This is a genomic window from Serratia sp. T13T92, assembly GCF_047530105.1.
Taxonomy (GTDB): Bacteria; Pseudomonadota; Gammaproteobacteria; order Enterobacterales; family Enterobacteriaceae; genus Chania; species Chania fonticola.
Map to the genome: position 1 here is coordinate 1 of NZ_JBLJAK010000010.1, position 113,757 is coordinate 113,757.

Here is a 113,757-nt window from a genome sequence, read left to right on the forward strand (position 1 = left end):
GGTAATGGTTTCAAACTGGTACTGATGGGGAGAAGGTTCTTTGAGCATGGCAGTCAGTCCGTTTTTTGCACTGACCTTATTAGATCAAAGTCCTGGCCTCACGGCCAGGACTTTGTCATCAATCTGAGGCGCCTAAAGGCGCCTTTTTCTAAATGGTGGTGGGTCGTGCAGGATTCGAACCTGCGACCAATTGATTAAAAGTCAACTGCTCTACCAACTGAGCTAACGACCCACGAATGTGGTGTACTGCTTTTTGAAGCTGAAATGGTGGGTGATGACGGGCTCGAACCGCCGACCCCCTCCGTGTAAAGGAGATGCTCTACCAACTGAGCTAATCACCCACTTCAGGACTTCCAGATACTACCAAATGAGAGAATGATGGTGGGTGATGACGGGCTCGAACCGCCGACCCCCTCCGTGTAAAGGAGATGCTCTACCAACTGAGCTAATCACCCTCATTGTTCTCATTTCTTACTGCGTTAACAAGATGGTGGGTGATGACGGGCTCGAACCGCCGACCCCCTCCGTGTAAAGGAGATGCTCTACCAACTGAGCTAATCACCCCGTCTTGTTGGAGTCGCATTATAGGGATAGTTGAAAGTGAGTCAACGGTTTTTAAAATGATTTCAATCGTTCGCCGCAAATTTAGACAGGATGCGATATTTATCGCCGACCAGGACGATTCTTTGCACAGTATCATGCGTAGCGGGCCGCAAAGCGTAGTGGCCGATAGCGCGTCGGCGTTGAGGAATTAGCATGGAGTGGTAGAATGTCGTCCACTATTTTACATTCCGAGCAATCGTCGGCACTCCGCTGACACGCGTTGCGTAATAAGGCAGTGAACCCAATGAAAATCAAAACCCGTTTCGCCCCAAGCCCGACCGGCTATCTGCACGTCGGCGGCGCCCGTACTGCGCTCTATTCCTGGTTGTTCAGCCGCCATTTCGGCGGTGAGTTTGTATTGCGTATCGAAGATACCGATCTCGAACGTTCAACCCAGGAAGCTATCGACGCAATTATGGATGGCATGAACTGGTTAAACCTGGATTGGGATGAAGGTCCGTACTTCCAGACCAAGCGTTTCGATCGCTACAACGCGGTCATTGATGAAATGCTGCAACAGGGAACGGCCTATAAGTGCTATTGCTCGAAAGAACGCCTGGAAGCGCTGCGTGAAAAGCAAATGGAAAACGGCGAGAAACCACGCTATGACGGTCATTGCCGCGATAGCCAGTGCAGCCATACTGCCGATGAGCCACACGTTGTGCGTTTCCGTAACCCACAGGAAGGCTCGGTCATCTTCGACGATAAAATCCGTGGCCCGATCGAATTCAGCAACCAGGAACTGGACGATCTGATCATTCGCCGTACCGACGGTGCGCCAACTTATAACTTCTGCGTAGTGATCGATGACTGGGATATGGAAATCACCCACGTGATCCGTGGTGAAGACCATATCAACAACACGCCGCGCCAAATCAACATCCTGAAAGCGCTGGGGGCACCGGTGCCGGAATATGCTCACGTGTCGATGATCCTGGGTGATGACGGTAAAAAGCTGTCTAAACGCCACGGTGCCGTTGGCGTGATGCAATACCGCGATGATGGCTACCTGCCGCAGGCGTTGTTGAACTATCTGGTGCGTCTGGGCTGGTCCCATGGCGATCAGGAAATCTTCTCTATTGATGAGATGAAAGAGTTCTTCACTCTGGATGCGATCAACAAATCCGCCAGCGCCTTCAACACCGAAAAGCTGCAGTGGTTGAATCATCACTACATTAACCATATGCCAGCGGAAGAAGTGGCGGTGTATCTGGCATGGCATGTTGAGCAGCAGGGGATTGAAACCCGCAACGGTCCAGAACTGAAAGATCTGGTTAAACTGCTGGGCGAGCGTTGTAAAACCCTCAAGGAGATGGCGGAGTCTTGCCACTACTTCTACCAGGACTTCAGCGAGTTTGACGCCGATGCGGCGAAGAAACACCTGCGTCCGGTCGCACGCCAGCCGCTGGAGGCCGTACGCGCCAAATTGGCCGCTATTACCAACTGGACGCCAGAGAACGTGCACGATGCCATTCAGGGCACCGCAGACGAACTGGGCGTGGGTATGGGCAAAGTAGGGATGCCATTGCGCGTCGCGGTCACTGGCGCTGGCCAGTCACCGGGCATGGACGTTACCGTACATGCTATCGGCCAGGCTCGCTCCCTCAAGCGTATCGATCAGGCGTTGGCTTATATTGCCGAGCGTGAAGCGCAAGCCTGACCGTTAGTTGCCAGCTAAGCCGACAAAGCCCTGCGAAGCGATTCGTGGGGCTTTTTTCTTGCTGGTTTATTTTGTGCCCAAAGCGGCGGTTTTTTAGCATTAAACGCGCTGATTTGGCGGCTTTTTCAGCGCTTGATCGAGGAATTCAATTTAGCCGTTGACAGGGTTTCTGGGGTTTCATATCATGCGCCCCGTTCACAGGATTTCGTGATTGTGGATTGGGGCTATAGCTCAGCTGGGAGAGCGCTTGCATGGCATGCAAGAGGTCGACGGTTCGATCCCGTCTAGCTCCACCAACCTTTTATCTCAGGAAGGTTGGGGAATACCGTAACGCACGGTTAACGCGTACCACTTTTGTGGGGCTATAGCTCAGCTGGGAGAGCGCTTGCATGGCATGCAAGAGGTCGACGGTTCGATCCCGTCTAGCTCCACCACCATTTGAAAAGCCGACCCTTGGGTCGGCTTTTTGCATTCTAAGGCTTTACCTCTGGACTGAATTGTTGTTATCAGTTTTTATATAGACTATATTTGGTCTTTTACTGGCAATAATTTACTGCTGGAGACATTATGAAAACAGAAACTATCAGCTATCTGAAACAAAATGCCGCCAAGCTCGATCTGTCGGAACCTTTGATTGTGACGCAAAACGGTCTTCCTGCTTATGTTATCGAGTCCTACGGAGATCGTATGCGCAGGGATGAAAGTATTGCTTTGCTCAAGCTTATGACGCTGTCTGAGAAAGATATTGAGCTAGGGCGAACCTTCTCCCGTGAACAAATCTTGGATTCACTCTGATGACTGCGAAAGCGGTAACTTTCATTTATTCAGGGACCGCGAAAATGACGATGCAAACCATCGCGTATTTTTTGCGCTCTCACCAGATTGACCCGAAACCGGTTATAAAAAGAGCATTGGTTGAGTTTGAAGAGAAAACCGGTGTTTTTCCTGAAGGAAGTCCTGTCTGTGATGAATTGCTAGCTCTTGGGTGCGCTAAATACCGGGAATGTAATACAGCTGACGGATACCGAGTACTCTATAGCACCACGTTTGGCAAAGAGGATACGCGGATTTACGTCCACGCGATGTTGTCCCAAAAGCAAGACATTGCAAGCTTACTTTTCAACCGCATACTTGAATGGCAGTAAGATTTTCTGAGCGTCATGCCAGCAATAACTATGTCCTCCTCAAAAAATAGAATCGCATGCTTTATCGGCATCAAATAAAAAACGCCCGATAAACTTCATCGGGCGTCTTAAGACTAGAACTTGTCGATTCTAAAGCTGTTAGCCCAGAACCAGGCCTGTGATGGCCGCTGACAGCAGGCTAACCAAGGTAGAGCCGTAAACCAGCTTCAGACCGAAGCGTGAAACCACGTTGCCCTGATGCTCGTTCAACCCTTTAATCGCACCGGCTACGATACCGATAGAAGAGAAGTTGGCGAAGGACACCAGGAACACGGACAGGATACCCATGCTGCGTGGAGACAGCTCAGCACCGATTTTCTGCAGTTCCATCATGGCGACGAATTCGTTGGAAACCAGCTTGGTTGCCATGATGCTACCAACCTGCAGCGCTTCATGCTTAGGCACACCAAGGACCCAGGCAAATGGATAGAAGAAGTAGCCCAGGATTTCCTGGAAGCTCAGGCCGAAGATGGCGCTGAACAGGCCGTTAAGCGCGGCAATCAGAGCGATAAAGCCAATCAGCATCGCGGCAACGATAATCGCCACCTTGAAGCCTGCCAGAATGTATTCACCCAGCATTTCAAAGAAGCTTTGGCCTTCGTGCAGATTGCCAAGGTGCAGCTCTTCTTCTTTACTGGTGTCATAAGGGTTGACCAGTGACAGGACGATAAAGGTGCTGAACATGTTCAGTACCAGCGCCGCCACGACATACTTGGCATCCAGCATGGTCATGTATGCGCCAACGATGGACATGGAAACTGTCGACATCGCGGTAGCGGCCATGGTGTACATGCGTTTTTCTGACATCTTGCCTAGCACATCTTTGTAGGCAATGAAGTTCTCAGACTGGCCCAGGATCAACGAACTGACGGCGTTGAAGGATTCCAGTTTGCCCATACCGTTCACTTTAGACAGCACGGTCCCGATGATGCGGATGATAAACGGCAGCACTTTGATGTATTGCAGAATACCGATCAGGGCAGAGATGAACACGATTGGGCACAGCACCTTCAGGAAGAAGAAGGCCAGGCCTTTGTCACCCATCCCGCCGAACACAAAATCAGTCCCTTGCCCCGCAAACCCGAGCAACTTGTCGAACATTGCTGCAAAGCCTTTTACAAAGCCTAAACCTGCTTCCGAGTTCAGGAAGAAATAGGCCAGTAACACTTCAATAACCAACAACTGAATAACATAGCGGATGCGGATGTTTTTACGATCGCGGCACACTAACAGGGCCAGGATTGCAACCACCACTAACGCTAACGCAAAGTGCGCAATATGGGACATGTTTGCTCCAAATTTGAGGCAGGCTGAATTTCGGTTGTCATTTTATGTAACGCCAAGTTTAAAAACGAGACATTCATAGCAAATATGGAAAATCATAGTGGAGATAGTCCTAATCTATGACGGCAAAGCACCAAAGATCAAGATGTTAATAAATATGCGTGTTCGTGGCATTTTTGTGCTACTTTTATTATCAAGCGTGATCCGCTCTGAACCTTGTGATCTAGAGTAGATGGAAACGCGAGGATTTCATGCGATCTGTTCGATAAAACCTTCGTTTTTGGCTATCGCAGAGATAACCATTATCGCTGCAAACACACTTGATAATCATTATCACTTAGGTAAAGATGAAGGTGAGCTAAATTAGTAAGGGTTTTCGCTATGCTGAACAGTCGCGCGGTTAACAATTCCTCCAGCCGCCCGTCCAGAAAGATCAAACTTTCTCTGATGGGGCCTGCCTTTATCGCCGCCATCGGCTATATCGACCCCGGTAATTTTGCCACTAATATTCAAGCCGGCGCTTCTTTTGGTTACACGCTGCTGTGGGTAGTGGTATGGGCCAACGTCATGGCGATGCTGATCCAACTGCTGTCTGCCAAACTCGGTATTGCTACCGGTAAAAACCTTGCTGAACATATCCGCGATCGCTTCCCGCGCCCGGCCGTATGGGCCTATTGGGTGCAGGCGGAGATTATCGCGATGGCCACTGACTTGGCCGAGTTTATCGGTGCCGCGATCGGTTTCAAACTGCTGCTGGGGGTAACTCTGTTGCAGGGGGCAGTCCTCACCGGCATTGCCACCTTTCTGATCCTGATGCTGCAAAAACGCGGGCAAAAGCCACTGGAACTGGTGATTGGCGGCCTGCTGCTGTTTGTGGCAATGGCCTATATCGTCGAGCTGGTATTTTCTCAGCCGCAGCTGAGCGGGTTGCTTAGAGGGATGGCGATCCCGGATTTGCCGAATGGTGACGCGGTGTTTCTTGCTGCGGGGGTGTTAGGGGCAACCATCATGCCGCATGTGATTTATTTGCACTCCTCGCTGACGCAGACTGCCGGTAAAGACTCTAAAGCCGAACGTTATTCGGCCACCAAGCTGGACGTGGCGATCGCCATGACCATTGCCGGTTTTGTTAACCTGGCGATGATGGCCACCGCCGCTGCCGCATTCCATTTCAACGGCCATAGCGGTATTACCGATCTCGACCAAGCCTACCTGACGTTGCAGCCGCTGCTCGGCAATGCGGCGGCCACCATTTTTGGCCTGAGCCTGGTTGCAGCAGGTCTCTCTTCTACCGTGGTAGGCACCTTGGCGGGGCAGGTGGTGATGCAGGGCTTTGTCCGCTTCTATATCCCAATCTGGGTACGGCGGGTGGTCACCATGATGCCATCGTTTATTGTCATCATGATGGGGATGGATGCGACGCGTATTCTGGTTTTGAGCCAGGTACTGCTGAGCTTTGGTATTGCCCTGGCCTTGGTGCCGCTGCTGGCGTTTACCGGCAACCGTGAACTGATGGGGGATATGGTCAACGGCCGCCTGATCCAGAATCTCGGTAAACTGATTGTGTTGGTGGTGGTTGGGCTCAACGGTTATCTGCTGATCAGCAACCTGCTTTAAGATAGTTCCTCTCACCCTAACCCTAACTCATGTAGAGGGGATGAAGAGTGCTACAGACTGACTTCTGCACCTGATTACGATGCCGATCAGCTCCCTCTCCCTGTGGGAGAGGGTTGGGGTGAGGGGTCAATCATCATGATCGTGATGGTGGTTTTTGTGATGATGCTTGCTCTTATGGCGCTGCTTTTTATACTGCTTGTAATAGTATTTATCGGCCTTGCGGTAGCGGCCATCATGGTAGTAATAATTTTTGTGCCAGTAATCGCGGTCACGCCAGCGATAGCCATCCCAATAGTAGCCACGGCGGCTGCGCTCCCCTAAATCACGCCCCTGATGGCCATGCCACCAATCGCGATCGCGCCAGTCGTAACCGTCCCAGTAATTGCCCCGTTTGTCCTGGTCACCAATCTGCAGTGAGACCCCCGGGAGCAAATCAATATTGACGCTGCTGGCATGGGCGATGGGTGCGATGGGCATGAAAAGCGCCGCCAGAATGGCAGCGGTAAACAGAGGTTTAAACATTTAGGCTCCCTTGGCCGAACACCGATAATGAAGCACGTTCATCGGTATAGGTTTTGGCCATGCAAACGGTTGTTATCCCTCGTTCTTAAACGCTATGCGTAGAATCCATGAGGTATTTATCCGAGGGATGCTATCTCCGTGGAGCGACCGCGCCTTTGGGGAAATTCTGAAAGCCATGGGGAATGCCGGGGATTGGGAGTTATCTGAGGGGAAAGGGGAAAAAACCGCCGATAACCCACCGGCGGCTTGTAAGCGATTACATCAGGATCTGCTCAATCTTGGCGATCTCTTCTGCGCTGAACTTACGGTTGGCCAACATACCGACCGCATCTTCAATCTGGCTGACTTTGCTAGCACCGATCAATACGGAAGTGACGCGATCGTTACGCAATACCCAGGCCAGCGCCATTTGCGACAGCTTTTGACCACGCTGTTCTGCCAGCACATTCAGCAGGCGAACCTTTTGCAGTTTCGTTTCGGTAATCTGCTCGGGAGTGAGCGAGCGGCTGCCGCTGGCTGCGCGGGAATCAGGCGGGATGCCTTGCAGATAGCGATCGGTCAGCATGCCTCCAGCCAGCGGTGAGAAGGCGATAGACCCCACGCCATGCTCTTCCAGCGTATCCAGCAACTCGGGTTCGACCCAGCGTTCAAACATCGAGTACTTCGGCTGGTGGATCACGCAAGGGGTGCCAAGCTGCTGCAGTATGGCAAATGCTTGCCGCGCCCGTTCGGCCGGGTAATTCGATAACCCGACATACAGCGCTTTCCCTTGGCGGACTATCAAATCCAGCGCCGCCATGGTTTCTTCCAACGGCGTATCTGGATCAGGGCGGTGATGGTAGAAGATATCCACATAGTCGAGCCGCATGCGTTGCAGGCTCTGATTCAGGCTGGCGACCAGGTATTTCTTCGATCCCCAGTCACCGTAGGGGCCAGGCCACATGGTGTAGCCCGCCTTGGAAGAGATAATCAGCTCATCGCGATAAGGCTGGAGATCCTGATGCAGAATACGGCCGAAATTCTCCTCAGCAGAACCCGGCGGTGGCCCGTAGTTATTGGCCAGATCGAAGTGGGTAATGCCAAGATCGAAGGCACTATGCACCAGGCTGCGCGCATTGTCATACAGTGTGCTATCACCAAAGTTGTGCCACATACCGAGTGAAACGGCTGGCAGTTGCAGCCCGCTGCGGCCACAGCGGCGATATTCCATATTCTGGTAGCGGGCAGGCTCAGCTTGATAAACCATAAAATCCTCATCGACGGCGGGAAATGATATTCAGTGTATGCGCTTCCACTTGGGCTGTCAGAGTGCCAGATCACGCTAATTATCTGTCATTTATTCAAATTGCTTATGGATGATCCCTACTGCATGCCGTTGGTGCGCAGATGTAAAGCGGGGTTTCCAGTGCCTTTTGCTGACAAAGCTCGAAAATTCGGCAGCATCTTTAATACTTAATACTAACCATTCTCCCATTACCTAGGTGATGATCATGAACAAGAGCTATACGGTGGCAGATTACCTTCTCGATCGGTTAGCCCAGATTGGCATTCGCCACTTTTTCGGTGTACCGGGAGATTACAACCTGCAGTTTCTCGATCATGTTATCGATCATCAGCAGATAACCTGGGTAGGCTGCGCCAACGAGCTGAACGCCGCCTATGCCGCTGATGGTTATGCCCGCTGCAAACCGGCCGCGGCACTGTTGACCACCTTTGGTGTGGGTGAATTAAGTGCGATTAACGGCATTGCCGGCAGTTATGCCGAATACCTGCCGGTGATCCACATTGTTGGCACACCGGCTTTGCGAGCCCAGCGAGCCGGGGATTTACTGCACCATTCTTTAGGGGATGGGGACTTCGGTCATTTTGCCCGTATGGCGAAAGAGGTCACCATCGCTCAGGCCAGCCTGACGGCCAGCAATGCTGAAGCAGAAATCGATCGCTTATTGACGACCGCGTTGTACGAGCGCCGCCCGGTGTACCTGCTGTTGCCAAGTGACGTTGCCGAAGCCCCGTTGGCCTCGCGCCCAGCACCTTTGGTATTGCGTCAGCCCAATCTTTCCGAGGTATCGCTACAGGAATTTATCGCCGCCGCGCGGGAAAAACTGCAGGCTGCACAGCGGGTTTCCCTGCTGGCGGATTTCCTGGCCGAACGCTTCGGGGCCGAATCCGTGCTGGAACAATGGATGAATGAGGTCAATATTCCTCACTCGACGCTGCTGTTAGGCAAAAGCGTGTTGGATGAAACCCATGCCTGCTTTACTGGAACCTATGCCGCAGCCGCCAGCGATCCGCAGGTTAAGCAGCAGATTGAGGGTGCCGATGTGGTGATTAACGTCGGGGTGCGTTTCACCGATGCTATCACCGCCGGTTTTAGTCACAATCTGCCCGTGGATAAATGCATCGATATCCAACCGTTCGAGGCGCGGGTTGGCCAGCAGGTTTTCAGCCAGATCCCTATGCGCGAAGCAGTGAAGGCTCTACATCAACTGACGTTATCGTTAGCCAGCAAGTGGTCGTTGCCTTCCATTAAACGGCCAGCGCTACCGGATCCGAGTTCCTGCGGTCTTGATCAACATGGTTTCTGGCAGCAGATCCAAGACTTCTTGCAGCCGGGGGATATCCTGATTGCGGAGCAGGGCACTGCCTGTTTTGGCGCGGCGTCGTTGACGCTGCCGCGGGGTTGCCGGTTTATCGTACAGTCCTTATGGGGATCGATCGGCTATACCTTACCGGCGGCATTTGGCGCGCAGACTGCCGAACCTCAGCGCCGGGTGGTGTTGCTGATTGGCGATGGGGCTGCTCAACTTACCGTGCAGGAGTTGGGCAGCATGCTGCGCGATGGGCAAAAGCCGGTGATCCTGCTGCTGAATAACGACGGTTACACCATAGAACGAGCCATCCACGGGCCAGAACAGCGCTATAACGATATCGCGCAATGGAACTGGACGCGGTTACCGCAGGCTTTCTCGCTCGATCATCAGGTGAAATGCCTGCGTGTCACCGAGCCTGAACAGTTGCGTGCGGCGCTTGGTGAGGTCGGTGGCCGTGATCAACTGGCGTTTATCGAGGTGGTACTGCCAAAAATGGATATTCCCGAACTGCTCGATAGCGTGTCACGGGCCATTCAATCGCGTAATGCGGCGGCTTGATCGGCGGCATTTTCCAGCAGGCGATCCAATAACCACAGCCCCGCCGGCCCCGGCGGGGTGAGCTTGGACCATACGGCGTCGACCGAGATGGTTTGCGGCCAGCCGCGCATTTTCAGCTCTGTCAGACGTTGCCGCCCGTACTGTTTGACCAGCCAGTGCGGCAGTATCGCCCAGCCCGCCCCCTGTTCCGCCATCTCTAGCAACATCAGATAACTGGGCGCCGACCAGGCCCTGCCGCGTGGTTTTGGCGCGCTGTTGCTGGTATAAGTGTTGAGGTAAAGTTGGCGGCTGCTGGCAAGGTGGGCCTGTGTCAGGGCAGGAGTAAGGGTCAGCGGATGATCATGAGCGACAAACAGCCCCATTTCAGTCTGCTCTGGCAGCCTGGCGACGGCGATCTCGGGAGGGTAGGTGGGTTGTACCGCCAGCATCCCCAGGTGGGCGCGGCCAGTCTGTAGCAGATCCAGCACATCCTCCCCTTCGGCGATCATACATTCCAGCTCGATATCCTGATAACGCCGCTCGAAATGTTTCAGCAGGTTGTCGTGATGGTTGGGCTGATAGGTATCGGAAAAAACGATGGTCAGCCGTGGTTCGATATTGTCCCCCAAGCGGATGCTCAAGGCATCGAGTCGTTCGCTGGCAGCGAGAATTTCCTGCACATGGCCCAGCACCTTGCGGCCAGCCTCGGTCAATACAGGTTGGCGTGCCTGCCGATCGAACAGCGTCAGCCCGAGATCGGCCTCCAGATTGGCAATGGCGGTGCTGATGGTGGATTGGCTTTTGCGCAGCCTGCGTGCGGCAGCAGAAAACGAGCCTAACGCGGCAGCCTCAACAAAGGCCAGTAGGGCTTCTGGGGAATAGCGCATGATGTATCTACTTTATCGATGTTATCTATCTTTAATCTACGCAAAAAACCGATGATAATCACCTGACTTTTTCAATAATGATCACAAAGCAGGTGAAGTATGCAGTTGCAAAACAAGTCGTTGGTTGAACGTATCGTTCACGCCGTGGGGTTCGAAGCTATCGCCGTGATGATCTGTGCCCCTTTGGGTTCATGGTTGCTTAACCGCTCGATGGCGCAGGTTGGGGCGCTGGCGATCATGTTATCTACCGTCGCCATGCTGTGGAACATCGTCTATAACTCGATCTTTGATCGGCTGTGGCCGGTGAGCCGAGTAGTCAGAACGCTGAAAGTGCGTATTGGCCACGCCTTTGGCTTTGAAGCCGGGTTTGTGCTGATTGGCCTGCCGATAGCCGCCTTTATGCTCAATATTTCGTTGTGGCAGGCCTTTGTGTTGGAGATCGGTTTCTTCCTGTTCTTCTTGCCTTATACCATGGCGTATAACTGGGTCTACGATACCCTGCGCCAGCGTTGGTTTGAGCCGCGCCAGGCGAAGGTTAGCAACTCGCACAGCAAATAATTGCTTCGTCAGTCAGGTCGTTCTCGGGTAATGTCTGGTTGATAGTGAGTCACAGCCAAGGAGAACCGAATGAAAGTGTTGGGATTATTGGGTGGGATGAGTTGGGAATCCACCATCCCCTATTACCGAATGATCAACGAGCAGGTGAAACAGCGGCTTGGTGGCCTGCATTCAGCCAAAATCGTGCTCTACAGCGTGGATTTTCATGAAGTGGAACGCTTGCAGCACCAAGGTGATTGGGAAGGCGCTGGTCGTTTGCTGGCAGGGGCCGCTGCTTCACTGCGTGCTGCCGGTGCCGAAGCCATCGTGATTTGTACCAACACTATGCATAAGGTGGCGGATGCAGTGGAACAGGCCAGCGGCCTGCCACTGATCCATATCGCCGATGCCACGGCATTGCAGGTACGCCAGCAAAATATCCGCCGTATCGGCTTACTCGGCACGCGCTTTACCATGGAACAGGATTTTTACCGTGGGCGTTTGCAGGACAAATTTGCTATCGAAGTGGTTACGCCGGATGCCGCCGATCGTGATATCGTACACCGCATCATTTATGAAGAGCTGTGCCTGGGCAAGATCGTTGATACCTCACGCGATGAATATCGCCGGATTATTGCCAAGCTGGAACAGCAGGGCGCCGAGGGGATCATCTTTGGCTGCACCGAGATCGGCCTGTTGGTTAGCGCACAAGATGCCGCGGTGCCGGTATTCGACACCACGGCCATTCATGCGTACGCCGCTGCCGAGTATGCTCTGGCTTAGTCTTCATGCGGAGGCTGGTTTTTTACTACCAGCATCAAAGGTTTGCCCGCCAGCACCAGCCAGGCGGGCAACATCACAATACAGAGTATCGGTAACAGGTGCAGCTCTGGCACCACCGCCACGGCCATAAACAGGCTCAGCCAGCCGTCGCGAGTCACCACCAGCACCAACCCCATAATGGCACAGGAAACGGTGATCGCTGCCGGAACCGCCGGAACATGTTGATGCAACATCAACCCTAGTGCGACACCGATAAATACCGCCGGGAAAATACGCCCGCCGCGGAAGCCACTGGCGGCAGCTACCACCAGGGCGGCCAGCTTGGTCAGGGTGATCACCAACAATTGGCTGGTGGTGAAACTACCGTCGACCACCAACAGTTTCATCTCATCCAACCCTTTGAATAGGGTGACATCTCCGCCAATGACCCCAAGGATCCCCAGCAACAGACCACCTAGCCCGAGCATCAATACCGGATTTTTCAGCGAATGGAACATATGGTGCATGCGCGGGAAGCACCAAATCGCCACCATCCCCAGGGCAATAGCGATCAGTGCGACCACCGAGCCGCTGAAAATATCGCGTAGCCGGGTCACATCGTAAGCATCAAGCTGTAAGGTAAAGTTCGGGGTAAAGAATATCTGGGTAGTGACGGCCCCGGCGGCAGCGGCCATCAGCGGGGCAAACAGCCGATCCCACAGGGGGACTTCGTTATTTCCCCCTAGCGTTTGCGAGAAAATCAGGGCGGCGGCAACAGGGGTACCAAACATTGCGCCAATCGTGCCAGCGGCGGCGAGGATGATCCAATCCATCCTGGGCACTTTGGGTAATAGCCTGGCCCCGAGTGCGACCACCAGGGCAATATTGATGGCGGTGATCGGGTTTTCCGGTCCCAAACTGACTCCACCTGCCAGGCCGATCATCAAAGCTAAAGCCAGCCCCGGTACGGCGGCCACTGGCAAAGGCATGCCGATCAGCGATTCGGTAGCCGGATCTGGCCCGGCATGGCCCGGCACGAAACGTATGATCAGCCCAACGGCGATACCAGCCAGCGTAAGAATACCGATGGTCCACCACGGGGAATGGCTATCTATATCGAGCATTTCCGGAAGGCGAGTCCACAGCAAGTTCTGCAGCACGCTGGCACTTTCCATCAGCAAGATGAGGATCAGGCTGGAGGTGGAACCGATAACGATCGCGGGCAGAGCGAAGGCCAACATAGCATTGGCGCGCGGATGCAGCATGCAGGATCCCTTGTTGTTACGTCCCTGATTGGCAGGGAAAACAGAGAGTAAAGCCAGCAGAATCGCCAGGCTCCAGAGAAATGGTTTGCATAGTATATAGCTCCAACGGAGCGATTTCGCTAATGGTAGCCGCACGCGATCGCATTCCTCTCACGTTTTTTGCGCCAATCTGTAACCGCCGGTATAAATCGGTGAAAACTGTGCTGGCTGAAACGATTTTTGTGATCGAGATCGCTATTGCGCAGCGGGCCGCAGAATGCCGATTGTTGTTTGGGCGGCGTGATTTTACAGTGTACCCAATTTTGCATTATTCATTTTAGGGAGAAACACCGATGACCTATGCCCTCGTAGGTGATGTTGGCGGTACCAATGCCCGCCTGGCGTTGTGCACTGTCGAGACGGGCGAGATCGCCCAGGCGAAAACCTATTCTGGTCTGGAGTTCGATAGCCTGGAAGCGGTGATCCGCCAATACCTGACCGAGCTGCAACTGGAGGTTCAGGATGCCTGTATCGCCATCGCCTGCCCGGTAACGGAGGATTGGGTCGCCATGACCAATCACACCTGGGCCTTCTCCATCAAAGCGATGAAAGAGAGCCTGGGCTTAAAGCATCTGGAAGTGATTAACGATTTTACCGCGGTTTCGATGGCTATTCCGATGCTGTCCGAAGATGACGTGTTGCAGTTTGGCGGTGGCAAAGCGCAAAAGGATAAACCGATTGCCGTTTACGGTGCGGGTACGGGCCTGGGGGTAGCGCATCTGGTGCATGTTAACCGCCGGTGGGTGAGTCTGCCGGGTGAGGGTGGCCACGTAGATTTTGCGCCGAACAGTGAAGAAGAGGACATCATCCTGGAGGTGCTGCGTGGCGAAGTGGGGCACGTCTCTGCGGAGCGCGTGTTGTCTGGCCCTGGGCTGGTGAATCTGTACCGTGCCATCGTCAAGGCAGACAAGCGCCTGCCGGAGAAGCTGGAACCCAAAGACATCACCGAGCGTGCGCTGGCGGACAGTTGCATCGATTGCCGTCGTGCGTTGTCCCTGTTCTGCGTGATCATGGGGCGGTTTGGCGGCAACCTGGCGTTGAACTTGGGGACGTTTGGTGGAGTGTATATCGCCGGGGGCATCGTGCCGCGCTTTATGGAGTTCTTCAAGGCTTCCGGGTTCCGCGCCGCCTTTGAAGACAAGGGACGCTTCAAAGACTACGTACGTGAAATTCCGGTGTTTATGATCACCCATTCCCAACCGGGGCTGCTGGGGGCCGGTGCTCATCTGCGGCAGACGATAGGGATACCCCTCACCCCAACCCTCTCCCAAAGGGAGAGGGAGCTGTCAGCCCCTGCTCGTTTAGAAGTAAAGAGATAATCTCAACAACTGCGATCGTCTCTTCTGCCAGTACTGATGAAGAATCGCGATACTTTCAGCCCAACTCGATCAGCTCGTTTAGAAGTAAAGAGATAATCTCAACAACTGCGATTGTCTCTTCTGCCAGTACTGATGAAGAATCAAGATACTTTCAGCTCAACTCGATCGGCACCCTCTCCCTTTGGGAGAGGGTGAGGGGCCATTAGCCGTTGGCTTTGGCCAACACCGGCTCTGCGTGAGACTCTTCTTCCTGCTCTACCGCTTTCGGCGCTTTGATAAACAGGGTGATCAGCAGTGAAATCACCGACAGCACACCCATCACCATGAACGTTGCGTGGAAGCCGCCGAAGTGGTTGGCAACAAACGACCCTGCCAGCGCGCCCAGACCAAAGCCCTGATAAATGATGCCGTAGTTCTTGCTGTGGTTTTTCAGGCCGAAGAAGTCACCGACAATCGCCGGGAAGACGGTAATGTTGCCACCAAAGCAGAAAGCGACCGCGCCGACGCAGATAAAGAACAGCGTATGGCTCAGCGTCACGAAGCTCAGTGCGGCAATCGCCAGAATAGTGACCAGCATGGTGAAGCTGATGACGCGCATACGGCCTACTTTATCGGACAGGGTGCCCAGAATGATGCGGCCTGCGGTATTGAAGATTGCCACGGCAGAAACGGTGTTGGCGGCGGTGGCCAAATCCATCCCAGCCAGCTGTACGCCCATGTCTTTAACGATACCGATCAGATACAGGCCACTCATACAGGCTGCGAAGAAAATCACGAACAGCATGTAGGCCTCTTTGCTGGCCAGCATCTGGCGCACGGTGTAATCGTTGCCCAGCGTGCCGTGGTTAGCCTGTTGGTTAACCTGCACCGGTTCTTTGAGCAGCATGGAGCCCAGCACAATCAGCGCCATCACGATCACGCCCCAGTAGAAGAACGCAGCAGAGACACCGGCACCGCTAATCAGGGCGGCGTTAACGTATTTGAACAGCAGGCTGCCGCTACCGAACGCCCCGACGGAGATGCCGGAAATCAGCCCCTTGTTGTCCGGGAACCATTTGATCAGGTTGGACAGCGTAGAGATGTAAGCGATACCCACCGCAAAACCGACCACCACGCCTGCTAACAGATAGATCATATCCAGCGATTGCACGTGGGCGCTGGCAATCAACCCCAGGCCGACCAGCACGCCGGAGACCAGCGTCAGATTGCGAATACCGAAACGCTCTTGTAGCTTACCGGCGAACAGCGTGGCGAAGGCCAGGAAGAAGCTGGTGATCGAGAAGGTGGTAGCGACATCGCCAAGGCCCCAATGGAACTTGTCTACCAGCGGCTGGTTGAACAGGCTCCAGGTATAGATAGTGCCGAGGCCCATCTGGCAGATGATGGTGCCGAGAACGATTAAGCTGCGATTTGCCGGTTTGCTGTTCATGGCCGGTCTCCTTCCTGTATTGGCATTGCCCATTGGCAAAATTAGCAAGGCAACCAGAGCCCTGCGGTATGGGCTTATTATAAAGGGGGCGATCGTTGCCAATGGCGGATCGGGAATGAACTGCCGCTGCCGAGGAATGAAATGCCGTTATCGCTGCATGAGTTGCCGAATAAGGGGTAAAAAGCCGTTGGAATGCGGCCTGCCGGGCGTGATCTACATCAAAGATATGTCAGAAAGATGGCTAAAGCGCTGCGGCAAACTGTGTGGTAATTGTGAAGGATATGCCTGAAAGGCGTAATTGGGCTTTCCTCCTATAGAGAACGTACCGGTGCGGAACTACTGTGATCGGTAAATGGACCCGTTCCATGCTCTGGGAGAGACCTGATGAAAAAAGTGCTGTTGTTATTGGCTGCGTTGTTGCCGCTTTCACTGCCTGCGGTGAGCCATGCGGATATTTCTGTCGGCATCAACGTGCCTGGAATGTCGCTGCATATTGGCGATCGGGATGACCGTGGCCATTACTGGGATGGTGGTCGCTGGCGTGAACCGCGCTGGTGGCACGAGCATTATGGCCCACGCGGATATTACGGCCCCCCACGTCGTGAATGGCGTGATGGCCCACGTTATCACCGCATGCCACCACCACCACCGCCACGCTATTACCAACGGGATCACGGCCCGCGAGGCCCACGCTGGTAACTATAACCGCATCAGTTGGCGAAACGCCTTGACCTTGCTGCGGCTGACCGGGACTTCAAAATCCAGATCGCTCAGCCGCAGAATATAGGTGTTGTTGAACCACGGAACGATTTCCCGGATCTTGGACAGATTCACGCAATACGACCGGTGGCAGCGGAAGAAAAACTCTTCTGGCAGCCGTTGGTAAAACTCGGTGATATTCATCGGCATCACAAACTCTTCGCGCCGGGTATATACCCGTGTAACTTTCTCATCGGCGGCGGCGTAGTATATGTCGTTGATGTCCGTGACGATGATGCGCTCGTCTTTGATCAGGTTAATGCTGTGGCTGGTGCGATTCGCCGGTGCGCTAGGTTCCGGCGTCTGCGCCGGTCGGTTATGCAATGCCTCCAGCTTTTGCAGCATGGTGATGATACGCGCTTCATGATACGGCTTGAGGATGTAGTCGAACGCCTCGATCTCAAACGCCTCCACCGCATGCTCTTTATAGGCGGTGATAAACACGATCGACGGACGATGCGCAAACTTGCTGATGTTCTGTGCCAGCAATACGCCGTCTAACGACGGAATATTGATATCGAGGAAAATGGCATCGACCTGATGAGTTTGCAGGTATTTCAGCACGTCCAGGCCATCTTCAAAGGTGGCTTCGATAGTGATATTACTGTGTTTATTAATCAGATAAGTCAGCTCTTGCTGGGCGAGAAACTCATCTTCCACAATGATGGCTTTCATAGTTGTTCCCCGGCAGGTTGTGGGCTGTTTTCGCTATGCAGTTTATTGCCGTTTTTGGTGACGTAGAAGGCGATTTCCGTTCCTGGCTCCAGCCGACGTATGCGTAATCCTTCGCCGTACAGCAGGGAAACCCGGTGGTGTACGTTAAGCAGACCGATATTGTGCCCTGGCATTTCATTGCGCGCCACGCGCTCGATCACCAGTGGATCGATGCCATTGCCAGTATCTTTCACCGAAATCTTGACGCGATCGCCCCGATCTTTCACCGCGATCACCACCACGCCTTTCCCTTTACAGGGTTGAATACCGTGCACGATGGCATTTTCCACTAGCGGCTGGATCAGCAGGCTGGGGATGCGCACGGCAATATCGTCGTCGATGTCATAAATCACCGTCAGCTTATTGCCGAAGCGCGCCTGCTCGATGGCGATATAGTCCTGGATCTGATGCAGTTCCTTACGGATATCGATCAGTTCGTCGTTCAGTTCCAGGTTATAGCGCAGGTAACGCGACAGGTTGATGATTAACTGGCGGGCGGTATCTTGATTTAGCCGGATTGACGACGAGATAGCATTCAGCGCATTAAACAGGAAATGCGGGTTGATTTTGCTTTGTAGCGCGCGCATTTCGGCCTTGTCCGCCATTTGGCGTAGATGCTCGATGCGCGAGACTTCCATCTGGGTGGAGATAATCTGCGACAGGCCAACTGCCATCACCTTCAGCGTATTGGTGATCTGATGGGCATGGCAGTAGTAAATCTTCAGCGCCCCGGTCACCTCACCCTTTTCCCACAGCGGGATCACCAGTTGGGAATGGATCTGCGGTGCTGTCTGATTCTCGAGGTTGTTTTTGATGATGATTTTGCCCTGCTGGATGCTTTCCAGCGTGACTCGGCTCAGCCCTGCGCGCCCGAGTGGGTAATGCTCTGCTCCCACGCCAACGTAGGCCAGCACATGTTGGGTATCGGTGATGGCGACCGCATCGGCATTGATATCGTGGCGGATAATTTCGCAAATGGTGGTCAGCGATTCGCTATTGATATTACGGAAATAGGGCAGCGTTTTACGGGCGATATCCAGCGCCAGCTTGGCCTGCCGCGCCGCAATCACCTCTTTTTCGTCTTCGACGCTTTGCACCAGCAGCACGATCAGGCCGATACACACCGTGCCGAGGATCATCGGCAGGGCAATTTTAGACACGATATCCAGCCCGAGTTCGGTGGGTTTGGCCCAGGCAACGATCAGCAGCATGGTGAGTGATTCGCACAGCATGCCTCCCAAGATCCCGGCACGCCAGCGCTGGCCTTTCTTCACCTTCAGGTTGATATAACCGGCGCCGATCCCGGCAATAATGCTGGTGATCAGGCAGGGAACCGAGGTGATACCGTCGATATCGATCAGATAGCGGTGCAATCCGGCGATAATGCCGGTAATGATGCCAACCCAGGGGCCAAACAGGATCCCCCCGGCCATGATGGCGATCACCCGTACGTTAACCAGAGAGCCTTCGACGTTGATGCCAGAATAGGTACTGAACAGGGCGAACAGAGAGAAGATGGCCGTGACTGCGGCCAGTTCCAGCGGAGTATGATCTTCCTTTTGCAACAGCTGGCGAAACAGCCGAGTGCGGGTGAGGAAAAACAGGCAGATCAACATCAGGGCGGCACGATCGAATACCGCTAACAACATTTCAAAAACAGGGTGCACAACGGGCGGCTCACTGCGACAAACGGGAGAACACAGTATATCACAGCGCGGCAATGACCGCGGTGGCCGGAGCACACCGCGGTCATCAGGGCTATTTGATACCCAACTGCTCTTTGCCGAGCGGCGTCAGCAGCTCAACGGTGGCGCGGCCAATGAAATCCACTTCGAAATCATCCGCAGCAAAATCCACCGGGCTTTTGCCGGACAGGAAGCTTGGCAACTGCCGTTGCAGGTAGGCATCGTTCTTCTCACAACCCGGCGCGGCGGCGATGTACATCACGTTGCTGTCGAACTCGCCGTTATGCTCGTTTTCCACCGAATGGATCACGTCACAGTGCCAGAATACCGTATCTCCCGGCTCCAGATCGGGAATAGGGGATAACCCACTTAATAAAAGGGGATGCCATTGTTCCGAGATAGATAGCGCCCGGCCCGGGGCGGCTCCGCACAGATCGTCATCCGCCACATCGTCTTGCAGGGCACGCAGCAGGATATAGGCCATGGCATTGGCGATCGGTACCACGTTCAGCGTACCGGCATGGGTGCGTTGCGGTGTCAGCGCTGTCCAGCCCTGGAAGGTGCGGAACATGGAACAAACCGCCGGTGAGGCGATCTCGCGCACTTCGGTACGGCCATCGGCGGCAAAGGGATCATATTGCTGCCAGTTGCCGGAGAACACGTGACGATAGACATAGCGGAAATTCTCATCCAGCCAGCGTTCGATGGTGCCGCTATCCACATGCGGGGAAAGGCCCAACGAAGAGGAGTTTGGCGGGCGGCGACGGGTACGGTCGGCATAGGTAGCAACACGCGTTGGGTCAAAGTGCTGTTTGCCGTTGCTTTCGGTTGCCCACAGGCTGTTGAGGAACACCTGCACCGCATGCATGCGCTGATCTTGACGAGCCTCGACCTGAGGCTTCGACCAGTAAATGCCGTAGATCTGTGGTTTACTGGCAGCCAGTTTGCCAAAGTAGTTATCTTCGGCGGCATTTTTTAACCGCTCGACGAAGTTATTGCGTTCGAGATAGTCGCCAATCTCCTGGTTCCAGGCCTCGGCTTTGCTGCGTGGGAATACGCCGCGAATGGCGCACACGCCGCGCTGTTTAATCAGGGCAATTTGTTGTTCGGTAACGCGTTGTTGCAGAATATCCTCGGCGTCCACCTGCGGCACCGGGTCCTGGCCGTTGGCCAGTTCCTGACGGATTTGCTCCACCTGCTGGCGAATATTGTCTTCCAGTTCCAGGAAGACTTCGCGATAGTTGGGTAGAGCCTGGCGTAACTGCTGCTTGACGCTTTTTATTGCGGCAGGGATATCATCGATGAGTAATGAAGCCATGGTGTTCTCCTTGGCCCGCCGGTGGGCGAGGATGGTGGTGGTAGGGTAGCGTTATAAAGTTGCTGTTTTGTTGTAACCTGGTTAATGATTATCTGGATTTAATAGGGGGAAATAAAGGGATATCTTTCATTCGTAACTTCCTCTTTTTCGTTTTTCGGAGATTTACCTGATGAAATTGGAAACACCTCGCTTGCTGCTGACATCGCTAACGGCGGATGACTGGCCGTTATTCCTACGTCTATTCCAGGATCCCCAGGTGATCCGTTACATTGCCGATCCGCTGCCGGAACACGAGATCCGCGAACGTTTCGAAGCACGCTTGCCCGCATGGGATAAGCATTGCGATCGCTGGCTATGTCTGGTGATGAGAGAAAAAAGCAGCGGTCAAGCGGTGGGAATGACCGGGTTCCGCCCTGAGTGGTCCCCTTGCCAGCAGGCCGAAGTGGGCTTTGGCAGCCTGCCGGAAGGGCAAGGGAAAGGTTATGGCAAAGAGTCGCTGCCAGTGATCTTGGACTTTGCCTTCAATGCTTGCGGTTTTCACAAAGTGTATGCCACGGTGACAGAGGGGAATTTAGCCTCACGGGGTCTGTTGGAGAGCTGCGGTTTTCAACTGGAAGGGACGCTGCGTGACAATTTCCGCCTGGCGGGCCGGTGGTGTAATGACTGGCGGTTGGGGCTGTTGGCGACGGAATTTGCGGCTGCCAACCGGTAAAAAAATTGTTATGCGGGGGACTCGACAGCCTGACAAGGCTGAGTTATGTTCGATGTTCGGCCATTCTGTGGCCAGCGTCGCTCGGATGGTCCGGGCGCTAACGTCTCTTCGAGGTAACTATGTCTGATAACAACTCGCGCCGTTTCACGCGCATCGAACGCCTGCCCCCTTATGTGTTTAATATCACCTCTGAACTGAAGATGGCCGCGCGCCGTCGCGGGGAAGATATTATCGATTTCAGCATGGGTAACCCGGACGGCCCAACGCCACCGCATATCGTAGAGAAACTCTGCACCGTAGCCCAGCGTGACGATACGCATGGCTACTCAACCTCACGTGGTATTCCGCGCCTGCGTCGTGCTATTTCGCACTGGTATCAGGAACGCTATCAGGTCGATATCGATCCCGAGAGCGAAGCCATTGTGACTATCGGCTCGAAAGAGGGCCTGGCACACCTGATGTTGGCAACGCTTGATCATGGGGATACGGTGCTGGTGCCGAATCCAAGTTACCCGATCCATATTTATGGCGCGGTGATCGCCGGTGCGCAGGTGCGTTCCGTGCCGCTGGTGGACGGCGTGGATTTCTTTGGTGAGCTGGAGCGCGCCATTCGTGAAACCATTCCGCGGCCAAAAATGATGATCCTGGGCTTCCCGTCCAACCCGACGGCGCAGTGTGTAGAACTGGATTTCTTTGAACGGGTAGTGGCGCTGGCGAAGCAGTATGACGTGCTGGTGATCCACGATCTGGCCTACGCCGATATCGTCTATGACGGCTGGAAAGCGCCTTCGATCATGCAGGTGCCAGGAGCCAAAGACATTGCGGTAGAATTCTTCACCCTATCGAAAAGCTATAATATGGCTGGCTGGCGGATTGGCTTTATGGTGGGTAACCCTGAGCTGGTTAGTGCATTGGCACGTATTAAAAGCTACCACGACTACGGCACCTTTACGCCGCTGCAGGTGGCTGCTATCGCCGCATTGGAAGGCGATCAGCAGTGCGTGTTGGATATTGCCGAGCAGTATCGCCAGCGCCGTAACGTGCTGGTGAAAGGGTTGCACGAAGCCGGCTGGATGGTGGAAAACCCGAAAGCCTCGATGTATGTGTGGGCAAAAATTCCTGAGCCTTACGCGCATCTGGGGTCGCTGGAGTTCGCCAAGCGTCTGTTGGCGGAGGCTAAAGTGTGCGTATCCCCAGGGATCGGCTTTGGCGATTACGGCGATACCCATGTGCGTTTTGCCTTGATTGAAAACCAGGATCGTATCCGCCAGGCGGTGCGCGGTATCAAGGCGATGTTCCGTGCCGATGGGTTAATCAAGCCAGCGACCAAATAGCATCGCGTTGTTGCCTGAGACCCGGCAGCCGCTGTTACCCCTCACCCCGACCCTCTCCCACAGGGAGAGGGAGCTGACAGTCCCTGCTCGTTTGGAAGTAAAGCGATAATCTCAGCAAGCTCGATTGTCTCTCATCCAAGGTGAGTCACTACAATTTCAAACACACTCGATCGGTCCCCTCTCCCTGTGGGAGAGGGTTAGGGTGAGGGGCGTGTTAAGTGCCCATAATCATGATTTTTCTTCTACTTAAGGTTCTCTTCAGTTGTTATCCGCTATGCTCTGCCAATACCGAATATAGTGGGAGTCTCTATGAGCGTTCGTTTTGCAAAATCACAAATCCTCCTGCACTGGCTGACGCTGGTGATGGTGATCCTGACTTACAGTGCCATATTGCTGAAGGACTCTGTGCCGGATGACAGCGCGGCATTGGTGAAGGATCTGCACTTTAACTTTGGCCTGTCGGTGTTTGTGCTGATGTTTATCCGCCTTGGGCTACGCCACCGGCATCCAACGCCGCCGATCACTCCGGCCTTGCCGGAATTACAGGCGCTAGGGGCGAAAATGCTCCATTGGGTGCTGTATCTGCTATTTTTATCGTTGCCGATCTTGGGCTTCTTGACGTTGGCCTATGGTGGCAAACAGTGGATGCTGCTGGGCTGGCAGGTGCCGCAGTGGGTCACGCCCGATGCGGGCATACGCCGCACGCTGAAAATGGTGCACGAAACCTTGGCAAATACGGGATATTTCATCATCGGCATCCATGCCTTGGCCGCGATTTATCATCACTATGTGCGGGGTGACGACACCCTGCGCCGGATGATGCCCGGCAAATAGTTCGCGGTGCAGAAACAACAAAGGGGCGCAGAAGCGCCCCTTTGTCTAAGTACCTGGTGAGATTGCTGTTAGGCAACCATCAGCATGAAGGTGCCTACCCATGCAACCAGCATGAATGAAACGCCCATCAAAAAGTATTTCACGTAACAACTCCTTGTGGAGTCCTCGCAAACCAACGATCCCGATTGTTGTCTGAGTATTTTGTGGCAAATCAGCGGCGGGCGGCGGGTTCTTCAATCAGAAGGAACAACGTCCTGAGCTACGATTTACCGGTCGTTGCGATTCAAGTTCCTTGAGGTTATCCAGGAATCACAACAGGATCGGCGCTAATGTACTCCCAAAATCCTACCCATTTCAATACTGTGTTTTTGATCACACTTTTTGCCGGTTTTTTACCCTGCCAGGGCGTTGAACCGGGTGCAGCATGCACACCCCTTCGAGGTGTAATGGTTGATAAATGCCCGAAGTAACAGTTTGTTACAAGGCATCAGGCCACGGCACTGACGCTGGCGATCAGGATCGCCCAGAAGACCAGACAAGAAAGCAGGATAGCGGCCCAGACATGACGACGGTTGAGTTCCATTTTTAGCCTTCACTTTGCAATCGGTGGTTGTTTAATAACCCTATCGGCGCAAAACGGTAAAAATTTACTCTCTGGGCAAACTATTTATTCTGAGGGCTGGTGGATCGCCACTACCGTGGTATGCACTTCGTAGCCCAGCAGAAACAGGGCTTGCTCAAGGGCCTCAACCTTCGAGGCATAGGCCACATCCAGCAACCGTTCGATCTGTGCGCCGTTAAACCCCATCTGGCGGGCCAGCAGCGCTTTTGAGGTGTTGCTGCTTAACATGCGGTTATGCAGTTCCAGCTTTAATTTCACCAGCACCGGCAAATGCAGTGCGATGTCACCGCTCTGCAATGCGGAGGCCGCAGGCACCGGGCGCCCTTCTTCCATTTCAATGGCGATAGCCGTCAGCAGGCTTTCCTGCGCCTCCAGTTCGACGTCCTCACGTTTGTAGCAGGCGGCTTGCTGCTCGGGGAAATCGCGTAGGGTAATTTGCCAGGCATCGCTTTCGCTATCGAAGGCGTAATGGGCGGGGTAGTGGCAAGGCATCATATTTCCTGCTTGGGGGGAAGTGAGCCGCATTGTGACCGGTTGGCGACAACAATGCCAGAGATTGGCGTCCTTAAAGCACGTAGATAATCGCTGCGTAGGCCGCCAAGCTGAACACATTGTTGCGCCGTATCTTTTTTGGACGGCGACTGATGTTTTATTAGGAACTTATGCCAGTATTATCCTATAAGCCCAACGATACTGCGGATTAACATGAAATACAGATTTAACGATCGTGTGCTGTTTGATGGTGATAGCGGAACGTTGGGTCCAAGCGACTTTTCCGACGAGCCCACTTCTATTTCCAATCCTGCCAAACGTCTTTTGCTATTACTGATCGCCAATTATGGCAAACCCGTGGAACGGGAGGTGATTTTCAAAAAGGTGTGGGACGACTACGGCATGATCTCCAGCAATAACAACCTTAATCAATGCGTGAGCAAGTTGCGCCGGGTGCTTAAGGTGATGGGGATCGATGATGAGGTGATTGCCACAGTGCCGAAGATAGGGTTCATGTTACGCCGCGAGATCCAGGTTGAAATCAGCCAGGAAGACGATGGGCATTTTACCCCACTAATCCCTGCACAGACGGTGGGTGATGAGAGCCATGTGCCAGTAGAGAGCGGGCTGCAAGACGAAGCCGAGACAGATGATGATGTTGCTTCCGTTTCCGGGGCAGACGGTGAGTTCGATCTGCCGACAAGCGAAGAGATTGCCACTCCTGCCAATAAAAAACGTCTTGGTTGGGGTCTGATCGCTACGGTTGCTGGTTTGGTCTTTGTACTGGGGATCGCATCTACGATGTACGCCACCAATTCACTGGCCAGACAGGAGGTGTTTCTTGGCAAGGCAGGGAGTTGCAAGGTATTTATGTCGACATCCACGCAGTCAGGTGTCCCCAACTCTAGTCTGAATCAGGACATGCTGTCCTATGTTGAGCAACGAAAAGCCGAATGCCGGGCAGATGAATACCTGTTAGTGGTACGCAGCAACCAGGTTCGTTCTTTTATTTCTGGCGTGAGCCGCCTGTTTTTTGTGCGCTGTACCATCGTACGTGAGCACAAAATAGAGTTTTGCTCAGGGCTAGAGAACGACAGTCTACCGCTGTTGCAGTAAGGCTAAGTAAAAGAATGGGCCTGATCATCGTAACAGTAGTCTGGCTTTTTGGTGGGGTGAGCGACAATGCGCCGAGTTGTTTAAATTTTGTATTAATTGAACATAAAACAAACAAGTTTTTTGTGCTTAACAAAGAGACCATGCAGAGTTTTGTTCATTAAAATGGCTGTAAAAAACATTAAATTTGGATTTAAAATCTAAATAATTACGAGTTAATGGTTAATGATTCTTTTATACCGATTGCGGGTTAAGATTTTTCTCGTCAACGGGTGGTTAGGATTGTTCTTAAGTAACTGGCTGATGACGCTCACCACGGAACCTGCGAAGTTGTCGCAGAACGGTGGAAACAAACAAGTACGGCAAGATGGTAAATAACGGACCGATGACAGTAAAGATTCTCGGGCGCACCAATCGGCAATGTGCTTGGTTAACTACAGTTATCTTGTAACGGATTAGGATCATTATGAAATTTTACAACACCAAAACTACCCTGCTGGCCGCTGTTATCGGTATGACTTTTGCGAGCTCTGCGATGGCTGCTGACGGCACCATTACCATCAACGGTACCATTACCGACACTACCTGCGATATTTCGGTCAACAACCAGTCTAAAGACGCCACGGTAACGTTGCCGACCATTTCCATCTCTGCGCTACCAGCCGTTGGGGCAACCGCAGGGGCAACACCTTTCAGCATCGCACTGACCAACTGTGCGGGGGCTACACTTAATACTGCCAGCACCTTCTTTGAAGCGGGTGCTTATGTTGAACAGAGCACCGGTCGCCTGAACAACTCGGCATCGGGCACGGCGACCAACGTCCAGGTTCAACTGCTGAACGCCAATTTGGGCAGCATCATGGCGGGTAACGCACATAGCCAAGGCGATTTGGCCGTTGATATCAGCTCCGGCGGCGGCGTAATGAATTATTACGCGCAATACTATGCGAACGGGACGGTCACGCCAGGTACGGTTAATACCCAGGTGGATTACACCATCATCTACCTGTAAGACATCCAGCCGTGGGATGGGGGCAGCCTCATCCCCTTCAGAGGACAGCGCCATGTTAAGAACTCTATTTACCGTTTCCGCCTTTAGTTTGGCGCTGACATGGACAGTTGCCGCTGATGCTGGAGTGATCATCAACGCCACACGCATTATTTATAACGAAAACAGCGGTGAAGCGATTACCCAACTGCGTAACCAAGGGACTAGCCCGGTGTTGATCCAGTCCTGGATCGATAACGGGGATGTTAAATCCAAACCCGACACCGTCAAGGTGCCTTTTACCCTGACACCACCGGTCGCCCGTATCGATCCGGGTAAAGGGCAGGCGTTGCGTATTGCACGTACCGGCGGCGGATTGCCGGGTAACCGTGAATCACTGTTCTGGCTCAATGTGTTAGAGATCCCACCCAAGGCTTCCCAAAAAATAGCCGCGGGTGACAACCTGATGCAGTTCTCTTTCCGCACCCGCATCAAACTGTTCTATCGGCCGGATAACCTGCCAATGACCCCGGCTCAGGCTTACGAAAAGCTGGATCTGAGCTTACGCAAAGGGGCTGCGGGTTATGAAATCGTCGCCAAGAACCCATCGCCTTATTACCTTACTTTCCGCCAGATTGAAATTCGTAGCGCCAAAGGCGCGCCGGTACTGGGAGATCTGGGAAAAACGCAGGAAAGGATGGTGGCACCCTTTGGCGAGTTGGTGATGAAAATTCAAGGAATGAAATCGGCACCGTCAGCAGGCTTAAAAGCGTTTTACAGCCTGATTGATGATTTCGGTGGGGATAACAAAAATGAGCGGACGTTGGCGGGCAGTGGTAAGTCTTGATTGGCGGCCCTCTTTTCTCAACCAGATTTACATTGCGGGAGCCATTTTACTGGCTCCCTTGGCATTGGCTTATGCGGATGAAACCGAGGCTATTGAGTTCAACGAGTCTTTTCTGCGTTCGTCCGTCGATGTCAGCCAGTTCTCCAGCGGTAACCCGGTTGCTCCCGGCATTCACCGCATCGATCTCTATCTTAACGACCAATGGAAAGGGCGGCAGGACGTCAACTTTTCCCTGGCTTCACCGCAAAGCAGCATCGCTCAGCCTTGCTACGATCTGAAACTGTTAAGCCTGTTCGACATTGCCTTGGATAAACTGGACAAGGCGGTGTTGTCGCGCTTGCAGCAAGGGGAACAGTGTATTGCGCTGGGTGAACTGGTGCCTGGCGTGGAGGGCAATTTTGATAGCGGTGGCCAACGGTTGGATGTGCGTGCGCCGCAGTCTTTGCTGCAGCATGAAGCCCGTGGTTATGTCAGCCCTGAGTTGTGGGATAACGGCATCACGGCGGCGACCCTGCAATATGACTACAACGCCTACCGTTCCGATCATTCCGACTCATCTTCTCAAACCACCCAATTTCTGGGGTTGCGTGGCGGATTAAATTGGGACGTGTGGCGTCTGCGTTACCGGGCGTCGGCCAATTGGAATGATGACGAGGGTTTTCGCTATCAAAGCAATGAAACCTATCTGGAGCGGCCTTTGGTTGGCTGGCGTAGCCGGATGGTGCTGGGGCAATCGACCACCGACGGCCAAGTCTTTGACAGCATTGGGTTCATTGGCGCTCAGATCAGCTCGGACGATCGTATGTACAGCGATTCCCAACGTGGCTTTGCTCCGGTGGTGCGCGGTATCGCCAATACCAACGCGCTGGTGCGTGTCAGCCAGCGTGGCAGCCAGATTTATGAAACCACCGTACCGCCGGGGCCGTTTGTTATTGACGATCTCTATCCTACCGGCAGCGGTGGCGATCTGCTGGTCACGGTGACCGAAGCCGACGGCACCGAACGCAGCTTTACCGTCACCTATGCTTCAATAGCCGAGCTGCTACGGCCAGGTGTAACTCACTATTCACTGATGGCGGGGAAATATCGCAATAACTCGGTGAGCGAGGAACCTGCCATTGCGGTGGGCACCTTGAGGCATGGTTTCACTAATCTGCTGACGGGTTATACCGGCGTGATCGGTGCCGATGGTTATGCGGCCGCCTCGGGCGGTCTGGCATTCAATACCGATTTTGGCGCGCTGTCGGCGGATATTACCCAGGCACAAACGCAGTTTGATAACCGTCCTAACGAGCAGGGGCAGAGCGTACGGCTCACCTATGCGAAAATTTTGCCTGTGGTGGATACCAACATCACGCTGGCCAGCTACCGCTATTCCAGTTCTGGGTATTACAACGTAGATGACGCCATGTTGCTGCGCGATCGCGACAGTAATGATAGCGGCTTTGCTGACTATAACAGCTGGAAACGACGTAATCGTTTCCAGATTAACGCCAGCCAGTCGTTGCCGGAGGGGTTTGGGACTGTCGCGTTGAATGCCAACGTGCAGGATTATTGGGATCATGACCAGACCGACCGCGAATATCAACTTAGCTACAACAATCACTATAACAAGCTGAATTATGGGGTTAACTTCGCACGGACACGCAACCTGGCAACCGGAAACTGGGATAACAAAGCCATGCTGACCCTGTCGATCCCACTGGGCTCCAGCTCGCGTGCGCCTAACCTGACCAGCAGCTATACCCAGCAAAAGGATCGTCAGGGATTGCAGAACTCGCTGTCCGGTAGCCTAGGAGAGGACCGGCAGTATAACTACAGCGCCTTTACCAACTACGACTATGATAAAAATGGTAGCAACAGCGTTAGCGGTGGCGTCAACGGCTCATGGGCCGCGCCTTATGCCTTCGTTGGGGGCAGCGTTTCCGCAGGCCAGGGTTATCAACAATATGGCGCCAATATGTCCGGTGGCCTGGTTGCCTATAGTGGCGGAGTGGTGTTTACACCGATGCTGGGGGAAACGTCGGCAATCGTTGAGGCAGAAAACGCCAAGGGGGCCAGAATTACCAACTACAGCGGTCTGCGCCTGGATAACAGCGGTAAGGCGGTGGTCCCTTACCTCAGCCCTTACCGTCAGAATACCGTAGAGTTGGATCCGAAAGGGCTTTCCAGGGATGTGGAGCTGAAATACACCAGCCAGAAGATCGCGCCTACCGCCGGTGCCGTTGGGTTGTTACGTTATGAGACCGAAAGCGGCTACTCGATCCTGGTGACGACCCGAGACGTTGCTGGTAATCCGTTGCCCTTTGGCGCAAACGTGTCCGACGAACAACAGCGTAGCGTGGGGTATATCGGTCAGGTTGGTGAAGGCTTACTGCGGGTCAACAACCCTAAAGGCCAGTTAGAGGTGAAATGGGGGGAAGGGGCCGGAGAAAGTTGCCGGTTTAACTATCAGTTGCCCGCCGTATCGCCTGGGGATGAATCGGACTATCGCCGCCTGGAGGTAATATGCCAATGAAGCAACTACTGACTTTGGCCCGTTTGTTCGCGCAGTGGCTTGGCGCAGGGTTCCGGCTACGGGGTAAGCGCTTGCTTCTTGGCTTATTGCTGATCTTTGGCTACGGCGGAGCGGCCAGTGCCGAAGGGCTTGCGGTCAGTTGCGCGCGTAACAGTGGTTATTATCAGTTTTTCGACACGGCCACCATTGAGATTGGCAAAGACAGCGCCGTGGGTGACGTGCTGGGGCCTTGGATCAACTCTTACAACTCCACTGCCTGGAACTGCACCCCCAATAGCGCCTACCAGCAGCCGGTGCAGTTTAGCGTACAGGGTTACCCGCCTTACACTACGCGCAATACCATCGTGGTCGATGGGCAAACTTACATGCTGTATAACACCACGGTAAAAGCCGGTCTGGGGTATATCGTCCGTTGGCGTTATACCCTGAATGGTAAAACCACCAACTGGCAGCCGTTGACCATTGGCACGGGTGGGCAGCAGACCCATCCTGAGACCATTACCGTCAACTACAGCGGTAACCGCTTCTATTTGGGCGTTGATGCTCAGGTGCGGTTTGTGAAAACGACCACTGGCCTGACCGCTGGCGCAATTCCCTTGTTTGATCCAATTTATCTGCGGCATTTGGAGACGTATAACGGCATTGCTCTGCCGGGCGATCTCACCTACATGATTGCCCAGTTCAAAAGCGGCGGCACTATCGCCAGTGGCGGCACCTGCACCACTCCGAATGTGAATGTCGATCTGCCGGAGGCCAGCGTCGGTCAGTTCAACGGCGTGGGTTCGGTGGCAGGGCGTAAAGCCTTTGAGCTGGCGTTCAACCAATGCCCGGCTGGCTTGGCCAGCATTGGTTACAGTTTTGCCGCCACGACTCAGGTGCTGGATGCTGCCAATGGTGTAGTGGCACCGAATGCTACCTCAAGCGCTGGCGGTGTCGGGATACAGTTACTGCGTGGCAACAACCTGCCGGTGACGTTTGGCACTATTTATCTGCTGGATAACTATAATAGTTCGGCCAAGGCCAACTATCGGGTTCCCATGCAGGCTGGCTTGTTCCAGGTGGGTAATGCGGTAACCGCAGGTACGGCCAACACCGCAATCACTTTTACGCTCAATTATAAGTAGGGTGAAAATGGCAGCTATGTATGGTTTCACGCCACAATATCGCAGGCTTGGCCGTTGGCTATTAATTACGGTGATGGCCTTATTTATCCCACTGAGCCACGCCGAGATATACCTGGGAGCCACGCGCCTGATTGTCAATGGCAAGGATAAGGAAGCGACGCTGCGAGTGACCAACGAGGGCCGCTCTGCGGTGTTGCTGCAAGTCTGGGTGGACAATGGTGATAGTGAGGCGGCACCGGAGAAAATCGCCACGCCGTTTACCGTAGCGCCGCCGATCTTGCGCCTGGACGGGAAGCGGGCACAGCGTCTGAGAGTGTTGTTTACCGGGGCAGAACACACGCTGCCGAGCGATCGTGAGTCGGTGTTTTGGCTTAACGTGTTGGAGATCCCGCCGAAAGTGGCCGGCAATACGGCCAGCCAGATGCAGATGGCGTTCAGAACCCGGATAAAACTGTTCTATCGGCCACGGTCGTTGCAGACGATGAACACGGCTAACGTTCAGGATCAGTTACGCTTTAGCCTGGCAAAACAGGGCGGTAACCCGGTGTTGGTAGTCAGCAACCCCACGCCTTTTCACCAGACATTACTAGAAATGACGGTGGGGCGTGATAAGCAGCAGGCCGTCGTTACCCTGGTGCCGGAAAATGGCATGGTAAGCCCAAAAGGGCAGGCTGATTTTGCCTTAACTGCGGCTAAAGGCCCGGTGAATGCTGGCATGAAGGTGTTTTACTCGGTGCTTGACGACTTTGGCTCTGTGGTTACGGCAGAGCAAGCCTTGCTAGCTGCGCAATCGTCCTTGCCGCGCTAGATATTTCTGCGATCTCTGCCCGCTTTTTAATCACACCGCACGTATGGCGTATATTTTTCAGGCTTTGCTAGTATTCTTAGAGATGCAGCACATTTAACGAGCGATTGTCATCCTGCTTGTGGCACGTCAACTTTACTGTAAACGTTGAGGAGGAGATCATGGAAACTTTGGAAAAGTGCTATGTCTATGCCAAGAACACCAGCAACATGGATTTTCTCGCTTCTACGGTGGCATTCTTGGAGTTTCAGGGGCGTGAAGTCGATGCTAACGGCGTGGCGGGTAATATGTCGCGTGAACAGAGCGACAACTTTTTTGAACGGCTAAATCATTACCGTTCCATCTATAAAAAGCAGGCCCAGCCCGTTTGAATCCACCCCAAGGCCCCGTTTTCGGGGCTTTTTCATTTAACTTTTTAATTTAAATACGATTTTGTGTGATTTACTTCGAAAGACGAAAAGATAGGTCGGAATGCCCCTGCGGTTGAACTCAAGGGGCGTTGTTGCTTGTGGGCTGGCGCTATAAGCATCTGGAAAGTTTGTTTACCACATCAAATCATCAGGCACGACAAAATCGGCATACGGATCTTCTTCATCTTTAGCCTCTTTACTCAGTTCGGCATTTAATACAATACTGCTCGCATCACGCTGCGCAATTTTATCTGCCACGATCGCGGGTATAATCGCGTATTCGCCATCAGGATTCTTATCGGTAATCAGACGAGCAATGGCAAGGCGGCCACTAATCAATTGAGATTGAGTCGTCTTATCCACATATATTTTTTTAATTAAATTATTATCTGTGAAGTTATAGCCAATATCGCCATGTGAAATAACGATCCGGTTCATTTCAATAAGCTGCTTAACCTGGGCTTTATATTCTTTAGCTAAGGCGGCCTGCTTTTGCTGCTCATTCAGCTGTTTATCACGCTCAATCTGTGCCTTTTTGTTTTCTTCCACGGCCTCTCTTGCCTCACGAGCCTGAACCCGCGATTTTTTAGCCGTTCTTTCCACTTTCGCCAGTTTTTTACTGTTGACCAATCCAGCTTTAAGCAGCTGCTCTTGTAATGTTAGCTTTGCCATGTTCGTTTCCGAAACCGATTAAATAATGCCTTGGATTATACCCTTAACCTACGAGGTTGTGCTAGGTAGCGGGAGCAGGTCACACATCATATTGATAATGCTATATATCCTGACCTCAGCGGCAGCATGGTTGCTGATTTGTGTAGGGGTCGAACATGTTCAGCCTGAGTTAACCCATTGGTTATCTAAAGGGCGGAGCATTGCAGCACCCCGACACTGAGCAAGATTAGGGGATCAACTGCTCGGGGGAGCAATCATACAGCGCCGCTAGTTTTTCACGGGTACGCTTCTGAGGGCGGTCTGATGCCTCCCATTGCGAAACGGTGGATTGGGTGGTGCCGAGTTTTTCGGCCACATCATACTGAGACAGGTCCCGATAGATCCGCCAGGCCGCCAAAAGTGAAACTTCCTGATCAATCATGATCTTGACGATCGCGTTAGGCACGGTCACATCATCGGATTTTGAGGCAGTGTAGGGCACATCTTCCCATTCATTTTTTGCGTTAATCAGTTTTTCATATTCGCTATAGGGCACCACGGCATACTGTGGTTCGCCTTTATCATTGCGGATAATTTGCACTGCCATTTTCGGTTACTCCTGGTTTTACTCTAGATAGCTACATGTCATATGAGGAAAGGGCGGGTTTTCCCGCCTTAGTACGTTTTCGATGACCTACGCTTAACTGCGGCAATCTCACAGATGACCGGTTCACCGTCAGTGATTTCGAAGATTACTCTATAGTCTCCAACTCTTAGCCGGAACTGGTTATCAGCTGCGTGGAGCTTCCTGATATCGAGCTTGACGGCCGGGAAGTCTTCAAGTTGGTTAACCTTCTCACTGATGGCTTTGCGGTACCTGGTGTCGATTGACAGCAACTGTTTAAGTGCTTTCTTCGTCCATTGAACCGTAACCATCATTTCCTCATTTTGTTAAGGAGCGCTATCCTTACTGGTCGATTAGATAATAAGATTTAATTGCGGTAAACTCAACAAAAATACGATTTAAATACGATATTTGCGATGTGCTTCGCAAGAAGGAAAAGTTGGTCGGGATAATGAGATGGTATTGCATGCTGGATAACGGATTGCCGAATCTATGAACTGGCAACATGGGCCGTATTTAGGGGGCCGTGACTGGATTTTGTTCGCGTGGGGGGAGATTCGGTTCGTATCAACATGGTGTCCCCTGCAGGAATCGAACCTGCAACTAGCCCTTAGGAGGGGCTCGTTATATCCATTTAACTAAGGGGACACAGCGGGCGCAGTATACCCATTTTTACGCTTGGGTTTAAGAGGTTATTGGCCTGATCGTCTGAAATGTAACCGGTTTTCTCTGTTTTTAGCCCATTTCTTGCCGTTAGTCGCCCATCAATATGCGTTTGCGGCAGAAGTCAGGCGCTTTGGGGAAGGGCGAGCGGCAGGAGTGAGGCATATAACAGTGCCCCACAGCTGCCGCCGTGGTATCAAGGAGTTGTCTGGTTCTAAGGGGTTAGATTAAAAAGTTTTGCTGCATCTTGCTAAAGTCGGCGTCGGTAAAGCCTAATTCCTGCTTGATGTAACCCGCAACGCTACCAGATTGTTGTTTCATGGTGTTGAACACCTCAACAATAAAGGATTCGCGCGTATCAATCAGCGTATGCAGGTAATCAAGCACATTCTGGTCGTCGGTTATTTTACGGTAGGCAGCCATTTTTACCTCGTTGCGCTCCATGCGGTTGGCCTGGGTTAGCATGTAATCGGCAATAATGTCATCCTCTGAAACCCCCAGCATGGATAAAACCAATAAAGCGCCATAGCCCGTGCGGTCTTTGCCCCCACGGCAGTGCTGAATATGTGGGCTGTTGTCTTTATCTAACAACACCTCAATCATGGCCTTAAACGCTGTTTTAGATTTGTCACTGGTCACGAAGTGTCTGTATTGTTCTAAAACCTGTGCGCCTTGCCCATTGATCAGTTCTGCAGGGATATCGCGCATAACGCTTTCGATCAGCATGCGATCTTCGTCACTGGGCTCGGCAGAAAACTGGGCCGCCAGCTCTGCGGTTTGCGCTGCCGCATCCAGGTGATAGGTTCTTTTCTCTCCAACAGTATCGTTGGGGCTTTTGGCGATCTCATTGGCACTGCGGTAATCAATAATGGTCTGAATCTGCAACGATTCGATGTATGCCATGGCCTGCGGGCTGAGGTGGTGTAAATGGTTCGAACGGTACAGCATTCCCCATTTTACTTGTTTGCCACCGGTACCCACGTAGCCGCCAAAATCCCGGAAGTTATTTAATCCGCCAACGGGAAGGGTCCTTTCTGCGGCAAGATAAGTTTGGCCTCCCTGCTCGATAATAAAATAAACGCGCTGTTCGGCCTTTAACGGATCGTCCAATAAATAGGGGCTAGTGGCATTGTCCGTAATTAAATAGCGTTCCTGACTGTTGGCATCATTATCTTTTGTCCAGTATAGCGACACCGGGCCTGCATCTGAATTAAAGCTTATCTCGAGCTGGGTCTTGTTTTTTCTGCTGACGGATAACTGAATCTTCGAATTCATCACTATTCCCTTTAACTTAAAATGCCAAACATGGAGCAAATGACGCCGAACACCATCATTGCAATGATGAGTGACACCGTATATTTTCCTTTAAACTTTTTGACCAGGAAGAATATGCCCAAGGAGAACAGTAACGTCAGCAGGTTAGGCGCAACCTTGTCAAACATCTCCTGGACTTTTATCGACTGCTCGCCAACCGCGATCACCAAGGGGGTCGATATCTTGACGGTGGTGGCTATCAGCGAGCCTAGCACCATCACGCCCACCACGTTGGCCACGTTTGAGATACGTTGAATGATGTTGGAGTTTTTCGACTGCTCGATTAAATCCACGCCTTTGTTGTAGCCATAATGGATAAAGAAATATTTCGAGCCGATGTTGACCAGGTTAAAGAGAATAAACATCAGTATCGGGCCGATAAGATTACCCTGTAGGGCAAATGCGGCACCGATACTGCCGCAGATCGGCAGCCAGGTGAATTTCAACAGACTATCGCCTAAACCAGCCAGCGGGCCCATTAAACCGGCCTTAACAGAAACTACCGCTTCTTTCTCTTCTTCTGTGGTTTTTTCTTCCAGCGCGGCGGTAACGCCCAAAATCAGTGCGCCGGTGTTAATCTGTGAGTTGTAGAATTCCAGATGCCGTTTCATGGCCCGTACGCGCGTTTCTTTATCGGCATCGGCGTACAACTTGTCGAGCACCGGGATCATGCAATGCGCAAAGCCAATAGTTTGCAGCTTCTCATAGTTATATGAGAATGACATAGTCTGAATATTCCAGAAAATACGGTTTAAATCGGCCTTGGTCAGCTTTTTTTCCTGAGTGGTGGGGCTCACACCATGATATGAAATTGTCTCGTTCATAAGTCATACTCTTCTTCAGTGTCCGTTGCGGTCGCTTTGCTTTTTTCTGGTGCCGGAGTATTCATGCCGTTGGTATAAGCCATGTCATAAAGCACGGCAAAGGCCAGGGCGATAAAGGTAATCGGGATAATCGGCAGCTTTAAATAGGTGGTCAGAATAAAGCCCAGCAGGAAGAAGAACCACATCCGGCCCTTTAACAGCATCAGCAATAAGATACACACGCCGATGGCTGGGATCATTTTAGACGCCACGCCCATGCCGGTTAAAATGCTGGCCGGTATGGCTTCTAACACTTTGCTGACCAGGTCCCCACCAAAGTAGATTGCCAGGAAGCAGGGAACGGCACGGATCAAGAACCACAGCGGCGTCGAGAAATAGTGGACCTTGACCAGGCCTTGATAGTCCCCCGATTGAATGGATTTCTCCGCCCAGACGTTTAAGAAGCTGGCAAAAGAGCGCCAGACGATCAGCAGTTGCTGGCAAAGAATAGAGACCGGAACTGCCAGCGCGATACCCGCGGCAATACCGCCTTTGGAGGCGATACCCAAAGCGACGCCGATGATCGATCCCGCAATGATATCGGGAGCAGAGTAGGCGCCTACGTTACCGATGCCCATCCACATCAGTTCAAGCGTGGCGCTGATCGCCAACCCCTGAACCATGTCCCCCATGATGATGCCCGCTACCGTGCCGGTTAACAACGGCCGCCGCAGCATTTGTGGCCCTACGTCATCCATTGAGCAGATACCTGCCCAAATGGCCACCAAGATTGCTTCCATTAACATCGTTGTATCCCCCAGCGATTACGTAAAAAGTTACCTAATCAATCGATCAATGTTTTCAGTTCCACAATGGGATCTTTCGGCACCATTTGTATTTCTACCGCAATATTTTTGGCAATCAGCGATTTAAACGCCTGCTCTTCTTCTGGTGTTACCGCAACGGCTCGCGAAAGGCTCTTTCTGCCTTCCTGCATTCTCATGCCACCCACGTTCAGCTTGTCGATTTTCAGCCCACCTTCTACCAGCGCGTGGACATCGACACTGTTGGTAAACAGCAGCATGGTGCGTCTTTTAATTTCTGCCTTTTTCAGTACATCGATAAACTTCTGTACGCCAAACACCTGAACCTTTAATTCAGGTGGTGCTGACATGGTGATCACCGATTGCTGAACGCTATCACCGGCAACCTTGTCATTAATAATCAGGATCTGTTCAATGTCATGGTTTTTAACCCATGTGGTGATCACCTGGCCGTGAATAAGGCGATCATCAATTCTGGCTAAATTAATTGGCATGGTATCTTTCCTTAAAGTTCGTTTGACTGTTCCCGCTCGGCTTGTAAGACCTTCCCAACGTTGAAGCAACTATTTGGAAAAACCTCCTCGATAACGGTTCCAATCTCATTTAATGGCAACTCGCGATTGCTGAAAACTTCAAGCAGGGTCGGAATATTAAAACCGCAGAATAACAACACGTCATCATGGGTTAACAACAGCTCGCAAGACAAATTACACGGCGAGCCACCCATCATATCCACCAGGATCACCACTCCATTGCCCTGGTTAATCGATTTATAGGTGTCAAATAGCGTGACGCGCGCATCACTGATATTGGTGTCTTCCTGAATGGAGACCACCGCAACGTTTTCTTGCTTACCGATCAGCATCTCGGCACAGGTCAGCGCACCTTGGGCAAAGGGGCCGTGGCTCACTAATATGACAGGGATCTCAGCTTGCATCGTCTCTCCTGGATAATCCTTTGTGTAACATTGTTACTTTGTGTGTTTTATTTTTTAGTAATACTATTACCTTTAAATTGAAATGGACACCTTGAGAAGTGGATTTTCTGCGTTCTGAGAAGCCGATCACCCTTTGGTGGTTAATGCTGCCTGGAAGGCTGTTTTTGGCTTGAGGAGGAGATGGGGATGTGGGGACCAAAGATAAGGAATAGGTAGGGGGAGAAGGTGCGGATTGTATGAGCGGGCGCGGCATGCAGCGCCCCTACATTTTTAACCCGGCGAGGGGATGTAGCCTGGTTAAGGCTTGTTGTTTTGGTTGTAAAAACGTTCTGCGCGGGTTTGGGTTTGCTTTAATAAACGCTCGTCGTACTGCTGGATAAACAGGTTAGTCACCAACATATTAATCACCGAAAGCTGTGAAATCTTGGAGCGGATAGGGATCAGGCGGGAAACGCTTTCCGTGGAAATGGTGTGCAATAGCACATCGGCCAAGCCAGAGATGCGGCTTTGGCCCATTTTGGTGATGGCGATAGAAGGGACACCCAACTGCTGCGCCAGGGTCAGCAACTTGACGCCATCCTGATTTTCACCGGAGTGGGAGATAATGATCAGCAGATCGTGTTTATCCAGGGTATTGACGATGCTAAATTGAATGCTGTAGTCCAGGTGGCAGCTCACGTCTTTCTTTATCTTGATTAACTGGTATTCGAGCTCTTTACCTACCAGTCCGCTACTGCCTGCACCATAGATCACCACTTTATTGCTATTTCTGATGAGCTCATTGGCTTTGGCCAACTGCTCGCTATTCATCATGGCGTGGGTTTCATCAATAGAGGATTTTTCTATCAGGTGAATTTTGCCGTTTACCGTTTCTATTGAGTCATCCAGATTAATGTCTTCCTGCAACACATTATCTTGTTTGCTGGAACCCGACGCGGTGATCAAATCGATTTTAAGATCGCTAAATCCTTGATACCCCAGCTTATGGCAGAGACGTAGAATGGTGGTGGTGCTGACGTTGTTAGCTTTTGCCAGCGTCTGGATACTCATATTTTTTAGCGACTGTTTATTCGCAATAATATACTCGGCTACGCCACGTTCTTTCGCCGATAATCCGTTGCTGACTTCTCTAAGTTTTAAGTCGAACATCTAACACCTTTCGCCGGGTAAGAATGTTATTCGTTGTTTATAATACAATTTCGCACCAACCTTATCAAACGGCGAATCGCTGGCGGCGGCAAGTCTTACTGGCGATCCGTATCTTCCTTCGGTTTTTTCTCCTGCTGAGCCTTTAGCCGTTCGGCCTTGGCCTTGTCACTCATATCGTTACGGATCTGCGCATGGCTGATCAGGGCGAAGATAAAGCTGCCGCCGATGATATTGCCCGCCAGCGTCGGGATGGCGAACGGGTAGAAGAACTCCTGCCAGGGAAGTGCGCCGCTAAACACCAGGTACAGGATCTCGACGGAACCGACCACGATATGGGTAAGATCGCAAATCGCCACCAGGTAGGTCATCAGCACGATCACCCAGATCTTGGCGGCCCTGGCCGAAGGGAACATCCACACCATCGTGGCGATGATCCAACCCGCAAGGATACCGTTGGCAAACATCTCTCCCGGGGTGTTATGCATGATTTCCTGTGACAAGCTGGTGAAGGCCGCACGGGTATTCTCATCAAAAATAGGCATATGGATAAACGCCAGCGAGGCCAGGCCGGTGCCGATCAGATTCCCCAACAGCACTATCCCCCATAGGCGGAACAGAATGACGAAGTTCTTCGGCGTCGGTTTATGCATGATGGGCAACACCGCAGTGACGGTGTTTTCGGTAAACAACTGCTGGCGAGCCATGATGACGATGATAAAGCCGAAGGTATAGCCGATGTTCTCGATAAAAAACCGGCTTGGGTCGTCCGGTAGCCGTGCGTGAAAAATCCCTTTCGCCGCCAGGGAAGCCCCCATCGACAAGCCAGCCGCCAAGGCCGACAGTAATAGCGCTAGCCAGTCACGCTCCAGTTCTTTCTCCCCTTCCATGCGGATTTGTTCATGCACGGCAGCGGCGCGTGAGGGCAGTTTTTCCTCATCGACCTCAATGGTGGATTTGCCCCGATCGTGCTCTTCGCTCTCGACCTTGACGCTGTTTTCATCGCTGTTGGCTGGACGATCTGGTTTTACGCTCAATGGTCATTCTCCTATTGGCTGATAACTAAGCGTAGTTGCTGATGGAGCGAAGGAAAGTGCGCCGGAAAAATGATTAAAAAGTAACGAAATTTTAACGTTGCTGATTTTTTCTACGCAATTTTGATCTGATGCGCAATATTACCCCTAATGGAGTACATCCAAGCCAGGCTGCGGGCTTCGAGCGCACTGTGGCTTATGCTATGATTCGCTATCCCAAAGAAAAATATGAGTCCTCCATGCTGGAAGCCAGAAATCTTAGTTGTGTACGAGATGAACGTACTCTGTTTGACAGGTTGAGTTTTTTGGTGAGCCCGGGGGACATTATTCAGGTGGAAGGCCCTAATGGGGCTGGCAAAACCAGCTTGCTGCGCATTTTGGCCGGGTTGGCACAACCAGACGCGGGGGAAGTGCTGTGGCAGGGCGAAAATACGCGCCATCGCCGTGAGCAATATCATCTGGATCTGCTGTTTCTGGGGCACCAGCCGGGAATTAAATCCATGCTGACCCCGTTTGAGAATTTGCAGTTTTACCAGGCCGTTAGCCAGTCATCCGATCGTCAGGCCATCTGGCAGGCGTTGGAGCAGGTAGGCTTGGTCGGTTATGAGGATTTGCCGGTGGCGCAGCTTTCCGCCGGGCAGCAGCGGCGCGTGGCGCTGGCACGGCTCTGGCTCAGCAAATGCCCGTTGTGGATCCTGGATGAACCCTTGACGGCCATAGACAAGCAGGGCGTGATGGAGCTGACCGCGCTGTTTGAGCAACATGCGCAACAGGGCGGTATGGTGCTGCTAACGACGCATCAAGATTTAACCGGAACACGGCAGGCGGTAAGGAAAATTCGCCTGACACAGACCAGCGCGGAGATCGCCTGATGTTCTTCATCATACTGCGGCGGGAACTGAAAATTGCCTTTCGTAAAGGCTCCGAGATCGTCAACCCGCTGTGGTTCTTCCTGATCGTGATCACGCTGTTTCCGTTGGGCGTTGGGCCAGAACCGCAATTGCTGGCGCGAATTGCGCCGGGGATTATCTGGGTAGCGGCGCTGTTAGCCTCGTTGCTTTCGCTGGAGCGATTGTTCCGTGATGACTACCTGGATGGCTCATTGGAACAGTTATTGTTATTGCCAACGCAACTGCCAATGACGGTGTTAGGCAAAGTGGGTGCTCACTGGGTAGTGACCGGGTTGCCGTTGCTGATCCTGTCACCGCTGGTGGCGCTGCTGCTGTCGCTGGATGTGAATACCTGGATGGCGATGGCACTGACCCTGCTGCTGGGCACCCCAACGCTGAGCCTGATTGGCGCTATCGGGGTGGCGTTGACGGTGGGGCTACGCAAAGGCGGCGTGCTGCTGAGTTTGCTGGTGCTGCCCCTGTATATTCCGGTACTGATTTTCGCTACCGCGGCGATAGATGCCGCCTCGATGGGGATGCCGATCGACGGTTATCTGGCCATCCTGGGCGCGATGCTGGCGGGCAGCATCACGCTGGCACCTTTTGCCACCGCAGCTGCGTTGCGTGTAAGCGTACACTAGCCGGAAATTTAATCGCGGATGAATGCCTCTAAGAGCTTTTCCGCGCGCAAGACTTTCGCCGTCCTGCCATCAGGGAGCGGCTACCGAATGATTTCTTACCGTGAGCAATGACGACAATGTGGAAATGGTTACATCAATTTGCCAAGCCGGAACGGCTGTACCATGTCTGTGGCCGCTTTGTCCCCTGGTTGGGGATAGCGGGCGCCATCTGTCTGCTGGTTGGCTGGGTGTGGGGCTTTGGTTTCGCACCTAAAGATTATCAACAGGGTGACAGCTTCCGTATCATGTACATTCATGTTCCGGCGGCCATCTGGTCGATGGGCATTTATGGCTCGATGGCGATTGCGGCGTTTATCGGCCTGGTCTGGCAGATGAAAATGTCCGATACCGTGGTCGCGGCCATGGCTCCGGTCGGTGCGGTGTTCACCTTTATTGCACTGGTCACCGGATCTGCCTGGGGCAAACCGATGTGGGGCACCTGGTGGGTGTGGGACGCACGCCTGACCTCGGAGCTGGTGTTGCTGTTCCTTTATATGGGCATCATTGCTCTGTATAACGCTTTCGACGATCGCCGCTTGGCCGGGCGAGCCGCCGGTATTCTGGTGCTGGTGGGGGTGATCAACATTCCGATTATTCACTTCTCGGTCGAATGGTGGAATACCCTCCACCAGGGCTCAACCAATATGCAGCAGAGCATTGCGCCAAGTATGCGTTACCCGCTGCGTTGGGCGATCTTCGGTTACCTGTTGTTCTTTATTACGCTGACCTTGATGCGCCTGCGCAACCTGATCCTTTTCCAGGAACGTCAGCGCCCTTGGGTCGCCGAGTTGGTTAACAAGGAGCGTCAGTCATGAATGCTGCATTCAGTTCCTGGCAGGCGTTTTTCGCCATGGGCGGTTACGCGTTTTACGTTTGGTTGGCCGTTGCCGCAACCCTGCTTTCCCTGCTGGGGTTATTGGTCCACACCCTGTGGCAGCGCAAGCAGCTACTGGCCGAAGTCAGCCGCCAAGCGTCACGTGAACGGCGTATCCGTCAGTCACAACAGTCAAAGCAAGCAGCGGCCACACCGCAGTCTGTTAACTCGCGGGAGAAATCACAGTGAATCCACGTCGTAAAAGCCGCCTCTATCTGGTCATTGTCGTACTGATTGGCGTCGCGCTTACCGCCACGCTGATGCTGTATGCCTTGCGCTCGAATATCGACCTGTTCTATACCCCGAGCGAGATCCTGCAAGGCAAGGGCGAAAAACATGAAAAGCCGGAGGTGGGACAGCGTCTGCGTATCGGTGGCATGGTGATGCCTGGCTCGGTCAAACGCGATCAGCAAAGCCTGCAGGTGAGCTTCAAGGTATATGACGCCCGCGGGGCCATCGAAGTAACCTACAACGGGATTTTGCCGGATCTGTTCCGTGAGGGGCAAGGCGTAGTGGCACAAGGCGTGTTGGGGGAAGGTAACGTGGTCAATGCGCGCGAAGTATTGGCCAAACACGATGAAAAATATACGCCACCAGAAGTTGCGGATGCCATGAAAGAGAATCATAAAAGCCCGGCCGCTACCTATAGCAATTCGCCGGACGGGGGCAATAAGTCATGATGCCGGAACTTGGAAGTTTTCTGCTGTGCCTGGCGTTGGCGATTTCATTGCTGCTGAGCATTTATCCGCAATGGGGAGCGGCGCGCCAGGATACGCGCATGATGGCGGTAGCCCGCCCGTTAACCTATGGCATGTTTATCGCCATCGCCCTGGCATTTGCCTGCCTGGTGTATGCGTTTATTACCAATGACTTTACCGTCTCCTATGTAGCAGCCAACTCCAACACCAAGCTACCGGTGTATTACCGCATTGCGGCAACGTGGGGAGCGCACGAAGGTTCCCTGCTGCTGTGGGTGCTGCTGCTGAGTTGCTGGTCACTGGCTGTTGCCATATACAGCCGTGCAATGCCGCAGGATGCTGTGGCGCGTGTGTTGTCGGTGATGGGGATGATCACCGCCGGGTTCTTGCTGTTCATCATTATGACCTCCAACCCGTTTACCCGCACCTTGCCGAGTTTCCCGATCGACGGGGGCGACCTTAACCCGCTGTTGCAGGATATCGGGCTGATCTTCCACCCGCCGTTGCTGTATATGGGCTACGTGGGGTTCTCGGTGGCCTTTGCCTTCGCCATTGCCTCACTGATGGCCGGGCGGCTCGATACGGCCTGGGCTCGTTGGTCGCGTCCGTGGACCACGGCGGCCTGGGTCTTCCTGACCATGGGCATCGTGTTGGGGTCAGCATGGGCTTACTATGAGCTGGGCTGGGGCGGCTGGTGGTTCTGGGATCCGGTCGAAAACGCCTCCTTTATGCCTTGGCTGGCCGGTACGGCCTTGATGCACTCGCTGGCGGTCACCGAAAAACGCGGGACCTTCAAAGCCTGGACGGTGCTGCTGGCGATCACGGCCTTCTCCCTGTGTCTGTTGGGCACCTTCCTGGTGCGTTCCGGCGTACTGGTTTCCGTTCACTCCTTTGCCTCCGATCCGGCGCGCGGGATGTTTATCCTCGCCTATCTGGTGATCGTGATTGGCGGCTCGCTGTTGCTGTATGCCGTGAAGGGCGGGCAGGTGCGTAGCCGGGTGCAGCATGAAACCTTCTCGCGGGAAACCTTCCTTTTGGGCAACAACGTCTTGCTGATCGCCGCCATGCTGGTGGTGCTGTTGGGGACCTTGTTGCCGTTGGTGCATAAACAGTTGGGGCTGGGCAGTATTTCCATCGGCGAGCCTTTCTTCAACACCATGTTTACCTGGCTGATGGCACCGCTGGCGCTGCTGTTGGGCATCGGGCCGTTGGTGCGCTGGCGTCGTGATGAACCCACCAAGCTCTGGCGTCGCCTGGGCGTGGCGCTGGTGATCACGCTGGTGCTGTCAATCCTGCTGCCTTGGTTGCTGCAAGACAGTATCGTCGGCATGACGGTGGTTGGGTTGATCATGGCCATCTGGGTGATCCTGCTGACCCTGATGGAGCTGCACGAGCGAGCCACTCATCGCCACGGTTTCTGGCAGGGGCTCAAACACCTTTCCCGTAGCCATTGGGGCATGGTGTTAGGCCATCTTGGCGTGGCGGTCACGGTGATCGGGATCGCTTTCAGCCAAAACTACAGCGTTGAGCGTGATGTGCGCATGAAGGCCGGTGATAGCGTGGAAATTCACGACTATCGCTTCATCTTCCGCGACGTTCACGATATCCGCGGTTCAAACTATACCGGCGGAGTCGGGATTATCGATGTTACCCGCAACGGTAAGGCGGAAGCCACCTTGCGTGCGGAAAAACGCTATTACAGCGTGGCGCGCAGCATGATGACGGAAGCCGCCATCGACGGTGGCCTGACGCGCGATCTGTACGCCGCGTTGGGTGAAGAGCTGGACGATGGCTCCTGGGCTGTGCGGCTTTATTACAAACCTTTTGTCCGCTGGATCTGGTTCGGTGGGGTGTTTATGGCGATTGGCGGCGTGTTGTGTATTCTCGATCCGCGCTATCGCATGAGCAAAAAACTCAAACGTGAAGCCAAACAAGGGGGGCAGGCATGAACCGCAAACTGTTATTTATTCCGTTAATCCTGTTCCTGCTGTTAGTGGTGGCTTTGTTGGTGCAGCTGACGCGTAACGCCGGCGGGGAAGATCCCACCATGCTGGAGTCTGCGCTGATTGGTAAACCGGTGCCGACCTTCAAGTTGGAATCCCTGGAACATCCAGGTAAAACCTTCGATCAGGCGGTGCTGCGCACTGGCAAACCGATATTGCTGAACGTGTGGGCGACCTGGTGCCCCACCTGTCGGGCGGAGCACGAGTATCTGAATACTCTGGCGGCCAAAGGCATCCGCGTAGTCGGGCTAAACTATAAAGACGATCGTCAGAAGGCGGTGGTTTGGCTCAATCAGTTGGGTAACCCTTATGCGCTGAGCCTGTACGACGGTGACGGCATGCTGGGGCTGGATCTCGGCGTGTATGGCGCACCTGAGACCTTCCTGATCGACGGTGAAGGTATTATCCGCTACCGTCACGCCGGGGACATGAACGAGCGAGTCTGGCAGCAGGAAGTGTTACCGCTGTACCGTAAATATGGGGGCGACGCATGAGGCTGATAACCTTACTGGTGGCGGCATTGCTAAGCTGGAGTGCTGCTGCGGCCATCGATACCTACAAATTCAATTCGGTAGAGCAGGAACAGCAATACCGTGAGTTGACCGAACAGCTGCGCTGCCCGAAATGCCAGAACAACAGCATTGCCGATTCCAACGCCATCATCGCGGCAGATATGCGCACCAAGGTGTATGAGCTGATGATGCAGGGGCAAGACAAGCAGCAGGTCATCGACTATATGGTGGCGCGCTACGGTAATTTTGTGACCTATGAACCCCCGGTGACGCCAGCAACCTTGATCTTGTGGGTCGGGCCGCTGCTGTTTGTGCTGATTGGTGGGGCGGTGGTGATACTGCGTACCCGTCAACGTCGGGCGGGCGTAGTCAACGAGGAATTCTCCGAGCAGGAGCAGCAGCGTCTTGCGGCGTTGTTGAAAGAGACTGACAGGAAGAAACCCTAATGGCTTTTTGGCTGATAATTATAGTGCTGTTGGTCGGTGCGAGCGCGTTGCTGGTCGTACCCGCGATGCGCCAAGGCAAAGAAAGTACGGCGGCCAGCCGCGATACGCTCAACAAGGCTTTCTACCAGGATCGCCTTGACGAGCTGGCGCAAGATGAAGATCAAGGGGTGGTAGCGGAACGCCCTGAACTGGTCAAAGAGCTGCAACAGAACTTGCTGAACGATATCCCTGGGCAACCGGATGAGCAGCCTGCTCGGCCCATCAATCGTTGGGCTCTAGTGCCTGGCGTGATGGTGCTGGTGGTGGTGTCGGTTGGCTTTTATCTGAAAACTGGCGGTTTGGCTCAGGTTATGGCCTGGCATCAGGTAGAATCCCAAATGCCGGAACTGCGCGCGCGGGTGGCCAATGAACGAGCCCAACCGCTGAGCATGGAAGAGATCGCTCGTCTTGGCTTGGGCTTACGCACCTCGTTGCAGGACGATGATCGGAATCTGAACGACTGGATGATGCTTGGCCGTGTCGGGATGGCGTTGAATAATGCCACCACCGCGACGCAGGCCTTTGCTCATGCTTACAGTCTGGATCCGAGCAATATGGAAGTGCGCCTGGGCTATGCCGAAGTGCTGACGCGCTCTGGCGATCCGGAAGACAACAAGCAGGCGACTGCGATGCTGCGTACCATGGTGGCAGAAGATCACACCAACGTGCGCGTCCTGAGCCTGCTGGCGTTCAACTCCTTTGAGCAGGTCGATTACCAACAGGCGATCGGTGCCTGGCAGGTAATGTTGAAACTGTTACCCGCCGATGACCAGCGTGTTGCAGTGATAAAGCGCAGCATTGAACAAGCAAAAGTTCAGGTGGGCGCAGAAACTGTTAAACTCTCCGTCACTGTCACGCTGTCGCCAGAGGCGGCAAAAGCATTACCACAACAAGGAACGCTGATCGTTTCGGTTACCGATGGCACCAACCCGGTGCCGGTAGCGGTTAAGCAATTGCCACTGAGTCGTTTCCCGCTATCATTCACATTGGATGACAGCAACGCCATGATGCCTGAGCGTCTGCTTTCGGCTCAGCAGAAGGTGAAGGTGCACGTCAGGCTTTCACAGGATGGTCTGGCAACGCCGCAGGCGGGCGACTGGTTTGGCGATAGTACGCTGCAAGCCTATAGCGGCAAGGAACAGGTCAGCGTTCAGATTGATAAACAGGTTCCCTGATAAAAAGAATCCAAGGGTTTTCATGGAGATAAATATGAACTTTCGCCTGACTGGGCTGGCTTTCGCAACGGTGTTATTGGTAGGCTGTGCCAGCTCGCCTGGTGACGATCCGCAAGGGCGTTCCGACCCTCTTGAAGGGTTTAACCGGGCGATGTTTAACTTCAACTATAACGTGATGGATCCCTACGTGCTGCGCCCGGTCGCGGTGGTATGGCGCGATTACGTCCCGACGCCTGCGCGTAATGGCTTGAGCAACTTTACTTCCAACCTGGAAGAGCCAGCCAGCATGGTGAACGAATTTCTGCGTGGTAATCCTTATCAGGGCATGAAGCACTTCAACCGTTTCTTCCTCAACACTCTGTTGGGGATGGGCGGGCTGATCGACGTGGCCGGTATGGCCAACCCGAAACTGGCGCGTGAAGAACCACGCCGCTTCGGTGGCACCTTGGGGAACTACGGCGTCGGTTACGGCCCGTATGTCCACTTACCGGTCTACGGCAGCTTCACCATTCGTGAAGACGGTGGCGACTGGGCGGATAGCGTTTATCCGGTGCTGAGCTATCTCACCTTCTGGATGTCGGCGGGTAAATGGGTAGTGGAAGGGGTTGAAACCCGTGCTCAACTGCTGGATTCCGATGGGTTGCTGCGCAACTCTTCCGATCCCTATGCGATGATGCGTGACGCCTATTTCCAACGCCATGACTTCCTGGCGAATGGCGGAGTGCTCAAGCCGCAGGAAAACCCGAATGCCAAGGCGATCCAGGGCGATCTGGACGAGATTGACTCTGCCAACTAAGGATTAGGTTTTTTTCAACTTATCCTGCGGTGAATAGAATTTGAAAAAGGATCCTGGAGTCTAGGGATCCTTTTTTTATGCAAATGATAATCATTTTTACTAAGGATTTTCTGGGATGGCGGGGCAGTAAATGCTAAAATCTGCGCCAGGCGACTGCCGCTGGTTACATGGAAGGCAGAGCCCGTGGCTTGGTAACCGACTGGTGTGGAACAAGGATCGTTTATAGCGGATTACAGCATCATCCTTTACCGCGTTTTGTACCCTCTTTCCTACCGGTTTTCTGCTGCCGCGATATTTTCGCTGTGATGCGCACGGAGAACGCCAATATGGACCTACTTTCTTCAGGCAATGCCCCTTTCTTGATCGCTCTGCTCCTGCTGCTGTTTATCGGCGTGCTGGAAACGCTGGCGGTGTTTCTCGGTGCTTCCCTTTCCAGCCATTTCGATGCCGCTATAGACTCCCATCCGGATATTACCCTGGGTGAGAACGTTTTCGCCCATGGTCTGAGCTGGCTGCATATCGGGCGCCTGCCGCTGCTGGTCATCATCGTGCTGTTTCTCGGCGGTTTTTCACTGAGTGGCCTGATACTGCAATGGTTGGCAGGCGGTGAACTACCGGTGTGGCTGGCGGTGATCGTTGCCTTTATTGTCGCAGTATTCAGCGTGCGCTGGTGTGGCCGTGGCATTGCTCGCTACTTGCCACGTGACGAAAGCAGCGCAGTTTCCACAGACAGCTTTATTGGTCGGATGGCAATTATGACCAGCGCAACGGCCACGGCTGGCTCCCCGGCAGAAGCCAGGTTGACTGACGAGCACGGGCGTACCCATTACATTTTGATCGAGCCGGATGAGGAGGATGTCGCCTTTGTGCGTGGAGCCAAGGTGCTGGTTACGGCGCGCATCTCCGGATCCCGATTCAGCGGCAGCGCCAACCCTTGGCCGGACCTGCTGTGAACACGGTTTTAACGGAATTATTTTGATAATGCTTATGGAGAGGTAACCCTGGTGATAATTAGTGATGGTCTTACGTTTTGGGGTTCGATTGCGTGTGGCATCTTTGTTGTCCTGCTGATCATCGGACTGATTTTTTCACGCCTGTATCGCCGCGCCTCGGCGGAACAGTCGTTGGTGCGTACCGGTCTGGGCGGGCTTAAGGTCGTGCTGAGCGGTGGTGCTATCTCCCTGCCGGTGTTTCATGAGATTGTTGAAATCAACATGAAGACCCTGAAACTGGAGGTCAGCCGTGCCATGCACGACAGCCTGATCACCAAGGACAGAATGCGCGTGGACGTGGTGGTGGCATTTTTTGTCCGCGTGCAACCGACCATTGAAGGGATTTCCACTGCAGCACAGACTTTGGGCCAGCGTACGCTGTCACCGGAAGATCTGCGCCAACTGGTGGAAGACAAGTTTGTCGACGCCTTACGCTCCACCGCAGCGCAGATGACCATGCAAGACCTGCAAGACACGCGCGAAAACTTCGTGCAGGGCGTGCAGAGCACGGTATCTGAAGATCTGGCGAAAAACGGCCTGGAGCTGGAAAGCGTATCGCTGACCAACTTTAACCAGACCTCGAAAGAGTATTTCGATCCTAACAACGCCTTCGATGCCGAAGGTCTGACCAAGCTGACGCAGGAAACCGAACGCCGTCGCCGCGAGCGTAACGAAGTTGAGCAAGACGTGGAGGTTGCAGTACGCGAGAAAAACCGCGATGCCATGTCACGCAAGCTGGAGATCGAGCAGCAGGAAGCCTTCATGTCGCTTGAGCAGGAGCAGCAGGTCAAAACCCGCAGCGCCGAGCAAAGCTCCCGGATCGCCACCTTCGAAGCGGAACGCCGCCGCGAGGCCGAGCAGAGCCGCATTTCCGCCGAGCGCCAGATTCAGGAGGCGGAAATCGAGCGTGAGCAGGCGGTACGGACCCGTAAGGTAGAGGCGGAGCGTGAAATCCGCGTCAAAGAGATCGAGCAGAATAAAGTCACGGAAATGGCTGCCATCGAGCAGAAAAAAGTGACGGAAATTGCCGAACAGGATAAGGCCATCGCCATTGCTGCCAAGTCTGAGCAACAGTCCCAGGCCCAGGCGCGCGCCAATGACGCGTTGACCGAGGCGGTGAAAGCGGAGCAAAACGTGGAAACCACGCGCCAGACCGCCGAAGCCGATCGTGCTAAACAGGTTGCTCTGATCGAAGCCCGTCAAGGGGCGGAAACCGAGGCGATGCAACTGACGCTGAAAGCCCGTGCGGAGAAAGAGGCGGCTGAATTGCAGGCTGCAGCCATCATTGAACTGGCCGAAGCCGCGCGTAAGAAAGGCTTGGCAGAGGCGGAAACCCAGCGCGCGTTGAACGAAGCGGTCAACATGCTTTCCAGCGATCAGACCAGCCTGAAGTTCAAACTGGCGTTGCTGCAGGCACTGCCGGCGATTATCGAGAAGTCCGTTGAGCCGATGAAGGCTATCGACGGCATCAAGATCCTGCAGGTTGATGGGTTGAACCGTTCTGGCGGTGCTGCAGGTGCGACGGCGGCTTCGGTCGGCGGCGGCAACCTGGCCGAGCAGGCGATGTCTGCCGCGCTCGCTTACCGCACGCACGCCCCGGTTATCGACTCCCTGCTACAGGAAATCGGTATCAGCGGCGGTTCATTGCAGGCGTTGACCGCGGCTTTACCGCAGGCACAGCCAGTTGCTCCGTTGGCGGAGCCTGACGCTGTAGTCGTACAGGAAGAAATTGCGGAACAAAAACCGGAGTCGTACGCACCGTCAACTGAGCACAGCATCACGACGGTAAGCCTTTCCTGAGTTACGACTGGATGGGGTTAATAGAATAAAAAACGGCGGGATTATCCCGCCGTTTTTACGTCTCTGTTTAGGAAGACAGATTAGAAACGGTAGTTGAAGCCAGCACCGTACAACCAAGCTGAACCCTTAGATTCGAAGGTGTATGGGCCTTCGTTGATGGTCACTTTCTGGCCGTGCATGTAAGACACCCCGACGTCGACAGACGCATCTTTATTGAACGCGTAAGTAGTACCGGCGCTGATCCAGGTGCGATCTTGATCCGGGATCGAGATAGAGCGGTTTTCCGCAGGTACCGGGCTATCGTCGAAGGCGATACCGCCACGGAAGGTCCAGTTATCGTCGTAGAAGTAGGTAGTACCCAGCGCGATGCGGTAAGCATCACGGAAGCCTTCATGCTTCTGGAACAGGGTGTTACCGTTGCTGTCGGTCGCTTTCAGCTCCTGGAACTGGCTCCAGCTGGTGTAGGCCATGCTGTAGTGGATCGCCCACTGTGGTGCCACTTTGTTATACCCGGAAACTTCCCACATTTCTGGCAGATTCAGGGTCAGAGAACCTGGGACGTTGTTGCCGTCGGTTCCCATTGGCAGGCCAAGTTTGCCGAGCAGAGGATTAAAGGCAGAAGGCAGGCTGCTTCTGTAGTCACCGTCAAAGTCGATTTTCACTTCAGAACGGTAGGTAAAGCCGTAGCGGTTGTTTTCATCCACTTCATACAGGACGCCCGCGTTCCAGCCATAGCCCCATTTATTGCCTTCCAGATGAGAAATCTGGGTATCAGCAGGGATTTGAGCTACCTGGCCAGCCAGCGCCGGAGGCAGTTGTCCTGAACCTGCGATCAGCAGTGGTAAATCACCGGCGTAGCGATCGATTTTGGCTTTGGCATACACCGCATCAAAGCCCAGACCGAAGCTGAAGTGTTGGTTCAGACGGTAAGCGGCGCTCAGGTTGATATTGGCGGTAGTCAGGTCGGTAGTACCGCCGACGGAGCCAGCGGTGTAGCCTTCGTTGTATTCGGTGGCCAGGCCATAGTTGCTGGTCACGGAAGCGCCGACTGCCCATTGGTCATTCAGCGGTTGAATGTAGTGCAGGTTGGGTACCCAGGCGGTCGGGGCAATGTTCTTCGCATCCAGGCTGCGGCCTGAAGGTGAGGTGCCGGTAATGTTAACGTCTGGGTCAATAAAAACGGCGCCCGCAGTGAGAGAAGGGCGGTCAAACATCATCATGGTTGCCGGGTTACGACTTGCCGAGGCAGCGGTATCCGCCATTGCGCCTTCGCCAGAATAGGCTCGCCCTAAACCAGCCGCCGAAAACTCGTTCAGCTGGAATCCTGCGGCATATACGTTTGAAGAAATAATTGCCACTGCAGCTGCGAGAGCTGATTTAGTGAATAGGTTTTTCTGGCTCATGACCAAAACCTCATTTTATGTGTTTATTATTTAAACAATGTTACACAACGTAACATGGAGCGCGCGATTGTAGGGTCCGTTATCAATCTGACAAATCAGACCAGTGGCTGAATTATAGGTCCGACCTGTTAAGATGTTGCAAGTTTGTTTTTGAAATATTTCCAAATTGATATCAGAAAAGAGATCCACATAACAAAAAACGACCGATACATAACAAAACTCTTATGTTTTTTTACCGCAGGGCGATTTAGTTATGTGATTTCCGTCACTTAAAATGCTTACAAAAAGTAAGGCTAGTGATTGGCAAGCCCGAGGAGTAAAATAAACACAGAATTTTGTTTATTTGCGCCAGATCATAAATGGCTATTTGGGCGAGCTTAACCGCGGCCCGTGAGGAGATTTCAACTATGTCAGATGCAATCAATAAATGTAACGCTCAGGAAACTGCGGCCTGCTGCTGTGTCGATGTCGGAACCGTGATGGATAACACCGATTGCACCGCTTCCTACAGCCGAGTGTTTGCCAATCAGCAAGATGCAGAGCAAACCCTGGCAGCACTGACTGAAAAGGCGCGCGGCGTGGAGTCCGATCCTTGTGACATCAGCAGTAGCATTAAACCGGTTGACGGCGGCGTGCAATTGGATGTGGATTTCACCTTCTCTTGCCAGGCAGAAACCATGATCTTCCAGCTCGGCCTGCGTTAATCCCGACCCGATCCCGTAGGGGCGTAATATGCGCCCCTGCTAGTATCTGCACCGCTTTACCCCCTACCAGAAAGTTGCTCCCGCTCTCAGTTTTCACTTCTACCGGTTTGCCAAATGTAAACATTTGGTTAACAATGACCTCATCAGGTCAGACCTCTTTTTGTCCGTTGTGTTGACGGACTCTCTTCAGGAGCGTTTATGAGTAAGGCATTGCCGCTGGTTACCCGTCTTGGCGACCGTATCGCCATCGTTCAAGGGCTGCGTACCCCTTTCGCCAAGCAGGCTACCGCTTATCACGGTATACCTGCGGTCGATCTTGGCAAGACTGCGGTGAGCGAGCTGCTGGCGCGTAGCGGCATCGATCCCGCCCTGATCGAGCAATTGGTATTTGGCCAGGTGGTACAAATGCCTGAAGCGCCTAACATTGCGCGGGAAATTGTGCTTGGCACCGGCATGAGCGTACACACCGATGCCTATAGCGTTTCACGTGCCTGTGCCACCAGCTTCCAGGCGATTGCCAACGTGGCGGAAAGTATCATGGCTGGCAGCATCAGTGTTGGCATTGCCGGTGGGGCGGATTCTTCCTCCGTGCTGCCGATTGGCGTTAGCAAGGCGCTGGCTCGCACATTGGTTGACGTCAACAAGGCCCGCACGCTGTCACAGCGTCTGAAGCTGTTCAGTAAGCTTAAGTTCCGCGATCTGATGCCGGTGCCACCCGCCGTGGCGGAATACTCAACCGGTCTGCGCATGGGGGATACCGCCGAGCAAATGGCGAAAACCCACGGCATTACTCGCGAGCAGCAGGATGCTTTGGCACACCGCTCGCATCAACTGGCCGCCAAAGCCTGGGAACAGGGGTTGTTGCGCGATGAAGTGATGACCGCCTATGTGCCGCCGTATAAAACCCCGCTGGCCGAAGATAACAACGTCCGCAAAGATTCCAGCCTGGAGTCTTATGCCCGCTTAAAACCGGCATTCGATCGCCGCCACGGTACCGTCACGGCCGCCAACAGTACGCCACTGACCGATGGTGCGGCAGCGGTGCTGATGATGAGCGAGTCCCGTGCTAAAGAACTTGGCCTGGAGCCTCTAGGCTACCTGCGCAGCTTCGCCTTTGCCGCCATTGATGTGTGGGAAGATATGCTGCTCGGTCCTTCCTATGCCACCCCGTTGGCGCTGGATCGTGCTGGTATTACCCTGGCCGACTTGACCCTGATCGATATGCATGAAGCCTTTGCGGCGCAAACGCTGGCCAACCTGAAAATGTTCGCCAGCACCGAGTTTGCCCAACAGAAGCTGGGGCGTGAGCAGGCGATCGGCGAGGTCGATATGGAAAAATTCAACGTGTTGGGTGGTTCTATCGCCTATGGCCACCCGTTCGCCGCGACCGGCGCGCGCATGATCACCCAGACTCTGCACGAGCTTAAACGGCGCGGTGGCGGTTTGGGGCTGGCCACTGCCTGCGCGGCCGGGGGCTTGGGAGCGGCGATGATCGTGGAGGTGGACAAATGAGTTTCGAGAACGCATTGCACGAACAGCGTGCCAAGCCTTCGGCATTTCATCTGACCTTACGCCCGGACAATATTGGCGTGATCACCATCGATGTGCCGGGGGAGAAGGTCAATACGCTGAAGGCGGAGTTTGTTGAGCAGATCAACGACGTGCTGCTCAAGGCACAGCAGCTTGCCACCCTGGAAGGCTTGGTGATCCTGTCCGGCAAGCCAGATTCCTTTATTGCCGGTGCAGATATCACCATGATTGCCGCGTGCCATACGGCTCAAGAGGCACAGACGCTGGCGAAGAAGGGGCAGAGCACGCTGGCACAGATTGCCGCGTTCCCTGTGCCGGTGGTGGCCGCCATTCACGGTGCTTGCCTTGGGGGCGGGCTGGAGTTGGCACTGGCCTGCCATAGCCGCGTCTGCTCGCTGGATGACAAAACGGCGCTCGGCCTGCCGGAAGTCCAGCTAGGCTTGTTGCCTGGCTCTGGTGGCACTCAGCGCTTACCTCGCCTGATTGGTGCCAGCAAAGCGTTGGATATGATGCTGACGGGCAGACACGTTCGCGCGCGTCAGGCGCTGCGTATGGGCCTGGTGGACGAGGCCGTACCGCAATCCATTCTGCTGCAAACCGCCATTGAGCGTGTAAAACAGGGTTGGAAATCGCGCCGTGCGTTACCGTGGCAGGAACGCCTGCTCAACGGTCCGTTGGGCAGAAGCCTGCTGTTCAGCATCGTGCGTAAGAAGACCCTGGAGAAAACCCACGGTAACTACCCGGCAGCGGAACGTATTATTCAGGTGGTGCGCACCGGTCTGGATCAGGGCAGTGCCAGCGGCTATGAAGCGGAGGCCCGCGCCTTCGGTGAACTGGCAATGTCGCCACAGTCTGCCGCATTACGCAGCCTGTTCTTTGCCTCTACGGCGTTGAAAAAAGAGCGCGGCGGTGATGCTCAGCCCCATGAATTACAGCGAGTCGGCGTACTTGGCGGTGGTTTGATGGGCGGCGGTATCGCCTGCGTCACGGCGACCCGTGGTGGGCTACCGGTGCGCATTAAAGATGTGAATGAGCAGGGTATCAACCATGCGTTGAAATACACCTGGGATCTGTTGGGCAAGCGGGTACGTAGCAAACGCATGCGTCCGGCAGAGCGTCAGAAACAGATGATGCTGATTTCCGGCAGCACCGATTACAGCGGTTTTGAGCGGGTCGACATCGTGGTGGAGGCGGTGTTTGAAGATATCGCGCTCAAGCAACAGATGGTGGCCGATATTGAACAGTATGCCGCGCCGCATACCGTATTCGCCTCCAACACCTCATCATTGCCGATCGGCCAAATTGCGGCGCAGGCAGCCAGGCCGCAGCAGGTTATTGGTCTGCACTACTTTAGCCCGGTGGATAAAATGCCGTTGGTCGAAGTGATCCCGCATGCCACTACCAGCGAACAAACCATTGCCACCACCGTTGCTCTGGCCCACAAGCAGGGGAAAACGGCGATCGTGGTCGCCGATCGCGCTGGTTTTTACGTCAACCGTATTCTTGCCCCTTATATTAATGAGGCGGCGCGCTGTCTGCTGGAAGGTGAGCCGATCGAATCGGTGGATAAGGCTTTGGTCGATTTTGGTTTCCCGGTGGGCCCCATCATGCTGTTGGATGAAGTGGGTATCGACGTCGGCACCAAAATTATCCCGATCCTGACGGCGGAACTGGGGCCACGCTTTGCCGCTCCGGCAGCGTTCGACGCAGTGCTGAAAGACGGCCGCAAAGGGCGCAAGAATGGCCGTGGTTTTTATCTGTATCCAGCCGAGGGCAGCAGGTCACGCCAAAAACGCAAGAGCGCAGACAGCAGCATCTATCCACTGCTGGGTATCACCGCCAAGGCGCATATTCAACATGCGGTGATCTCCCAACGCTGTGTGATGATGATGCTCAACGAGGCGGCGCGTTGCCTGGATGAGGGCGTGATCCGCAGCGCACGTGACGGTGATATCGGCGCGGTGTTTGGCATTGGTTTCCCGCCGTTCCTTGGTGGCCCGTTCCGCTATATGGATGAGCTGGGCGCAGAGAAGGTGGTAAAAACCCTGCGCTATCTGCAACAGCAATACGGTGAATATTTTGCTCCTTGTGAACGCCTGCAGCGCATGGCTGAGCAGGGGGAACGCTTCTATCCGCAAGGCAGTTAACCAGCATAGCGGCCCGGTTTGCGCTACAGTTTGATCAGGGCCGCATTGTGATCGTCATCACTCCTTGCAATTAGGGTAATCCCGGATGCTGTACAGGGAGATTGGGGAGGGGTAACGTAGCGTTTTGGTGGGTGGCTCACTCAGCGCTACCAAAAATTTCATAGCAACAAGGTTAAAATTTAACCCGTTGAATTGGTTGTTATGTCAGCGATGAATTTGTGTAAGGGCGCAAATGTTGTAAAAAACAGCGTTTTCTTTACGCGAACTTTCAGGCAAAATGCCCGGCCGCCATAGAGAGACGGCGCGTTATCGTTTGAAGCAGGCCTGTGTTCTTGAGTGCAACTCGGCATACAGCACGCTCGGCGTTTCTGTATAGCGTTATTTTGTCAACAACAGCGGTGCAATATGCAAGTTTTGATTATGCGTCACGGAGAGGCGGCACTCGATGCAGCCAGCGATGCGGTAAGACCTCTTACCGTTTGTGGCCGTGATGAGTCACGTCAGATGGCGGCCTGGTTGAATACCAAGTCTGTGGATATTGAACGAGTGCTGGTCAGCCCCTATTTGCGGGCCGAGCAGACGCTGGAAACGGTACGCGAAGCGTTAACGCTGCCGGAAGGTGAAGAAGTGCTGCCGGAGTTGACTCCAGGGGGCGATGCTGGGCTGGTGAGCTGCTATCTGCAGGCGCTGGCGAAAGAGGGCATCGGTGCGGTGCTGGTGGTTTCCCATCTACCGCTGGTGGGTTATCTGGTGGCCGAGCTGTGCCCTGGGGAATGCCCGCCAATGTTTGCTACCTCTGCCATCGCTAATGTCGAGCTGTCCGAGGATGGCAGCATTGGCAAGTTTGAATGGCAGGTTGGCCCGTCACAGGTGATGGCCAAAGTCTAGGCAGGTTCCCACCATCAAAGGGCGATGATAAACATCGCCCTTTGTCATTAACGCCATCAAAATTGCCATTGCAACGTAAAGCCGAGGTTAACCGGGCTGGTGGCGAAATTATCGGGCTTGGACAGCGGCACCCCAACGGAGGCGTCATAACCGACCGCTTTTACCCTCCCGCGAATACCGGCAACGCTACCGAGCAGGTGACCATCGGCAAAGTCGTTACTACCGTCACCTTTCACCCGGCCATAATCCATACCCAGGTATAATTGCTGCCCCAATTTTGGCAGGTTCAGGTTCAGGTCATTGCGCAGGTAGTAGCCCTTGTTTGCCATCATATTCATTTCACCGTCAAAACCACGTACGGTCCAGCGGTTACCGATACTGAATTGATCCTGAGTGGTTAGGCGGTCCGGACTATATTGCTGGCGAAAGCGGGATTGATAACTCATTGAGAGATCTTGTACCGTAAATGGCGTATAGGTGCTGATATCCAGGTTGACGATACGGCTTGACGGAGCGCTGTCCACCGGTCTTTCGGCACCAAACCAGGCGGTATCACGCTGATAGCTCAACATGGCATCGACAATGGACTGGCCGACGTAGTGGCGGTGATTGAGCTCAACGCTCCAGTTGGCCATATTACGCTTTTGCAACTGCAGTTCCGTATCGTTCAGATAAAAATGCGAGTTACGCTTGAGGACTTGAAAGCTGAGCGTGTTTTTTTGGCTCGCATTGCGATACAACAGGCGATTCACTTTTAAGCTAAGGTTGCGATACTTGCCGCGGTAGGAAAAATCGGTATAGATGCCATGGATATTTTGTACATATTCGCTGCGGCTGGCATATAAATCCAATGACCAGAAGCCGTAGGGCACCGAGTAGTACAACGAGCTATTATTAGAATGACGGCTCGATTGGAACTGCAAGTCACGACCGGCAGAAACGTAGAACAGATCGTTCATCGAGGTCGGGTTATCAATATATAAAGCCAGGCCGCTTTGATAGCGGCCAGTTTGTTTACTGCCTGAATCATCCAGCCAACCGCCTAAACGCCAGAATGAGGGTTGTTCACGGGTTATTTCCAGGTCGGATTCACCCGGCTTACTGCCTGGGTGGAGTGAAATATTGGCAACGACATCAGGAATGCGCTGCATGTTTTCCAACCCCTGCTCAATAGCGCGCAGATCCAGCAGATCTCCTTGGCTGCCAGGGAAGGTGGTATGCAAGTTGACGTACTTATCGCTGTCGTCCGTTAGCCTGACACTGCCAATGGTGCCGGGCAGGATATCCAGGGTGAGAAGCCCCTCTGCCAGGTTTTGCTGAGGGATCATTACCCTGGTAGTGATATAGCCATGCCCAATCAGGTTATTTTGTATGGCGGTTGCGAGCGCTTTCACCCCTTGGATCCCCAGGCAACGCCCCTGCGCCTGTTCTGTCAGTTTGCGCAAGGGTATCCAATGGGGGATCTTGTCGTCTTTGTTCAGTTCAACCCGTTGTAGGGTGAAGCAGGGTTTTTCTTCAGGAAAATCAATGTGGGTACTTAGACCACCGTTGTCAGAGGAGCGAACGTCTTTACCTACGGTTTCCAATTGGTTGTAGCGTGCTTTTTCCTGTTCCTGCTGGTGGCTCATTTGCTGCTCAATAAATTGGCCATTTTCAGCTGCCTGAACCAGTGGAGTGAGAATAAGCAATAGCCAAGCATTGGGAGAGCGAAAACGCATGTTAACTTCCTTATTAATATGATTTTTCTTAAATCAGACGCGGTGCGGATATAGGTAAAAAAAGAAAAACAGCTGATGGCCATTGTTAACATGGCTATCAGCTTGTTATTACCTATCTCGCGATACTAATAGATGTGATAGGGGTTCAGCATGAGCACTGGATTAGCGTTTGCTATGGATTTCTACAGTATTGTCTGAGATCAGTTTGCCGTAATTACTGAATTTCCCATCAGTACTGACCTTTATCTTGTTTTTGCCAGCCAAGGTCCCTTGATTATAGAAGCTGCCATCGACCTGCTGACCACCGGAAAGCGGGCTGCGCTTCATGTTGATCTCTAAAGTATCACCGGCCTCAATGTTTCCAGCGGTGCTGGCCGATGAGCCATTATCTAAACGTGAGGCATTAACCACCAGATTTTCGACAGCAATCATATTACCATTGTGATTACCCATGCTGGCCGCACTCAGCGTGATGTTTTTATCGCTCCCAATATGCCCATGCTTATTGGCTATGAGGTGGTTAGAGGTAATGGTGATATCACCATGAGAAGCGATGACACCATACTCATTATTGAGTGAGGAGCTTAAGTTTAGGTTCATGTCACCACCGCTGAATACTCCGTATTCTTGGGTCGGATTGTGATAAGCACTATTAACCAGACGGACGGCTTCGATATTCAAGGCTTCTTGAGCCATGATTTTACCTGAGTTGTTTTTAACCTCTGACGCTTTTATAGCGATGTTGCCTTCTGCCAGAATTTCACCCTGGGTGTTATTCAGCTCAGAGGATACGTTAATAACAACGTCATCCCTGGTCTGGACGAGACCGTATTGACTGCTCATCTTGTAGGCATTCAGAGTCACGCAGCAGTTGGCCTCAATAATCCCCCTGTCGTTGAAGAGGGTGTTAGCGGTATTAATCGTCACACCACCAACATCTGATACAATTCTCCCCACGTAGTTATTCACACCATACTTGGCATCCAGGGTGACATCGTCAACGGCACTGATGATACCGCTGCTGTTCTTGATTGAGGAGCCTTTGGTGCTAATAGTGATACCCTTTCCAGCGCTGAGTTCACCATTATCATTATCGACCCCTACATTTGAAGATAAGGCTGCGGAACTGTCGATGTTGATATTGCCATCGGCCACCATGGTCCCCTTGATGTTTCTCACGTAAGAGCTTTTAATGTCAATATCATTGCCAGCTTCAAGATAACCACCTGGGCTGTTTATTACGTATGTATTGTTGTTACTAGGGGTTAATACCACCCTGATATCTTTTTGGGCAGAAATAGTCCCCTTATTGGTGAGTGAACCATTCATGTTCATGACAACATCACCAACAGAAGCGGCGAGGGTGCCAGCGTTGTTCACACCCACGCCATTCCCGGTACCGATCAGCGTAATTTTGTTGGCGTACATGCCGCCCAGGTTGGAAACGTCAAGACCTATGCCAGACTGACGAGCAGCAGAGAGCAGGGTGGCTTTGGTGTTGTCGCTATTAACGCGGTTTTGGCCATAAGTGACCCGTAGATCCTGAGCCTGCACGTCGGCGTTAATGGCAACGGTGTGGGCAATTAAATCGGTATAGTTGGCGCTGGAACTCTGCAAGCCATCGCCAGTAATGGTAATTTTACCTTTGTTGACAACGTAGTCGAGGACGCGGCCATTAGCCACCGAGGCCTTGCCAGTGGTCAATGTCGCACGATTGGCGTTGATGAAACCGCAGCCGTTACAGGTAATCCCCGATGGGTTGGCAATAATAACCTGTGCATTCTGGCCTGCTACCTCAATCATACCGTTGAGTTGGCTGGCTTTAGCGGAGTTGACTTCATTGAGGATAACGTTAGCGGCACCTTTGGCCATATTCTTGTTGCCGTTAATGGCACCCGCTACTTGTGTCGTTGAATTTTGTGCGCTGTTATTTAGCACCACTCCACCACGGTCTACGTCAAACTGGTTATAGATATTGTGAGAAACGCCCCCTCTGCCGGGCTTATTAATCTCGATAACCGTACCGCCTTTGATTGAACTGGCTCCGAGTGATGGGCCACCTGGGGCGGAAACGATAGTGGCTTGGGCAACGGTTACTCCCTGTAAGGCCAGCAGGCTAAAGAAACAAATTGGCGAAAGTTTGGCAAAAAACGGCTTCTGTTTGTTTTTTAGGGTCATAATATTATTTCCTATAATATTTGAAATGCAAAGGCTATCAATATTGATAGCCGAACTGGTGAAAAAAGGCTTTGCAGCCAACTTCATTTCTGTCAACCATGAGGGAATACCCCCAAGTTGTGCAGGAGGGATATGCTATTATTTGATTAACTCAAGGTGCTATATTTGCCATGCGGCTATTTGTAGCAGTTATTAACTGCGCATAACAATTTATGCGCTTTATCTGTGTATAACAAAATGCGCATTCTACTGACAATATGCCCCTTGTCTACTTTTTGGCGTTAATACAGGATCTTTCTCGTAAATTTCAAATCACATCAATGATTTTTGTTTTAAGTATATTTAAAACAAATGTTTTTATTTGAAATTAACGCTTAAAAGCGCTTGGTGTACTTAAGCGGGTATGGTATTAGGGAGAGAGCTTAAGTTTTTGCCAGGATGGGTAGGGGCTATTTCGTCAAGGTCGTTCTCAACTCATTGCCCCCTTATTGGAACCGTCACTGCGGATTATTTGGCACCGCTAAGTGCCTTTTTATGTCGCTATTCTGCCAGTTCGATCAACAGCAGTATGGCTGCGTTACCGCCCCATTCTTTGGGTGCCTGGTGGAAAGCCAGCACGTCCGGATGTTGCGCCAACCACAACGGCGTTTGCTGCTTGAGGATGTGTTTGCCGTGGCCATGCATCACGCAGGCACAATGCACGTGCTCACGCTTGCAGGCGGCGATCATCGCCCCTAGTTCCTGCTTGGCCTGCATCTGCGTCAAGCCATGCAAATCCAGGAACAGATCCGGCACGTAATCCCCGCGGCGCAGTTTCTTCAACTCATAGTGGCTGTAGCCGGGACGCACATAGCGCGTTGGGCCCTCATCTTCCAACTGCGGCTGAAATTCATCGGAAAAGTAAAAGCTGGCATCCACCTGCTCTTGCAACAGGCGCTGCGGCGCGATCTGCTTGGTTTTCATTTTAGGTTTTGGGTGGACGATGGTGTCCTGCGGTAGCTTCTTTGCTCCAGCTACCGACTCTCTAAAAAGCAATAATTCATCTTTGCTCAGAGGGGGCTTATTCTTCATTATTCGCTCGTCGCCTATCATTTATCGCGCTAGTTTACCTGCTCGAAGGTTTCTGTCGACGCAAAACTGGCACTGAATGCCAACCAGAATGCTGCTACGCTGCTATTGCTGCTGATTTGTCGCAGGCTTCATGGCAAACTACGGGGCTAAATCATGAATCATCGTGCCTGCCGGAGGGCAAATTGGACAAAATTTTCGTCGAAGAAGCAGTGAATGAGCTGCACACCATTCAGGATATGCTGCGCTGGGCCGTAAGCCGTTTCAACGCCGCCAATATCTACTATGGCCACGGAACCGATAACCCGTGGGACGAAGCCGTGCAATTGGTCTTGCCCAGCCTGTTCCTGCCGTTGGATATTCCTGAAGATATGCGCACTGCGCGTTTGACCTCCAGCGAGCGTCACCGCATCGTTGAGCGAGTGATCCGCCGTGTCAACGAGCGCATCCCGGTTGCTTACCTGACCAATAAAGCCTGGTTCTGCGACCTGGAGTTCTATGTCGATGAGCGCGTGCTGGTACCGCGTTCACCGATTGGTGAGTTGATCAACGATCGCTTCAGCGCGCTGATCCCCCATCCGCCGCGCCATATCCTGGATATGTGTACCGGCAGTGGCTGTATCGCTATCGCCTGTGGCTATGCCTTCCCGGAAGCGGAAGTGGACGCGGTAGATATCTCCACCGACGTGCTGGCCGTGACCGAGCGTAATATTCAGGCGCACGGCGTGGAACATCAGGTGATCCCGATCCGTTCCGATCTGTTCCGTGATGTCCCGGCGATCCAATACGATCTGATCGTCACCAACCCGCCGTATGTCGATGCGGAAGATATGTCCGACCTGCCGCAAGAGTTCCGCTTTGAGCCGGAACTGGGCCTGGCCGCAGGCAGCGACGGCCTGAAGCTGGTGCGCCGCATTCTGGCCTGTGCGCCAGACTTCCTGAGCGATGACGGCGTGCTGATTTGTGAAGTGGGCAACAGCATGGTACATCTGATGGAACAATATCCGGATATTCCGTTCACCTGGCTGGAGTTTGATAACGGCGGGGACGGCGTATTCATGCTAACCAAACAGCAGCTGATTGACTGCAAAGATCATTTCAGCCTCTACCGCAGCTAACCAACAACCTGGGCCCGCCACAGTGCGGGCCTGTATGCCCCGTTTGCACGCGAACGGGATGACAACCAACGGTAAGGAGCCGTGATGGCAGGGAACAGTATTGGGCAGTTTTTCCGCGTCACCACATTTGGTGAATCTCACGGTGTGGCGCTGGGATGTATCGTAGACGGTGTGCCGCCCGGCATTCCGCTGACAGAAGCCGATTTGCAGCACGATCTCGATCGCCGCCGCCCCGGCACTTCGCGCTATACCACCCAGCGCCGCGAGCCGGATCAGGTGCGCATCCTCTCCGGGGTTTTTGAAGGCGTCACTACTGGCACCAGCATCGGCCTGATGATCGAAAACACCGATCAGCGCTCGCAAGACTACGGCGCGATCAAAGATGTGTTCCGCCCAGGCCATGCAGATTACACCTACGAACAGAAATACGGCGTGCGTGATTATCGCGGTGGTGGCCGTTCTTCGGCGCGTGAAACCGCAATGCGCGTTGCCGCCGGTGCTATCGCCAAAAAATATCTGGCGCAGAAGTTTGGCGTACAGGTGCGCGGTTATCTGGCGCAGATTGGCGATGTGAGCTGCGAGCTGAAAGATTGGGATCAGGTAGAGCAGAACCCGTTCTTCTGCCCGGATCCGGACAAGCTGGAAGCTCTGGACGAACTGATGCGCGCGCTGAAAAAAGAGGGTGACTCTATCGGTGCCAAAGTGACCGTGGTGGCGGAAAACGTCCCGGTTGGGCTGGGCGAGCCGGTGTTCGATCGTCTGGATGCCGACTTGGCGCATGCGCTGATGAGCATCAATGCGGTCAAAGGCGTGGAAATCGGCGACGGCTTTGCCGTTGTGACCAAGCGTGGTAGTGAAAACCGCGATGAAATCACCCCTGAAGGTTTCCAGAGCAACCACGCTGGCGGCATTCTTGGTGGTATCAGCAGCGGTCAGCCGGTGATTGCCCATCTGGCGCTGAAGCCGACCTCCAGCATCATGGTGCCGGGCCGTACAATCAACCGTCAGGGTGAAGCGGTGGAAATGGTCACCCGTGGCCGCCACGATCCGTGCGTCGGGATCCGTGCGGTGCCGATCGCCGAAGCGATGATGGCGATCGTGCTGATGGATCATCTGCTGCGCCAGCGTGCGCAAAACGGTGATGTGATTTCCGACGTACCACGCTGGTAAGGGACTACGATGAAAAAATGGCTGCTGGGCTTCGCTGCGTTGATCGCTTCCAGCTCTGCCTTGGCGTTAACGCCGTGGCAAAAGATTGACCACCCGGTCAGTGGCACTGCGCAGGCCGTTGGTGGTTTTGCCAATGGCTGTATCATCGGGGCGCACCCGTTGCCGCTTAACTCACCGGATTATCAGGTGATGCGTACCGACCAACGGCGCTACTTCGGCCATCCTGACCTGCTGGCGTTTATTCAACGCCTGAGCAGCCAGGCCAACCAGAAAGCACTGGGCACGGTGTTGATCGGCGATATGGCAATGCCGGCCGGTGGGCGCTTCAGCAGCGGCCATGCCAGCCACCAATCCGGTTTGGACGTGGACATCTGGTTGCAGCTGCCGCGCCAGCGTTGGAGCGCTCAGCAACTGTTGAAACCGCAGCCGATCGATCTGGTCTCTGGCGACGGTAAGCAAGTAGTGGATCGCCAGTGGCAGCCGCAGATCGAATCCTTGATCAAGATGGCGGCGCAGGACAGCGAAGTGACGCGGATCTTCGTTAACCCGGCGATCAAACAGCGTCTGTGCCAGGATGCCGGTGCCGATCGCGCTTGGTTGCATAAGGTCCGGCCTTGGTTTGGGCATCGTGCGCATATGCACGTACGCTTGCGTTGCCCGGCGGGTAGCCTGGAGTGTCTGGATCAGGATGCGCCGCCGGTGGGCGATGGCTGTGGTGCCGAGTTGGCCAGTTGGTTCAAACCGCATCAGCCGAATGCCAATCCGGTCAAGAAGGAGCCGCCACCGCTGCCGCCAACCTGTCAGGCGCTGCTGGATAGCCACTTCGCCAACCGCTGATAGCCTGCTAAAAACGCCTCGAATGGGGCGTTTATTTTTTGAGTTTTAAGGCGTAGTGTGTGCGCAAATAAAAAAGCAGGCAGACGACTTATGGATGGGCTGGTGTTAGGTCCCGAATTGCTCGGGATTCTGTTTTTGGTAGCAATGTTCGCCGGGTTTATCGATTCGATCGCCGGTGGCGGTGGGCTGTTGACCGTACCGGCTCTGCTGGCCGTTGGTGTCCCTCCCACGCAGGCGTTGGCGACCAATAAATTGCAGTCGGTTGGGGGATCGTTTTCCGCCAGCCTGTACTTTGTTCGCCGCCGGGCCGTCGATCTTAATACCCAGAAGCTGACGATCTTCCTGACGCTGGTGGGGTCAGTGATCGGGGCGATCCTGGTGCAGCATATGCGTGCCGATATACTGCGCCAGATGCTGCCGCTGTTGGTGATCGGTATCGGCGTCTATTTCTTGCTGACGCCAAGGTTGGGGGAAAGCGATCGCCAGCGTCGGCTGGGGGCGTTACCCTTTGGCCTGGTAGCTGGGGGCTGCGTAGGGTTCTACGACGGTTTCTTCGGCCCTGGTGCTGGTTCGTTCTATGCCCTGGCCTATGTGACGCTGTGCGGTTTTAACCTGGCCAAGGCGACCGCCCATGCCAAGGTGCTGAACTTCACCTCCAATCTGGGCAGCCTGGTGCTGTTTATTATCGGCGGCCAAGTGATCTGGAGCATTGGTCTGGTGATGCTGGTCGGGCAGGTGTTCGGAGCCCGTCTTGGCGCGCACATGGTGCTGACCAAGGGTCAGAAGCTGATCCGGCCGATGATCGTGATAGTGTCTCTGATCATGAGCTGCAAATTGCTGTACGACAATCACGGGACGGAAATCCAACAGTGGTTGGCTTTGCATTTTTAGTGTGCCAATGATGCGTCTTAGTGAGACAATAACCTTCTTTAATCTATGGTTATACTCAATGAATTTCAAGTCACAGCTGGGCGGCCAGCTTGCTCATCCCCAGGAGCTTACTTTAGTAAGTGACTGGGGTGTGCAAGTGCAGCCAACAACGCTGTGGCTTGAAAGGCGAAGAGTATTTTGAGTTTTCTTTATGCCAAACACACACCAGTATCCGCAACTGATTGAAATCTTTAATCAGTGTTTTAGCGATGAGTTCAATACCCGCCTGGTTAAAGGCGACGATGAGCCTATCTATCTGCCTGCCGATGATGAGCTGCCTTATAACCGCATCGTCTTTGCACACGGCTACTATGCCAGCGGCATGCATGAAATCTCCCATTGGTGCATCGCCGGTGCCGAACGCCGCAAACTGGTGGACTTCGGTTACTGGTATTGCCCGGATGGGCGCGATGCCCAGACGCAGAGTGAATTCGAAGCGGTCGAGATTAATCCGCAGGCGCTGGAGTGGATGTTCTGCGTGGCGGCCGGTTTCCCGTTTAACGTCAGTTGCGACAATCTCAGTGGAGATTGCGAGCCAGATCGCATAGGTTTCCAGCGTAAAGTCCGTACCCGGGTGCTGGAATTGTTGGAGCGGGGAATACCCACACGACCTGCGCGCTTTATTCAGGCGCTGCAATCGTTTTACAATACGCCTCCGCTGGCGGCCGAGCATTTTCCTTACCCGGAAGATCTCTGAGGCCAGAGTCTGTTTGTTAACGAGGAAATTTGATGATCGCAGAATTTGAAGCGCGCATTCTGGCGCTGATTGATGACATGGTAGAGCACGCCAGCGATGATGAACTGTTTGCCGGTGGCTACCTGCGTGGTCATCTGACTTTGGCGGTGGCGGAATCGGAAGAACATGCCGAACACAGCGCTGAACAGCTCAAGGTGCGGGTGCAGAGCAGCCTGGACAAGGCCATCAAGGCTGGGGAACTTTCCCCGCCGGATCAGGTGTTGGTGCTGGGCATGTGGGAAAACCTGTATCAGACAGCGTTGCCGACTGAGTAATTGCTCTAAAGGGGGCAGCATCACGCTGGCCCCTCAAATGAACTATACCTCGCGTCCCTTCAGTAGCTTCCTGACCCACATGCGGTTTGGGTTTAACGCTGCCAACATTTCGCTATCCCCCGGTAAGGGTTCCCCAAACAGCTGAGCCGCTAAAATCTCCGCGGCCAACGGCGCGGAGCACAGTCCGCGTGAGCCTAAGGCTCCGATCATAAACAACCCCGGATACATTGGCGCATTGGCAATTGCTTCGCCGCGCTGGCGCTGCTGCTGCAAATCGCCATACAGCGCCAGAGTGGCTTGATAGTCTGGCACGGCACCAACCATCGGCATATGGTCTCGCGTAGCGCTGCGCACGCCACAGCGTGCCTGCTGGCCACTGATATCCACCTCATGCGTCCAACTCTGTTCTGGCAGACAGCGCAGCAGGCGATCGCGGTTCTCTTCTTGCTCTGCCTGGCTATATTCAGTGTTTGATTCACCGCGCTGGTAACTGGCACCAATGCAGTGCTGCTGATTGCCAGGATTCACCGGCGTCAGATAACCGTCGTAACACAGTACCTGCTTTAACTCACTCAAGATTGGCGTAGTGGGAATATGTGAAACCTGGCCACGTACCGCATATGCCGGTAGAGCGGCGCTAGGTTCCAGAGTGGTGAGTTGGTGCCCGTTAGCCAGGATCACCGTCGTATGTTGGTGAGTTTTACCCTCAGCAAAATGCAGCTGCCAACCTTCATCATTGCGGTTCAGATCGGAAAGCGTATGCAGATAGTGGCAAACCAATCCCTGCCGTTCGGCCAGGGCAATCGCGGCACGCGTCAGGTCAGCAGGGCACAGCCATCCCCCGAGCGAATAGTGAATACCACCAAACCCCGTATCGATCCCACACAGGGCACTAAGCGTGGCGCGATCGGCCGATTGTGCCAGAGTGTGCGGCCAGGTAACGGCCAGGATCTTGGCGATCTTCCCCGCGCTTTTCTCGTCATAGGCCAATTGGCTGACGCCACACCACTGGTGATCGAACTCAACCTGTTGTTGCAGCAGGGCGTCATACTGGCGGCGAGCAAAGGGGAAGGCGGCGGAAAAGAAGTTTTCCAACGCATCGCCCCGGCCATTCAGCAATGGGTACAGCGCTCCCTGGCGATTGCCGGATGCGCCCTCTGCGGGCTGTGCATCGGCGCAATACAAGGTCACCTTTGCCCCACGGCGTAATAAGGCCAACGCGGTGAGTGCGCTGGCTACGCCGCCGCCAATAATGGCGACATCGTCGGTATTCTCCGCTGCCGGGCGCAGGAACCACGGGCTTGGATTGACGCTTGCAGGTGTATCGGCGGGTAGCTGACCTGTGAGCATCTCGCGTTTCTGGCCAAAGCCTTTGCATTTGGTAACCTCAAACCCGGCCTGCTGCAATCCACGGCGGACAAACCCTGCGGCAGTGAAGGTGGCAAAACTGCCGCCTGGGCGGGCAAAACGCGCCATGGTGGCAAACAGCGGTTCGCTCCACATATCGGGGTTTTTGGACGGCGCAAAGCCATCCAGGAACCAGGCGTCAATTTGATCGTTCATGCTGGCGTCAAAGTGCGGCAGCTGGGTATTGACGTCACCGAACCATAAATCGAGCGTAATCTGCCCTTCGGCAAGCAGCAGGCGGTGGCACCCTGGCAGCGGCAAAGGCCACTGGGCGCGAAGCTCATCGGCAAAGGGGGCCAGTTCTGGCCATTGGGCATGGGCTGCCGCCAGGTCGTCCAACTGCAATGGGTATTTCTCAAAGCTGATAAAATGCAGGCGCTGCAAACTTGCTGCGGGTGTCTCCTGCCGAAAACGGGCAAAGGCCTGCCACAGGGTCAGAAAATTCAGCCCGGTACCGAAGCCGGTTTCTGCCACAATAAACAGTGAGCGTGGGTGATCGCTGAAGCGTTGTGGCAACCGGTTGCCCCCCAGAAAGACGTAGCGGGTTTCCTCCAGCCCATCCTGGTTGGAAAAATAGACGTCATCAAACTGTTTCGAAACAGGTGTACCTTGTTCATTCCAGCTTAACGCTGCGGTTTGGATGGGGGCATTGCTCACGGTAGATTGCTCGTAACTCAAGGGGTAGGGCGATTTTAACGGGGGTAGCCCCGAGGTGCAAACTGGGTAAAGATAATGCAAAATTATTCTGATCGGACTTGTTCGGCGTACATCTGTACGCTAAAGTGCGTTGCAAAATCCCGAATGTAAATTGTGGAAGAGGTACTTGAATGAAACGTGCAGTGATTACTGGCCTGGGAATCGTCTCCAGCATTGGTAACAACCAGCAGGAGGTCCTGGCAAGTCTGCAGGAAGGCCGCTCTGGGATCACCTTCTCTCAGGAGCTGAAAGATTCCGGCATGCGTAGTCACGTATGGGGTGATGTTAAACTCGACACTACCGGTCTGATTGACCGTAAAGTGATGCGCTTTATGAGCGACGCGTCGGTTTACGCCTATCTCTCCATGGAACAAGCGATTCAAGATTCCGGCCTGGCAGCCGATCAGGTTTCCAACGATCGCACCGGTCTGGTGGTCGGTTCCGGTGGTGGTTCTCCACGTAACCAGGTTGCGGGTTCTGACGGTATGCGCGCCAAAGGCCTGCGTGGCGTTGGCCCATACATGGTGACCAAGGCAATGGCATCAGGCGTTTCTGCTTGCCTGGCCACTCCATTCAAAATCCGCGGCGTGAACTACTCCATCAGCTCTGCCTGCGCAACTTCAGCACACTGTATCGGCCACGCCGTTGAGCTGATCCAACTGGGCAAACAAGACGTCGTCTTTGCTGGCGGTGGCGAAGAGCTGTGCTGGGAAATGGCCTGCGAATTCGACGCCATGGGCGCGCTGTCCACCAGCTACAACGACACGCCAGAAAAAGCTTCCCGTACCTATGACGCAGCGCGTGACGGTTTCGTTATCGCAGGCGGCGGCGGCATGGTAGTGGTTGAGGAGTTGGAGCACGCTCTGGCTCGCGGCGCACATATCTATGCGGAAATCATCGGTTACGGTGCCACTTCAGACGGTGCCGACATGGTGGCTCCATCGGGTGAAGGCGCGGTGCGTTGCATGAAGATGGCAATGCAGGGCGTAGACACACCAATCGACTACATGAACGTACACGGCACCTCCACGCCGGTCGGCGACGTGAAAGAACTGGGCGCGATCCGTGAAGTCTTTGGCGATAACACCCCGGCCATCTCTTCTACCAAAGCCATGACCGGCCACTCACTGGGTGCGGCGGGCGTGCAGGAAGCGATTTATAGCCTGCTGATGGTCGAGCACGGCTTCATTGCGCCAAGCATCAACATCGATAACCTCGATGAGAAGGCGGCTGGCATGAACATCGTGACCGAGCCAACCAAGCGTGAGCTGACCACGGTCATGTCCAACAGCTTCGGTTTCGGCGGCACCAACGCCACGCTGGTAATGCGTAAACTGCAGAAGTAAGCGCAGGGCGTCATATTATCAATCGGGCACCGTAATAGGTGCCCGATTTTTTTGTTTTTCTAGACGATGGAATGCCTCAGTTCGATATTCTTCTTTCGTTCAATAAAGCGTCAGCTGAAGAAATAGAAACGAGCCACAATCAGCACCGTTAAAAGGGTTAGCGCAATGATGCTGCGCTTTAAGTTTTCCAAGGTTATTCTCCTCATTATCTATTTTCAGTATAGGCATTTTATTCAGGTCATTAATGGGGTAAATAGGATATTTAATCGACGTTGATAGAGTGAAAATACGCCTTGAAATGTCAGTATGGGTCAGTATTTTTATATTTTTGTAAAATCAATAATAGGTGTCAGGTGGCAGGGTCATTAATGGCGTTGCTTGTGGAATATGTCCGTGTGTAATTCTAAATAACGCTTAAACCAAACTCCTGAAAGTACGATCCTCTAGCATATTATTTATCAAAAACAAAACAGCTATTATTAAATTAAACGAGGCGGCGTTTTTCGTTTAACTTAAAAAATTCTGTGATAACAATGTTTTTATTATGTTAATTTTTTGCTTTTCATATAAATGACGTATAAACAACATTTCCGTTTTTTATCTCTATCAGATAAAACCCGGCATAATGCCTGCGCTTTATCTAGCTTTACGATCTCGTTATGGCGAGGCTCCTATACGAACACAAGTTACCGCTCTAATGGCATCGAGAGAGGCCACCAAGGGTAAAACAAGCATTAGCCGAATCAAGGCATTGCTAAGGTAACTTCCCCTGGGGATACGTTGTATAGTGCTAAACCCAAGACGTGGGGATCGGCTTTCGCTGTCCTGTCTTGTCGCCTCTATGAGACTCCATCTTTCAATCGGGAGTATCTAGAATGTCACATGTTGTATTGCAAGACCTTTACCAAAACGCCAACTTTGAAGACGACGCCATTGCGCGTTATATGAACAAAAAAGTCTTTGTTCTGCATCAAGATCTTTACGTTGGCGAAGCCAGGAAAATATTCGTTAATCAACTTTCCAACGACGATATTCCCGCACAAATCTTTATTGAAGACGGCACTAAATTGGTGGGAGTTCTTTCTGTTAAACGCTTATTGCAGGAAGAACATAATGGCGAGCGTATCAAGGATATGATGGAAACCACCTTCTTCCATGTAAAACCCACGGACGAACGTGAACATATCGCCAAACTGGTGGACAATAATAATTTAGATATTGTGGCAGTGGTCGATAATGGCCGTCTGGTTGGTTGTTTAACGGAGCGCGAAATAGCGCAGATTATCGAGGATGAAAACACCGAGGATGCCCATATGCAAGGGGCAAGCCTGCCGCTGGATAAGCCTTACCTTGAAATGACCTCTTTCGAACTGTGGAAAAAACGCAGCGTGTGGCTGCTGTTGCTGTTCGTCGCCGAAGCTTATACCAGTACGGTTATTCAGCATTTTGAGGAGTCATTGGAAGCGGCGATTGCCCTGGCCTTCTTTATCCCGCTATTGGTGGGCACCGGAGGCAATAGCGGTACGCAAATCACCTCAACCATTGTGCGGGCCATGGCCTTGGGAGAGGTCCGCATGCGCGATGTGGGGCGCGTGCTGCGCAAGGAAATGACGACCTCGGTCATGATCGCGTTAACGCTGGCCTGTGCTGGCGCGTTCCGTGGTTGGATGATGGGGATCGGCTATGAGATTACGCTCATCGTGAGCTTGACCCTGGTTTGTATTACGTTGTGGGCCGCGATTGTCTCTTCCGTGATCCCAATGGCTCTGAAACGCTTCGGTGTGGATCCTGCCGTAGTTTCCGCCCCGTTTATCACCACGCTGATAGACGGCACCGGCTTGATCATCTACTTCAAAATAGCCCAGTGGACCTTGGGGCTGAATTAATAATGGAAACCGGCGAAAGCCGGTTTTTGCTATGATTAACGGGATTTTTAAGCCGTGTAGTTGACTGAAATCAAAGCATTTCCAGTTTACAGGATGGTTCCGAGGCGGCTTTGTCAGCGGGTGTAAATTCCGTTCCTGTGAGGGTTTTCTGCCGATATACTCAGCGCAGTTTCTTACTCTGGAATTTTTGCATGTCGGCTTTGGCGTCCATCTCAATATCTATGCATCAGTTGCGCTTCGCCAAGAAGCGGGCCGCAGCATGGCTATTGGCCGTCTGCTGGCTACTGCTCAACAGCCAACTGGCGATCGCCAGCCATCACTGCAATCTGCAACTCACCACCGTAGCGCCAGCCGCGCAGCATACGATGCATATGCAGGCCGCCGATCCGCTAGCCAATGAGATGATGCAGGCCGAAGGGCCGCTGTGTGAAAAGCACTGCGTACCAGATTCTGCACAGCAAGATCACGGCAACCTGGCCCTGGCGGCGGTATTACCCGCCAGCAGTGAGCTGCTGGTTGCCGATCCTCAGCCCCAGGCACAGTTCTCACGCCTCGATTGGCAAACCCCTCCGATAGCAGGCCCGCCGGCAGAGATCGTCTTCTGCCGCTTCCGTGAATAGCCAAACCAACCGCTTTGCCGTCCAGCACGGCGACCTGAGTTGTTTTTGTCTATTTTATGGAGCTATCGTTATGCGTAATCTGATCACTGCCGTTTTCATCTCTCTGATGTTCTCTTCATTCGTCTCCGCCGCGGAGATGCAACATCACCAACATGCCAGCCAAGACGCCGCCGTCTATCACTCTAAAGGGACCATCAAGGCTTGGGGTGAGCAGAAAGTGTCGCTCGCCCATCCTGCCATCCCTGCCTTGAACTGGCCGCCGATGACCATGAATTTCCTGCAGCCCCAGCCGCCATTGCCTGCCTTGGCTGCCGGGGCTGCGGTAGAGTTCAGCTTCCGTCAGGTTGACGGCGGCTATCAGCTGACCGCCATCCGCGCCAGCCAAGACTAACGGGGGCACCATGTCCAGACTACTTTCTCACCCATTGCGGGTGGGCTGGCTGCTGCTCGCCTGTTGGACGGCGAGTGCGCAGGCAACCGGCCTGACGTTGGAGCAATCGCTGGCGGCGGCAGAGCGCTATTCCGCCGAACTCTCGGCCAATCAGCATCAGGTGAATGCGCTGCAAAACATGGCGGATTCGGCGATGGAGTTGCCCGATCCCAAGCTTACATTCGGCATTGAAAACGTGCCGGTACAGGGCGGTAACGCCCGGCGCTTGACCCGTGAAGGGATGACCATGGAACGGGTTGGCATCATGCAGGATTATGTCAGCAGCACTAAGCGCCAACGTAAGGCGGATACCCTACGGGCCGAGGCCAATAAAACCGAAGCCAGCAGTGCGACAATCCGTTCCCGTTTGCAGCAGCAGACGGCACAAGCCTGGTTGGAACTGGCGCTGAGCCAGCAGACGCTGAAGGATGCCACGGCCTTGCTCAAGGAGAGTGAACGCCAGATCGCCGCCCAACATGCCGGAGTGGCCAGTGGCAGTTCGCCCGCCGCTAACGTCATCGATGCTCGCTTGACGCTGTTGGCGATGCAGGACCGGCTCAGTGAGGCGCAGCGTGACGTCACCATCGCCCAGGCTCGCTTAACCCAGTTGACCGGGCAGAAGGTTGAGGGGATCGGTGGCCCGTTGCCACGCTTCGAGCGCCTGCCTGCCGAGAGCAATCTGTTGCGACAAGCGATAAAACAGCATCCGGAAGTCGTGCAGGCCAGCCGTGAGGCCGATGTGGCCAAGGCGCGATCGGCGCAGTCCGAGGTGGCCGCCATTCCGGACGTGGGGATAGAGGTGTCGTATGGCAAACGGGCCGATGGCTATGAGGATATGGCGGGTGTGATGTTTACCGTCGATCTGCCCCTGTTCCGCTCCCAGCGGCAGGATAAGGACTATGCCGCTGACGTTTCCCGCTCGATGGAAGCCAACGACCAACTGACGTTATTGATCCGCGACCATCAGGCCCAGTTGGATACGCTGCTGGCGCAGTATCAGGCCGCGCAGGCGCAATGGCAGCGTCAACAGCAGCAAGCGATCCCGTTGCAACAACAGCGCGTGGCACTGCAACTGGCGCAATACCGCAGTGGTAAAAGCGATCTCTCCTCAGTGTTGGAAGCTCGTCGGGCCTTGCTCGACAGCCGTCTGAGCGCCGGTAAGGCCGCGCGTGAATTAGCGCAGCTGTGGGCCGCTATCCGTTATCTCACCGTGCAGGAGGCAAAGTCATGAAAATGCGTTTTAGCCTGACGCTGTTAGCCGCCTTATTGGGCGGTGCTATGGGCGGTTACTGGTTTGCCGGGGAAAAAACCGCGGCACAACCTGCTAGCGGCGGTGCCGAACGGCAGGTGCTGTATTGGTACGATCCGATGGTGCCTGGCCAGCGTTTTGATAAGCCGGGCAAATCGCCGTTTATGGATATGGAACTGGTGCCACGCTATGCCGATGAGCAGCAGGATGACGCTGGCGTTACTATCAGCTCCCGCCAGCAGCAGAATCTGGGCGTCCGTACAGCGGCTGCACAACTGCGTGAATTGAATTTGCAGCTTGATGCCTATGGCAGCGTTGCCACCGATGAGCGCGGCGTGCAGGTGATTGCCGCTCGGGCCAACGGGCTGATAGACAAACTCTATGTGCGTGCCAGCCAGCAGCAGGTAAAGAAAGGACAAGCGCTGGCACAGCTGTGGATCCCGGACTGGAGTGCTGCACAGCAGGAATACCTGGCGATCCGCAAACTGGGCGATAGCGCACTGACCTCTGCCGCCCGCCAGCGCCTGGCATTGCAGTTTATGCCTGAAGCCATCATTCGCCAGGTTGAACGCAGCGGCCAACCCCAGACCCGCATTACCATTACCGCACCAGAGAGCGGGTTTATCAACAAGCTGGACGCACGGGAAGGGATGCAGGTTACCGCAACGCAGGGCCTGTTTGAGTTGGCCAGTCTCGATCCGGTGTGGATGGTGATTGATTATCCGCAGGCGCAGGCCGGGCTGTTGCAGGTTGGCGATGCGGTGGCAGCCCGCTCCGCCAGTTGGCCGGGTGAACGCTTCACCGGGGAGGTCAGCGAGCTGCTGCCTAACGTCGATCCGCTAACCCGCACCTTTAAAGCGCGTATCGTGCTGAAAAATCCTCAACAGCGCCTGAAGCCGGGCATGTATTTGCAGGTGCAACTGGCACAAAACGCCGGGGCCAAGCCGGTGCTGGCTATCCCGCAGGAGGCTCTGATCGGCAGTGGCGATCGCAACCGGGTGCTGGTGGCGGAAGGGAATGGTCATTTTGCTCCGGTTGACGTGGTCGCCGGCCTGGCACAGGACGGCTGGGTAGAAATCAAACAGGGTCTGCAAGCAGGGCAACAGGTGGTCACCTCAGGCCAGTTCCTGATTGATTCCGAAGCCAGCATGCGCAGCGCCTTGCCACAGATGGCCGGGCAGGAGGGGGTAAAACAGTATCAGACGTTGGGCGTGGTCGAGGCGGTGGATGGCGCTACCGTCACGCTGTCGCACGATCCGGTGGCAGAGTTGCAATGGCCCGCGATGACCATGGATTTCACCCTGCCAGCGGGTGGCTTGCCCACTGGGATTGGTATCGGCAGCAAGGTGATGTTCCATTTTAGCGTGGATGAAAACGGCTCGCACATCAGCCAGATCATGCCGCAAGGAGGCCACCAATGATCGCCTCCGTGATCCGCTGGTCGATACGCAATCGCCTGTTGGTATTACTGGCTTCGATATTGCTGGCCGGGTGGGGCGTATGGGCGTTGCAGAAGGCACCGCTGGATGCGCTGCCCGATCTCTCTGACGTGCAGGTGATCGTCCGGGCGACCTATCCGGGCAAAGCGCCGCAGGTGATCGAAGATCAGGTGACCTACCCGCTGACCACCACCATGCTGACGGTGCCGGGAGCCAGCACGGTGCGGGGCTTCTCCATGTTCGGCGATGCCTACGTCTACATTCTGTTTGAAGACGGTACCGATCCTTACTGGGCGCGTTCGCGGGTGTTGGAGTCACTCAGCCAGGTGCAGTCTTCGCTGCCGCCGCAGGTCAAAGTGGCGCTGGGGCCGGATGCTACTGGCGTTGGTTGGGTTTATGAGTATGCGTTGGTCGATCGTACAGGTAAACACAGTCTGGCGGATCTGCGCGCCTTGCAGGACTGGACGCTCAAGTTCGAACTGAAAACCGTGCCTAACGTCGCAGAGGTTGCCAGCGTTGGCGGCATGGTGCGGCAATATCAGGTGATATTAAATCCGCAAAGTATGCGGGCGCTGAATATTACCCATCAGCAGGTGGTGAGCGCCATTCAGGATGCCAACCAGGAAGGCGGCGGTGCGCTGCTGGAAATGGGGGAGGCTGAGTATATGGTACGCACCTCCGGCTACCTGAAAAAACTCGCCGACTTTAATAACGTGGTGATCACCGCCCGCGACGGGGTGCCGATCCTGTTGTCACAGGTCGCAGAACTGCGTGAGGGGCCGGAAATCCGCCGTGGTGTAGCGGAGCTCAACGGTGAAGGTGAGGTGGCGGGTGGTATTGTGGTGATGCGCTATGGCAAGAATGCGCTGGAAACCATTAATGCGCTGAAGGCCAAGCTGCAACAGCTTCAGCACACTCTGCCGCCGGGCGTGGAGATCGTGCCGGTTTATGACCGATCGCAACTGATCGAGCACGCGATCGATACGCTGTCATTCAAGCTGTTGGAAGAGTTCCTGGTGGTCGCGGTGGTGTGCGCCTTGTTCCTGTCCCACTTCCGCTCGGCGCTGGTGGCGATGGTGACTCTGCCGCTGGGGATCTTGGGCGCCTTTGTGGTGATGCACTATCAAGGGGTTAACGCCAACATCATGTCGCTGGGGGGAATAGCTATTGCTATCGGCGCGATGGTGGATGCGGCGATCGTAATGATCGAAAACATGCACAAAGTGCTGGAGCAGTGGCGGCAACGCCATCCCGGCCAGCAGCCCACCTCAAAAGATTACTGGCACATCTCTGAGCAGGCGGCGGTTGAGGTTGGCCCGGCGCTGTTCTGTAGTCTGTTGATCATTACCCTGTCGTTTATCCCGGTGTTTTCGCTACAGGCGCAGGAAGGGCGGATGTTTGCGCCATTGGCGTTCACCAAAACCTATGCGATGGCGGTATCCGCCGGGTTGGGCATCACGCTGGTGCCGGTGCTGATGGGCTATTTTATCCGGGGTCGCATTCCGGACGAACATGCCAACCCGATCAATCGCTGGTTGATCCGCATGTATCAGCCGTTGCTGGCAGCGGTGCTGGCACGGCCTAAAGCCACTCTGGGGATTTCCGCTCTACTGTTGGTGCTGACCTTATTCCCGCTCAGCCGCCTAGGCAGCGAGTTTATGCCCCCGCTGGATGAAGGGGATCTGCTGTATATGCCTTCGACCCTGCCGGGGATCTCTGCCCGCGAGGCGGCACGGCTGCTGCAATTGACCGACAGGTTGATCAAAACCGTGCCGGAAGTGGACACGGTCTTTGGCAAGGCTGGGCGGGCGGAGACGGCAACCGATCCGGCTCCGTTAACCATGTTGGAAACCACCATTCGCTTTAAGCCCCGCGACCAGTGGCGGCCCGGCATGACGATGGACAAGCTGGTGGCCGAACTGGACAGCGTGGTCAAGGTGCCCGGTATTGCCAACGTCTGGGTGCCGCCGATCCGTAACCGTCTGGATATGTTGGCGACCGGCATCAAAAGCCCGGTAGGCATCAAGGTCAACGGCAGCAATATTGCCGATATTGAGCAGGCGGCCAGCCAGATTGAGCAGGTGGTGAAGCAGGTTCCAGGTGTGACTTCCGCGCTGGCGGAGCGCCTGGCTGGAGGGCGCTATGTGGATATCGATATCGATCGCCAGCGTGCGGCACGTTACGGCGTATCGGTGAAAGAGCTGCAATCGGTGGTCGCTACGCTGGTGGGTGGGGAAAACATCGCTGAAACCATTGAAGGGCGCGCGCGTTATCCGATCAACGTCCGTTATCCAAGGGAGATCCGTGATTCGCTGCAAAAGCTGCGTGAATTGCCGGTGGTGACGGCGACGGGTGGGCAAGTACCTTTGGCAGAACTGGCGGATATTCGCATCACGGAAGGGCCACCGATGCTGAAAAGCGAGAACGCCCGGCTTTCGGATTGGATCTATGTCGATCTGCGCGGGCGCGATTTGAAATCGGCGGTGGAAGAGATGCAACAGGTGGTGGCACAGCAGGTGAAGCTGCCTGCCGGGGTTTCCCTCAGTTGGTCCGGGCAGTTTGAGTATCTGGAACGCGCTAGTGCCCAGTTGAAGATTGTGCTGCCGGTAACGCTGGCGATCATCTTCGTGCTGCTGTTTGTCACCTTCAACAGCGTGAGCGATGCGCTGCTGATCATGGCGACGCTGCCGTTTGCGCTGATAGGTGGGGTCTGGCTGCTGTATCTGCTCGATTACAACCTGTCGGTAGCCGGGGCGGTAGGCTTTATTGCCCTGGCCGGGGTGGCGGCGGAGTTTGGCGTGATTATGGTGCTGTACCTTAATCAGGCGCTGGCGAAACATCGTCAGCCCGGCCAGCCGTTGAGTCATCAACAACTGATGGCGGCGATTAGCGAAGGGGCGGTGTTGCGCGTCAGGCCGAAGGTGATGACGGTGGCGACCATTATGGCCGGTTTACTGCCGATTATGTGGGGCGGCGGTGCTGGCTCAGAGGTGATGCAGCGGATTGCCGCACCGATGATTGGCGGCATGGTGAGTGCGCCATTGCTATCGATGCTGGTGATCCCGGCGGTGTATTCGCTGCTGCACCGTAAAGCTGAAAAAACCGGTGCTGAGGCAGAGTAGTCGGCCCCTCACCCCAACCCTCTCCCACAGGGAGAGGGAGCTGGTACAGTGTTGTGGCAAGGTGCCGTGATCAATCTGTTAGCAGGGTAAAAAGCAGTTGGTTTAGTGCCATGGTCAGGTAAGTTTCTATAACAAATAGCGAACTCGATCGGTCCCCTCTCCCTGTGGGAGAGGGTTAGGGTGAGGGGTAATACACTGATTTTAAAGGTCCTACTGCACCAGGAACGCCTTAAACTGCGGCGTCATCGTCGCGCTGAAGCCGTCATCGGTTTTGCTGATCAAATACACCGCCAACCCTTTCTCTTCGGCCAGTTTCAGCGCTTTTTCCGTGCCCAGCACCATCAACCCGGTATCCCAACCATCGGCTTCCAACGCCGTAGGGGCAATCACCGTAACGGAAACCAGCTTATGGGTGATTGGCCGCCCGGTGACGGGATCGATCACGTGGGAATAGCGCTGACCGTCCTGCTCGAAGTAGTTACGATAACTCCCCGCAGTGCTGATGCCGTAGCCTTGCAAATCCACCAGCGCTTGCACCGCATTTTCCCGGTCGGTGGGCTTTTGGATTGCCACCCTCCAAGGCTTGTTCTGGCCATTCACGCCGCGTGATGAAACGGCTCCACCCACCGATACCAGATAGTTGGTGATGCCTTTGCGCGCCATCAACTGGACCAACTGATCCACGCCGTAACCTTCGCCTAGCGTGGAGAGATCGACATACATCTCCGGCAGATCTTTTTGCAGCCATTCACCCCGGCTGTCGCTCAGCAGTTTCAGATGTTGCAAACCAATATGCTGGCGAGCCGCGTCGATCTGCTGCTGGCTGGGGACTTTGACGGCCCGCTTATCCGGGCCGAATCCCCACAGGTTAACCAAAGGGCCGACGGTGATATCCATAGCACCTCCGGTATCACGGCCAATGCGCTGAGCGGTGAGGATGATATCGGCCATTCCACGGGGGATGGGCTGCGGCTCGGCAGTGGTGTTTTGGTTGAAGCGGGATAACACTGAATCGGGGCGGTAAGTGGAAATATCGTCGTTGGCCTGCTCCAGCAGCGCATCGATCTCCTGCTGCAATTGTTGTTTGCTCTCGGTGATAGTGCCGCTGACCTTTACGCTATAGAACGTCCCCATGGTTTTGCCTTCGATGTCGATCTGGGGGCGGGTGTTGGCATCGTTACAGGCGGCTAGCAGCATCAGCGCCGCGCTGAGCAGCAGCCTTTTGGCAATGGAATTGGCCATAGAAAATCCTAAAAGCAGGGAAAGACGACGGGTATAAAACAAAATACGATAAATGGAAAGGGCAACGTGCTTTTTTACTGGCGTAATTCAAGAGCTTCGGCTAACGTCGTTTTCCAGCCTTCGCTTGAAAAATAAGAGTAAATCCATGAGTTCAAATGCGCTGACCAGTTTGTTGAGGCCATTTTTGCATGACCGCTTCCTGCATGCGTTGCTGCTGATGGGGATGCTGCTGTACGCCATTGGGCCACAGCCGCTGAGGGCACTCTCTGGCTTTATCGATTGGCGCACCATTATGACCCTGCTGGGGTTGATGCTGTTGACCAAAGGCGTTGAGGTTAGTGGCTATTTCGATTTTATCGGCCGCCAGATTGTGAACACCCTGCAAAGTGAACGTTCACTGGCACTGTTTCTGGTGTGTGCTGCTGCGGTGCTGTCGTCGTTTCTCACCAACGATGTGGCGCTGTTTATCGTTATCCCGTTGACCATTACGCTGAAAAAGCTCTCTTCACTGCCGATAAGCCGCCTGATCATCTTCCAGGCACTGGCGGTTAACGCCGGGTCGTTGCTGACGCCGATTGGCAATCCGCAGAATATTTTGCTGTGGAGCAAGTCTTCGCTGACCTTTATGGAGTTTATCGGGCGCATGGCACCGTTCGGCATTATCATGATGCTGAGCCTGCTGGTGGTCACCTGGTTCAGTTTCCCGGCGCGGAAAATTGTCAAAGCCCCTAACACCCAACCCTATCCTTATCAAATGCGCCTGTTACTGGCCAGTGTCGCGCTGTATGTGGCCTTTCTGATCTGCCTGGATTTGGACGTGCCGTTGTATGGCATGTTACTGGTGTTTGCCGGTTTTCTGCTGTTGGCTCGCCAGGTGCTGCTGCAGATTGACTGGAGCCTGATCTTCGTATTTCTCGCCATGTTTATCAATATTGGCTTGCTGACCCAACTGCCAGCGCTGCAGCCGCTGTTTGACCAGATTGCCTCGCTGGCGGACGGCAGCGTATATGTGTTGGGGATCGCTTTATCCCAAGTGATCAGCAACGTTCCGGCGACCATTTTGTTGCTGAACTATGTGCCTTCCAGCGCTCTGGTGGCCTATGCGGTAAACGCCGGGGGATTTGGCCTGGCGATCGGCTCACTGGCTAACCTGATCGCCCTGCGGATGGCGGGGGAACGCCAGATCTGGCTGCGGTTCCATTACTATTCGATACCCTTCCTGGCATGGGCTACGTTGGTGGGTTGGCTGTTATTGGGTTAATTCGGCTCAGCCGCTCCACGGCCAAGGTAATCTCCCCTGGCGTGAGGGCCGAGAACCCCAGTAACCAGCCGTCGCGTCTGGCGCTGGCGTTCTGATACTGGGTGGACAAGCCGGGAGTAATGACGCCTAGCTGTTGCGCCTGTCGGGTCAGTTCTGCCTCTTGGCCCACCGGTAGCCAAACGCCGAGCTGAAGCCCACCGCCCGCGTGCTGTGGCGTGGCAAAATGCCCCAGGTGCTGTGCTAGCTGCGTTAGTAGCCAATCACGGCGGCTGCGATAGAGTTGGCGCATGTAACGGATGTGGGCAGCAAAATGCCCTTGCAGAATAAACTCTGCCGTGACGGCCTGTGCCAACTGAGCGCAATGGCCGTCATATACCGAACGTGCGGTGGTAAACGCTGCCACCAACGCGGGGGGCACAATCAGATAGGCCAGCCGTAGCGAAGGGAACAGCGCTTTGGAGAAGGTGCCGACATACAGCACTGTGCCGTGGCGATCCAGACCCTGCATGGCGGGCATCGGTTGGCCGTCATAGTGAAACTCGCTGTCGTAGTCATCCTCAATAATCCAACTTTGCGATCGCCGGGCCTGTTCCAATAGGGCCAATCGCCGTTCCAGGCTGAGTGCCACGCCGGTGGGGTACTGATGCGAAGGAGTCAGATAGATCAGGCGAGGGGGAGGTAACGAGCCGTCTGGCTGCAGCCCGGCCTCATCCACTGCCACCGGTACCAGATTGGCTCCCGCGCTGGTAAATGCGTTCTTGGCCCCGTTGTAACCAGGCTCCTCGACCCACACCACATCTCCGTTATCGATCAGCAAGGTGGCAATCAGCTGCAATGCCTGTTGGGAGCTGGTCAGGACGATCACCTGTTCCGAGTCGCAGTTCACGCCCCGGGTTTGGCCGACGTAACCGGCAATGGCTTCACGCAGCGGCAAGTAGCCTTGGGGATCGCCATAACGCAGCAGCTTTTCCCCCTGTAGCCGCAGCCGTTGGGCGGTGAGCTGTTGCCACAGCTTCAACGGGAAGGCGCGCAGATCCGGTGAACCGGCAGCAAACGGTAGTGGTTGTTGTGGATCGCGGCAGCCACCGGTTTGCACAATCGCCAAACCGCGCTGTGAGAGCCGCAGTTGGCCACTGGATTTGCGTATTGGCGCAGGCTTGGCGATCTGGATAGCGACAGAGGTGCCTTGGCCCACCCGGCGATGTAGATATCCCTCGGCTTCCAACTGAGCATAGGCGGCTTCGGCGGTAACCCGTGAGATGCTCAGATCGGCCGCCAGAACCCGCGAGGAGGGCAGGCGCTGGCCCGCGCTTAACGTGCCGCAATGGATCGCCGTGCGTAACGTATTACACACTCGCTCACGTAGCGTGCCCGTCGCGTTATCCACCTGTTGAAATAGCATCAGCAATACCTGAGACATAATCGGTCTTATTACCTTGGCAAAATGGGTCTCAACCATAAGACCAAAATCAGGCACTATTGTCATCAACCTTAAGGCACTGGAGTTGCACTATGAACGTCTCTTCACTGGTATTGGCTTTTCCCCCGGCAGCGGCAGCACAAAGCCTGGACTATCTGGCGGCTAAGCTCAGCTTTTACGCCGACTCGGCGGACGTGGCGGAAGATTTGCGCAATGGCGTCAGCGAGATTGTGGTGATCGATACCCGTGCCAGCGCGCTCTACTCCGCCGGGCATATTCCTGGAGCGCTGAGCTTTCCCCATCGCTTAATGGATGAAAGCAGTACCTCATCTCTCGATCGTGACAAGGTCTATGTCACCTACTGCGACGGTATCGGCTGTAACGGTTCCACCCAGGGGGCATACAAGTTGGCCAAGCTCGGTTTTCGGGTCAAAGAGCTGATTGGCGGGCTGGATTTCTGGCTACGCGATGGCCATCCGGTGGCCATCGGTGTTGAGCAGGGGACGATGCAGGGGCGGGGTAAAGCACCGGAGTGCGGCTGTTAAAACAGCGCCCACAGTACCAATGCCAATACGATAACGCCGACAACCAGCGCCAAAGGCTTACTGAATACCGACTGTAAAGGCTGCGGCAGGGCGGCGATTAGCGGGTTAAGCAATGGCTGTGGCTGTTGGACGTCACTGTGTAGCGACGGAGCGTGGCCAGTCTTGTCCAGACGGCGGGTAAACAGTTGCTGGATCACGTCGTTTAGCTGCGCGTGGGTCAACGGCGTATTGAGGTTGCCGTTAAAGCGGTGCTGGCAATAGTCATTGAGCTGTTGCTGCTCCTGTTGGTCTGCTGGCTGTTTCAATACCGCCAGCAGGTTTTGCAGCGTCGGCGCCGTTTGTGGGCTGAGCGCCAATTTCACCTGCATAAACTGACTGAGCAGTTGGAAGTGGCGTGCGGGCAACGGATCGTTGATTTTTACCCCGACCAGATCGAACAGTGCCTGCCAGAGTTTGGCCGTTGTCTCGCCGGTAGCCGCGCTGAGCTTGGTGACCTGCAGCTGCAAGTGCTGATGTTCCGCAGGCAGCAGCGAACGATCGCTGGTGGCCGTTTGTTGCGGGTGAGGGATTGTCAGTTCGCCGGTTTGCAGCAGGTTCAACACTTGCTGGAGCTGTGGGTGACTCAACTGGCTTAACACCGTATGGCCAAACTGCTGGCGGATAAAGTCGCTGACCGCTTGGCGGTTATTGCCTTGTGGCAACAGTTCGGTGAGCTGTTGCAGCAGTTGGCGGCTGGCATGGCTCTGTTGTGCCACGCCAAGGCGGTTTTGCAGTAGCTGCTCTGCCGGTTGGAAATGGCGCGCCAACAGTTCGCTGTGGTTATCCGCCCCTAATTCATGACGCAGCGTGGCCCAGATCTCGGCGGATTTGGCCGGGCTGAGGGCCATGATCTTGACGATCAGTTTTTCCAACTGGGTGCGTTGGGTTGGGGAGAGCGGCTGATCGTCGGCAGGGGGTATTTTGCCTGCGGTCGGAGGGTGATCGGCTGCGCCAGGAGCGCCAGGTCCACTTAATGGTTGCATATCACCAGTCCTTCGCAGTGTATAAAGTCGACATACCCGGCGAAAAGCACAGGCTTAATCGCTTATGATACCTGTAATTTCGTGCCATCAATACCGCCACCAGACATTTCTTTACAGGCCAATCGTTGCTTATCCTATTTACGCCGCTAAGATAGGCGCAGATACGGCATTGAGGGCGTGATGATAAATCGGCAGCGGATTGCAAAATGGTTTTTAACCCTGGCTTGCCTGGTGGTACTGACGTGCCTCACCCAGCGCATGGCGGGTTTGCATACCTTGCAATTAGCTCTTGGCCTGCCCACTGTCAGCGTTAGCCAATCCTCGGCCAGCGGTGATGAAGAGGCTACCACCACGACCCCTTGTGAGCTGAGTGCCAAATCGCTGTTGGCCTCTCCACCGGTGATGTTTGAAAACGTGCTGTTTGGCCTGGGGATGTTGCTGGTCCTGCTGGCTCCGATCATCGCTCCACGCCTGCCGTACCCTCCTGTACGCGTTATTTCCCCCCCCACCCTCAGGGTGCATCTGCGATTATGCGTGTTCCGTGAATGAGTTAATCCCTCGTCAAACCGAGTGACTAATTTATTTATGGAGAACAATTATGTGGAATATCATCAGGCTGGCGTTGGCTTGCCTGTTAGTGCTTTGGCTACCTGCAACACAGGCAGCGGATAGCGGCTGGCTGCAAAGCCCGCAGAACGATCATGCGCAAGTCAGGCTGCGTGCCGACACCAGCAACGGGGACGAAACCCGTGTGCTGCTCGCTGTTGAGCTGGAAAAAGGATGGAAAACCTACTGGCGCTCACCAGGGGAAGGCGGCATTGCGCCAGCAATCACCTGGCAGGGTAACCCACCACCGGCAACCTGGTTCTGGCCAACCCCGCAGCGCTTTGACGTGGCGGGGATTTCGACGCAGGGCTATCAGCAGCGGGTAACGCTGCCCATCGTGTTCAAGGGGGCTGTGCCACAGCAACTGGAGGGAAGGCTTACCTTATCCACCTGTAGCAACGTCTGCATCTTGACCGATTATCCGTTCAAACTGGATCTCACCACCCCGGCTGACCCAAAGTTCAATCACGACTTTGCTCAGGCGATGGGGCAGGTGCCGATTGCCAGCGGGTTGGTGGACAGCCTGCGTGCCGGTTATCGCAACGGTGAGTTGCAGATTATCGCGCAGCGTACCGCGGGCTGGCAACAGCCTGAGCTGTTCTTTGATACCTTGGCAGGAGCCGATCTGGGCAAGCCAACGGTCAGCAGTGATGGCGAGAGTCTGCAAGCGCGAGTTCCCGTGAGTGATGGTTGGGGAGACGCAGCACCGGATCTGCGCGGTAAACAGCTGCGGTTGGTTATCAGCGACGGTGGGATCGCTCAGGAGGCTACGCTGACCATTGGCGGGCCGCTTGCTTTACCGTCCACCGTGGCTTTCCCCTTATGGCAAGCGGTGTTGATGGCGCTAGCGGGCGGTTTCATTCTTAACCTGATGCCTTGTGTGCTGCCGGTGCTAGGGATGAAGCTAGGCTCCATCTTGCAGGTCGAGCAGCGCGATCGGCGTAGTGTGCGTTGGCAATTTCTGGCCTCTTCCTTGGGGATCGTGGTGTCCTTTATGGCGTTGGCCTTGCTGATGACGCTGTTGCGCCTGAGCAATCACGCGCTGGGCTGGGGTATCCAATTCCAAAACCCGTGGTTTATCGGCTTTATGGTGCTGGTGACGCTGCTGTTCAGCGCCAATCTGTTCGGCCTGTTCCACCTGCAACTCTCTTCCTCGTTGAATACCAAGCTGGCCACCCATAACGGGCGTGGCTTGAGCGGTCATTTCTGGCAGGGAGCGTTTGCCACGCTGCTGGCAACGCCTTGCTCGGCACCTTTCCTGGGAACGGCGGTGGCGTTTGCGTTGGCGGCTCCGTTGCCGGTGCTTTGGGGCATGTTTGTGGCACTGGGAATTGGCATGAGTCTGCCCTGGTTGCTGATTGCCGCCTGGCCTGCGCTGGCGTTACGCCTGCCACGTCCTGGCCGCTGGATGAACGGGATGAGGCTGGCGCTGGGCTTGCTAATGCTGGTTTCTTCGCTCTGGCTGCTTAGCCTGATGACCAACCATATCGGCGTGAGGCCGACTCTGATTGTCGGTGCCATCTTGCTGCTCGGTTTATTGCTGGCGGTGTGGCAACGGTTAGGTGCCCGGCCAGCGGGGATAGCGGCGGCCAGCGTGCTGGTGGTCGGTGGTTTGGCATTGCTGGTGGGATCGTTGACGGCCAACCAGTGGCGACAGCCGTTACACGACAACATCGCCTGGCAACCGCTTTCTGAACAGGCGATCGCACAGGCGCTGGCCGACAACAAACGGGTGTTTGTCGATGTGACCGCCGACTGGTGTGTGACCTGCAAGGCGAATAAATACAACGTGTTGCTGCGCGACGAGGTGCAAAAAGCACTCAGCGCCGAGGATGTGGTGGCGTTGCGCGGTGACTGGAGCCGCCCGTCGGAAAGCATCTCGACCTTCCTGCAACAGCGCGGCAGCGTTGCCGTTCCCTTTAACCAAATCTATGGCCCCGGCTCGCCAGACGGCGAAGTGTTGTCACCGCTGCTCACTCGCGAAGCCGTTCTGCAAGCCCTGTCTACTGCCAAAGGAAACCAATAATGAACAAGTTACTGATGTTACTGCTGCTGATTGTCACCCCGGTCTGGGCTGCGGCTCCTTTCACCGCCGAGCAGGAAGTGCGGATCAAAGAGCTGATCCGCGAAACGCTGGTCTCTAACCCGGATATTCTGGCAGAAGCGGTTAACGCCTGGCAGCAGCAAACCAACGACCAGCAAATCGGCCAGGCAATTGAGAAAAATAGCAAAATCCTGTTCGACGATCCCGCCAGCCCACGATTGGGGGCCAAGAATGCCAAGCTGACGCTGGTGGCTTTCACCGATTACAACTGCCCGTACTGTAAGCAGTTTGATCCGATGTTGGAGAAGATCGTCAACAAATATCCCGATGTGGCGCTGGTGGTGAAACTGCTGCCGTTCAAAGGGGAAAGCTCGATCGCCTCGTCGCGGGTGGCGTTAACGGCTTGGGAGCAGCATCCCGAACAGTTCTGGCCGTTGCATCAACGCCTGATGGCGAAAAAAGGCTTTCATGACAACGCCAGCATCGCCGCTGCTCAAGATAAAACCGGGGTTAAGCAGGTTGCACCGACTGAACAGAGTATGACCACGCTACGCACCAATATGCAGTTGGCGGAACAGTTTGGCGTGCAGGGAACGCCGGCCACCCTGATTGGCGATCAGATGCTGCCGGGCGCGGTGTCTTATGAGGATCTGGAAGCGTTAGTGAAGCAGCAATTGGCGAAGGTAAAAAATGGCTAGGTTGCGGCGCTGGGCGCGCGAACTGCTGATTTTGCTGTTGCTCGTGCTGGGCGTGACGTTCGCCATGGACTGGTGGCGGGCCCCGCAGGCTCCCTTGACCTTTGACCAACAAATGCTCGAAACCCTGGATGGAGAGCAGGTGTCGTTGGCGCAGCTCAGCCAGGATAAACCTTTGTTGGTCTATTTCTGGGCCAGTTGGTGTGGGGTTTGCCGCTTTACTACGCCTTACGTGGCCAAGCTGGTGGCAAACGGCGGTAACGTCATGACCGTGGCGCTGCGTTCGGGCAATGACCAGCAGGTTGAGCAGTGGTTGGCGGCTAAAAAGTTGCAACTGCCGGTGGTTAACGATGAGCAGGGCAAGCTATCGGCGCAGTGGCAGATTGGCGTAACGCCGACCATTGTGGTGATCTCTCAGGGTAAGGTGGTGCAGAGCACCACCGGCTGGACCAGCTATTGGGGCATGAAACTGCGGCTCTGGTGGGCCAGTATTTAGTCTCAATGGTTAAATAACATACCCGACCGTAGGGGCGCTGCATGCTGTGCCCTATTTTGCGGTAGTGACATTTAATTCCCCATAACCTCAACAATCGCCCGGCAAAGCCGGGCGATCCCTTCGGTAATCAGCTCCGGCGTATTGGCGGCAAAATTCAACCGCAAGCCATGTGAGCCGTGCTGCTCCTCAACATAAAAGCATTCGCCACGGGCAAAGGTGACACCCTGTTGCCAGGCTATTGGCATCAACGTGGTGGTGCTTACGGCAGGTGGCAATTCCAGCCAGATAAACAGCCCTCCCGCGGGGATGTCAAACCGACAGCCCGGCGGTAGGTGCTCGCTTAATGCAGCCACCATCGCATCACGGTGCTGGCGGTACATCCTTCCCGCCCGGCGCAGCTGCTTGTCGTAGCTGCCAACGGTGACAAAGGCGTCCAGCGCGCGCTGGATCAGATTGGAGCTGGTAAAGCTGTCGACGTGTTTGAGCCGTGAGAATTGCAGATACTGTTCGCTGTCTGCCACCAGATAACCGATGCGCATGCTGGGTAGCAGCATTTTGGAGAAGGTACTGACATAGATCACCGTGCCAGCGGGAGCCATGGCGCGCAGTGACGGCAGGCTTTTACCGTTGTAACGCAGATCGCCAACAAAATCGTCCTCCAGGATCACTATCCCAGCCTGCTGCGCCAACGCCAGCAAGCGGCTGCGGCGGGCTTCGCTCATACAGCGCCCGGTGGGGTTATTGAAATTGGGGATGGTGTAGATCATTTTGGGCTGATGCTGGGCGATCAGCTCCGGCAGTTGCTCAACGCACATACCGTGACGATCGCTGGGCACTGGAACAATGTTGATCTGGTGCAGGCGCAGCAGCCCCAGAGCTTCGGCATAGGTGGGCTCTTCGACAATCACCGTATCTCCTGGGCGTAATAGCGTCTGGAAAATCAGGCTGATGGCATGTTGCGAGCCGTTGGTGATCAGCACCTGTTCGGCACGGGTGGGGATACCTTGCGCGGTCAGGATCCGGCTCAGCGTGTCGCGCAGCGGGTAGTAACCACAATAATCACCATAGCTGAAGGCCTCTTCCGCATGACGGCTGAGGATCGACAGCAGGATCTTGCGGAACGCCTCAAGCGGGAACACCTTGGGACTACCGACGCCAGCGGCAAAGTTGATGATGTGCTCCGGCAAAGGAATATCCGGATAACCGTCCAGCCGCGACGTCGTGGTGGTGAAGCGATCCGCGGGGAATAGCTCGCTGGATGCTGGCCGTTGCTGCATGGGGGCTGGTTGCAGGTGGCGCACATAGGCACCGCTGCCACGCCGCTGTTGTAACAATCCTTTGGCCGTCAGTTCGGCGTAGGCACTTTCCACCGTCAGACGGCTGACCGAAAGCTCGGCGGCCAAGCTGCGCGTTGACGGCAATTTATCGCCATCGGCAAAGGTGCCGCCAAGAATGGCGCGACGTAGCGCTTCTTCGATCTGTAGATACAGCGGAATGTCCTGCTGACGATCCAGTGGAATGTGCATGAAATTGGCCCGGTCATAAAAGTCTACTTTCACTATATCCCAGAGTAACAAGGCTTGGCACCGATAAAAGTGGCCTGCATAACATCGTAGTAAAGTGGCTATGGTGGCAAAATCTGGCCGCGTTAAAATCTCCGCCAGATGATTAAGCGGTGGAATTTTGAGGGTGTTATGTCGTTACCGTCGGGTGTTGTTGCAGAACCAGTTGTGGTCAGTGGAGGGATCCTGCGGGGAACCAACCAGGGTTACGTGATCGCCATTATCAGCGCCATGCTGCTAGCCTTCACCGCCATCATCATCCGTGCGCTGACCGAGTATTACCATCTACCGACGTTTGTGCTGGCCTTCTGGCGTGCGGCCCTGGTGGCCCTGGTGTTGTTACCGTTATTGCTGCTGTTCAAACCGCAATGGGCCTATCTGCGTCGTGAACAGGTGCCGTTCTACGCGGGTTACGGTTTGCTGTTGGCGTTGTTTAACAGCTTATGGACGCTGTCGGTGGCGCTCAATGGCGCCTCGGTGGCGACTATTTTGACCTATTGCTCGGTCGGTTTTACCGTGTTCCTGGGCTGGATGATGTACAACGAACGCCTCAGCCTGCGCGAGTTGTTGGTGATTGTGGTTAGTCTGGGCGGCTGCTTCCTGGTCAGCAACGGCGACAGTATGGGCAACAGCCGTTTTGACCTGTTGGGGCTGATGGTCGGCATGCTGTCCGGCATTGGTTACACCCTGTATACCCTCGGCGGGCGTATCGCCAGCGAGCGGCGTTACCCGGTGTGGAATACCATCCTGTACGTATTTGGTTTTTCCGCCGTGTACCAATGGTTGTTCAACACCTTGCTGACGTTGTTCCCCTTGGCGGCATTTCATGGCATGGCGGGGGACCTGTGGTTTCTGTCCCAGGGAGTTCAAGGCATTCAGTGGAGTGGCTGGCTGTTGCTGCTCACGCTGGCCGCCGGGCCAACGCTGCTGGGATTTGGCCTGTACAATATCAGCCTGAAAACCCTGCCGCTGGCGGTGGCCAACCTGATCCTGTCGCTGGAGCTGGTATTTACCGCGGTCATTGCCTATTTCCTGTTGGGGGAAAACATGAACCAGTTACAGCTACTGGGTAGCGCGTTGGTGATGGGCGGGGTGTTGATGCTGAGAAAAGCCAAGTAGGCTTGGTTTTCTGCGCCAGTTTGTTACCATTGGCCGCGAAACAACAGGGTGCACACAGCAAATGATGATTAATCCAAGGTTAAAACGAGCGCTTATCGCTTGATTGGGCAGTGTTTTTGAACGGAAAACGCTGCCACTGACACTACGTTCCGTGGCTCTTGCAATAAATTAAGAGAAGAAGCCATGACTGAGAAACACTGGTCACAAGTAGAATTACTCCACCAGACGGTAACCAACCCCAATATCCTGATCAAGGGAACCCACAGTTATTACAGCCATTGCTGGGATGACAGCTTTGAACGTTCCGTGGTGCGCTATTTGCACGGCGATGCGGTCAGCCAACAGTGGGAGCCCCTGGGGCAGCTAGACAGGTTGCACATTGGCGATTATGTCTGTATTGGTGCCGAAGCGGTGATCCTGATGGGCGGGAATCATACCCATCGTATTGATTGGCTGAGCCTGTATCCCTTTATGGAAACCATCCAGGCGTCTTATTTGCCTAAAGGTGATACCAGCCTTGGCGACGGATGCTGGATCGGGATGCGGGCCATGCTGATGCCTGGCGTGACGATTGGCGAAGGGGCGATAGTTGCCGCCGGTAGCGTGGTGACTGCGGATGTAGAACCCTACGCTATCGTTGGCGGTAATCCGGCCCGGATGATTAAACGGCGGTTCTCTGCGGAGACAATCGAGCGTTTACTCGCGTTGCAGATTTACGATTTGCCCGCCGAGGCGTTCGCCAGCATCCAGCCCTTGTTGACCAGCGATGATATTACGGCCTTGGAGCAGGCTGTTGAGGTTATACGCCAATAATAAGTCGGGCGGGTTAACCCCGCCCGATGTTCAACCAGCTCACAATATCGGGGCGCTGCATGCAGCGCCCTTTGTGCATTACTCAACTTCTGTCGCTTCCCCAGTGATACGGCGGTGCTTGCGGAGTTTGCGCAGCAGTGGGGGTAACACCAACACCGCGACGGCCAGCACCAACAGGCATTGGGCAATGGCACTGCTCCACAGAATGTCAAAGTTCCCGTTGCTGATGGACAACGCTCGGCGCAGGTTTTGCTCCAGCATTTCCCCCAACACAAATCCCAGGATCAGCGGCGACATCGGGAAGTGCATTTTGCGCAGGATATAGCCAAACACGCCTAGCCCCACCATTAGTAGCAAATCGAAGGTGGTGCTGTGCACCGCATAGACCCCAACGGCGGAAACGGCGGCGATCGCCGGTACCAGGAACCACAGCGGCACGGTCAGCATGCGGGTGAACAGGCCAATAAGCGGGATGTTCATGATCAACAGCATCACGTTGGCGATCAGCAGCGCGGCAATCAGCCCCCAAACGATATCCGGCTGTTCGGTGAACATTGCCGGGCCAGGGGTGATGTTATACAGCGTCAATGCTCCCATCATCACCGCCGTAGTGCCTGAACCCGGTACGCCCAGGGTCAGCATTGGGATAAATGAACCGCAGGCGGAAGCGTTATTGGCGGCCTCCGGCGCGGCGACGCCACGAATATCCCCTTTGCCAAACGACTCGCTGTTACCGCTGATGCGCTTCTCCGTCATATAAGTAAGCGCACTGGCAATGGTCGCTCCGGCACCTGGCAGAATACCGACGAAGAAACCGACAAAGGAGGATCGAAGGGTTGGGCCAACGCACTCGGCAGCTTCTTTACGGTTAAACAGCATACGGCCGGTTTTGCGGATCAGCTTTTGGCCCGTGCTGGTGCTTTCCAGCATCAGCAAGATCTCGCTGACCGAGAACAGCCCGATCACCACCACAATAAACTGAATGCCGTCGGAGAGGTGCACGCTGTCGAAGGTGAAGCGATACACGCCGGTATTGGCGTCCACCCCCACCGTAGCCAGCCCCAGACCAATCAGGGCCGCCAGCAGGGATTTCAACGGGTTCTGGCTCATCATGCTGCCAAGGCAGGCAATGGCAAACACCATCAGGGCAAAGTATTCTGCCGGGCCAAACGCCAGCGACCAGCGGGCCAGCATCGGGGCGAACAGAATAATGCCGATAATGGCGACCAGCGAGCCGGTGAAAGAGCTGACGGCGGAGATCGACAGGGCAACTCCTGCACGGCCTTGTTGGGCCATCGGGTAGCCATCCAGCGCGGTCATGATTGCGGCGGCATCCCCCGGGACGTTGAGCAGGATCGAAGAGATCCGCCCGCCGTATTCACAACCGATATACACCGTGGCCAGCAGGATCAGGGCCGACTCGGCGGGCAACTTCAAGGCGAAAGCCAGCGGTAAGAGGATCGCCACGCCGTTGATCGGGCCAAGGCCCGGCAGCAGCCCGACTATGGTGCCTACGAAGCAGCCGATCAGGGCAATCATCAGGTTCTGGGGCAGCAGTGCCACTTCGAACCCTTGTGATAAATACATCCAGGTTTCCATTATCGCTCCCGTTAGCTCAGCCAAACGCCGAGTGGCAGTGTGACATCCAGTAAATAATCAAAGGCGTAGAACAGCGCAACGCCCATCACGATGCCGGAAATCAATGCGGCCTTGATGCTGGCCTGGAACAACAGACCAATGCTGAACGTCAGCAGGGCCGTTGCCAGCGGAAAACCAAGCCACTCGAATCCCCAGGCGTACAGCACCAGAGTAATCACCAGTACCAGCAGACGTTGCAGCACTTTGTGATGCGGCCACTCGACTAATTGTGGCCGACGTAACAGCAGCAAGGCGGCACACAGGGCCATCAGGCTCAGGATGGCCAAAGGGAAGGGGCGTGGCCCCAAAGGTTCGTAACTGTATTCGCTCTGGATGCCCCAACCGAGAAACAGGCCGCCGCCGCACAGCAGTAACCACAGAGCAGCAAAAATACGATCGCTCATGCCAATTCCCCCGGTTATTTGGCCAGCCCGAACGCTTTGGCCTGTTCACGATACTGGGTAACCTGATTTTTCACGTAGGTATCCAGCTCCTTGCCGGTCAGGTTGAATTCAAACAGGCCACGTAGATCGCGCTGTTGTTTGAACTCCTCGGTTGCCGTCATGGTTTTGAAGGTGTCGATCCACCACTGATACTCGGCCTCGCTGACCTTTGGGCCAAGGTAGAAACCGCGGATGATCGGCCACACCAGATTGAACCCCTGCTCCTTGGCGGTAGGGACGTTTGCCAGCTCTCCCGGCAGGCGCTCTTCGGCATACACTGCCAGCACACGCAGCTTATCTCCCTTCAGGTAAGGCACCATCTCGCTCAGATCGCCGGAGACCGCCTGAATGTGATTACCCAGCAGCGCGGTAACCGGTTCGCCGCCCCCTTCAAACGCCACATAGCGCATCTTGTGGGGATCTACGCCAACTTCACGGGCCAGCAAGGCGGTTTTCATCCAGTCCTGGCTGCCAATGGAAGCTCCAGCACCAAATACCACGCTGTTCGGGTCTTTTTGGAAGGCTGTCATCAAGTCTTTCAGCGTCTTGTAGGGCGAGTCGGCGCGTACGGCGATCATGCCGTAATCGGTGCCCACTGCCGCCAGCCACTTCACATCATCCACGTTGTAGCGGCCAAACTTGCCTTGCGACAGGTTCAGCAGGGAACCGCCAGAGAACGCCACCACGGTGCCAAATTCGGCTGGCCGCTGGGCAACGATGGCGTTATAGGCAACGGCTCCCACGCCGCCGGGCATATAGGTGACGCGCATCGGCTTATCGATAGCCTTGGTTTCTTGCAACGAGACCTGAATCAGTTTGCAGGTGAGATCGAAACCTCCGCCGGGTTTGGCCGGGGCGATACATTCGGTGCGTTTTGGCGCTTCCACGGCGAACGCCTGGTTGGCGGCGAACAGCAGAACAGTGGCGGTAAGCGTACGGGTAATTATTGTTTTCATGACGTTTCCCCATCGGTTTTGTTTCAGTTTGTGAGAATCCCCGCTGACACGGGGTTGCCAAATTGTTAAAACATAAACCTTTCATTTACCTTTCAGCGACCGGGAAAGTTTACAGGATGTGATATGCGTCTCTTGTTAGTGGAAGATCACCCCGAGCTGGCTCATTGGTTGCAGAAAGCCCTTACCGGCCTTGGGTTTGCGGTGGATGTGGCGATAGACGGCGTGGCGGCAGACCATCTGTTATTGCATGAAAGCTATGCGCTGGTGGTGCTCGATGTTGCACTGCCCCGGCTCAACGGGCTGGAGCTGTTGGCGCGGTTGCGTAAGCGTGGGCAGACTCTGCCAGTATTGCTATTGACGGCCCGCACCGAGGTGGCCGATCGGGTTAAAGGGTTGAATCTTGGGGCTGACGATTACCTCACCAAGCCCTTTGAACTGGATGAATTGGAGGCACGCATCCGGGCGTTGCTGCGCCGCAGCGTTGGCGTGACGCAACAGGCATTGCAATACGGTTTATTGACCTATCACGACGAGGGCTACTTCTTGTTGGCGGAGAAACCTCTGTCGTTAACTCCCCGTGAGCTGGCGGTGTTGACCACCTTGATGCATCGCCGTGGCCGCCCGGTCGCCAAGCAGCAATTGTTTGAGCAGGTGTTTACGCTGTCAGACGAGGCTAATCCCGAAAGCATCGAACTTTACGTCCATCGCGTGCGTAAGAAACTCCAGGGGAGCAACGTGGCGATCGTGACGTTGCGGGGCCTGGGCTACAGCCTGGAGCTGTGCGATGAGGTGGTTTAAAGCACCGCGTTCGTTGTTCTATCAGTTGCTGCTGTTCTTTGGTTTACCGCTGCTGGTATTGGGTGGGATCTCAATCTACACCCACTATTTCAGCGCGATGAGTGCGGCGACGATGGCCTACGATCGCACCTTATTGGCGTCGGCCCGCACGGTGGCGGAGCGGCTGGTGGTACGTAATCAGCGCCTGGAGGTAGATGTGCCTTATGTGGTGCTGGACAGCTTCGAGCGCAATATGAACGACCGGCTGTACTATCAGGTAATTTCCCCCGAGGGACGGAATATTTCGGGCTATAACGATTTGCCCAAGATGCCACCTTATATTCCTCGCTCCAACCTCTATCCGGCCCTGGTGCATTTTTACGATGCGCACTATCGCGGGCAGCCAATCCGCGTGGCGGCGCTGTTCCAGCCGGTGAATGAGGGCGGGGTGATGGGGATGGCGACCATTCTGGTGGCGGAGACGTTAGAGTCGCGGCGCTATCTGGCGCGGCAGATGCTGCTGGCAGCGCTGCTCAGCCAGGGGACAGTGGTGGTATTGACGCTCACTCTGGCTTACGTCCTGCTGAAAAAGCTGCTGCAACCGTTGCGTAAGCTGTCCAGCATGATGCTGCGGCGCGATCCGGGGGAACTGACGCCTTTGCCGATGGTGCTGCCCTGGTCGGAAATGCAGCCGCTGCTGCTGGCATTCAACCGCTATATTGAGCGGCTGCGGTTGATGGTGGCGCGTCAGGAACGCTTTAGTGCCGATGCCTCCCACCAGCTACGTACGCCGCTCACGGTTTTGAAAACCCAGGTGGGGGTGGCATTGGCCAGCGAACGGCCCGAGCAATGGCGTGAGAGTCTGGAAGGGATGAGCGCCACCCTGGACAGTACCGTCGCGTTGACCGATCGCCTGCTATACCTCTCGCGGCTGAAGGCGCACGAGCATCAGGCCGAGCGTAAGTTGCAGCCGGTTAATCTGGCGCAGGTGTTACGCGACGCCTGTTTTTCGCGCCTGCCGCAGGCTCGCAGCAAGCGGATCGATCTTGGCTACGAAGGAGCGGGAGTGTGTTGGGTGGGCGGTGAGGCGTTGCTGTTGGCGGAGCTTTGCGCCAACCTGCTGGATAACGCACTGAAATACACGCCAGCCAAGGGGATTGTGACCGCCCGTTTATTGATGGTAGATGGGCAGGGGCTGTTAGAGATAGAAGACAGCGGGCCAGGCATTGCGCAGGATCAGACGGTCGCTGCGCTGCAACCGTTTCGTCGGTTGGATAACGTTGGCGATCAGCCTGGGGCTGGGTTGGGACTGGCATTGGTTAAAGATATTACCGCTTATCACGGCACCCGCCCGGAACTGCTGAGTTCTGACGCACTAGGCGGTCTGTTGGTGCGGGTACGTTTTAAGCTGTTGGGGTGAAAGGGGGCGTATTTCCCCCTCAGTCTTACGGTGTTACGGTGCTTTTTCTACGCCCTAACGGCGTGCGCAGGCGCTGCGACAGGATCACCCCCAGCAGAGCGACACCGCCGCCAATCAGATGGTAGCTATGCAACTGTTCATGCAGGAACAGGACCGCAATTATCGCGGTGAACACCGGTGCCAGGTTCATAAAGATCGACGCCTTGTTGGCCCCCAGGCGCATTACCCCCTGGATCCACAGGAACGGCGCGGCAATCGACGCGGGAATACCGGCAAACAGCACCAGTGGGATGTTCTGGCTGGTAAGCTGCACGTCTTGTGCCATCAGGAAGTTCGGCAACAGCAGTACCACGCCAAACACGATCTGCACATACAGCGACTGCCAGTTGGGCAACGGGATCGCCCAGCGTTTGGTCAACACGCCGTATAGCGCGTAGGAGGCCGAAGCGGCGAACATCATCAGCTCACCTTTGCCGATGCCGTGTTGCAGCAGCAGCCCCGGTTGCCCCGCGCTAACCAGCCACACCAGCCCGCCCAGAGACAGGGTACTGCCCAGTGCGATACCCACGGTGGGGGCAACGCGCAGGACAAAGATACCGATTAACACCGTCAACAGCGGGATCAGGGAGTTGAGGATGCCCATAAACAGCGCGCTGACGCTATGTGCGGCGTAATAGGCCAGGCTTTGATACAGCACCATCCCCAGCAGGCCGAGGATCATCAGCTTCCACCAGTTGGCGCGAATGGCTGGCCAATTGCGGAGCGCTCCCGGCAGCACGAAAGGGGTGAGCACGATCAGCGCCAATGCCCAGCGATAGAAGGAGATGGCCGCCGGATCGATGGCGGTTGCCGATACTTTACTGACTACGGCGTTAATCGACCAGATCAGCACCGCCAGCAGGGGAAAGAGCACGTTCATGATAATAATTCTCAACAACGAATAACATGCTGGCTAGTCTACCCGTGTCCGGTTTATTATATATAGTCAAAATCAGACAGCATTTCGCGAAATCAAGACAACTTCATCATGGCCGAAACCCGTAATTATCCCACCGCAGACGTCGCTGCTCCGCGCACGCTGTTTTTTCGCTGCGAAGAAACCAATGCGGATACCGAATATCTGCCGCACAGCCACGACTGGGGGCAGCTGATCTGCGTCAAAACCGGGGTGATCGCGCTGAATATTGCCGGGCAGCGCTTTTTGGCCCCACCGGAGTTTGCCGTCTGGCTGCCGCCGGGGATGGAGCATTCCAGCCATAACCGCAAACCTGTGCTGTTCCGCACCATCAATATCGCCAAATCCTTGTGCGCCGGGTTGCCAGAAGAGGCCTGTTTGATCAACGTATCGCCGGTGTTCAGCGCCATTGTAGAAGATTGCCTTGGGCGCAAAATGCTGGAGCCCACTAGCGAGGAGGATCTGCGTCTTTGCCGGGTGCTGATCGACCAACTGCGGATTTCCCCGGTTCAACAGACCTACCTGCCGACCTCACAAGATAAGTTTTTGGGGCCAGTGTTACAGGCGCTGGAGCGTTGTCCTGCGGATAACACCTCATTGGCGGTGTGGGCCAGCAAGGTGTATACCACCGAACGGACGCTTTCGCGCCGTTGCCAGCAGGAACTGGGCATGTCGTTTAGCGAGTGGCGGCAGCGCCTGCGCTTTTTACATGCGCTTTCCCTGCTGGAGCAGGGGAAAACCGTGCAGGATGTGGCTTTAGATGTAGGCTATAGCTCGGCTTCCGCGTTTATTGTGATGTTCCAGCAGATCGCCGGCACCACGCCAGAACGTTTCCGCCGGGCATGATAATCCCGACACGACATCAACTGGCCCAGGTTACGTCGAACCGAACGTTCACATCACCACTCCAGGTGCCCGCCGGCAAGGTGCTGAAGTCGGTCACCGGGGTCGTGCCATCAGCCGTCGCACCGATGATATTGAAATCGAAGTGGTCTTGCGCACTGCGGCGACCAGGCTGCTTGTCAGCGTTGGCAAGTTTACTCAGGTTACCGCCTGACATACCGGTAGAGGTATCTATCAGGGTGGTTTGAGCGGTTTTTGTTATCGCAGCGCCGTGATGTTTAACTCCCACTTCCAGGGTAGACCCGGAGGTGCCCAACTGAGTCAGGGTATTGGAAACCAGTTTGGCGGTCAGTTTAATTGCGGTTCCTTCGCCTTCGAGAGCCACGTCGAACACGCCTTGCTGGCTGTTGAAGCGCTTGACGCCTTCAGCATATTGGAAATACAGGTTGCCAATGGGCGTAACGACCAATTGGCTGGCGGAGTCTTTCACCGCTATCGCAGGCCAGGTGGCTAATGCTTGTGTAGTCACGTTTTCAGCCTGAGCGCTACCAACGGCTGTGAGTGTTGCAACGATCGCCAGAACAAGTGTCGCTTTTTTCATGGTTAACGCCCTTGATTTTCGATTTGTTTCTGCCCGTTAGCCGGTCGCTAACGCGAGAGTTCGCCTCCTTGCGTGATAATTATCGGAAAGAACTCAATAAAGCTTAGAAGAAAAACATCGTTATTTCACCGGGCATAACAAGCTTGGGTTTCCGAGCCATTCGGTGGCACACTATTTTGTAGTTACTGCTTACCTATACCCGTCGGAGAGTGACGTGAAGATACTGGTTGATGAAAATATGCCCTATGCGGTGGATCTATTTAGCCGTTTGGGGGAAGTGCAGGCCGTGCCTGGTCGCCCGATCCCAACCGATGCGCTGGCCGGAGCCGACGCCTTGATGGTGCGTTCGGTGACCAAAGTGAATCAGGAACTGTTGGCTGGCACCAAGATCGGTTTTGTTGGCACCGCTACGGCGGGGACCGACCATGTGGACGAGGCGTGGTTGCAACAGGCGGGGATTGGTTTCTCGGCCGCGCCTGGTTGTAATGCCATTGCGGTGGTGGAGTATGTGCTTTCGTCATTAATGCTGTTGGCGGAGCGCGATGGCTTCTCTTTGCGTGATAAAACCGTTGGGATAGTGGGTGTCGGCAATGTTGGCTCCCGGCTGGATGCTCGCCTGAAAGCCATGGGCGTGCGTACGCTGTTGTGCGATCCACCACGCGCCGATCGTGGGGACAGCGGCGAATTCTGGCCGTTGGAAAAGCTGGTGGCAGAGGCCGACGTGCTGACGTTCCATACCCCGTTGAACAAGACTGGCCCGTATAAATCGTTGCATCTGGCCAACGCGGATCTGCTGGATGCTTTGCCCGACGATCGCATTCTGATCAACGCCTGCCGGGGTGCCGTGGTACATAACGCCGCGTTGCTTAACGTATTGGAGCGGGGTAAGCGATTGAGTACGGTACTGGACGTGTGGGAGCCAGAGCCGGATCTCAGCGTGCCGTTGCTAGATAGGGTGGATATCGGTACCGCCCATATCGCCGGTTACACGCTGGAAGGTAAGGCGCGCGGCACCACGCAGGTGTTTGAAGCCTTTGCCCAGCATCTGGGGCAGCCGCAAGCTATCGAGCTGGCCTCTCTGCTGCCGGTGCCGGAGTTCAGCGAAATCCGCCTCAATGGGCCGCTGGACGAAGGCAAGTTAAAACGATTGATGCACTTGGTGTATGATGTGCGCCGCGATGATGCGCCGCTGCGGCAAGTTGCCGGGCTGCCGGGTGAGTTCGATCGCCTGCGCAAGCATTATCAGGAACGCCGGGAATGGTCTTCACTGCGGGTGCAGTGCGATGACAGCGCCAGTGCGGAACTCTTGCACAAACTGGGCTTCGGCGTCCTGTAAAGGACAACGCGTAAGGTTGCCTTAAGCAATAAGCGGTAAAGTTTATCGGGCGGTGACTGCATCGCCCGTTTTGCATTTGAATCAAATACTCTGGAGAAACCCAATGTCTGACGGCTGGAATATCGCTGTGCTCGGTGCCACTGGCGCAGTAGGTGAAGCGTTGCTGGAATTGCTACAGGAACGCCAGTTCCCGGTGGGTGAACTCTTTCCTTTAGCCAGCGAACGCAGTGCTGGTGCGACGGTGCGTTTCAATGGCAAATCTTTGCTGGTGGAAAACGTAGAAGAATTCGACTGGTCGCAGGCACAACTGGCGTTTTTTGTGGCCGGTAGCGAAGCTGCGGCCCGTTACGCTGATGATGCGGGCAACATGGGCTGCCTGGTGATCGACACCAGCGGCCATTTTGCACTTGAGCCGGACGTGCCGTTGGTGGTGCCAGGCGTTAACCCACAGGTGCTGGCGGATTACCGCAACCGCAATATTGTGGCGGTTGCCGACAGCATGGTGAGCCAGCTGTTGACGGCGATTAAGCCGCTGACCGAACAGGCTGGGCTTTCCCGCTTGCACGTCACCACGCTGATGTCAGTTTCGGCTCGCGGCAAGGTTGCCGTGGACGCTCTGGCTGGCCAGAGTGCGCGTCTGCTGAACGGCATCCCCGCAGAGCCGGGCGTGTTCGCCAAGCAGTTGGCGTTTAACCTGCTGCCATTGATGACCGATGAGCAGGGCAGCGTGCGCGAAGAGCGTCTGATTGTCGATCAGGTGCGTAAAGTGTTGCAGGATGAAGGGCTGCCGATTTCGGTAAGCTGCGTTCAGTCGCCGGTGTTCTACGGCCACGCGCAAGTGGTGCATCTGGAAGCGCTGCGCCCAATAGCGGCAGAGGAAGCTCGCCACGAGCTGGAGCAGGCTGAAGATATCCAACTGAGCGAAGAAGATGATTATCCGACTCAGGTTACCGAAGCTTCCGGCAGCGATATGCTGAGCATTGGCTGTCTGCGCAATGATTACGGTATCCCCGAGATGCTGCAGTTCTGGTCGGTGGCCGATAACGTGCGCTTTGGCGGCGCGTTGATGGCGATCGAAACCGCAGAACGGCTGTTGCAGGAGCAGATGTACTGATGTCCGAGGTGGAGTTGCCAACCCAGCCAATGCTGAAAATTGCGCTGGGGATTGAGTATGACGGCAGCCGTTATTACGGCTGGCAGCGTCAGCAAGAGGTTACCAGCGTCCAGGCCTGCCTGGAAAAAGCGTTAAGCAAGGTGGCGGATGCGCCGATCGGCGTATTCTGCGCCGGGCGAACCGATGCCGGGGTGCATGCCACTGGGCAGGTGGTGCATTTCGAAACCGCCGCACAGCGTAAAGACGCCGCCTGGACGATGGGGGTGAATAGCCATTTGCCACCGGATATCGCGGTACGCTGGGTCAAAGAGGTCAGCAGCGATTTTCATGCTCGCTTCAGCGCCACCGCGCGGCGTTATCGCTACATTATTTATAATCACCGCTATCGCCCGGCGGTCTTGCAGCAGGGGGTGACGCATTTTTATCATCCGCTGGACGCCGATCGCATGCATCGTGCCGCGCAGGCTTTGCTGGGGGAAAACGACTTTACCTCATTCCGGGCGGTGCAATGCCAGTCACGCACGCCGTGGCGAAACGTAAAACACGTTAAGGTTTCGCGCTATGGCGAATATATCGTGGTAGATATAAAGGCCAACGCCTTTGTCCATCATATGGTGCGCAACATTGTTGGCAGCCTGATGGAGATTGGCTGTGGCAATCAGGATGAGAACTGGATGGGCGAGCTGTTGGCGCTCAAAGATCGCAGCCTGGCGGCCGCAACCGCACGGGCTGAAGGTCTGTATCTGGTCGCGGTTGATTATCCAGAGTCGTTTGCCTTACCCCGGCCACCGATGGGGCCGCTGTTTTTAGCTGACGATTAACTGGCAGGCTGGCAGATTAATACGTTATTTATGGGTGCCAACGCCGGGTGAGAGAGACACCCGGTCAATTGAGAGTGTTTATGGACATCATCAAGTTTCTGATTGATTTTATTTTGCATATTGATGTGCACCTGGCAGAACTGGTCGCGCAATACGGTATGTGGGTTTACGGTATTCTGTTCCTGATCCTGTTTTGTGAAACCGGGCTGGTGGTGACGCCGTTCCTGCCGGGGGATTCTCTGCTGTTTGTCGCCGGTGCGCTGGCCGCGTTGCCTTCCAACGATCTCAACGTGCATACCATGGTGGCGTTGATGGTGATTGCGGCGGTGATTGGCGATGCCGTCAACTACACTATTGGTCGGCTGTTCGGCGAAAAGCTGTTCAGCAACCCGAACTCGAAAATTTTCCGTCGTAGCTATCTGGACAAAACCCACCAGTTCTACGAAAAACACGGCGGAAAAACCATTATTCTGGCGCGATTTGTGCCGATCGTGCGCACCTTTGCGCCGTTCGTGGCCGGTATGGGGCATATGTCCTATCGCCACTTTGCTGCCTATAACGTGATTGGTGCGCTACTTTGGGTGCTGCTGTTCACTTATGCTGGCTACCTGTTTGGCGACTTGCCGATCGTGCAGGAAAACTTGAAGTTGTTGATTGTTGGCATCATCCTGGTTTCAATTCTGCCGGGCATTATTGAAATCTGGCGCCATAAACGCGCGGCTGCCCGCCAACAAAAACAGTAAAAACACCGCTTAACCCGTCGGTTCGACCAGTTTTTTGTCCACACAATCGGGCCGATATGGTTTAATGAGCGACATTTATGGTCTGTTCCCGCGAACGACCCTGAAGCCAATGCCCTGGTAGCGCCCTGTTGCGCTTAGCTCGGCATTTTTGCATGGGGTGTGTTTCGGGAGGATTGTTAAGGCATGAACAGCGGACGGGTGTCTGCCAGGTTCAAACAGAAAGGTCATCGATGAGCTGGATTGAACGAATTCTCAACAAAAGCAATGTTACGCAAACCCGTAAGGTGAGCATTCCTGAAGGGGTCTGGACCAAATGCGATAGCTGTGGTCAGGTCCTTTACCGTGCCGAATTGGAGCGTAACCTTGAGGTCTGCCCCAAGTGCGACCACCACATGCGCATGTCAGCCCGTATGCGTCTGCATACCTTGCTGGATGAAGGCAGTGAAGTGGAACTGGGGAGCGAACTGGAGCCGAAAGACGTTCTGAAGTTCAAGGATTCCAAAAAGTACAAAGATCGTCTGGTTGCCGCACAGAAAGCAACCGGCGAGAAAGACGCGCTGGTGGTGATGAAGGGCACGCTGTATGGCATGCCGATCGTTGCAGCCTCCTTCGAATTCGCCTTTATCGGCGGTTCGATGTCTTCTGTAGTCGGTGCGCGCTTTGTGCGTGCGGTTGAACAGGCGTTGGAAGATAACTGCCCGCTGGTGTGTTTCTCTGCCAGTGGCGGTGCGCGTATGCAGGAAGCGCTGATGTCGCTGATGCAGATGGCGAAAACCAGCGCCGCGTTGGCCAAGCTGCAAGAGCGTGGCCTGCCGTATATTTCGGTACTGACCGATCCGACCATGGGTGGCGTGTCCGCCAGCCTGGCGATGCTGGGCGATATCAACATTGCCGAGCCAAAAGCGCTGATCGGCTTTGCCGGGCCACGGGTTATCGAACAAACCGTACGTGAAAAACTGCCGCCGGGCTTCCAGCGCAGCGAGTTCCTGATTGAAAAGGGCGCTGTCGACATGATCGTGCGCCGTCCGGTGATGCGTCAGACCCTGGCCAGCATTCTGTCCAAGCTGACCAACCAGCCGCAGCCGCATTTCGATGAGGCCGCGCCGGTCATCGCTCAGGAAAATCAGGCCGACGCCTGAGGAGCAGACAAAGACCCGGTATAGGTGCAAGCCTGCGCCGGGTTCCGCCGCCATTTTGTGGCTAAGTTGCGGCGGGAAACGAAGAGCATCGCTTTTGACGTCGTCAGGGCGATGTGTCTTACGGATTTATGAACCCAAAGTCAGTGATGGGACTCATGCAAAACCACCAAATTCCCCAAGCCACGTCGCCATTGAGCTCGTGGCTTTACTATCTGGAACGTCTGCATAGCCAGGCGATCGAACTCGGCCTGGAGCGTGTGCAACACGTTGCGGCGCACCTTGACCTTCTCACTCCTGCTCCTACGGTATTTACCGTTGCCGGTACTAACGGCAAAGGCACCACCTGCCGCACGTTAGAGGCCATTTTGCTGGCTGCCGGGCTGCGGGTCGGGGTTTACAGTTCACCGCATCTGGTGCGTTACACCGAACGGGTGCGCATACAGGGTGAAGAGCTGAGTGAGACTGAACACAGCCGCTCCTTTGCCGCGATTGAAGCTGGCCGGGGGGAAACCTCGCTGACCTATTTCGAATTTGGCACCCTTTCGGCGTTACAGCTGTTTAAGCAGGCCAGGCTCGACGTAGTGATCCTGGAAGTCGGCCTGGGGGGGCGTCTGGACGCGACCAATATCGTTGAGCCAAGCGTCGCCGTGGTGACCAGCATTGCCTTGGATCACACCGATTGGCTAGGCCACGATCGTGAAAGCATCGGCCGCGAGAAGGCGGGGATATTCCGTGGCGGCAAGCCTGCCGTAGTGGGTGAGCCGGATATGCCACATAGCATCCAGCAGGTAGCGGAAGATCTCAACGCTCAACTGTACCGCCGTGATGAAGCCTGGTCGTTCAGCGAACAGGGCGAACGCTGGCAATGGGAAGGGGGCGGCACACGCCTGACCGATCTCCCTATGCCTAACGTCCCCTTGGCAAACGCGGCGACGGCATTGGCTGCGCTGCACTATTCGGCGCTGGAAATCGACGAGAAGGCGATTTTTGCCGGTCTACAGCAGGCCGCTTTGCCAGGGCGTTTTCAGATCGTGCAGCAGAACCCGCAGTTGATCCTGGACGTTGCCCACAACCCTCATGCTGCGGCCTATCTGGCTGGGCGATTGGCGAAACTCCCCCGCAATGGCGGTGTGGTTCGCGCGGTGGTGGGGATGCTGTCGGACAAAGACATTGCCGGTACGTTGGCCTGCCTGAGCGAACAGGTGGACGAGTGGTACTGCGCGCCGCTGGAAGGCCCGCGCGGGGCCAGCGTTGAGCTGCTGGCACAGTATTTAACGGAACCACGCAAGTTTGCCGATGTCGAAACTGCCTGGCGTCAGGCTATGCAGGACGCGGATATTCAGGATATTGTGATCGTCTGTGGGTCTTTCCACACTGTTGCCCACGTGATGGCGGCGTTAGACGAGAGGCGGGGAGTGTGAGTGGCAAGTAAATTTCAGAATCGACTGGTTGGAACCGTGATTTTGGTTGCCCTGGGGGTAATTGTCCTGCCGGGGCTGCTTGACGGCAAAAAGAAGCATTATGAGGATGAGTTTGCGGCGATCCCGTTGGTGCCCAAACCGGGGGATGCTCATGAAATCGACGTGATCCCACCGGCCAATCAGGCGCTACCTTCGGTTCCACCGGAGGGGGCTGGTGCTTTGGTTGAGCAGCAGCAGGCCGCCGCCGAGGCTTCCGCCCAGCAGGCGGCTAATCAAACGACTCAACCGCAGCAGCCTGCGGTTGTTGCTCCGCCACCTATCGAAACCAAACCGGTTCAGCCAACCAAACCCAAGCCTGTGGAATCTAAACCGGTAGAAGTGAAGCCGGTGGAAGTGAAACCTAAGCCAGTGCCAACACCGCCAAAGGTAGAGCCAAAGCCGGAAGTGAAACCAGAGCCGAAGCCTGAAACCAAACCTGCGGTTGAAGAAAAGGCACCGACTGGTCAAGCCTATGTGGTGCAGTTGGGGGCGTTGAAGAATGCTGCCAAGGTCAATGAGATCGTCGCTTCGCTGCGCCTGTCTGGGCACCGGGCTTATACCGTGCCATCCACGCCGGTGCAGGGTGAGATCACCCGCATCTACGTTGGCCCAGATGCCTCGAAGCAGAAGCTGCAGGCTTCGCTGGCGGAGCTGAATGGGATCAGTGGGTTAAGCGGGCAAGTGAAGGCGTATAGCGCGCGTTGATATACCCGTCGTCTTTCAAGCTGCAGCGTTGTTGCCTGCACTATCTCACCCCAGTCACTTACTAAAGTAAGCTCCTGGGGATGAGATAGCTGGGCGCCTAGCTACAACTCGAAATCCATAGGGTATAAGCCAGTAGTTTTTCCTATGCCCTTGTAAAATATCAAGAGGGAACTGGAGTAGTGTCACAGCAGCTCACAGCGACTCGGACGATCCCCTTCCTGTGGGAGAAGGTTCGGGGAAAGTCGGAATTGTGTCACAACCGCTAGCCGTGACTTGGACGATCCCCTCCCTGTTGGAGAAGGTACGGGAAAGTCGGAATTGTGTCACAACCGTTAACCGCGACTCGGACGATCCCCTTCCTGTGGGAGAAGGTTCGGGGAAAGTCGGAATTGTGTCACAACCGCTAGCTGTGACTTGGACGATCCCCTCCCTGTTGGGGAAGGTACGGGGAAGTTGGAATTGTGTCACAACCGTTAACCGCGACTCGGACGATCCCCTCTCCCTGTGGGAGAGGGTTAGGGTGAGGGGCCACAGTGCTCAAGGAGGAGGATTGCCAAATCACCACTAAAATTGTGCCTTTCAGGGGCCGGATATCCTAAGTAGGCGCGGCGATTAGCAATTTTAATACCCGTCGTCTTTCAAGCTGCAGCGTTGTTACCTGCGCTATCTCACCCCAGTCACTTACTAAACGTAAGCTCCTGAGGATGAGATAGCTTGTCGCCGGTAACATCGCCGTTTTTTATTTGTTACGTGGTGGGAAATCCGCTACGCAAACGTTTTCTTTTTCTGTTAGAATTCGCCGCGATTGGATGCAGGGGCGATTCATCATTGGAATAGTTCATGGTCTGGATTGATTACGTCATTATAGCGTTGATTGGATTTTCGGCTCTGGTGAGCCTGATCCGAGGTTTTGTTCGCGAAGCATTGTCACTTGTGACATGGGGATGTGCGTTCTTTGTTGCCAGCCATTTCTACCCATACCTTGCAGCCTACTTCACCCGTTTTGAAGATGAGCTGGTACGTAACGGCATTGCGATTGCCATTTTGTTTATCGCAACGCTGATTGTGGGCGCTATCGTTAACTATGTGATTGGGTCATTGGTAGAGAAAACCGGGTTATCGGGCACCGATCGGGTGCTGGGCGTGTGTTTCGGCGCACTGCGCGGCGTGTTGATCGTAGCGGCGATACTGTTCTTCCTGGATACCTTTACCACCCTGTCGCAAAGTGCGGACTGGAAACAGTCACAGCTGATCCCCCAGTTCAGTTACATCATCAGATGGTTCTTTGACTATCTGCAAAGCACGTCGAGTTTCTTACCAACCCAATTACCGGGGCGGTAGCGGCTTAGAGGAAAAGACAACATGTGCGGTATTGTCGGTATCGCCGGTTTTATGCCGGTAAACCAGTCGATTTATGATGCATTGATGGTGCTCCAGCATCGTGGACAGGATGCCGCTGGCATCGTCACTATTGATGCCCATAATGGGTTCCGCCTGCGCAAGGCAAATGGTCTGGTGAAAGATGTATTTGAAGCCCGCCATATGCTGCGCCTGCAGGGCAACATGGGCATTGGCCATGTGCGTTACCCAACGGCTGGCAGCTCCAGCGCTTCAGAAGCTCAACCTTTCTATGTCAACTCGCCGTTCGGCATTACGCTGGCACACAACGGCAACCTGACCAACGCCCACGAACTGCGCCAACAGCTGTTTGAGCGTGGCCGCCGTCATGTCAACACCACTTCCGATTCCGAGATCCTGCTGAACGTGCTGGCTACCGAGCTAGACCGTTTCCCGCATTATCCACTGGAGTCCGACAACATTTTTACCGCCGTTGCCGCTATGCATCAGCAGCTGCGTGGCGCTTATGCCTGCGTAGCCATGATTATCGGCCACGGTCTGGTGGCGTTCCGCGATCCTAACGGCATTCGCCCGCTGGTGATCGGCAAACGTGAGCTGGAAGATGGCCGCTGTGAGTACATGGTAGCCTCTGAGAGTGTGGCGCTGGACACCTTGGGCTTCGACTTCCTGCGCGACGTAGCACCGGGCGAAGCGGTGTATATCACCGAAAAAGGCCAGTTGTTCACTCGCCAGTGCGCGGAGAACCCAAAAACCAATCCATGCCTGTTCGAGTATGTCTATTTTGCCCGTCCTGACTCCTTTATGGACAAGATCTCCGTCTACAGCGCCCGCGTGCGTATGGGGCAGAAATTGGGTGAGAAGATTGCGCGCGAATGGGAAGATCTGGATATCGACGTGGTGATCCCGATCCCGGAAACCTCTTGCGATATCGCGCTGGAGATTGCTCGTATTCTGGATAAGCCGTATCGCCAGGGCTTCGTCAAGAATCGCTATGTTGGCCGCACCTTCATCATGCCGGGCCAACAGGCTCGCCGTAAGTCGGTACGCCGCAAGCTGAACGCCAATCGTGCCGAATTCCGCGATAAGAACGTGCTGCTGGTTGATGACTCCATCGTCCGCGGTACCACTTCTGAGCAGATCGTAGAGATGGCGCGTGACGCCGGGGCCAAACGGGTTTATCTGGCTTCTGCGGCCCCGGAGATCCGCTTCCCTAACGTGTACGGTATCGATATGCCGAGCGCAACGGAGCTGATTGCCCATGGGCGTGAAGTGGACGAAATCCGCCAGATTATTGGTGCCGATGGCCTGATTTTCCAGGATCTGGACGACCTGATCGCCGCAGTACGCGAAGAGAACCCGGATATCGCCCAGTTTGAATGCTCGGTGTTTAACGGCATCTACGTGACCAAAGACGTTGACCAGAGCTATCTGGAATATCTGGAAACGCTGCGTAATGACGATGCCAAAGCGTTGCGCGGCCAGACGGAAGCAGAAAATCTGGAAATGCATAACGAGGGCTAACGCGCCCGCGTAGCTCACCAAAACGGTGCACCGTAGCGTTGGTTACGGTGCATTGTCTTATTCCCACCTCGAATCTACGAAGGTTGCTGCCAAACCTACCCCTCTTCGGCTATCCTTACGGCATATTTCCCGACAAAGGCCAGCTTGATGAAAAGACTCATTATCGGTATTTCCGGCGCCAGCGGCGCTATCTACGGCGTGCGCTTATTGCAGGTGCTGCGTGGTGTAGAAGAGGTGGAAACCCACTTGGTAATGAGCAACGCGGCACGCCAGACGCTGGCGTTGGAAACCTCTCTAAGCCTGCGTGACGTGCAGGCCTTGGCCAATGTAGTGCACGATGCGCGTGATATTGCCGCCAGTATTTCCTCCGGATCGTTCAAAACCATGGGGATGGTGATTTTGCCATGCTCAATCAAAACGTTATCTGGCATCGTCAACAGTTACAGCGATGGGCTGCTGACTCGTGCCGCCGATGTGGTGCTCAAAGAGCGTCGGCCACTGGTGCTTTGCGTGCGTGAAACGCCGTTGCATCTGGGCCATCTGCGGCTGATGACCCAGGCAGCGGAGATGGGGGCGGTGATTATGCCGCCGGTACCGGCCTTCTACCATCGTCCGCAAACCGTTGATGATATTATCGATCAGACCGTTAATCGGGTTATCGACCAGTTTGACATCGAACTGCCGCAAGATCTCTTCACGCGTTGGCAAGGCGTTAATTAACTAATTCACCCTCAAATTTATACATTTGTGCAACATCGCACTGATTTAGTGCGATTGATGCATCATAATGATCCTGCTTCCCCATGCACTCTGTTTCAGTAACTTGTAGGTTAACCATGGCGAAGCCCGAGTTTGCCGTTCATTTTGTCGTTCGTTGTCTCTGGGAAGAGCTTTGAACAGAGCGTGGCCGTTCCCCGCGCTCGCTAATGACAAAGTGGCATGATTACTGCAGATCCTGTGTGTGATGAAAGTAATGCCCGTAGTGGCATCGGCAAAAATATCCATTTGAGGGTAATTATGAAAAAGCTTGTTAAAGTTCTCCCTTTAGTTTTGGCTTTGAGCGCGGTTAGCAGTGCATTCGCCGCATTACCTTCCACGCTGAAAATCGGTACCGATCCCACCTATGCGCCGTTTGAGTCGAAAAATGCGCAGGGTCAACTGGTTGGCTTCGATATCGATCTGGCCACCGAGCTGTGCAAACGCATAAACACCAAGTGTATCTTTGTGGAAAGCGATTTTGATGCGCTGATCCCCTCCCTGAAAGCGAAGAAAATCGACGCTATCATCTCTTCCCTGTCCATCACCGAAAAACGCCAGCAGGAAATTGCCTTTACCGACAAGCTGTTTGCGGCCAACTCACGCCTGATCGCACCAAAAGGCTCCAAGATCCTGCCAACCGTCGATGCGCTGAAGGGCAAAAGCATCGGCGTATTGCAGGGTACTACCCAGGAAGCCTTCGCTAATGCCAATTGGCAGCCAAAAGGCGTGACCGTGGTGCCTTACCAGAATCAGGATCTGGTGTATGCGGATTTGGCTTCTGGGCGTATTGACGCAGCGTTTCAAGATGAAGTCGCCGCGAGCGAAGGCTTCCTGAAACAGCCTCCAGGCAAAGAGTACGAGTTTGCCGGTGAGTCGGTGAAGGACGATAAATTCTTTGGTGTCGGCACCGGTATGGGCCTGCGCAAGGATGAAACCGAGCTGAAAGCGGCGCTGGACAAAGCCTTTGCCGAAATGCGCAAAGACGGCACCTACGATAAGTTCGCGAAAAAATACTTCGACTTTGACGTTTACGGCGGCTAATTCCTGTCGGGTACTCTCTATGACAACAGGCCCGGTCTTCCGGGCCTGTTCTGGCTGGAGTGTCATGACGTGCTCAATGACGACAGGGTGACGTAAATGCTACAAGGTTACTCCCAACTGATATTTGAGGGGGCTCTGGTGACGCTGGAGCTGGCCCTCAGTTCCGTATTGCTGGCGGTGGTGATTGGTTTGATCGGCGCTGGCGGTAAACTTTCGCAAAACCCTGTTATTTCCACGATCTTTGGTGCCTATACCACCTTGATCCGTGGCGTGCCGGACCTGGTGTTGATGCTGTTGATCTTCTACGGTCTACAAATTGCCCTCAACAGCGTGACGGAGTTTATTGGCTTCTCACAGATTGATATCGATCCGTTGGGGGCGGGCATCATTACCCTGGGCTTTATCTACGGAGCCTATTTTACTGAAACCTTCCGGGGAGCCTACCTGGCGGTGCCTCGTGGTCAGATCGAGGCGGCCACCGCCTTCGGTTTTTCCAACTCGCAGATTTTCCGCCGCATTCTGTTTCCGGCCATGATGCGCTTCGCGTTACCTGGCATCGGCAACAACTGGCAGGTGATCCTCAAGGCGACGGCCTTGGTCTCCATTCTTGGACTCAACGATCTGGTAAAGGCCACGCAACTGGCAGGAAAGGGCACCTATCAGCCTTTCTTCTATGCCATTGTCGCAGGCTTGGTGTATCTGTTGTTCACCACGATTTCCAACGGCGTATTGCTGTGGCTTGAGCGGCGTTATTCACTGGGCGTCAAAAGGGCCGAACTATGATCGATATCCTGCATCAGTATTGGCAGCAACTGCTGTGGACCGATGGCTATCGCTATACCGGTGTGGCGGTGACGCTGTGGCTGCTGATCTCCTCGGTGGTCATGGGCGGGCTGCTGGCCATCCCGATGGCGGTAGCTCGGGTTTCTTCCACCCGTTGGGTACGCTACCCGGTGTGGCTGTATACCTATGTTTTCCGCGGTACGCC

The 113,757-nt window shown here is 54.7% G+C and carries 106 protein-coding genes, 7 tRNA genes, 1 pseudogene and 1 riboswitch (1 of these 115 only partly in view); of the genes and pseudogenes, 74 read left to right on the forward strand and 40 right to left on the reverse strand.

Annotated elements, in window-relative coordinates; translation table 11 throughout:
- Window positions 1-156: 156 nt before the first annotated feature.
- The 4 genes from ACMV5I_RS12050 to ACMV5I_RS12065 form a co-directional block, all read right to left on the reverse strand.
- A tRNA-Lys gene (locus tag ACMV5I_RS12050) sits at window positions 157-232 on the reverse strand.
- A 33-nt stretch (window positions 233-265) separates the two neighbouring features.
- Window positions 266-341, reverse strand: a tRNA-Val gene (locus tag ACMV5I_RS12055).
- A 38-nt stretch (window positions 342-379) separates the two neighbouring features.
- Window positions 380-455: transfer RNA gene (locus tag ACMV5I_RS12060), tRNA-Val, on the reverse strand.
- Window positions 456-488: 33 nt separating this feature from the next.
- Window positions 489-564, reverse strand: a tRNA-Val gene (locus ACMV5I_RS12065).
- Window positions 565-847: 283 nt separating this feature from the next.
- Between ACMV5I_RS12065 and gltX the strand changes: the two genes are divergently transcribed.
- The 5 genes from gltX (at window position 848) to ACMV5I_RS12090 (ending at window position 3,408) form a co-directional block, all read left to right on the forward strand.
- Window positions 848-2,263, forward strand: a complete 1,416-nt coding sequence (gltX, locus tag ACMV5I_RS12070) for a glutamate--tRNA ligase (RefSeq protein WP_024485217.1) — start codon at window positions 848-850, stop codon at window positions 2,261-2,263.
- Between the two features lie 220 nt (window positions 2,264-2,483).
- A tRNA-Ala gene (locus ACMV5I_RS12075) sits at window positions 2,484-2,559 on the forward strand.
- Between the two features lie 62 nt (window positions 2,560-2,621).
- Window positions 2,622-2,697 (forward strand) — tRNA-Ala (locus ACMV5I_RS12080).
- 133 nt (window positions 2,698-2,830) lie between these two features.
- On the forward strand, window positions 2,831-3,058 hold the full coding sequence (locus ACMV5I_RS12085) for a type II toxin-antitoxin system Phd/YefM family antitoxin (RefSeq protein WP_021178663.1): 228 nt from the start codon (window positions 2,831-2,833) through the stop codon (window positions 3,056-3,058).
- 44 nt (window positions 3,059-3,102) lie between these two features.
- The gene (locus tag ACMV5I_RS12090; protein WP_235050811.1) at window positions 3,103-3,408 is read left to right on the forward strand and encodes a type II toxin-antitoxin system RelE/ParE family toxin; all 306 of its coding nucleotides are present in this window, start codon (window positions 3,103-3,105) and stop codon (window positions 3,406-3,408) included.
- Between the two features lie 138 nt (window positions 3,409-3,546).
- On the opposite strand, the gene ACMV5I_RS12095 is transcribed toward ACMV5I_RS12090, so the two are convergent.
- Window positions 3,547-4,734: a NupC/NupG family nucleoside CNT transporter gene (locus ACMV5I_RS12095; protein WP_021178662.1), complete on the reverse strand. Its 1,188-nt coding sequence runs from the start codon at window positions 4,732-4,734 to the stop codon at window positions 3,547-3,549.
- Window positions 4,735-5,112: 378 nt separating this feature from the next.
- On the opposite strand from ACMV5I_RS12095, the gene ACMV5I_RS12100 reads away from it, so the two are divergent.
- On the forward strand, window positions 5,113-6,348 hold the full coding sequence (locus ACMV5I_RS12100) for an Nramp family divalent metal transporter (RefSeq protein WP_024485215.1): 1,236 nt from the start codon (window positions 5,113-5,115) through the stop codon (window positions 6,346-6,348).
- Window positions 6,349-6,474: 126 nt separating this feature from the next.
- Here the strand turns inward: ACMV5I_RS12100 and ACMV5I_RS12105 are convergent, their stop codons facing one another.
- Both ACMV5I_RS12105 and mgrA read right to left on the reverse strand, forming a co-directional pair.
- Window positions 6,475-6,870: a DUF2502 domain-containing protein gene (locus tag ACMV5I_RS12105; RefSeq protein ID WP_414824446.1), complete on the reverse strand. Its 396-nt coding sequence runs from the start codon at window positions 6,868-6,870 to the stop codon at window positions 6,475-6,477.
- 256 nt (window positions 6,871-7,126) lie between these two features.
- Window positions 7,127-8,116, reverse strand: a complete 990-nt coding sequence (gene mgrA, locus ACMV5I_RS12110) for an L-glyceraldehyde 3-phosphate reductase (RefSeq protein WP_414824448.1) — start codon at window positions 8,114-8,116, stop codon at window positions 7,127-7,129.
- A gap of 244 nt (window positions 8,117-8,360) precedes the next feature.
- On the opposite strand from mgrA, the gene ACMV5I_RS12115 reads away from it, so the two are divergent.
- On the forward strand, window positions 8,361-10,022 hold the full coding sequence (locus ACMV5I_RS12115; RefSeq protein ID WP_414824449.1) for an alpha-keto acid decarboxylase family protein: 1,662 nt from the start codon (window positions 8,361-8,363) through the stop codon (window positions 10,020-10,022).
- Here ACMV5I_RS12115 and ACMV5I_RS12120 read toward each other — a convergent pair.
- Window positions 9,998-10,888 carry a LysR family transcriptional regulator gene (locus ACMV5I_RS12120; RefSeq protein WP_414824450.1) on the reverse strand — a complete coding sequence of 297 codons (891 nt, stop codon included), beginning with the start codon at window positions 10,886-10,888 and terminating at the stop codon, window positions 9,998-10,000. The genes ACMV5I_RS12115 and ACMV5I_RS12120 overlap by 25 nt on opposite strands.
- A gap of 99 nt (window positions 10,889-10,987) precedes the next feature.
- Between ACMV5I_RS12120 and ACMV5I_RS12125 the strand changes: the two genes are divergently transcribed.
- Together ACMV5I_RS12125 and ACMV5I_RS12130 are read left to right on the forward strand one after the other, a co-directional pair.
- Window positions 10,988-11,446: a multidrug/biocide efflux PACE transporter gene (locus ACMV5I_RS12125; RefSeq protein ID WP_414824451.1), complete on the forward strand. Its 459-nt coding sequence runs from the start codon at window positions 10,988-10,990 to the stop codon at window positions 11,444-11,446.
- 69 nt (window positions 11,447-11,515) lie between these two features.
- On the forward strand, window positions 11,516-12,208 hold the full coding sequence (locus tag ACMV5I_RS12130; protein WP_414824452.1) for an aspartate/glutamate racemase family protein: 693 nt from the start codon (window positions 11,516-11,518) through the stop codon (window positions 12,206-12,208).
- Here ACMV5I_RS12130 and ACMV5I_RS12135 read toward each other — a convergent pair.
- Window positions 12,205-13,452 (reverse strand): ion channel protein, encoded by a 1,248-nt coding sequence (locus ACMV5I_RS12135; protein WP_414824453.1) that lies wholly within the window; start codon window positions 13,450-13,452, stop codon window positions 12,205-12,207. The two genes, ACMV5I_RS12130 and ACMV5I_RS12135, sit on opposite strands and share 4 nt — an antisense overlap.
- Window positions 13,453-13,784: 332 nt before the next feature.
- On the opposite strand from ACMV5I_RS12135, the pseudogene glk reads away from it, so the two are divergent.
- Window positions 13,785-14,735: pseudogene (gene glk / locus ACMV5I_RS12140) on the forward strand (glucokinase); the annotation flags it as partial.
- Window positions 14,736-15,012: 277 nt separating this feature from the next.
- Here glk and ACMV5I_RS12145 read toward each other — a convergent pair.
- Window positions 15,013-16,239 carry an OFA family MFS transporter gene (locus ACMV5I_RS12145; RefSeq protein ID WP_024486104.1) on the reverse strand — a complete coding sequence of 409 codons (1,227 nt, stop codon included), beginning with the start codon at window positions 16,237-16,239 and terminating at the stop codon, window positions 15,013-15,015.
- Window positions 16,240-16,623: 384 nt separating this feature from the next.
- Between ACMV5I_RS12145 and ACMV5I_RS12150 the strand changes: the two genes are divergently transcribed.
- Window positions 16,624-16,938 carry a DUF2502 domain-containing protein gene (locus ACMV5I_RS12150; RefSeq protein ID WP_414824454.1) on the forward strand — a complete coding sequence of 105 codons (315 nt, stop codon included), beginning with the start codon at window positions 16,624-16,626 and terminating at the stop codon, window positions 16,936-16,938.
- Here ACMV5I_RS12150 and ACMV5I_RS12155 read toward each other — a convergent pair whose 3' ends face one another.
- The 3 genes from ACMV5I_RS12155 to ACMV5I_RS12165 form a co-directional block, all read right to left on the reverse strand.
- Window positions 16,939-17,673 carry a LytR/AlgR family response regulator transcription factor gene (locus tag ACMV5I_RS12155; protein ID WP_021807023.1) on the reverse strand — a complete coding sequence of 245 codons (735 nt, stop codon included), beginning with the start codon at window positions 17,671-17,673 and terminating at the stop codon, window positions 16,939-16,941.
- Entirely contained in the window at window positions 17,670-19,361 is a 1,692-nt protein-coding gene (locus ACMV5I_RS12160; RefSeq protein ID WP_237735610.1) for a sensor histidine kinase, read from the reverse strand. The genes ACMV5I_RS12155 and ACMV5I_RS12160 overlap by 4 nt, the downstream gene beginning before the upstream one ends.
- Window positions 19,362-19,470: 109 nt before the next feature.
- Window positions 19,471-20,715 carry a DUF1479 domain-containing protein gene (locus ACMV5I_RS12165; RefSeq protein WP_121607443.1) on the reverse strand — a complete coding sequence of 415 codons (1,245 nt, stop codon included), beginning with the start codon at window positions 20,713-20,715 and terminating at the stop codon, window positions 19,471-19,473.
- 169 nt (window positions 20,716-20,884) lie between these two features.
- Between ACMV5I_RS12165 and ACMV5I_RS12170 the strand changes: the two genes are divergently transcribed.
- The 3 genes from ACMV5I_RS12170 (at window position 20,885) to ACMV5I_RS12180 (ending at window position 23,595) form a co-directional block, all read left to right on the forward strand.
- Window positions 20,885-21,427, forward strand: a complete 543-nt coding sequence (locus ACMV5I_RS12170; RefSeq protein WP_024486109.1) for a GNAT family N-acetyltransferase — start codon at window positions 20,885-20,887, stop codon at window positions 21,425-21,427.
- Window positions 21,428-21,546: 119 nt separating this feature from the next.
- Entirely contained in the window at window positions 21,547-22,761 is a 1,215-nt protein-coding gene (gene alaC, locus ACMV5I_RS12175) for an alanine transaminase (RefSeq protein WP_414824455.1), read from the forward strand.
- 309 nt (window positions 22,762-23,070) lie between these two features.
- Window positions 23,071-23,595, forward strand: a complete 525-nt coding sequence (locus ACMV5I_RS12180; protein WP_202672946.1) for a cytochrome b — start codon at window positions 23,071-23,073, stop codon at window positions 23,593-23,595.
- A 68-nt stretch (window positions 23,596-23,663) separates the two neighbouring features.
- Here ACMV5I_RS12180 and ypdK read toward each other — a convergent pair whose 3' ends face one another.
- Window positions 23,664-23,738, reverse strand: a complete 75-nt coding sequence (gene ypdK, locus ACMV5I_RS12185) for a membrane protein YpdK (RefSeq protein ID WP_099782600.1) — start codon at window positions 23,736-23,738, stop codon at window positions 23,664-23,666.
- Window positions 23,739-24,262: 524 nt separating this feature from the next.
- Window positions 24,263-24,709 (reverse strand): hypothetical protein, encoded by a 447-nt coding sequence (locus ACMV5I_RS12190; RefSeq protein ID WP_261169690.1) that lies wholly within the window; start codon window positions 24,707-24,709, stop codon window positions 24,263-24,265.
- A 213-nt stretch (window positions 24,710-24,922) separates the two neighbouring features.
- On the opposite strand from ACMV5I_RS12190, the gene ACMV5I_RS12195 reads away from it, so the two are divergent.
- The 7 genes from ACMV5I_RS12195 to ACMV5I_RS12225 all read left to right on the forward strand — a co-directional run bounded on the left by ACMV5I_RS12195 (window position 24,923) and on the right by ACMV5I_RS12225 (window position 32,475).
- On the forward strand, window positions 24,923-25,825 hold the full coding sequence (locus ACMV5I_RS12195) for a winged helix-turn-helix domain-containing protein (protein WP_414824456.1): 903 nt from the start codon (window positions 24,923-24,925) through the stop codon (window positions 25,823-25,825).
- Between the two features lie 463 nt (window positions 25,826-26,288).
- Window positions 26,289-26,834: a fimbrial protein gene (locus ACMV5I_RS12200; RefSeq protein WP_414824457.1), complete on the forward strand. Its 546-nt coding sequence runs from the start codon at window positions 26,289-26,291 to the stop codon at window positions 26,832-26,834.
- A 52-nt stretch (window positions 26,835-26,886) separates the two neighbouring features.
- The gene (locus tag ACMV5I_RS12205) at window positions 26,887-27,657 is read left to right on the forward strand and encodes a molecular chaperone (RefSeq protein ID WP_202672943.1); all 771 of its coding nucleotides are present in this window, start codon (window positions 26,887-26,889) and stop codon (window positions 27,655-27,657) included.
- Window positions 27,623-30,175 carry a fimbria/pilus outer membrane usher protein gene (locus ACMV5I_RS12210; protein ID WP_414824459.1) on the forward strand — a complete coding sequence of 851 codons (2,553 nt, stop codon included), beginning with the start codon at window positions 27,623-27,625 and terminating at the stop codon, window positions 30,173-30,175. Before ACMV5I_RS12205 ends, ACMV5I_RS12210 begins: the two co-directional genes overlap by 35 nt.
- Window positions 30,172-31,299 (forward strand): fimbrial protein, encoded by a 1,128-nt coding sequence (locus ACMV5I_RS12215; RefSeq protein ID WP_414824461.1) that lies wholly within the window; start codon window positions 30,172-30,174, stop codon window positions 31,297-31,299. Before ACMV5I_RS12210 ends, ACMV5I_RS12215 begins: the two co-directional genes overlap by 4 nt.
- Window positions 31,300-31,306: 7 nt before the next feature.
- Window positions 31,307-32,107: a molecular chaperone gene (locus tag ACMV5I_RS12220; protein ID WP_202672940.1), complete on the forward strand. Its 801-nt coding sequence runs from the start codon at window positions 31,307-31,309 to the stop codon at window positions 32,105-32,107.
- Window positions 32,108-32,265: 158 nt separating this feature from the next.
- Complete coding sequence (locus tag ACMV5I_RS12225) at window positions 32,266-32,475, forward strand: glycogen synthesis protein (RefSeq protein ID WP_237737087.1); 210 nt, start codon at window positions 32,266-32,268, stop codon at window positions 32,473-32,475.
- 171 nt (window positions 32,476-32,646) lie between these two features.
- Here ACMV5I_RS12225 and ACMV5I_RS12230 read toward each other — a convergent pair whose 3' ends face one another.
- The 11 genes from ACMV5I_RS12230 to ACMV5I_RS12280 all read right to left on the reverse strand — a co-directional run bounded on the left by ACMV5I_RS12230 (window position 32,647) and on the right by ACMV5I_RS12280 (window position 40,514).
- The gene (locus ACMV5I_RS12230) at window positions 32,647-33,186 is read right to left on the reverse strand and encodes a DUF2058 domain-containing protein (protein WP_065683030.1); all 540 of its coding nucleotides are present in this window, start codon (window positions 33,184-33,186) and stop codon (window positions 32,647-32,649) included.
- 226 nt (window positions 33,187-33,412) lie between these two features.
- Window positions 33,413-33,772, reverse strand: a complete 360-nt coding sequence (locus ACMV5I_RS12235; protein ID WP_261457362.1) for a helix-turn-helix domain-containing protein — start codon at window positions 33,770-33,772, stop codon at window positions 33,413-33,415.
- A 68-nt stretch (window positions 33,773-33,840) separates the two neighbouring features.
- Window positions 33,841-34,101 (reverse strand): type II toxin-antitoxin system RelE family toxin, encoded by a 261-nt coding sequence (locus tag ACMV5I_RS12240; RefSeq protein WP_414824501.1) that lies wholly within the window; start codon window positions 34,099-34,101, stop codon window positions 33,841-33,843.
- A 262-nt stretch (window positions 34,102-34,363) separates the two neighbouring features.
- Window positions 34,364-34,438 (reverse strand) — tRNA-Arg (locus ACMV5I_RS12245).
- A 237-nt stretch (window positions 34,439-34,675) separates the two neighbouring features.
- Complete coding sequence (locus tag ACMV5I_RS12250; protein ID WP_414824462.1) at window positions 34,676-35,728, reverse strand: tyrosine-protein phosphatase; 1,053 nt, start codon at window positions 35,726-35,728, stop codon at window positions 34,676-34,678.
- Window positions 35,729-35,739: 11 nt separating this feature from the next.
- A complete protein-coding gene (locus ACMV5I_RS12255) occupies window positions 35,740-36,591 on the reverse strand; it encodes a PTS system mannose/fructose/sorbose family transporter subunit IID (protein ID WP_074030642.1) in 852 nt (283 codons plus the stop codon).
- Window positions 36,588-37,376: a PTS mannose/fructose/sorbose/N-acetylgalactosamine transporter subunit IIC gene (locus ACMV5I_RS12260; protein ID WP_071684095.1), complete on the reverse strand. Its 789-nt coding sequence runs from the start codon at window positions 37,374-37,376 to the stop codon at window positions 36,588-36,590. Before ACMV5I_RS12260 ends, ACMV5I_RS12255 begins: the two co-directional genes overlap by 4 nt.
- A gap of 38 nt (window positions 37,377-37,414) precedes the next feature.
- Window positions 37,415-37,888 (reverse strand): PTS system mannose/fructose/N-acetylgalactosamine-transporter subunit IIB, encoded by a 474-nt coding sequence (locus tag ACMV5I_RS12265; RefSeq protein ID WP_024485100.1) that lies wholly within the window; start codon window positions 37,886-37,888, stop codon window positions 37,415-37,417.
- Window positions 37,889-37,899: 11 nt separating this feature from the next.
- A complete protein-coding gene (locus ACMV5I_RS12270; RefSeq protein ID WP_161712959.1) occupies window positions 37,900-38,331 on the reverse strand; it encodes a PTS sugar transporter subunit IIA in 432 nt (143 codons plus the stop codon).
- Between the two features lie 297 nt (window positions 38,332-38,628).
- Window positions 38,629-39,480, reverse strand: coding sequence for a MurR/RpiR family transcriptional regulator (locus ACMV5I_RS12275; protein ID WP_174334839.1), 852 nt, complete (start codon window positions 39,478-39,480; stop codon window positions 38,629-38,631).
- A 95-nt stretch (window positions 39,481-39,575) separates the two neighbouring features.
- Window positions 39,576-40,514, reverse strand: a complete 939-nt coding sequence (locus tag ACMV5I_RS12280; RefSeq protein ID WP_414824463.1) for a formate/nitrite transporter family protein — start codon at window positions 40,512-40,514, stop codon at window positions 39,576-39,578.
- A 236-nt stretch (window positions 40,515-40,750) separates the two neighbouring features.
- Here ACMV5I_RS12280 and ccmA point away from each other — a divergent pair, with 236 nt between their 5' ends.
- The 12 genes from ccmA (at window position 40,751) to ACMV5I_RS12340 (ending at window position 51,416) form a co-directional block, all read left to right on the forward strand.
- Window positions 40,751-41,383, forward strand: a complete 633-nt coding sequence (gene ccmA / locus ACMV5I_RS12285; protein WP_414824502.1) for a cytochrome c biogenesis heme-transporting ATPase CcmA — start codon at window positions 40,751-40,753, stop codon at window positions 41,381-41,383.
- A complete protein-coding gene (gene ccmB, locus ACMV5I_RS12290) occupies window positions 41,383-42,042 on the forward strand; it encodes a heme exporter protein CcmB (protein WP_414824464.1) in 660 nt (219 codons plus the stop codon). The genes ccmA and ccmB overlap by 1 nt, the downstream gene beginning before the upstream one ends.
- Window positions 42,043-42,158: 116 nt before the next feature.
- Window positions 42,159-42,896, forward strand: coding sequence for a heme ABC transporter permease (locus ACMV5I_RS12295; RefSeq protein ID WP_021178631.1), 738 nt, complete (start codon window positions 42,159-42,161; stop codon window positions 42,894-42,896).
- Window positions 42,893-43,144, forward strand: a complete 252-nt coding sequence (gene ccmD / locus ACMV5I_RS12300) for a heme exporter protein CcmD (RefSeq protein WP_065683034.1) — start codon at window positions 42,893-42,895, stop codon at window positions 43,142-43,144. The genes ACMV5I_RS12295 and ccmD overlap by 4 nt, the downstream gene beginning before the upstream one ends.
- Window positions 43,141-43,635, forward strand: a complete 495-nt coding sequence (gene ccmE / locus ACMV5I_RS12305) for a cytochrome c maturation protein CcmE (protein ID WP_024529171.1) — start codon at window positions 43,141-43,143, stop codon at window positions 43,633-43,635. Before ccmD ends, ccmE begins: the two co-directional genes overlap by 4 nt.
- On the forward strand, window positions 43,632-45,602 hold the full coding sequence (locus ACMV5I_RS12310; RefSeq protein WP_414824465.1) for a heme lyase CcmF/NrfE family subunit: 1,971 nt from the start codon (window positions 43,632-43,634) through the stop codon (window positions 45,600-45,602). The genes ccmE and ACMV5I_RS12310 overlap by 4 nt, the downstream gene beginning before the upstream one ends.
- Window positions 45,599-46,150 (forward strand): DsbE family thiol:disulfide interchange protein, encoded by a 552-nt coding sequence (locus tag ACMV5I_RS12315; protein WP_021178627.1) that lies wholly within the window; start codon window positions 45,599-45,601, stop codon window positions 46,148-46,150. The genes ACMV5I_RS12310 and ACMV5I_RS12315 overlap by 4 nt, the downstream gene beginning before the upstream one ends.
- A complete protein-coding gene (locus ACMV5I_RS12320; RefSeq protein ID WP_021178626.1) occupies window positions 46,147-46,614 on the forward strand; it encodes a cytochrome c-type biogenesis protein CcmH in 468 nt (155 codons plus the stop codon). Before ACMV5I_RS12315 ends, ACMV5I_RS12320 begins: the two co-directional genes overlap by 4 nt.
- Window positions 46,614-47,828 carry a c-type cytochrome biogenesis protein CcmI gene (gene ccmI, locus ACMV5I_RS12325; RefSeq protein WP_414824467.1) on the forward strand — a complete coding sequence of 405 codons (1,215 nt, stop codon included), beginning with the start codon at window positions 46,614-46,616 and terminating at the stop codon, window positions 47,826-47,828. The genes ACMV5I_RS12320 and ccmI overlap by 1 nt, the downstream gene beginning before the upstream one ends.
- 34 nt (window positions 47,829-47,862) lie before the next feature.
- Window positions 47,863-48,624: a phospholipid-binding lipoprotein MlaA gene (gene mlaA / locus ACMV5I_RS12330; RefSeq protein WP_024485089.1), complete on the forward strand. Its 762-nt coding sequence runs from the start codon at window positions 47,863-47,865 to the stop codon at window positions 48,622-48,624.
- A 326-nt stretch (window positions 48,625-48,950) separates the two neighbouring features.
- Window positions 48,951-49,577, forward strand: coding sequence for an OB-fold-containig protein (locus ACMV5I_RS12335; protein ID WP_202727476.1), 627 nt, complete (start codon window positions 48,951-48,953; stop codon window positions 49,575-49,577).
- A 51-nt stretch (window positions 49,578-49,628) separates the two neighbouring features.
- Window positions 49,629-51,416 (forward strand): flotillin family protein, encoded by a 1,788-nt coding sequence (locus ACMV5I_RS12340; protein ID WP_414824468.1) that lies wholly within the window; start codon window positions 49,629-49,631, stop codon window positions 51,414-51,416.
- 80 nt (window positions 51,417-51,496) lie between these two features.
- Here ACMV5I_RS12340 and fadL read toward each other — a convergent pair whose 3' ends face one another.
- Complete coding sequence (gene fadL / locus ACMV5I_RS12345) at window positions 51,497-52,819, reverse strand: long-chain fatty acid transporter FadL (protein ID WP_121607428.1); 1,323 nt, start codon at window positions 52,817-52,819, stop codon at window positions 51,497-51,499.
- 407 nt (window positions 52,820-53,226) lie between these two features.
- Here fadL and ACMV5I_RS12350 point away from each other — a divergent pair, with 407 nt between their 5' ends.
- The 4 genes from ACMV5I_RS12350 to sixA all read left to right on the forward strand — a co-directional run bounded on the left by ACMV5I_RS12350 (window position 53,227) and on the right by sixA (window position 58,088).
- Window positions 53,227-53,523 (forward strand): YfcZ/YiiS family protein, encoded by a 297-nt coding sequence (locus tag ACMV5I_RS12350; RefSeq protein ID WP_021806065.1) that lies wholly within the window; start codon window positions 53,227-53,229, stop codon window positions 53,521-53,523.
- Between the two features lie 198 nt (window positions 53,524-53,721).
- Complete coding sequence (gene fadI, locus ACMV5I_RS12355) at window positions 53,722-55,035, forward strand: acetyl-CoA C-acyltransferase FadI (protein WP_024485084.1); 1,314 nt, start codon at window positions 53,722-53,724, stop codon at window positions 55,033-55,035.
- Window positions 55,032-57,200 (forward strand): fatty acid oxidation complex subunit alpha FadJ, encoded by a 2,169-nt coding sequence (gene fadJ, locus ACMV5I_RS12360; protein ID WP_414824469.1) that lies wholly within the window; start codon window positions 55,032-55,034, stop codon window positions 57,198-57,200. The genes fadI and fadJ overlap by 4 nt, the downstream gene beginning before the upstream one ends.
- Window positions 57,201-57,605: 405 nt before the next feature.
- Window positions 57,606-58,088 (forward strand): phosphohistidine phosphatase SixA, encoded by a 483-nt coding sequence (sixA, locus tag ACMV5I_RS12365; RefSeq protein ID WP_024485082.1) that lies wholly within the window; start codon window positions 57,606-57,608, stop codon window positions 58,086-58,088.
- Window positions 58,089-58,144: 56 nt separating this feature from the next.
- Here sixA and ACMV5I_RS12370 read toward each other — a convergent pair whose 3' ends face one another.
- The 3 genes from ACMV5I_RS12370 to smrB form a co-directional block, all read right to left on the reverse strand.
- The gene (locus ACMV5I_RS12370; RefSeq protein WP_414824470.1) at window positions 58,145-59,806 is read right to left on the reverse strand and encodes a ShlB/FhaC/HecB family hemolysin secretion/activation protein; all 1,662 of its coding nucleotides are present in this window, start codon (window positions 59,804-59,806) and stop codon (window positions 58,145-58,147) included.
- Between the two features lie 162 nt (window positions 59,807-59,968).
- Window positions 59,969-62,071, reverse strand: coding sequence for a filamentous hemagglutinin N-terminal domain-containing protein (locus tag ACMV5I_RS12375; RefSeq protein WP_414824471.1), 2,103 nt, complete (start codon window positions 62,069-62,071; stop codon window positions 59,969-59,971).
- 453 nt (window positions 62,072-62,524) lie between these two features.
- On the reverse strand, window positions 62,525-63,055 hold the full coding sequence (gene smrB, locus ACMV5I_RS12380) for an endonuclease SmrB (protein WP_021806058.1): 531 nt from the start codon (window positions 63,053-63,055) through the stop codon (window positions 62,525-62,527).
- 182 nt (window positions 63,056-63,237) lie between these two features.
- Between smrB and prmB the strand changes: the two genes are divergently transcribed.
- From prmB to ACMV5I_RS12410, 6 genes are all read left to right on the forward strand, one after another.
- Entirely contained in the window at window positions 63,238-64,170 is a 933-nt protein-coding gene (gene prmB / locus ACMV5I_RS12385) for a 50S ribosomal protein L3 N(5)-glutamine methyltransferase (protein WP_024529156.1), read from the forward strand.
- An 84-nt stretch (window positions 64,171-64,254) separates the two neighbouring features.
- Window positions 64,255-65,340 carry a chorismate synthase gene (aroC, locus tag ACMV5I_RS12390; RefSeq protein WP_021806057.1) on the forward strand — a complete coding sequence of 362 codons (1,086 nt, stop codon included), beginning with the start codon at window positions 64,255-64,257 and terminating at the stop codon, window positions 65,338-65,340.
- 9 nt (window positions 65,341-65,349) lie between these two features.
- Complete coding sequence (gene mepA, locus ACMV5I_RS12395; protein ID WP_414824472.1) at window positions 65,350-66,177, forward strand: penicillin-insensitive murein endopeptidase; 828 nt, start codon at window positions 65,350-65,352, stop codon at window positions 66,175-66,177.
- Between the two features lie 90 nt (window positions 66,178-66,267).
- Window positions 66,268-67,068: a sulfite exporter TauE/SafE family protein gene (locus tag ACMV5I_RS12400; RefSeq protein ID WP_024486006.1), complete on the forward strand. Its 801-nt coding sequence runs from the start codon at window positions 66,268-66,270 to the stop codon at window positions 67,066-67,068.
- Between the two features lie 190 nt (window positions 67,069-67,258).
- A complete protein-coding gene (locus tag ACMV5I_RS12405) occupies window positions 67,259-67,804 on the forward strand; it encodes an elongation factor P hydroxylase (protein WP_024529154.1) in 546 nt (181 codons plus the stop codon).
- A 32-nt stretch (window positions 67,805-67,836) separates the two neighbouring features.
- Entirely contained in the window at window positions 67,837-68,118 is a 282-nt protein-coding gene (locus ACMV5I_RS12410) for a YfcL family protein (protein WP_021806053.1), read from the forward strand.
- A gap of 42 nt (window positions 68,119-68,160) precedes the next feature.
- Here the strand turns inward: ACMV5I_RS12410 and mnmC are convergent, their stop codons facing one another.
- Window positions 68,161-70,182, reverse strand: a complete 2,022-nt coding sequence (gene mnmC, locus ACMV5I_RS12415) for a bifunctional tRNA (5-methylaminomethyl-2-thiouridine)(34)-methyltransferase MnmD/FAD-dependent 5-carboxymethylaminomethyl-2-thiouridine(34) oxidoreductase MnmC (protein WP_414824473.1) — start codon at window positions 70,180-70,182, stop codon at window positions 68,161-68,163.
- Window positions 70,183-70,352: 170 nt separating this feature from the next.
- On the opposite strand from mnmC, the gene fabB reads away from it, so the two are divergent.
- The 7 genes from fabB to ACMV5I_RS12450 all read left to right on the forward strand — a co-directional run bounded on the left by fabB (window position 70,353) and on the right by ACMV5I_RS12450 (window position 80,313).
- A complete protein-coding gene (gene fabB, locus ACMV5I_RS12420; protein WP_021806051.1) occupies window positions 70,353-71,567 on the forward strand; it encodes a beta-ketoacyl-ACP synthase I in 1,215 nt (404 codons plus the stop codon).
- Window positions 71,568-72,213: 646 nt separating this feature from the next.
- A riboswitch (M-box (ykoK) riboswitch) is annotated at window positions 72,214-72,383 on the forward strand.
- Between the two features lie 59 nt (window positions 72,384-72,442).
- On the forward strand, window positions 72,443-73,453 hold the full coding sequence (locus ACMV5I_RS12425) for a magnesium transporter (RefSeq protein WP_024531285.1): 1,011 nt from the start codon (window positions 72,443-72,445) through the stop codon (window positions 73,451-73,453).
- Window positions 73,454-73,644: 191 nt separating this feature from the next.
- On the forward strand, window positions 73,645-74,073 hold the full coding sequence (locus ACMV5I_RS12430; protein WP_121607419.1) for a hypothetical protein: 429 nt from the start codon (window positions 73,645-73,647) through the stop codon (window positions 74,071-74,073).
- A 70-nt stretch (window positions 74,074-74,143) separates the two neighbouring features.
- Entirely contained in the window at window positions 74,144-74,464 is a 321-nt protein-coding gene (locus ACMV5I_RS12435; protein ID WP_414824474.1) for a copper-binding protein, read from the forward strand.
- A gap of 10 nt (window positions 74,465-74,474) precedes the next feature.
- On the forward strand, window positions 74,475-75,734 hold the full coding sequence (locus ACMV5I_RS12440; RefSeq protein WP_414824475.1) for a TolC family protein: 1,260 nt from the start codon (window positions 74,475-74,477) through the stop codon (window positions 75,732-75,734).
- Window positions 75,731-77,173 (forward strand): efflux RND transporter periplasmic adaptor subunit, encoded by a 1,443-nt coding sequence (locus ACMV5I_RS12445; RefSeq protein WP_414824476.1) that lies wholly within the window; start codon window positions 75,731-75,733, stop codon window positions 77,171-77,173. The genes ACMV5I_RS12440 and ACMV5I_RS12445 overlap by 4 nt, the downstream gene beginning before the upstream one ends.
- Window positions 77,170-80,313, forward strand: coding sequence for an efflux RND transporter permease subunit (locus ACMV5I_RS12450; RefSeq protein ID WP_414824477.1), 3,144 nt, complete (start codon window positions 77,170-77,172; stop codon window positions 80,311-80,313). The genes ACMV5I_RS12445 and ACMV5I_RS12450 overlap by 4 nt, the downstream gene beginning before the upstream one ends.
- Before the next feature lie 210 nt (window positions 80,314-80,523).
- On the opposite strand, the gene apbE is transcribed toward ACMV5I_RS12450, so the two are convergent.
- The gene (gene apbE / locus ACMV5I_RS12455; protein ID WP_121607416.1) at window positions 80,524-81,555 is read right to left on the reverse strand and encodes an FAD:protein FMN transferase ApbE; all 1,032 of its coding nucleotides are present in this window, start codon (window positions 81,553-81,555) and stop codon (window positions 80,524-80,526) included.
- 145 nt (window positions 81,556-81,700) lie between these two features.
- On the opposite strand from apbE, the gene ACMV5I_RS12460 reads away from it, so the two are divergent.
- A complete protein-coding gene (locus ACMV5I_RS12460) occupies window positions 81,701-82,816 on the forward strand; it encodes an SLC13 family permease (RefSeq protein WP_024486882.1) in 1,116 nt (371 codons plus the stop codon).
- Here the strand turns inward: ACMV5I_RS12460 and ACMV5I_RS12465 are convergent.
- Window positions 82,785-84,275 (reverse strand): PLP-dependent aminotransferase family protein, encoded by a 1,491-nt coding sequence (locus tag ACMV5I_RS12465; RefSeq protein ID WP_414824478.1) that lies wholly within the window; start codon window positions 84,273-84,275, stop codon window positions 82,785-82,787. The two genes, ACMV5I_RS12460 and ACMV5I_RS12465, sit on opposite strands and share 32 nt — an antisense overlap.
- 53 nt (window positions 84,276-84,328) lie before the next feature.
- Between ACMV5I_RS12465 and ACMV5I_RS12470 the strand changes: the two genes are divergently transcribed.
- Entirely contained in the window at window positions 84,329-84,781 is a 453-nt protein-coding gene (locus ACMV5I_RS12470; protein WP_202672362.1) for a rhodanese-like domain-containing protein, read from the forward strand.
- Here the strand turns inward: ACMV5I_RS12470 and flk are convergent.
- The gene (gene flk, locus ACMV5I_RS12475) at window positions 84,778-85,803 is read right to left on the reverse strand and encodes a flagella biosynthesis regulator Flk (protein WP_414824479.1); all 1,026 of its coding nucleotides are present in this window, start codon (window positions 85,801-85,803) and stop codon (window positions 84,778-84,780) included. The genes ACMV5I_RS12470 and flk overlap by 4 nt on opposite strands.
- Window positions 85,804-85,983: 180 nt before the next feature.
- Between flk and ACMV5I_RS12480 the strand changes: the two genes are divergently transcribed.
- From ACMV5I_RS12480 to ACMV5I_RS12495, 4 genes are read left to right on the forward strand one after another with little or no spacing between them, the layout of a single operon-like run.
- Complete coding sequence (locus tag ACMV5I_RS12480; RefSeq protein ID WP_024485616.1) at window positions 85,984-86,352, forward strand: hypothetical protein; 369 nt, start codon at window positions 85,984-85,986, stop codon at window positions 86,350-86,352.
- 49 nt (window positions 86,353-86,401) lie between these two features.
- Window positions 86,402-88,435, forward strand: coding sequence for a protein-disulfide reductase DsbD family protein (locus ACMV5I_RS12485; RefSeq protein WP_414824480.1), 2,034 nt, complete (start codon window positions 86,402-86,404; stop codon window positions 88,433-88,435).
- Window positions 88,435-89,151 carry a DsbA family protein gene (locus ACMV5I_RS12490; protein WP_121607412.1) on the forward strand — a complete coding sequence of 239 codons (717 nt, stop codon included), beginning with the start codon at window positions 88,435-88,437 and terminating at the stop codon, window positions 89,149-89,151. The genes ACMV5I_RS12485 and ACMV5I_RS12490 overlap by 1 nt, the downstream gene beginning before the upstream one ends.
- Entirely contained in the window at window positions 89,144-89,644 is a 501-nt protein-coding gene (locus ACMV5I_RS12495; RefSeq protein ID WP_024485613.1) for a protein disulfide oxidoreductase, read from the forward strand. Before ACMV5I_RS12490 ends, ACMV5I_RS12495 begins: the two co-directional genes overlap by 8 nt.
- 71 nt (window positions 89,645-89,715) lie before the next feature.
- Here the strand turns inward: ACMV5I_RS12495 and ACMV5I_RS12500 are convergent, their stop codons facing one another.
- Window positions 89,716-91,170 (reverse strand): PLP-dependent aminotransferase family protein, encoded by a 1,455-nt coding sequence (locus ACMV5I_RS12500; RefSeq protein WP_414824503.1) that lies wholly within the window; start codon window positions 91,168-91,170, stop codon window positions 89,716-89,718.
- A gap of 168 nt (window positions 91,171-91,338) precedes the next feature.
- Between ACMV5I_RS12500 and ACMV5I_RS12505 the strand changes: the two genes are divergently transcribed.
- Together ACMV5I_RS12505 and ACMV5I_RS12510 are read left to right on the forward strand one after the other, a co-directional pair.
- Window positions 91,339-92,325 (forward strand): DMT family transporter, encoded by a 987-nt coding sequence (locus ACMV5I_RS12505; RefSeq protein WP_174334913.1) that lies wholly within the window; start codon window positions 91,339-91,341, stop codon window positions 92,323-92,325.
- A gap of 183 nt (window positions 92,326-92,508) precedes the next feature.
- A complete protein-coding gene (locus ACMV5I_RS12510; protein ID WP_414824481.1) occupies window positions 92,509-93,138 on the forward strand; it encodes a CatB-related O-acetyltransferase in 630 nt (209 codons plus the stop codon).
- A 78-nt stretch (window positions 93,139-93,216) separates the two neighbouring features.
- Here the strand turns inward: ACMV5I_RS12510 and ACMV5I_RS12515 are convergent, their stop codons facing one another.
- From ACMV5I_RS12515 to ACMV5I_RS12525, 3 genes are read right to left on the reverse strand one after another with little or no spacing between them, the layout of a single operon-like run.
- Window positions 93,217-94,737 (reverse strand): tripartite tricarboxylate transporter permease, encoded by a 1,521-nt coding sequence (locus ACMV5I_RS12515; protein WP_024485610.1) that lies wholly within the window; start codon window positions 94,735-94,737, stop codon window positions 93,217-93,219.
- A gap of 11 nt (window positions 94,738-94,748) precedes the next feature.
- Entirely contained in the window at window positions 94,749-95,180 is a 432-nt protein-coding gene (locus tag ACMV5I_RS12520) for a tripartite tricarboxylate transporter TctB family protein (protein ID WP_414824482.1), read from the reverse strand.
- Between the two features lie 14 nt (window positions 95,181-95,194).
- Window positions 95,195-96,175 carry a Bug family tripartite tricarboxylate transporter substrate binding protein gene (locus tag ACMV5I_RS12525; RefSeq protein WP_021178586.1) on the reverse strand — a complete coding sequence of 327 codons (981 nt, stop codon included), beginning with the start codon at window positions 96,173-96,175 and terminating at the stop codon, window positions 95,195-95,197.
- A 123-nt stretch (window positions 96,176-96,298) separates the two neighbouring features.
- Between ACMV5I_RS12525 and tctD the strand changes: the two genes are divergently transcribed.
- Both tctD and ACMV5I_RS12535 read left to right on the forward strand, forming a co-directional pair.
- Entirely contained in the window at window positions 96,299-96,973 is a 675-nt protein-coding gene (gene tctD / locus ACMV5I_RS12530; protein ID WP_024485608.1) for a transcriptional regulator TctD, read from the forward strand.
- Window positions 96,960-98,372 (forward strand): sensor histidine kinase, encoded by a 1,413-nt coding sequence (locus ACMV5I_RS12535; protein ID WP_174333786.1) that lies wholly within the window; start codon window positions 96,960-96,962, stop codon window positions 98,370-98,372. The genes tctD and ACMV5I_RS12535 overlap by 14 nt, the downstream gene beginning before the upstream one ends.
- A gap of 25 nt (window positions 98,373-98,397) precedes the next feature.
- Here the strand turns inward: ACMV5I_RS12535 and ACMV5I_RS12540 are convergent, their stop codons facing one another.
- Entirely contained in the window at window positions 98,398-99,291 is an 894-nt protein-coding gene (locus tag ACMV5I_RS12540) for a DMT family transporter (RefSeq protein WP_414824483.1), read from the reverse strand.
- A 108-nt stretch (window positions 99,292-99,399) separates the two neighbouring features.
- Between ACMV5I_RS12540 and ACMV5I_RS12545 the strand changes: the two genes are divergently transcribed.
- Entirely contained in the window at window positions 99,400-100,173 is a 774-nt protein-coding gene (locus ACMV5I_RS12545; RefSeq protein WP_024485605.1) for an AraC family transcriptional regulator, read from the forward strand.
- A gap of 16 nt (window positions 100,174-100,189) precedes the next feature.
- Here ACMV5I_RS12545 and ecpA read toward each other — a convergent pair whose 3' ends face one another.
- Window positions 100,190-100,771, reverse strand: coding sequence for a common pilus major fimbrillin subunit EcpA (gene ecpA / locus ACMV5I_RS12550; protein WP_414824484.1), 582 nt, complete (start codon window positions 100,769-100,771; stop codon window positions 100,190-100,192).
- 214 nt (window positions 100,772-100,985) lie between these two features.
- Between ecpA and pdxB the strand changes: the two genes are divergently transcribed.
- The 13 genes from pdxB to ACMV5I_RS12615 all read left to right on the forward strand — a co-directional run.
- On the forward strand, window positions 100,986-102,107 hold the full coding sequence (pdxB, locus tag ACMV5I_RS12555; RefSeq protein ID WP_024485603.1) for a 4-phosphoerythronate dehydrogenase PdxB: 1,122 nt from the start codon (window positions 100,986-100,988) through the stop codon (window positions 102,105-102,107).
- Window positions 102,108-102,210: 103 nt separating this feature from the next.
- On the forward strand, window positions 102,211-103,221 hold the full coding sequence (locus tag ACMV5I_RS12560; protein ID WP_414824485.1) for an aspartate-semialdehyde dehydrogenase: 1,011 nt from the start codon (window positions 102,211-102,213) through the stop codon (window positions 103,219-103,221).
- Complete coding sequence (gene truA / locus ACMV5I_RS12565) at window positions 103,221-104,042, forward strand: tRNA pseudouridine(38-40) synthase TruA (protein ID WP_021178578.1); 822 nt, start codon at window positions 103,221-103,223, stop codon at window positions 104,040-104,042. The genes ACMV5I_RS12560 and truA overlap by 1 nt, the downstream gene beginning before the upstream one ends.
- Window positions 104,043-104,122: 80 nt before the next feature.
- Window positions 104,123-104,785 (forward strand): DedA family protein, encoded by a 663-nt coding sequence (locus ACMV5I_RS12570; RefSeq protein ID WP_024485601.1) that lies wholly within the window; start codon window positions 104,123-104,125, stop codon window positions 104,783-104,785.
- Window positions 104,786-105,015: 230 nt separating this feature from the next.
- Complete coding sequence (gene accD, locus ACMV5I_RS12575) at window positions 105,016-105,924, forward strand: acetyl-CoA carboxylase, carboxyltransferase subunit beta (RefSeq protein ID WP_121607407.1); 909 nt, start codon at window positions 105,016-105,018, stop codon at window positions 105,922-105,924.
- A gap of 155 nt (window positions 105,925-106,079) precedes the next feature.
- Window positions 106,080-107,345 carry a bifunctional tetrahydrofolate synthase/dihydrofolate synthase gene (gene folC / locus ACMV5I_RS12580; protein ID WP_261143976.1) on the forward strand — a complete coding sequence of 422 codons (1,266 nt, stop codon included), beginning with the start codon at window positions 106,080-106,082 and terminating at the stop codon, window positions 107,343-107,345.
- Window positions 107,346-108,089 carry a cell division protein DedD gene (gene dedD, locus ACMV5I_RS12585; protein WP_414824486.1) on the forward strand — a complete coding sequence of 248 codons (744 nt, stop codon included), beginning with the start codon at window positions 107,346-107,348 and terminating at the stop codon, window positions 108,087-108,089.
- An 840-nt stretch (window positions 108,090-108,929) separates the two neighbouring features.
- A complete protein-coding gene (gene cvpA / locus ACMV5I_RS12590; RefSeq protein WP_024485212.1) occupies window positions 108,930-109,430 on the forward strand; it encodes a colicin V production protein in 501 nt (166 codons plus the stop codon).
- A gap of 21 nt (window positions 109,431-109,451) precedes the next feature.
- Window positions 109,452-110,969 carry an amidophosphoribosyltransferase gene (gene purF / locus ACMV5I_RS12595; RefSeq protein WP_021178572.1) on the forward strand — a complete coding sequence of 506 codons (1,518 nt, stop codon included), beginning with the start codon at window positions 109,452-109,454 and terminating at the stop codon, window positions 110,967-110,969.
- Window positions 110,970-111,116: 147 nt separating this feature from the next.
- Complete coding sequence (locus ACMV5I_RS12600; RefSeq protein WP_414824487.1) at window positions 111,117-111,689, forward strand: UbiX family flavin prenyltransferase; 573 nt, start codon at window positions 111,117-111,119, stop codon at window positions 111,687-111,689.
- 297 nt (window positions 111,690-111,986) lie between these two features.
- A complete protein-coding gene (gene hisJ / locus ACMV5I_RS12605) occupies window positions 111,987-112,769 on the forward strand; it encodes a histidine ABC transporter substrate-binding protein HisJ (RefSeq protein WP_024485210.1) in 783 nt (260 codons plus the stop codon).
- Window positions 112,770-112,865: 96 nt separating this feature from the next.
- Window positions 112,866-113,552 carry a histidine ABC transporter permease HisQ gene (locus ACMV5I_RS12610; protein WP_121607405.1) on the forward strand — a complete coding sequence of 229 codons (687 nt, stop codon included), beginning with the start codon at window positions 112,866-112,868 and terminating at the stop codon, window positions 113,550-113,552.
- Window positions 113,549-113,757, forward strand: partial view of an ABC transporter permease gene (locus ACMV5I_RS12615; RefSeq protein ID WP_024485209.1) — the 5' portion only. It continues 499 nt past the right edge of the window; 209 of the gene's 708 nt are visible here — the first part of the coding sequence; it begins with the start codon at window positions 113,549-113,551; its stop codon lies beyond the right edge, outside the window. The genes ACMV5I_RS12610 and ACMV5I_RS12615 overlap by 4 nt, the downstream gene beginning before the upstream one ends.

Coding starts and splice junctions, on each gene's coding strand:
- ACMV5I_RS12350 (WP_021806065.1), top strand. CDS start 53,227: ATGTCAGATGCAATCAATAAATGTAACGCTCAGGAAACTGCGGCCTGC.
- ACMV5I_RS12490 (WP_121607412.1), top strand. CDS start 88,435: ATGAACAAGTTACTGATGTTACTGCTGCTGATTGTCACCCCGGTCTGG.
- ACMV5I_RS12230 (WP_065683030.1), bottom strand. CDS start 33,186: ATGGCAAAGCTAACATTACAAGAGCAGCTGCTTAAAGCTGGATTGGTC.
- fadJ (WP_414824469.1), top strand. CDS start 55,032: ATGAGTTTCGAGAACGCATTGCACGAACAGCGTGCCAAGCCTTCGGCA.
- ACMV5I_RS12495 (WP_024485613.1), top strand. CDS start 89,144: ATGGCTAGGTTGCGGCGCTGGGCGCGCGAACTGCTGATTTTGCTGTTG.
- ACMV5I_RS12470 (WP_202672362.1), top strand. CDS start 84,329: ATGAACGTCTCTTCACTGGTATTGGCTTTTCCCCCGGCAGCGGCAGCA.
- ACMV5I_RS12120 (WP_414824450.1), bottom strand. CDS start 10,888: ATGCGCTATTCCCCAGAAGCCCTACTGGCCTTTGTTGAGGCTGCCGCG.
- ACMV5I_RS12425 (WP_024531285.1), top strand. CDS start 72,443: ATGTCACATGTTGTATTGCAAGACCTTTACCAAAACGCCAACTTTGAA.
- ACMV5I_RS12540 (WP_414824483.1), bottom strand. CDS start 99,291: ATGAACGTGCTCTTTCCCCTGCTGGCGGTGCTGATCTGGTCGATTAAC.
- ACMV5I_RS12180 (WP_202672946.1), top strand. CDS start 23,071: ATGAGCGTTCGTTTTGCAAAATCACAAATCCTCCTGCACTGGCTGACG.
- ACMV5I_RS12505 (WP_174334913.1), top strand. CDS start 91,339: ATGTCGTTACCGTCGGGTGTTGTTGCAGAACCAGTTGTGGTCAGTGGA.
- aroC (WP_021806057.1), top strand. CDS start 64,255: ATGGCAGGGAACAGTATTGGGCAGTTTTTCCGCGTCACCACATTTGGT.
- ACMV5I_RS12600 (WP_414824487.1), top strand. CDS start 111,117: ATGAAAAGACTCATTATCGGTATTTCCGGCGCCAGCGGCGCTATCTAC.
- ACMV5I_RS12170 (WP_024486109.1), top strand. CDS start 20,885: ATGAAATTGGAAACACCTCGCTTGCTGCTGACATCGCTAACGGCGGAT.
- fadL (WP_121607428.1), bottom strand. CDS start 52,819: ATGAGCCAGAAAAACCTATTCACTAAATCAGCTCTCGCAGCTGCAGTG.
- ACMV5I_RS12215 (WP_414824461.1), top strand. CDS start 30,172: ATGAAGCAACTACTGACTTTGGCCCGTTTGTTCGCGCAGTGGCTTGGC.
- ACMV5I_RS12145 (WP_024486104.1), bottom strand. CDS start 16,239: ATGAACAGCAAACCGGCAAATCGCAGCTTAATCGTTCTCGGCACCATC.
- ACMV5I_RS12295 (WP_021178631.1), top strand. CDS start 42,159: ATGTGGAAATGGTTACATCAATTTGCCAAGCCGGAACGGCTGTACCAT.
- ACMV5I_RS12195 (WP_414824456.1), top strand. CDS start 24,923: ATGAAATACAGATTTAACGATCGTGTGCTGTTTGATGGTGATAGCGGA.
- ACMV5I_RS12260 (WP_071684095.1), bottom strand. CDS start 37,376: ATGTTAATGGAAGCAATCTTGGTGGCCATTTGGGCAGGTATCTGCTCA.
- ACMV5I_RS12090 (WP_235050811.1), top strand. CDS start 3,103: ATGACGATGCAAACCATCGCGTATTTTTTGCGCTCTCACCAGATTGAC.
- ACMV5I_RS12410 (WP_021806053.1), top strand. CDS start 67,837: ATGATCGCAGAATTTGAAGCGCGCATTCTGGCGCTGATTGATGACATG.
- cvpA (WP_024485212.1), top strand. CDS start 108,930: ATGGTCTGGATTGATTACGTCATTATAGCGTTGATTGGATTTTCGGCT.
- ACMV5I_RS12545 (WP_024485605.1), top strand. CDS start 99,400: ATGGCCGAAACCCGTAATTATCCCACCGCAGACGTCGCTGCTCCGCGC.
- ACMV5I_RS12125 (WP_414824451.1), top strand. CDS start 10,988: ATGCAGTTGCAAAACAAGTCGTTGGTTGAACGTATCGTTCACGCCGTG.
- ACMV5I_RS12520 (WP_414824482.1), bottom strand. CDS start 95,180: ATGAGCGATCGTATTTTTGCTGCTCTGTGGTTACTGCTGTGCGGCGGC.
- ACMV5I_RS12610 (WP_121607405.1), top strand. CDS start 112,866: ATGCTACAAGGTTACTCCCAACTGATATTTGAGGGGGCTCTGGTGACG.
- ACMV5I_RS12440 (WP_414824475.1), top strand. CDS start 74,475: ATGTCCAGACTACTTTCTCACCCATTGCGGGTGGGCTGGCTGCTGCTC.
- ACMV5I_RS12485 (WP_414824480.1), top strand. CDS start 86,402: ATGTGGAATATCATCAGGCTGGCGTTGGCTTGCCTGTTAGTGCTTTGG.
- ACMV5I_RS12275 (WP_174334839.1), bottom strand. CDS start 39,480: ATGTTCGACTTAAAACTTAGAGAAGTCAGCAACGGATTATCGGCGAAA.
- ACMV5I_RS12445 (WP_414824476.1), top strand. CDS start 75,731: ATGAAAATGCGTTTTAGCCTGACGCTGTTAGCCGCCTTATTGGGCGGT.
- folC (WP_261143976.1), top strand. CDS start 106,080: ATGCAAAACCACCAAATTCCCCAAGCCACGTCGCCATTGAGCTCGTGG.
- ACMV5I_RS12205 (WP_202672943.1), top strand. CDS start 26,887: ATGTTAAGAACTCTATTTACCGTTTCCGCCTTTAGTTTGGCGCTGACA.
- alaC (WP_414824455.1), top strand. CDS start 21,547: ATGTCTGATAACAACTCGCGCCGTTTCACGCGCATCGAACGCCTGCCC.
- ACMV5I_RS12270 (WP_161712959.1), bottom strand. CDS start 38,331: ATGCAAGCTGAGATCCCTGTCATATTAGTGAGCCACGGCCCCTTTGCC.
- ACMV5I_RS12190 (WP_261169690.1), bottom strand. CDS start 24,709: ATGCCTTGCCACTACCCCGCCCATTACGCCTTCGATAGCGAAAGCGAT.
- ACMV5I_RS12310 (WP_414824465.1), top strand. CDS start 43,632: ATGATGCCGGAACTTGGAAGTTTTCTGCTGTGCCTGGCGTTGGCGATT.
- ccmB (WP_414824464.1), top strand. CDS start 41,383: ATGTTCTTCATCATACTGCGGCGGGAACTGAAAATTGCCTTTCGTAAA.
- purF (WP_021178572.1), top strand. CDS start 109,452: ATGTGCGGTATTGTCGGTATCGCCGGTTTTATGCCGGTAAACCAGTCG.
- ACMV5I_RS12405 (WP_024529154.1), top strand. CDS start 67,259: ATGCCAAACACACACCAGTATCCGCAACTGATTGAAATCTTTAATCAG.
- ACMV5I_RS12250 (WP_414824462.1), bottom strand. CDS start 35,728: ATGAATTCGAAGATTCAGTTATCCGTCAGCAGAAAAAACAAGACCCAG.
- ACMV5I_RS12210 (WP_414824459.1), top strand. CDS start 27,623: ATGAGCGGACGTTGGCGGGCAGTGGTAAGTCTTGATTGGCGGCCCTCT.
- ACMV5I_RS12255 (WP_074030642.1), bottom strand. CDS start 36,591: ATGAACGAGACAATTTCATATCATGGTGTGAGCCCCACCACTCAGGAA.
- ACMV5I_RS12370 (WP_414824470.1), bottom strand. CDS start 59,806: ATGCGTTTTCGCTCTCCCAATGCTTGGCTATTGCTTATTCTCACTCCA.
- fadI (WP_024485084.1), top strand. CDS start 53,722: ATGAGTAAGGCATTGCCGCTGGTTACCCGTCTTGGCGACCGTATCGCC.
- ACMV5I_RS12460 (WP_024486882.1), top strand. CDS start 81,701: ATGAGTTCAAATGCGCTGACCAGTTTGTTGAGGCCATTTTTGCATGAC.
- sixA (WP_024485082.1), top strand. CDS start 57,606: ATGCAAGTTTTGATTATGCGTCACGGAGAGGCGGCACTCGATGCAGCC.
- ACMV5I_RS12130 (WP_414824452.1), top strand. CDS start 11,516: ATGAAAGTGTTGGGATTATTGGGTGGGATGAGTTGGGAATCCACCATC.
- ACMV5I_RS12155 (WP_021807023.1), bottom strand. CDS start 17,673: ATGAAAGCCATCATTGTGGAAGATGAGTTTCTCGCCCAGCAAGAGCTG.
- hisJ (WP_024485210.1), top strand. CDS start 111,987: ATGAAAAAGCTTGTTAAAGTTCTCCCTTTAGTTTTGGCTTTGAGCGCG.
- fabB (WP_021806051.1), top strand. CDS start 70,353: ATGAAACGTGCAGTGATTACTGGCCTGGGAATCGTCTCCAGCATTGGT.
- ACMV5I_RS12450 (WP_414824477.1), top strand. CDS start 77,170: ATGATCGCCTCCGTGATCCGCTGGTCGATACGCAATCGCCTGTTGGTA.
- ACMV5I_RS12500 (WP_414824503.1), bottom strand. CDS start 91,170: ATGCACATTCCACTGGATCGTCAGCAGGACATTCCGCTGTATCTACAG.
- ACMV5I_RS12320 (WP_021178626.1), top strand. CDS start 46,147: ATGAGGCTGATAACCTTACTGGTGGCGGCATTGCTAAGCTGGAGTGCT.
- ACMV5I_RS12560 (WP_414824485.1), top strand. CDS start 102,211: ATGTCTGACGGCTGGAATATCGCTGTGCTCGGTGCCACTGGCGCAGTA.
- ACMV5I_RS12235 (WP_261457362.1), bottom strand. CDS start 33,772: ATGGCAGTGCAAATTATCCGCAATGATAAAGGCGAACCACAGTATGCC.
- ACMV5I_RS12150 (WP_414824454.1), top strand. CDS start 16,624: ATGAAAAAAGTGCTGTTGTTATTGGCTGCGTTGTTGCCGCTTTCACTG.
- ACMV5I_RS12515 (WP_024485610.1), bottom strand. CDS start 94,737: ATGGAAACCTGGATGTATTTATCACAAGGGTTCGAAGTGGCACTGCTG.
- ACMV5I_RS12115 (WP_414824449.1), top strand. CDS start 8,361: ATGAACAAGAGCTATACGGTGGCAGATTACCTTCTCGATCGGTTAGCC.
- ACMV5I_RS12135 (WP_414824453.1), bottom strand. CDS start 13,452: ATGCTGCATCCGCGCGCCAATGCTATGTTGGCCTTCGCTCTGCCCGCG.
- truA (WP_021178578.1), top strand. CDS start 103,221: ATGTCCGAGGTGGAGTTGCCAACCCAGCCAATGCTGAAAATTGCGCTG.
- ACMV5I_RS12435 (WP_414824474.1), top strand. CDS start 74,144: ATGCGTAATCTGATCACTGCCGTTTTCATCTCTCTGATGTTCTCTTCA.
- ACMV5I_RS12105 (WP_414824446.1), bottom strand. CDS start 6,870: ATGTTTAAACCTCTGTTTACCGCTGCCATTCTGGCGGCGCTTTTCATG.
- ACMV5I_RS12165 (WP_121607443.1), bottom strand. CDS start 20,715: ATGGCTTCATTACTCATCGATGATATCCCTGCCGCAATAAAAAGCGTC.
- ACMV5I_RS12465 (WP_414824478.1), bottom strand. CDS start 84,275: ATGGTTGAGACCCATTTTGCCAAGGTAATAAGACCGATTATGTCTCAG.
- flk (WP_414824479.1), bottom strand. CDS start 85,803: ATGCAACCATTAAGTGGACCTGGCGCTCCTGGCGCAGCCGATCACCCT.
- ACMV5I_RS12160 (WP_237735610.1), bottom strand. CDS start 19,361: ATGTTGTTAGCGGTATTCGATCGTGCCGCCCTGATGTTGATCTGCCTG.
- smrB (WP_021806058.1), bottom strand. CDS start 63,055: ATGAAGAATAAGCCCCCTCTGAGCAAAGATGAATTATTGCTTTTTAGA.
- ACMV5I_RS12525 (WP_021178586.1), bottom strand. CDS start 96,175: ATGAAAACAATAATTACCCGTACGCTTACCGCCACTGTTCTGCTGTTC.
- ccmI (WP_414824467.1), top strand. CDS start 46,614: ATGGCTTTTTGGCTGATAATTATAGTGCTGTTGGTCGGTGCGAGCGCG.
- apbE (WP_121607416.1), bottom strand. CDS start 81,555: ATGGCCAATTCCATTGCCAAAAGGCTGCTGCTCAGCGCGGCGCTGATG.
- ACMV5I_RS12095 (WP_021178662.1), bottom strand. CDS start 4,734: ATGTCCCATATTGCGCACTTTGCGTTAGCGTTAGTGGTGGTTGCAATC.
- ACMV5I_RS12510 (WP_414824481.1), top strand. CDS start 92,509: ATGACTGAGAAACACTGGTCACAAGTAGAATTACTCCACCAGACGGTA.
- mepA (WP_414824472.1), top strand. CDS start 65,350: ATGAAAAAATGGCTGCTGGGCTTCGCTGCGTTGATCGCTTCCAGCTCT.
- ACMV5I_RS12335 (WP_202727476.1), top strand. CDS start 48,951: ATGGACCTACTTTCTTCAGGCAATGCCCCTTTCTTGATCGCTCTGCTC.
- accD (WP_121607407.1), top strand. CDS start 105,016: ATGAGCTGGATTGAACGAATTCTCAACAAAAGCAATGTTACGCAAACC.
- ACMV5I_RS12225 (WP_237737087.1), top strand. CDS start 32,266: ATGGAAACTTTGGAAAAGTGCTATGTCTATGCCAAGAACACCAGCAAC.
- ACMV5I_RS12570 (WP_024485601.1), top strand. CDS start 104,123: ATGGACATCATCAAGTTTCTGATTGATTTTATTTTGCATATTGATGTG.
- ACMV5I_RS12315 (WP_021178627.1), top strand. CDS start 45,599: ATGAACCGCAAACTGTTATTTATTCCGTTAATCCTGTTCCTGCTGTTA.
- tctD (WP_024485608.1), top strand. CDS start 96,299: ATGCGTCTCTTGTTAGTGGAAGATCACCCCGAGCTGGCTCATTGGTTG.
- ACMV5I_RS12535 (WP_174333786.1), top strand. CDS start 96,960: ATGAGGTGGTTTAAAGCACCGCGTTCGTTGTTCTATCAGTTGCTGCTG.
- gltX (WP_024485217.1), top strand. CDS start 848: ATGAAAATCAAAACCCGTTTCGCCCCAAGCCCGACCGGCTATCTGCAC.
- ACMV5I_RS12375 (WP_414824471.1), bottom strand. CDS start 62,071: ATGAAGTTGGCTGCAAAGCCTTTTTTCACCAGTTCGGCTATCAATATT.
- ACMV5I_RS12480 (WP_024485616.1), top strand. CDS start 85,984: ATGATAAATCGGCAGCGGATTGCAAAATGGTTTTTAACCCTGGCTTGC.
- ACMV5I_RS12220 (WP_202672940.1), top strand. CDS start 31,307: ATGGCAGCTATGTATGGTTTCACGCCACAATATCGCAGGCTTGGCCGT.
- mgrA (WP_414824448.1), bottom strand. CDS start 8,116: ATGGTTTATCAAGCTGAGCCTGCCCGCTACCAGAATATGGAATATCGC.
- ACMV5I_RS12400 (WP_024486006.1), top strand. CDS start 66,268: ATGGATGGGCTGGTGTTAGGTCCCGAATTGCTCGGGATTCTGTTTTTG.
- ACMV5I_RS12240 (WP_414824501.1), bottom strand. CDS start 34,101: ATGGTTACGGTTCAATGGACGAAGAAAGCACTTAAACAGTTGCTGTCA.
- ACMV5I_RS12085 (WP_021178663.1), top strand. CDS start 2,831: ATGAAAACAGAAACTATCAGCTATCTGAAACAAAATGCCGCCAAGCTC.
- ACMV5I_RS12100 (WP_024485215.1), top strand. CDS start 5,113: ATGCTGAACAGTCGCGCGGTTAACAATTCCTCCAGCCGCCCGTCCAGA.
- ACMV5I_RS12200 (WP_414824457.1), top strand. CDS start 26,289: ATGAAATTTTACAACACCAAAACTACCCTGCTGGCCGCTGTTATCGGT.
- ccmA (WP_414824502.1), top strand. CDS start 40,751: ATGCTGGAAGCCAGAAATCTTAGTTGTGTACGAGATGAACGTACTCTG.
- ACMV5I_RS12430 (WP_121607419.1), top strand. CDS start 73,645: ATGTCGGCTTTGGCGTCCATCTCAATATCTATGCATCAGTTGCGCTTC.
- ccmD (WP_065683034.1), top strand. CDS start 42,893: ATGAATGCTGCATTCAGTTCCTGGCAGGCGTTTTTCGCCATGGGCGGT.
- ACMV5I_RS12265 (WP_024485100.1), bottom strand. CDS start 37,888: ATGCCAATTAATTTAGCCAGAATTGATGATCGCCTTATTCACGGCCAG.
- mlaA (WP_024485089.1), top strand. CDS start 47,863: ATGAACTTTCGCCTGACTGGGCTGGCTTTCGCAACGGTGTTATTGGTA.
- ecpA (WP_414824484.1), bottom strand. CDS start 100,771: ATGAAAAAAGCGACACTTGTTCTGGCGATCGTTGCAACACTCACAGCC.